This window comes from Vogesella sp. AC12 (assembly GCF_024437575.1).
Lineage (GTDB): Bacteria > Pseudomonadota > Gammaproteobacteria > Burkholderiales > Chromobacteriaceae > Vogesella > Vogesella indigofera.
Genome location: NZ_JANFNU010000003.1, coordinates 152,833 through 266,311 on the forward strand (window position 1 = coordinate 152,833; position 113,479 = coordinate 266,311).

100 protein-coding genes are annotated in these 113,479 nt (G+C 66.6%); 56 read left to right on the plus strand and 44 right to left on the minus strand.

The annotated features are described in order from the left end of the window. Nucleotides 1-151 precede the first annotated feature (151 nt). Complete coding sequence (locus tag NOM55_RS07080) at nt 152-1,762, plus strand: methyl-accepting chemotaxis protein (RefSeq protein WP_255908024.1); 1,611 nt, start codon at nt 152-154, stop codon at nt 1,760-1,762. A gap of 63 nt (nt 1,763-1,825) precedes the next feature. On the opposite strand, the gene NOM55_RS07085 is transcribed toward NOM55_RS07080, so the two are convergent. After that, nucleotides 1,826-2,986 carry a glycerophosphodiester phosphodiesterase gene (locus NOM55_RS07085; protein WP_255908025.1) on the minus strand — a complete coding sequence of 387 codons (1,161 nt, stop codon included), beginning with the start codon at nt 2,984-2,986 and terminating at the stop codon, nt 1,826-1,828. Nucleotides 2,987-3,127: 141 nt separating this feature from the next. Between NOM55_RS07085 and NOM55_RS07090 the strand changes: the two genes are divergently transcribed. From NOM55_RS07090 to dinB, 3 genes are all read left to right on the plus strand, one after another. After that, the gene (locus tag NOM55_RS07090; protein ID WP_255908026.1) at nt 3,128-5,863 is read left to right on the plus strand and encodes an EAL domain-containing protein; all 2,736 of its coding nucleotides are present in this window, start codon (nt 3,128-3,130) and stop codon (nt 5,861-5,863) included. A gap of 325 nt (nt 5,864-6,188) precedes the next feature. Beyond that, nucleotides 6,189-6,488, plus strand: coding sequence for a SelT/SelW/SelH family protein (locus tag NOM55_RS07095; protein ID WP_255908028.1), 300 nt, complete (start codon nt 6,189-6,191; stop codon nt 6,486-6,488). A gap of 18 nt (nt 6,489-6,506) precedes the next feature. Next, on the plus strand, nt 6,507-7,577 hold the full coding sequence (dinB, locus tag NOM55_RS07100; protein ID WP_255908029.1) for a DNA polymerase IV: 1,071 nt from the start codon (nt 6,507-6,509) through the stop codon (nt 7,575-7,577). A gap of 58 nt (nt 7,578-7,635) precedes the next feature. Here dinB and NOM55_RS07105 read toward each other — a convergent pair whose 3' ends face one another. The 7 genes from NOM55_RS07105 to bioB all read right to left on the minus strand — a co-directional run bounded on the left by NOM55_RS07105 (nt 7,636) and on the right by bioB (nt 16,151). Next, on the minus strand, nt 7,636-8,283 hold the full coding sequence (locus NOM55_RS07105; protein ID WP_255908030.1) for a glutathione S-transferase family protein: 648 nt from the start codon (nt 8,281-8,283) through the stop codon (nt 7,636-7,638). A 39-nt stretch (nt 8,284-8,322) separates the two neighbouring features. After that, a complete protein-coding gene (locus NOM55_RS07110; protein ID WP_120810252.1) occupies nt 8,323-9,216 on the minus strand; it encodes a patatin-like phospholipase family protein in 894 nt (297 codons plus the stop codon). Nucleotides 9,217-9,227: 11 nt separating this feature from the next. Then, the gene (bioC, locus tag NOM55_RS07115; RefSeq protein WP_047965900.1) at nt 9,228-10,133 is read right to left on the minus strand and encodes a malonyl-ACP O-methyltransferase BioC; all 906 of its coding nucleotides are present in this window, start codon (nt 10,131-10,133) and stop codon (nt 9,228-9,230) included. Then, nucleotides 10,130-10,894, minus strand: coding sequence for a pimeloyl-ACP methyl ester esterase BioH (bioH, locus tag NOM55_RS07120; RefSeq protein ID WP_047965899.1), 765 nt, complete (start codon nt 10,892-10,894; stop codon nt 10,130-10,132). Before bioH ends, bioC begins: the two co-directional genes overlap by 4 nt. 67 nt (nt 10,895-10,961) lie before the next feature. Continuing rightward, nucleotides 10,962-13,838 (minus strand): EAL domain-containing protein, encoded by a 2,877-nt coding sequence (locus tag NOM55_RS07125; protein WP_255908031.1) that lies wholly within the window; start codon nt 13,836-13,838, stop codon nt 10,962-10,964. A 93-nt stretch (nt 13,839-13,931) separates the two neighbouring features. After that, entirely contained in the window at nt 13,932-15,083 is a 1,152-nt protein-coding gene (bioF, locus tag NOM55_RS07130; protein ID WP_120810254.1) for an 8-amino-7-oxononanoate synthase, read from the minus strand. An 84-nt stretch (nt 15,084-15,167) separates the two neighbouring features. Then, entirely contained in the window at nt 15,168-16,151 is a 984-nt protein-coding gene (bioB, locus tag NOM55_RS07135) for a biotin synthase BioB (RefSeq protein ID WP_120810255.1), read from the minus strand. On the opposite strand from bioB, the gene NOM55_RS07140 reads away from it, so the two are divergent. From NOM55_RS07140 to NOM55_RS07150, 3 genes are all read left to right on the plus strand, one after another. Continuing rightward, entirely contained in the window at nt 16,107-16,931 is an 825-nt protein-coding gene (locus tag NOM55_RS07140) for a ComF family protein (protein ID WP_255908032.1), read from the plus strand. The genes bioB and NOM55_RS07140 overlap by 45 nt on opposite strands. A gap of 38 nt (nt 16,932-16,969) precedes the next feature. After that, the gene (trmL, locus tag NOM55_RS07145) at nt 16,970-17,434 is read left to right on the plus strand and encodes a tRNA (uridine(34)/cytosine(34)/5-carboxymethylaminomethyluridine(34)-2'-O)-methyltransferase TrmL (protein WP_047965962.1); all 465 of its coding nucleotides are present in this window, start codon (nt 16,970-16,972) and stop codon (nt 17,432-17,434) included. 295 nt (nt 17,435-17,729) lie between these two features. Continuing rightward, the gene (locus NOM55_RS07150; protein ID WP_255908033.1) at nt 17,730-18,326 is read left to right on the plus strand and encodes a septal ring lytic transglycosylase RlpA family protein; all 597 of its coding nucleotides are present in this window, start codon (nt 17,730-17,732) and stop codon (nt 18,324-18,326) included. A gap of 57 nt (nt 18,327-18,383) precedes the next feature. Here NOM55_RS07150 and NOM55_RS07155 read toward each other — a convergent pair whose 3' ends face one another. After that, nucleotides 18,384-19,910, minus strand: a complete 1,527-nt coding sequence (locus tag NOM55_RS07155) for a PLP-dependent aminotransferase family protein (RefSeq protein WP_255908034.1) — start codon at nt 19,908-19,910, stop codon at nt 18,384-18,386. Nucleotides 19,911-20,107: 197 nt separating this feature from the next. Between NOM55_RS07155 and gabP the strand changes: the two genes are divergently transcribed. After that, complete coding sequence (gabP, locus tag NOM55_RS07160) at nt 20,108-21,511, plus strand: GABA permease (protein ID WP_255908035.1); 1,404 nt, start codon at nt 20,108-20,110, stop codon at nt 21,509-21,511. A gap of 182 nt (nt 21,512-21,693) precedes the next feature. Here the strand turns inward: gabP and yihA are convergent, their stop codons facing one another. Then, nucleotides 21,694-22,341 (minus strand): ribosome biogenesis GTP-binding protein YihA/YsxC, encoded by a 648-nt coding sequence (yihA, locus tag NOM55_RS07165; RefSeq protein ID WP_255908036.1) that lies wholly within the window; start codon nt 22,339-22,341, stop codon nt 21,694-21,696. Between the two features lie 91 nt (nt 22,342-22,432). Between yihA and NOM55_RS07170 the strand changes: the two genes are divergently transcribed. From NOM55_RS07170 to ccsB, 3 genes are all read left to right on the plus strand, one after another. Next, entirely contained in the window at nt 22,433-23,050 is a 618-nt protein-coding gene (locus NOM55_RS07170) for a cytochrome c (RefSeq protein WP_047965890.1), read from the plus strand. Nucleotides 23,051-23,122: 72 nt separating this feature from the next. Next, nucleotides 23,123-25,144 carry a cytochrome c biogenesis protein ResB gene (locus NOM55_RS07175; RefSeq protein ID WP_255908037.1) on the plus strand — a complete coding sequence of 674 codons (2,022 nt, stop codon included), beginning with the start codon at nt 23,123-23,125 and terminating at the stop codon, nt 25,142-25,144. Beyond that, complete coding sequence (gene ccsB / locus NOM55_RS07180; protein ID WP_255908179.1) at nt 25,144-26,277, plus strand: c-type cytochrome biogenesis protein CcsB; 1,134 nt, start codon at nt 25,144-25,146, stop codon at nt 26,275-26,277. The genes NOM55_RS07175 and ccsB overlap by 1 nt, the downstream gene beginning before the upstream one ends. A gap of 76 nt (nt 26,278-26,353) precedes the next feature. On the opposite strand, the gene NOM55_RS07185 is transcribed toward ccsB, so the two are convergent. Next, complete coding sequence (locus NOM55_RS07185; RefSeq protein ID WP_255908038.1) at nt 26,354-26,734, minus strand: VOC family protein; 381 nt, start codon at nt 26,732-26,734, stop codon at nt 26,354-26,356. A gap of 157 nt (nt 26,735-26,891) precedes the next feature. On the opposite strand from NOM55_RS07185, the gene NOM55_RS07190 reads away from it, so the two are divergent. The 3 genes from NOM55_RS07190 to NOM55_RS07200 all read left to right on the plus strand — a co-directional run bounded on the left by NOM55_RS07190 (nt 26,892) and on the right by NOM55_RS07200 (nt 29,692). Continuing rightward, a complete protein-coding gene (locus NOM55_RS07190) occupies nt 26,892-28,073 on the plus strand; it encodes an aminotransferase class I/II-fold pyridoxal phosphate-dependent enzyme (protein WP_255908039.1) in 1,182 nt (393 codons plus the stop codon). A 52-nt stretch (nt 28,074-28,125) separates the two neighbouring features. After that, nucleotides 28,126-28,401: a GIY-YIG nuclease family protein gene (locus tag NOM55_RS07195; RefSeq protein WP_255908040.1), complete on the plus strand. Its 276-nt coding sequence runs from the start codon at nt 28,126-28,128 to the stop codon at nt 28,399-28,401. 64 nt (nt 28,402-28,465) lie between these two features. Then, on the plus strand, nt 28,466-29,692 hold the full coding sequence (locus NOM55_RS07200) for a D-serine ammonia-lyase (protein ID WP_255908042.1): 1,227 nt from the start codon (nt 28,466-28,468) through the stop codon (nt 29,690-29,692). 709 nt (nt 29,693-30,401) lie between these two features. Here the strand turns inward: NOM55_RS07200 and NOM55_RS07205 are convergent. From NOM55_RS07205 to NOM55_RS07240, 8 genes are all read right to left on the minus strand, one after another. Further along, nucleotides 30,402-30,908, minus strand: a complete 507-nt coding sequence (locus NOM55_RS07205; protein WP_255908043.1) for a hypothetical protein — start codon at nt 30,906-30,908, stop codon at nt 30,402-30,404. A 251-nt stretch (nt 30,909-31,159) separates the two neighbouring features. After that, entirely contained in the window at nt 31,160-32,044 is an 885-nt protein-coding gene (locus tag NOM55_RS07210) for a LysR family transcriptional regulator (protein WP_255908044.1), read from the minus strand. A gap of 21 nt (nt 32,045-32,065) precedes the next feature. After that, on the minus strand, nt 32,066-32,887 hold the full coding sequence (locus NOM55_RS07215) for an SAM-dependent methyltransferase (RefSeq protein ID WP_255908045.1): 822 nt from the start codon (nt 32,885-32,887) through the stop codon (nt 32,066-32,068). A 95-nt stretch (nt 32,888-32,982) separates the two neighbouring features. Beyond that, entirely contained in the window at nt 32,983-33,609 is a 627-nt protein-coding gene (locus NOM55_RS07220; RefSeq protein ID WP_255908046.1) for a lytic transglycosylase domain-containing protein, read from the minus strand. A gap of 8 nt (nt 33,610-33,617) precedes the next feature. Continuing rightward, nucleotides 33,618-35,324, minus strand: coding sequence for a proline--tRNA ligase (locus tag NOM55_RS07225; protein WP_255908047.1), 1,707 nt, complete (start codon nt 35,322-35,324; stop codon nt 33,618-33,620). Between the two features lie 87 nt (nt 35,325-35,411). After that, nucleotides 35,412-36,689: a P-loop NTPase fold protein gene (locus NOM55_RS07230; RefSeq protein ID WP_255908048.1), complete on the minus strand. Its 1,278-nt coding sequence runs from the start codon at nt 36,687-36,689 to the stop codon at nt 35,412-35,414. Between the two features lie 60 nt (nt 36,690-36,749). Then, entirely contained in the window at nt 36,750-37,274 is a 525-nt protein-coding gene (locus NOM55_RS07235) for a chromate transporter (RefSeq protein WP_047965877.1), read from the minus strand. Continuing rightward, complete coding sequence (locus tag NOM55_RS07240; protein WP_255908049.1) at nt 37,271-37,822, minus strand: chromate transporter; 552 nt, start codon at nt 37,820-37,822, stop codon at nt 37,271-37,273. The genes NOM55_RS07235 and NOM55_RS07240 overlap by 4 nt, the downstream gene beginning before the upstream one ends. A 78-nt stretch (nt 37,823-37,900) precedes the next feature. Between NOM55_RS07240 and gcvA the strand changes: the two genes are divergently transcribed. From gcvA to NOM55_RS07255, 3 genes are all read left to right on the plus strand, one after another. Continuing rightward, nucleotides 37,901-38,782: a transcriptional regulator GcvA gene (gene gcvA / locus NOM55_RS07245; RefSeq protein WP_120810271.1), complete on the plus strand. Its 882-nt coding sequence runs from the start codon at nt 37,901-37,903 to the stop codon at nt 38,780-38,782. Between the two features lie 177 nt (nt 38,783-38,959). After that, nucleotides 38,960-40,825 carry a low affinity potassium transporter Kup gene (gene kup, locus NOM55_RS07250; RefSeq protein ID WP_255908050.1) on the plus strand — a complete coding sequence of 622 codons (1,866 nt, stop codon included), beginning with the start codon at nt 38,960-38,962 and terminating at the stop codon, nt 40,823-40,825. 198 nt (nt 40,826-41,023) lie between these two features. Next, nucleotides 41,024-42,232, plus strand: coding sequence for a hypothetical protein (locus NOM55_RS07255; protein ID WP_255908051.1), 1,209 nt, complete (start codon nt 41,024-41,026; stop codon nt 42,230-42,232). A gap of 25 nt (nt 42,233-42,257) precedes the next feature. Here NOM55_RS07255 and ampD read toward each other — a convergent pair whose 3' ends face one another. After that, the gene (ampD, locus tag NOM55_RS07260) at nt 42,258-42,809 is read right to left on the minus strand and encodes a 1,6-anhydro-N-acetylmuramyl-L-alanine amidase AmpD (protein ID WP_255908180.1); all 552 of its coding nucleotides are present in this window, start codon (nt 42,807-42,809) and stop codon (nt 42,258-42,260) included. Between the two features lie 611 nt (nt 42,810-43,420). On the opposite strand from ampD, the gene NOM55_RS07265 reads away from it, so the two are divergent. The 3 genes from NOM55_RS07265 to NOM55_RS07275 all read left to right on the plus strand — a co-directional run bounded on the left by NOM55_RS07265 (nt 43,421) and on the right by NOM55_RS07275 (nt 46,759). Beyond that, on the plus strand, nt 43,421-43,954 hold the full coding sequence (locus tag NOM55_RS07265) for a hemerythrin domain-containing protein (protein ID WP_255908052.1): 534 nt from the start codon (nt 43,421-43,423) through the stop codon (nt 43,952-43,954). Nucleotides 43,955-44,219: 265 nt separating this feature from the next. Beyond that, a complete protein-coding gene (gene argH, locus NOM55_RS07270) occupies nt 44,220-45,602 on the plus strand; it encodes an argininosuccinate lyase (protein WP_255908053.1) in 1,383 nt (460 codons plus the stop codon). A 326-nt stretch (nt 45,603-45,928) separates the two neighbouring features. After that, a complete protein-coding gene (locus tag NOM55_RS07275; RefSeq protein WP_255908054.1) occupies nt 45,929-46,759 on the plus strand; it encodes an AraC family transcriptional regulator in 831 nt (276 codons plus the stop codon). Here NOM55_RS07275 and NOM55_RS07280 read toward each other — a convergent pair whose 3' ends face one another. Next, nucleotides 46,760-47,338 carry a LysE family translocator gene (locus NOM55_RS07280; RefSeq protein WP_255908055.1) on the minus strand — a complete coding sequence of 193 codons (579 nt, stop codon included), beginning with the start codon at nt 47,336-47,338 and terminating at the stop codon, nt 46,760-46,762. Nucleotides 47,339-47,621: 283 nt separating this feature from the next. Further along, nucleotides 47,622-48,410 carry an ABC transporter substrate-binding protein gene (locus NOM55_RS07285; RefSeq protein ID WP_255908056.1) on the minus strand — a complete coding sequence of 263 codons (789 nt, stop codon included), beginning with the start codon at nt 48,408-48,410 and terminating at the stop codon, nt 47,622-47,624. Between the two features lie 192 nt (nt 48,411-48,602). Here NOM55_RS07285 and NOM55_RS07290 point away from each other — a divergent pair, with 192 nt between their 5' ends. Continuing rightward, nucleotides 48,603-48,860 carry a hypothetical protein gene (locus NOM55_RS07290; protein WP_255908057.1) on the plus strand — a complete coding sequence of 86 codons (258 nt, stop codon included), beginning with the start codon at nt 48,603-48,605 and terminating at the stop codon, nt 48,858-48,860. Between the two features lie 43 nt (nt 48,861-48,903). On the opposite strand, the gene NOM55_RS07295 is transcribed toward NOM55_RS07290, so the two are convergent. The 6 genes from NOM55_RS07295 to zwf form a co-directional block, all read right to left on the minus strand. Then, entirely contained in the window at nt 48,904-50,514 is a 1,611-nt protein-coding gene (locus tag NOM55_RS07295; RefSeq protein WP_255908058.1) for a methyl-accepting chemotaxis protein, read from the minus strand. Nucleotides 50,515-50,888: 374 nt separating this feature from the next. Then, nucleotides 50,889-52,535 carry a glucose-6-phosphate isomerase gene (gene pgi, locus NOM55_RS07300; protein ID WP_047965865.1) on the minus strand — a complete coding sequence of 549 codons (1,647 nt, stop codon included), beginning with the start codon at nt 52,533-52,535 and terminating at the stop codon, nt 50,889-50,891. A gap of 46 nt (nt 52,536-52,581) precedes the next feature. Then, a complete protein-coding gene (hexR, locus tag NOM55_RS07305; protein ID WP_047965864.1) occupies nt 52,582-53,433 on the minus strand; it encodes a transcriptional regulator HexR in 852 nt (283 codons plus the stop codon). Beyond that, the gene (locus NOM55_RS07310; protein ID WP_255908059.1) at nt 53,426-54,412 is read right to left on the minus strand and encodes a glucokinase; all 987 of its coding nucleotides are present in this window, start codon (nt 54,410-54,412) and stop codon (nt 53,426-53,428) included. Before NOM55_RS07310 ends, hexR begins: the two co-directional genes overlap by 8 nt. Next, nucleotides 54,393-55,070 carry a 6-phosphogluconolactonase gene (gene pgl / locus NOM55_RS07315; RefSeq protein ID WP_255908060.1) on the minus strand — a complete coding sequence of 226 codons (678 nt, stop codon included), beginning with the start codon at nt 55,068-55,070 and terminating at the stop codon, nt 54,393-54,395. The genes NOM55_RS07310 and pgl overlap by 20 nt, the downstream gene beginning before the upstream one ends. Nucleotides 55,071-55,238: 168 nt before the next feature. Continuing rightward, on the minus strand, nt 55,239-56,711 hold the full coding sequence (gene zwf, locus NOM55_RS07320) for a glucose-6-phosphate dehydrogenase (protein WP_255908061.1): 1,473 nt from the start codon (nt 56,709-56,711) through the stop codon (nt 55,239-55,241). A gap of 253 nt (nt 56,712-56,964) precedes the next feature. On the opposite strand from zwf, the gene edd reads away from it, so the two are divergent. The 9 genes from edd (at nt 56,965) to NOM55_RS07365 (ending at nt 67,678) form a co-directional block, all read left to right on the plus strand. Further along, a complete protein-coding gene (gene edd, locus NOM55_RS07325; RefSeq protein WP_255908062.1) occupies nt 56,965-58,803 on the plus strand; it encodes a phosphogluconate dehydratase in 1,839 nt (612 codons plus the stop codon). A gap of 131 nt (nt 58,804-58,934) precedes the next feature. Next, nucleotides 58,935-59,561 carry a bifunctional 4-hydroxy-2-oxoglutarate aldolase/2-dehydro-3-deoxy-phosphogluconate aldolase gene (locus NOM55_RS07330; protein WP_047965859.1) on the plus strand — a complete coding sequence of 209 codons (627 nt, stop codon included), beginning with the start codon at nt 58,935-58,937 and terminating at the stop codon, nt 59,559-59,561. Nucleotides 59,562-59,991: 430 nt separating this feature from the next. After that, nucleotides 59,992-60,675 (plus strand): response regulator transcription factor, encoded by a 684-nt coding sequence (locus NOM55_RS07335; protein WP_255908064.1) that lies wholly within the window; start codon nt 59,992-59,994, stop codon nt 60,673-60,675. Nucleotides 60,676-60,686: 11 nt separating this feature from the next. Next, nucleotides 60,687-62,105 carry a sensor histidine kinase gene (locus NOM55_RS07340; protein WP_255908065.1) on the plus strand — a complete coding sequence of 473 codons (1,419 nt, stop codon included), beginning with the start codon at nt 60,687-60,689 and terminating at the stop codon, nt 62,103-62,105. A gap of 302 nt (nt 62,106-62,407) precedes the next feature. Then, nucleotides 62,408-63,652: an ABC transporter substrate-binding protein gene (locus NOM55_RS07345; RefSeq protein WP_255908066.1), complete on the plus strand. Its 1,245-nt coding sequence runs from the start codon at nt 62,408-62,410 to the stop codon at nt 63,650-63,652. A 264-nt stretch (nt 63,653-63,916) separates the two neighbouring features. Then, nucleotides 63,917-64,819, plus strand: a complete 903-nt coding sequence (locus tag NOM55_RS07350; protein WP_255908067.1) for a carbohydrate ABC transporter permease — start codon at nt 63,917-63,919, stop codon at nt 64,817-64,819. A 46-nt stretch (nt 64,820-64,865) separates the two neighbouring features. Then, complete coding sequence (locus tag NOM55_RS07355; protein ID WP_305118876.1) at nt 64,866-65,669, plus strand: carbohydrate ABC transporter permease; 804 nt, start codon at nt 64,866-64,868, stop codon at nt 65,667-65,669. Nucleotides 65,670-65,672: 3 nt separating this feature from the next. Continuing rightward, a complete protein-coding gene (locus NOM55_RS07360) occupies nt 65,673-66,782 on the plus strand; it encodes an ABC transporter ATP-binding protein (protein WP_255908069.1) in 1,110 nt (369 codons plus the stop codon). Further along, nucleotides 66,782-67,678: an aldo/keto reductase family oxidoreductase gene (locus NOM55_RS07365; protein WP_255908070.1), complete on the plus strand. Its 897-nt coding sequence runs from the start codon at nt 66,782-66,784 to the stop codon at nt 67,676-67,678. The genes NOM55_RS07360 and NOM55_RS07365 overlap by 1 nt, the downstream gene beginning before the upstream one ends. A 309-nt stretch (nt 67,679-67,987) precedes the next feature. Here the strand turns inward: NOM55_RS07365 and NOM55_RS07370 are convergent, their stop codons facing one another. After that, the gene (locus tag NOM55_RS07370; protein ID WP_255908071.1) at nt 67,988-68,470 is read right to left on the minus strand and encodes a hypothetical protein; all 483 of its coding nucleotides are present in this window, start codon (nt 68,468-68,470) and stop codon (nt 67,988-67,990) included. A 222-nt stretch (nt 68,471-68,692) separates the two neighbouring features. After that, nucleotides 68,693-69,115, minus strand: a complete 423-nt coding sequence (locus NOM55_RS07375) for an Lrp/AsnC family transcriptional regulator (protein WP_255908072.1) — start codon at nt 69,113-69,115, stop codon at nt 68,693-68,695. A gap of 130 nt (nt 69,116-69,245) precedes the next feature. On the opposite strand from NOM55_RS07375, the gene ctlX reads away from it, so the two are divergent. Both ctlX and alaC read left to right on the plus strand, forming a co-directional pair. Next, nucleotides 69,246-70,166: a citrulline utilization hydrolase CtlX gene (gene ctlX / locus NOM55_RS07380; RefSeq protein WP_255908073.1), complete on the plus strand. Its 921-nt coding sequence runs from the start codon at nt 69,246-69,248 to the stop codon at nt 70,164-70,166. 160 nt (nt 70,167-70,326) lie between these two features. Next, entirely contained in the window at nt 70,327-71,535 is a 1,209-nt protein-coding gene (gene alaC / locus NOM55_RS07385; protein ID WP_255908074.1) for an alanine transaminase, read from the plus strand. 150 nt (nt 71,536-71,685) lie between these two features. On the opposite strand, the gene NOM55_RS07390 is transcribed toward alaC, so the two are convergent. The 3 genes from NOM55_RS07390 to NOM55_RS07400 form a co-directional block, all read right to left on the minus strand. After that, nucleotides 71,686-72,237 carry a methylated-DNA--[protein]-cysteine S-methyltransferase gene (locus NOM55_RS07390; protein ID WP_255908075.1) on the minus strand — a complete coding sequence of 184 codons (552 nt, stop codon included), beginning with the start codon at nt 72,235-72,237 and terminating at the stop codon, nt 71,686-71,688. Nucleotides 72,238-72,457: 220 nt separating this feature from the next. After that, nucleotides 72,458-74,347, minus strand: coding sequence for a ribonuclease catalytic domain-containing protein (locus tag NOM55_RS07395; RefSeq protein ID WP_255908076.1), 1,890 nt, complete (start codon nt 74,345-74,347; stop codon nt 72,458-72,460). Nucleotides 74,348-74,452: 105 nt separating this feature from the next. Continuing rightward, nucleotides 74,453-74,944, minus strand: a complete 492-nt coding sequence (locus tag NOM55_RS07400) for an Lrp/AsnC family transcriptional regulator (RefSeq protein WP_255908077.1) — start codon at nt 74,942-74,944, stop codon at nt 74,453-74,455. 159 nt (nt 74,945-75,103) lie between these two features. On the opposite strand from NOM55_RS07400, the gene kynU reads away from it, so the two are divergent. Further along, nucleotides 75,104-76,354 (plus strand): kynureninase, encoded by a 1,251-nt coding sequence (kynU, locus tag NOM55_RS07405; protein WP_255908079.1) that lies wholly within the window; start codon nt 75,104-75,106, stop codon nt 76,352-76,354. A gap of 69 nt (nt 76,355-76,423) precedes the next feature. Here kynU and NOM55_RS07410 read toward each other — a convergent pair whose 3' ends face one another. From NOM55_RS07410 to NOM55_RS07420, 3 genes are all read right to left on the minus strand, one after another. Continuing rightward, nucleotides 76,424-77,194, minus strand: a complete 771-nt coding sequence (locus NOM55_RS07410; protein WP_047965841.1) for a DeoR/GlpR family DNA-binding transcription regulator — start codon at nt 77,192-77,194, stop codon at nt 76,424-76,426. Nucleotides 77,195-77,365: 171 nt separating this feature from the next. Beyond that, the gene (locus NOM55_RS07415) at nt 77,366-77,689 is read right to left on the minus strand and encodes an MGMT family protein (protein ID WP_255908080.1); all 324 of its coding nucleotides are present in this window, start codon (nt 77,687-77,689) and stop codon (nt 77,366-77,368) included. Further along, on the minus strand, nt 77,689-78,339 hold the full coding sequence (locus NOM55_RS07420; protein WP_255908081.1) for an MBL fold metallo-hydrolase: 651 nt from the start codon (nt 78,337-78,339) through the stop codon (nt 77,689-77,691). The genes NOM55_RS07415 and NOM55_RS07420 overlap by 1 nt, the downstream gene beginning before the upstream one ends. A gap of 277 nt (nt 78,340-78,616) precedes the next feature. Here NOM55_RS07420 and gap point away from each other — a divergent pair, with 277 nt between their 5' ends. The 4 genes from gap (at nt 78,617) to NOM55_RS07440 (ending at nt 80,863) form a co-directional block, all read left to right on the plus strand. Continuing rightward, entirely contained in the window at nt 78,617-79,627 is a 1,011-nt protein-coding gene (gene gap, locus NOM55_RS07425; RefSeq protein ID WP_255908082.1) for a type I glyceraldehyde-3-phosphate dehydrogenase, read from the plus strand. Between the two features lie 287 nt (nt 79,628-79,914). Beyond that, complete coding sequence (locus NOM55_RS07430) at nt 79,915-80,229, plus strand: YqjD family protein (RefSeq protein WP_047965837.1); 315 nt, start codon at nt 79,915-79,917, stop codon at nt 80,227-80,229. Continuing rightward, complete coding sequence (locus NOM55_RS07435; RefSeq protein WP_047965836.1) at nt 80,229-80,609, plus strand: phage holin family protein; 381 nt, start codon at nt 80,229-80,231, stop codon at nt 80,607-80,609. The genes NOM55_RS07430 and NOM55_RS07435 overlap by 1 nt, the downstream gene beginning before the upstream one ends. Further along, a complete protein-coding gene (locus tag NOM55_RS07440; protein WP_255908083.1) occupies nt 80,606-80,863 on the plus strand; it encodes a hypothetical protein in 258 nt (85 codons plus the stop codon). The genes NOM55_RS07435 and NOM55_RS07440 overlap by 4 nt, the downstream gene beginning before the upstream one ends. A gap of 64 nt (nt 80,864-80,927) precedes the next feature. Here NOM55_RS07440 and NOM55_RS07445 read toward each other — a convergent pair whose 3' ends face one another. Together NOM55_RS07445 and NOM55_RS07450 are read right to left on the minus strand one after the other, a co-directional pair. After that, a complete protein-coding gene (locus NOM55_RS07445; RefSeq protein WP_255908084.1) occupies nt 80,928-81,371 on the minus strand; it encodes an Lrp/AsnC family transcriptional regulator in 444 nt (147 codons plus the stop codon). A gap of 450 nt (nt 81,372-81,821) precedes the next feature. Next, nucleotides 81,822-81,992 carry a hypothetical protein gene (locus NOM55_RS07450; RefSeq protein WP_255908085.1) on the minus strand — a complete coding sequence of 57 codons (171 nt, stop codon included), beginning with the start codon at nt 81,990-81,992 and terminating at the stop codon, nt 81,822-81,824. 60 nt (nt 81,993-82,052) lie between these two features. Here NOM55_RS07450 and NOM55_RS07455 point away from each other — a divergent pair, with 60 nt between their 5' ends. The 4 genes from NOM55_RS07455 (at nt 82,053) to NOM55_RS07470 (ending at nt 85,381) form a co-directional block, all read left to right on the plus strand. Beyond that, nucleotides 82,053-82,598 (plus strand): iron transporter, encoded by a 546-nt coding sequence (locus tag NOM55_RS07455; protein WP_238377240.1) that lies wholly within the window; start codon nt 82,053-82,055, stop codon nt 82,596-82,598. A 210-nt stretch (nt 82,599-82,808) separates the two neighbouring features. Then, entirely contained in the window at nt 82,809-83,138 is a 330-nt protein-coding gene (locus NOM55_RS07460; RefSeq protein ID WP_047965833.1) for a cupredoxin domain-containing protein, read from the plus strand. Nucleotides 83,139-83,150: 12 nt separating this feature from the next. Continuing rightward, nucleotides 83,151-83,978, plus strand: coding sequence for an FTR1 family protein (locus tag NOM55_RS07465; RefSeq protein ID WP_255908087.1), 828 nt, complete (start codon nt 83,151-83,153; stop codon nt 83,976-83,978). Beyond that, nucleotides 83,975-85,381 carry a 4Fe-4S binding protein gene (locus NOM55_RS07470; RefSeq protein WP_255908089.1) on the plus strand — a complete coding sequence of 469 codons (1,407 nt, stop codon included), beginning with the start codon at nt 83,975-83,977 and terminating at the stop codon, nt 85,379-85,381. The genes NOM55_RS07465 and NOM55_RS07470 overlap by 4 nt, the downstream gene beginning before the upstream one ends. Nucleotides 85,382-85,458: 77 nt before the next feature. On the opposite strand, the gene NOM55_RS07475 is transcribed toward NOM55_RS07470, so the two are convergent. Next, a complete protein-coding gene (locus NOM55_RS07475) occupies nt 85,459-87,471 on the minus strand; it encodes a BCCT family transporter (protein WP_255908091.1) in 2,013 nt (670 codons plus the stop codon). A gap of 366 nt (nt 87,472-87,837) precedes the next feature. Here NOM55_RS07475 and phoB point away from each other — a divergent pair, with 366 nt between their 5' ends. From phoB to NOM55_RS17345, 7 genes are all read left to right on the plus strand, one after another. After that, nucleotides 87,838-88,527: a phosphate regulon transcriptional regulator PhoB gene (gene phoB / locus NOM55_RS07480; protein WP_047965829.1), complete on the plus strand. Its 690-nt coding sequence runs from the start codon at nt 87,838-87,840 to the stop codon at nt 88,525-88,527. A 4-nt stretch (nt 88,528-88,531) separates the two neighbouring features. Next, entirely contained in the window at nt 88,532-89,836 is a 1,305-nt protein-coding gene (gene phoR / locus NOM55_RS07485) for a phosphate regulon sensor histidine kinase PhoR (RefSeq protein ID WP_120810305.1), read from the plus strand. 158 nt (nt 89,837-89,994) lie between these two features. Then, nucleotides 89,995-91,056 carry a transaldolase gene (tal, locus tag NOM55_RS07490; RefSeq protein WP_255908092.1) on the plus strand — a complete coding sequence of 354 codons (1,062 nt, stop codon included), beginning with the start codon at nt 89,995-89,997 and terminating at the stop codon, nt 91,054-91,056. 214 nt (nt 91,057-91,270) lie between these two features. After that, nucleotides 91,271-92,695, plus strand: coding sequence for a diguanylate cyclase (locus tag NOM55_RS07495; RefSeq protein ID WP_255908093.1), 1,425 nt, complete (start codon nt 91,271-91,273; stop codon nt 92,693-92,695). A 121-nt stretch (nt 92,696-92,816) separates the two neighbouring features. Beyond that, nucleotides 92,817-93,758, plus strand: a complete 942-nt coding sequence (locus NOM55_RS07500) for a rhodanese-related sulfurtransferase (protein ID WP_255908094.1) — start codon at nt 92,817-92,819, stop codon at nt 93,756-93,758. A 170-nt stretch (nt 93,759-93,928) separates the two neighbouring features. Next, nucleotides 93,929-95,137: a winged helix-turn-helix domain-containing protein gene (locus NOM55_RS07505; protein WP_255908095.1), complete on the plus strand. Its 1,209-nt coding sequence runs from the start codon at nt 93,929-93,931 to the stop codon at nt 95,135-95,137. A 79-nt stretch (nt 95,138-95,216) separates the two neighbouring features. Beyond that, nucleotides 95,217-96,320, plus strand: coding sequence for a methyl-accepting chemotaxis protein (locus NOM55_RS17345; protein ID WP_305118868.1), 1,104 nt, complete (start codon nt 95,217-95,219; stop codon nt 96,318-96,320). Nucleotides 96,321-96,418: 98 nt separating this feature from the next. Here the strand turns inward: NOM55_RS17345 and NOM55_RS07520 are convergent, their stop codons facing one another. The 3 genes from NOM55_RS07520 to NOM55_RS07530 form a co-directional block, all read right to left on the minus strand. Then, nucleotides 96,419-99,811 (minus strand): DNA translocase FtsK, encoded by a 3,393-nt coding sequence (locus tag NOM55_RS07520; RefSeq protein ID WP_255908096.1) that lies wholly within the window; start codon nt 99,809-99,811, stop codon nt 96,419-96,421. Nucleotides 99,812-100,058: 247 nt separating this feature from the next. Then, entirely contained in the window at nt 100,059-100,973 is a 915-nt protein-coding gene (gene rarD, locus NOM55_RS07525) for an EamA family transporter RarD (protein WP_255908097.1), read from the minus strand. 155 nt (nt 100,974-101,128) lie between these two features. Beyond that, nucleotides 101,129-102,037: a LysR family transcriptional regulator gene (locus tag NOM55_RS07530; protein WP_255908098.1), complete on the minus strand. Its 909-nt coding sequence runs from the start codon at nt 102,035-102,037 to the stop codon at nt 101,129-101,131. Between the two features lie 103 nt (nt 102,038-102,140). On the opposite strand from NOM55_RS07530, the gene NOM55_RS07535 reads away from it, so the two are divergent. Beyond that, complete coding sequence (locus NOM55_RS07535) at nt 102,141-102,281, plus strand: hypothetical protein (protein ID WP_156168057.1); 141 nt, start codon at nt 102,141-102,143, stop codon at nt 102,279-102,281. 70 nt (nt 102,282-102,351) lie between these two features. Here the strand turns inward: NOM55_RS07535 and ppc are convergent, their stop codons facing one another. Next, nucleotides 102,352-105,060, minus strand: a complete 2,709-nt coding sequence (gene ppc, locus NOM55_RS07540; RefSeq protein WP_255908099.1) for a phosphoenolpyruvate carboxylase — start codon at nt 105,058-105,060, stop codon at nt 102,352-102,354. A 52-nt stretch (nt 105,061-105,112) separates the two neighbouring features. Between ppc and NOM55_RS07545 the strand changes: the two genes are divergently transcribed. The 6 genes from NOM55_RS07545 (at nt 105,113) to NOM55_RS07570 (ending at nt 110,607) form a co-directional block, all read left to right on the plus strand. Beyond that, on the plus strand, nt 105,113-106,006 hold the full coding sequence (locus NOM55_RS07545; protein ID WP_255908100.1) for an AEC family transporter: 894 nt from the start codon (nt 105,113-105,115) through the stop codon (nt 106,004-106,006). A gap of 146 nt (nt 106,007-106,152) precedes the next feature. Further along, a complete protein-coding gene (gene hemC, locus NOM55_RS07550) occupies nt 106,153-107,088 on the plus strand; it encodes a hydroxymethylbilane synthase (protein ID WP_255908101.1) in 936 nt (311 codons plus the stop codon). Between the two features lies 1 nt (nt 107,089). Then, the gene (locus tag NOM55_RS07555) at nt 107,090-107,842 is read left to right on the plus strand and encodes a uroporphyrinogen-III synthase (RefSeq protein ID WP_255908102.1); all 753 of its coding nucleotides are present in this window, start codon (nt 107,090-107,092) and stop codon (nt 107,840-107,842) included. A 192-nt stretch (nt 107,843-108,034) separates the two neighbouring features. Continuing rightward, complete coding sequence (locus NOM55_RS07560) at nt 108,035-109,063, plus strand: uroporphyrinogen-III C-methyltransferase (protein ID WP_047968124.1); 1,029 nt, start codon at nt 108,035-108,037, stop codon at nt 109,061-109,063. A gap of 3 nt (nt 109,064-109,066) precedes the next feature. Next, nucleotides 109,067-110,275 (plus strand): heme biosynthesis HemY N-terminal domain-containing protein, encoded by a 1,209-nt coding sequence (locus tag NOM55_RS07565; protein ID WP_120810316.1) that lies wholly within the window; start codon nt 109,067-109,069, stop codon nt 110,273-110,275. Then, nucleotides 110,275-110,607, plus strand: coding sequence for a rhodanese-like domain-containing protein (locus NOM55_RS07570; protein WP_255908103.1), 333 nt, complete (start codon nt 110,275-110,277; stop codon nt 110,605-110,607). Before NOM55_RS07565 ends, NOM55_RS07570 begins: the two co-directional genes overlap by 1 nt. Nucleotides 110,608-110,732: 125 nt before the next feature. On the opposite strand, the gene NOM55_RS07575 is transcribed toward NOM55_RS07570, so the two are convergent. Next, nucleotides 110,733-111,449, minus strand: coding sequence for a pseudouridine synthase (locus tag NOM55_RS07575; RefSeq protein ID WP_255908104.1), 717 nt, complete (start codon nt 111,447-111,449; stop codon nt 110,733-110,735). Nucleotides 111,450-111,655: 206 nt separating this feature from the next. On the opposite strand from NOM55_RS07575, the gene NOM55_RS07580 reads away from it, so the two are divergent. Continuing rightward, on the plus strand, nt 111,656-112,825 hold the full coding sequence (locus tag NOM55_RS07580; RefSeq protein WP_255908105.1) for a diguanylate cyclase: 1,170 nt from the start codon (nt 111,656-111,658) through the stop codon (nt 112,823-112,825). Nucleotides 112,826-113,479: the final 654 nt, after the last annotated feature.

Sequence of the window (113,479 nt, forward strand, 5' to 3'; positions counted from 1 at the left end):
GGTGGGGGGGGGGGGGGGGGCCGGCGGGGCCCCCAAAACCCCGCCCCGCCCGCAACTATTCACCAATCGCCGCTTCGCCAACAACATAATCGTTTTTCATATTATTTCTCCGCTACACTCGAGCAACGACTCTAGCCTGCGGAACAACACCATGAAAATATCGCAACGATTGGGCCTGTTGATTGCACTGGCCATCAGCGGCCTGCTGATCCTCGCCGTCACCAGCTTCCTGCAGCTCAACCGCGTCTACAACGAGCTGGAACACATCAGCGACAACGTGATGCCGAGCATGCAGACCCTGGCCGCCTTCGACAGCGCGATGCTGGAGCAGCGCAACTCGCTGCTGGCGCACATTCTCAGCAGCGACGACAGCAAGATGGGCGAGATCGCGCAGTCCTTCGCCGAGCACAGCCAGCATGCGGCCGCCGCGCTGGACCAGTACGCACCGATGATCGTCAACGAGCAGGACCGCGACTACCACAGCAAGCTGAAAGAAGGCCTGGCCGAGCTGAACCGCGTCTACGCGCCGATCCTGGACGCCTCGCGCAGCAACCGCAAGGAAGAGGCACAGGTAATGGCCAACAGTGCGCGGGTGATCTTCCAGCGCATCAACGGCATCTCCAAGCAGCACACCCAGTTCAACCAGCAGCTGGCCGACAGCGCCAAGCAGCACGCCATCGACGTCAACCTGCAGGCGAAACTGATTGCCGCCACGGTGGCCGCGGTCGCCATCCTGCTGCTCTGTTTCAGCGGCTGGCGCACCTACCGCCAGGTGGTGGGCAGCGTCAGCCGTGCGCAGCAGAGCATCCGCCAGCTGGCCGAGACGCTGGATTTCACCACCCGCTGCGAGGTGCAGGGCAAGGATGAGATCGCCCTGATGCTGGGTGCCTTCAACCAGCTGATCGCCAAGATGCAGGACAGCCTGCGCACCATGATCACCGCCGCGCGCGACGTGTCGCAGTCGGCTACCGAGCTGGCCGGCTCCGCCAGGCAGGTCGCCGCCGGCTCCTCCGCGCAGAGCGAATCCGCCGCCACCATGGCGGCGGCGCTGGAACAGATCACCGTCAGCATCAACCATGTCGCCGACCGCGCCCTCGAGGCCAACCACCTGGCGCAGGACACCGGCGCGCGCGCGCAGCAGGGCGAGCAGGTGATCGGCGACACCACGCAGTCGATCGAAAGCATCGCCGGCGCCGTCGGCAGTGCCTCCAGCGAGATGGCACAGCTGGTGGACCGCACCCGCGACATCGCCACCGTGGTCAGCGTGATCAAGGATGTCGCCGAGCAGACCAACCTGCTGGCGCTGAACGCGGCGATCGAGGCCGCCCGTGCCGGTGAGACCGGGCGCGGCTTTGCCGTGGTCGCCGACGAGGTACGCAAGCTGGCCGAGCGCACCGCGCTGTCGACACAGGAGATCGCGCAGATCATCAACGCGATCCAGAGCGTGTCCGGCTCCGCCGCCGAACGGATGCAGGGCGCGGTCCACAACGTGGAAAACGGCGTTGGCGAGGCGGCCAAGGCGCGCAGCACCATGCAGTCGATTTCCGATGTCGCCGGCCAGAGCCGGCATCTGGTCGGCGAGATCAGCAGCGCCATCCGCGAGCAGGGCAGCGCCGCCAACAGCATCGCGCAGCAGGTGGAAACCGTGGCGCAGATGGCGGAGGAGAATTCCGCCGCCGCCGGCCACGTCACCGAGCTGGCCAACCGCCTGCAGGGCCTGTCGCAGGGCATGGAACAGGAAGTGTCGGTATACCGCGTCTGAGGCGGTCGCACCCACGCAAAAGGGCCGCCCGGTGGGCGGCCCTTGTCATTGCCGGCAGCGGGCTTACTGGCCTTGCTGCATCAGGCGGCGGGTGGCCAGCGCGGTGTCGGTGTAGTCGGTGAACACACCGTCGACACCGGCGGCAAAGAACAGGCGGTACTCTTCCGCTGGCCGCTCCATGAAGTTGGCCGCCAGGTGTTTGGCCTCGTTGCGGAAGGTGTAGGGGTGCACCACCAGCCCCAGCTTGTGCGCGTCGCGGATCACGCTGTTCGGCTCCAGCAGCGTCATGTCGCGCTGGTCGACCACCTTGTCGCCGTTGACGTCCATCGCCTTGCCGGCCTTGTCGGTCATCGCCTGCCAGCTGATCAGGTACGGTTTCCACGGGCCGATGCCGTCGGCGAAGCGGCGGATCTCCTTCAGCCCGGCCGGGGTCAGCATGTCGGCGTAGGTGCGCGCGTCGCCGGCCACCACGTGGTCATAAGGGCGCAGGGTATCGATGCTACCATCGGGGCGCACGTCGTTGGCGTCGAGCAGGTACACCAGCTTGTTCGGGGTCAGCTTGCGCAGCGTCTTGAGGTTGGCCGCCTCGAACGACTGGATGAACACCGGCGCCGCCTTGCGGTTCAGCCGGTACTTGGTAAGCGCCGCCACCAGCGGTTGCTCCAGCGCCAGGCCCTGCTGCTGGTGCCAGGTCGGGTGCTTGGTTTCCGGATAGATGCCGATGTCGCGGCCCAGCGCCTGCGATTGCTGCGCGCGCAGCGCCAGCACCTCGTCGAAGGTCGGGATCAGGAACTGGCCGTCGTAGGCCTTGCTGCGGTCGCCGCGCGGCTGCACCGCGCGCAGGGTCTTGATCTCGGCGAGGGTGAAGTCGCTGGCAAACCAGCCCTCTTCATCGACGCCGTCCACCTTCAGCGTGCGCTTGCGGGCGGCGAATTCCGGGTGCCGGGCGACGTCGGTGGTGTCCTTCAGGTTCGGCTCGTGGCGCGCGATCAGCACGCCATCCTTGGTGCTGACCAGATCCGGCTCGATATAATCCGCGCCCAGCTCGATCGCCTTCGCGTATCCTTCCAGGGTATGGTCCGGCAGGTAGCCGGACGCGCCGCGGTGCGCCACCACCAGCGGCGGCTTGCCGTCCAGCGTCGGAAACGGGGATGGGCCGGCGGCCAGCACTGGCCCCGACAGCAGGATGGCCAGCAACGGCAGGCGCAAAGGCATGGTTTTCATTGGGTACACTCCCTGAACAGCGTCAATGTGAAATCGCTGCCGCAGCGTGACAGAACAACATGACATTTTATTGACCGCAACATGTAACGGCGATGACAGCGCCCCGCCCTGTCCGCGCCGCACCCCGAATACTGCCGAGACATGCGTCCATTTTCGATGACATTCCGCCTGCGCCCGGGCCTGCTGCTGGCGGTGATCCTGCTGGTCGGCCTGGCCGGGCTGTGGCAGCTGGCCAACAACGCCGCCGACAAGGTCGACGAGGAAGTTGCCGCCCTCACCCGCAAGACCCTGCAACAGGAGCTGCTGCGCCAGCGCAAGACGCTGGGCCAGTCGCTCAACGACTACGCGGTGTGGGACGAGATGTACCGCCAGAGCCAGTCGCCGCAGATGGACCGCGCCTGGCTTGCGGCCAACCTGACCGGCTCGGTGTACCAGAATCTGGATGTCGACATCGCACTGCTGCTCGATCCCGCCGCCGGCGTGCTGTACGCACTGGACCGCGGCGTGGTCAGCCCGCAGCCGCAACGGCTGCTGCAGCTGGAGCCGCGGCAGTGGCAGAACCTGCTGCGCCAGGCCGACCGCTACGACCCGCAGCAGGCCAGTACCGGCCCCAGCCTGCTGCTGCGCCAGCAGCACGGCAACAGCCTGACCGGCCAGCCGCAGACCGCCATCTATCTGGTGGCGATCCAGCGCATCGCGCTGGAATCCGGCGCCTCGCCCGATGGCCGCGCGCGCTACCTGCTGTTCGCGCGCGCGCTGGACCAGCGCCTGCTGCAGGAGATGGCGGCCAGCAACTCGCTGCGCCGGCTGTCGCTGAACTTCTCCGCCACGCCGCAACACAGTGCGGCGCTGGCGCTGGAAAACAGCCAGGGCCAGATCCTGGGGCTGCTGGAATGGGACAACGAGCGCCCCGGCGACGCGGTACTGCAGCGGCTGCTGCCGCAGAGCCTGCTGCTGCTGGCCTTCATGCTGCTGCTGTCCGGGCTGATCGTACGCGCCGGCTACCTGCAGCAGCAGGCCAACGTGCGCCGTTCGCAGCGGCTGGAACAGCAGGGCCGCGCGCTGCAGCAGCTGGTGGCGGCGCGCCATAGCGAAACCCAGGTGCTGCAGGAGTACATCGACGAGATCCTGCCGCTGCTGGCGCAGACCCTCGGCGTCAGCCGCGTCAGCGTGTGGCAGTTCAGCGCCGACCAGCAGAGCCTGCACTGTCTCGCCGGCGTCGATACCGGCGACAGCCTGCGCTTCAGCGGCGACGTGCTGCTGCTGGAGCAGCACCCCGACTACTTCGACGCGCTGCGCGAACAGCGCTACCTCAGCAGCGTGCAGCCGCTGCAGGACGAACGGCTGCTGTCGCTGCGCGCCCATCTGGCGGAGCGCGACATCAAGGCGATGCTCGACGCCAGCATCATGGTCGGCGGCCTGCAGCACGGCATCATCTGCGCCGAAAGCCGCACCCTGCGCCGCGCCTGGCGCCAGGAAGACGTCAACTTCATCTGCTCCGCCGCCGACATCATCGCGCTGGTGATGGAGTCCTCCGCCCGGCTGCAGGCCGAGGGCGAGCTGTACCGCCAGTTCTACTACGACCGCTTCACCGGCCTGCCCAACCGCTCGCGGCTGCAGATGCAGCTGGGCGAACTGATCCAGCAGCGCGAAAACAGCCAGGCGCGCGACAAGCGCCCGATCGGCTGCATGATGCTGTCGCTGGAAGGCCTCGCCAACATCAACGAGCTGTACGGCCGCGACAGCGGCGACCAGCTGATACGCCTGCTCGGCGAACGGCTGGAAAAGCTGGCGCGCAACGGCGAGATGGTGGCGCGCCACGCCGACAACCGCTTTGCCATGCTGCTGCTGGACGAGGACGAGCTGAGCATCAGCCAGCGTACCGACGCCCTGTGCGACCAGCTGCGGCAACCGCTGTTCCTGCAGGAGCAGCAGCTGTTTCTGCGCCTGAGCACCGGCCTCAGCATCTACCCGCACGACACCATCCACGCCGACGGCCTGCTGGAACACGCCGAGCTGGCGCTGCAGATCTCTCGTAACGACCCGGCCGGCAACTGGGTGCGCTTCCGCCCGGAGATGAACGACAACTGGCGCCGCCGCCACCACATCCAGAACGACCTGCGCCAGGCGGTGGCACGCGGCGAGCTGAGCCTGCACTACCAGCCCTACGTGTCGCTGAAGAACGGCCGTGTCGCCGGCGCCGAGGCGCTGGTGCGCTGGGAACACCCCAACCTTGGCCGCATCCCGCCGACCGATTTCATCCCGCTGGCGGAGGAAACCGGGCTGATCAAGGACATCGGCGAGTGGGTGCTGGGCGAGGCCATCCGCCAGGCGGTGCAGTGGCGCGCGCGCTATCTCAGCCAGTTCGTGATTTCGGTCAACGTGTCGCTGGTGCAGCTGGAGGACGCGCGCTTTGCCGAGGTGGTCGCCAGCCAGCTGGCCACCCACCACCTGCCCGGCGACGCGCTGGAGCTGGAGGTGACCGAGGGGCTGGCGCTGCGCAACACGCCGACCATCGACAGCAACCTGCACAAGCTGCGCGCGCAGGGCATCGGCATCGCCATCGACGACTTCGGCACCGGCTACGCCTCGTTCAGCTACCTGCGCCGCTTCCCCACCGAGAAGCTGAAAATCGACAAGCAGTTCCTCGACCAGGTGCCGGACAGCGTTGGCGGCAGCAACCTGGTGCGCATGATCGTGGCGATGGGGCACACCCTCGGTGCCTCGGTCACCGGCGAGGGCATCGAGAATATCCGCCAGGCGCGCTTTCTGGCCGAGCATGGCGGCGATTACGCGCAGGGCTACCTGATCAGCCGGCCGCTGCCAGCCGGCGACATGGAGCGCTTCCTGATCGACAATCCGACGCTGGCACTGTAGCCGCAGGCGGCACTATCGATAAATGTAAGCAAACGTTGCAAAGATGTAACATGGTGCAAAGCAACATTGTCGGACAATCGCGCCGCGTGCTTCCCCAATGCACCGGCTTGATGCACACTGGCCCTGCGTTTGCACCGCTGCCTCCACGCACAGCGCCAGGTTTACACAGATAGCCGGGTGATGGAGGAGAAAATACAGCTCTTCAAAGAGCCACGACACAACAACACAGAGATATTGCGAAGCAAGGTAGCGGTGCAGCGTCCCTTCGGGTTTCCCCCTCTCGTATTCGGCATTACCATGGCCTTTTTGCTTGCGGCCAACCTTCATGAGCCCTGACACTTCCCCGCTGTTGCCCGTTGTCGCCATCCGCTATTGCACCGGCTGTCGCTGGCTGTTGCGTGCCGCCTGGATGGCGCAGGAACTGCTGACCACCTTTGAAAAGGAACTCGGCGAAGTCGCGCTGCAACCCGGCAGCGGCGGCGTGTTCCAGGTGCGCGTCGACGGCGAGCTGCTGTGGGACCGCGCGCGCGACGGCGGCTTTCCCGACATCAAGCAGCTGAAACAGCTGCTGCGCGACCGCATCGCACCGGACAAGGGTCTCGGCCACAGCGAGCGCGGCGGCTGACGCAAGGTTGGCCGCAAGGTGAGCATCCAGCGCAAGATCATCCACATCGATTGCGACTGCTTTTTCGCCGCGGTGGAGATGCGCGACAACCCGGCGTGGCGCGACATCCCGCTCGCCGTCGGCGGCCAGCCGGGGCAGCGCGGCGTGATCGCCACCTGCAACTACGAGGCGCGCCGCTACGGCGTGCACTCGGCGATGCCGTCATCGCTGGCGCTGCGCCGCTGCCCGGCTCTCTTGATCGTGCCGCCGGACTTTGCCCGCTACAAGCAGGCCAGCCTCGCGGTGCAGGCGATCTACCACCGCTACAGCGAGCTGATCGAGCCGCTGTCGCTGGACGAAGCCTACCTCGATGTCAGCGGCCAGCCGCACTGCCACGGCAGCGCCAGCCTGATGGCGGCAGAGATCCGCGCCGCCATCCGCGACGAGGTCGGCATCACCGCCTCGGCCGGCATCGCCCCCAACAAGTTTCTCGCCAAGATCGCCAGCGACTGGAACAAGCCGGACGGGCAATGGCTGGTGCGGCCGCAGGACGTCGCCACCTTTGTCGAGACCCTGCCGGTGGAAAAGATCTGGGGCGTCGGCGCCGTCACCGCCGCCAGGCTGAAGGCTCAGGGGCTGCACAGCTGCGGCGACCTGCAGCGGCTGCCGCTGCTGGAAATGCTGCAGCGCTTCGGCAAGTTCGGCAAAACCCTGTATGACCTGTCGCGCGGCATCGACCACCGCGCGGTGGAGCCGGCGCGCGAGCGCAAATCGGTGAGCGTGGAGGAAACCTACAGTCGCGACCTGCCCGATCTCGCCAGCTGCGAGGCCGAGCTGGCGCCGCTGCTGACGCGGCTTGCACAGCGGCTGCAGCGCATCGGCACGCCGGCGTTTCGCGGCCTCAGCGTCAAGATCAAGTTTGCCGACTTCAGCCAGACCACGGTCGAGCTGGCCGGGCAAACGTTGGCCGCAGACGTATTCCAGCAGCTGCTGCACACCGGCTTCGCCCGCGGCAACAAGCCGGTGCGCCTGCTCGGCGTCGGCGTGCGCCTGCGCGAGGACAGCCCGGCGGCGCAGCAGCTGCCGCTGTTCGAGGAAGGACTGCCGTAGACGGCAAAACAGCCATCCGCCGCGAGGCTGGATGGCTGTCGGGGGACACCGCGGTCGCTCAGTGCGGCAGGAACTTGCGCAGCGCCTGCTCGCGGTCGTGCCACATGCGTGCCACGCTGGCGCGTTGCGCCAGCCGCTCGTGGTACTGCGGTGGCAACGGCAGGCTGGCCAGCGGGTCGTGACCCAGCAGCGTGCTGCCGAGATAGCCCAGATGCGGCAGCGCCACCGCCAGCGCGATGTCGGCGACGGTGAAATCGTCACCGCACAACCAGTTGCCCTCCGGCACCATGCGCCGCGCCAGCGCGGCGGCACCTCGTTCGAGGTTGGCCGCCACCTCGGCCTTGCCCTGCTCCGACAGCGGCGCGCCGAACAGCGCGTGGCGCACCAGCGGCGCGCTGGCGGCGATCAGGTAGTGCTCGATCAGCAGCGCCAGTTCACGGGCGCGGGCTCGGCCGTTGGTCGACGGCGGCAGCAGCGACAGCGTCGGGTAGGCATCCTCCAGCCACTCCACGATGGCGCCGGATTCGGCCAGCTTGAAGCCGTTGATGTCGACGTAGGGAATCTTGCCCATCGGGCTGGCCGCCAGCACCGCCTCGTCCTGCGACGGGCGCTGCAGCCGCTCCTCGAAGTTGACGCCCTTTTCGAGCAGGGCCACCTTGGCCTTGTTGTACCAGGGCGACAGCGCGGAACCGTACAGGATGATCATGCGGAAACTCCAATAATTGCTGGTGGGGGCATTATGGCATCACTTGGCCGCGCTGCGCGCCGTCGCCCAGCGCTCAATGGCCTGGCGGATCACCGGCAGCCCTTCGCGCGCCACCTTCTCGCCTTCCAGCATCGCCGCGCCGCGCTCGTCAAAATCGGCGGAGCCGATGTGCAATACCCGCGGCCGCAGCGTGACGTTGGCCTGTTTCAGCTCCTGCGTCAGCGCTGCCTGGCTCATGATGTTGAGGCTCTGGTCGAGCAGGCTGAGGAAGCCGAGCGCGCTCTTGCCGGTGGGCTTGGCCGAGATGTCGACCGCGATCACGATGTCGGCACCCATCTCGCGGGCGGCGATCACCGGCACCGGGCTGGTCAGCCCGCCGTCGACGTAGCGGCGGCCGTTGATGGTCACCGGCTGGAACACGTTGGGAATCGCCGCCGAGGCGCGCACCGCGGTGCCGGTGTCGCCGCTCTTCAGCACCACCCGCGCACCGCTGTCCAGATCGGTGACCACCGCGCCGAAGCGGCGCGTCAGCTGCTCAATCTTCTTGCCGTCCACCTGCTGGTTGACCATCGCCGCCAGCTTCTCGCCCTTCAGGAAGCCGGAGGTGGAGAAGGTGAAGTCGCGCAGGTCGCTCTCGTTGATGCGCAGCGCGCGGTAGCGCAACGCCTCGCCGTCGACGCCGGAAGCATAGATGGCGCCGACGATGCTGCCGGCACTGGTGCCGGTGATGATGTCGGGCACGATGCCGTTCTGCTCCAGCACGCGGATCACGCCGACATGGGCGAAGCCCTTGGCCGCGCCGCCGCCCAGCGCCAGTGCGACTTTCGGTTTCAGTACCGGTTTCGGGACCACTACCACCGGTGGGGTCGGCGTGGTGCACGCCGCCAATAAAAAAATTGCAGCACTGGCTGCAATTCTGGACACAGACCACATGGGCAAGGCTCTCACTGCTTGGGTGGGGAACGACTGAATTCGATCACCTGGCTACCGTCAGCCAGGATGGTCGGCTTTTTCTTCGGCTGCGCCTTCCAGGCGTGGCCGTACAGCACTTCGTAGGTTGCCGGCAACTGGCCGTCGCGGCGCCGCGTTTCGTAGGCGTCGCAGATCCGCTGCCAGGTGTGCTTGCCCATCAGACCACGATTCCGGCCGGCAGTTGCATTGTGGGCGCCGATCGCCTTCAGGTCGTGCATCACCTCGCGCACGCTGTCGTAAGTCATCACGATCTTTTCCATGTCCATCACCGGCTCGGAGAAGCCGCAGTGCATCAGCGCATCGCCCAGATCGTGCATGTCGATGAACTGGTTGACGTGGGTGGCGCCGTCCACCGCGCCGAAGGCGGCGCGCAGCTCGGTCAGCGTATCCGGCCCCAGCGTCGAGAACATCACCATGCCCTCCGGTTTCAGCACGCGCTGGAATTCGGCAAACACGCTGTCCGGCACGTTGACCCACTGGATCGCCAGATTGGACCAGATCATGTCGACGCTGTTGTCGGCCAGCGGCAGGCGCTCGACATCGGCGCACAGTTGCCACGGCGCCGGGCGGCGGAACAGGCGGCCGAGCATGCCCTGGCTGTCACGCTGCTTCTCGCGCGACGCGCACAGCATGCCGTGCGCCAGGTCCAGCTCCAGCACCCGCGCCTGCGGGTAGCGCTGGCGCAGCATCGCCGCGCCGTAGCCGGTGCCGCTGCCGGCGTCGAGGATCACCGCCGGTTGCAGCTTGATGTAGTCGAGACGCTCGGCCATGCGGTCGGACACCTCGCGCTGCAGTACCGCGGCGGAGTCGTAACTGGTGGCCGCCCGCTCGAACGAGGCGCGAACGCGGTCTTTGTCGGTGTAAAACGCTTCGCTCATGCGTGCTGTTCCAGATGTAGTCGCAGGGCTTCGACAAAGTCCGTTTCATGCGACAGAAACGGTGCGTGCGAAGCCTGGGGAAAGTCGTAAAAAGTGGCGTCGGCCAGCTGCTGGGCCAGCCAGCGCCCGGCCCCGATCGGGGTGATCGCGTCGCGCGCGCCGTAGAACAGGCCGACCGGACAGGCGATGGCCGGTGCCAGCGCGCGCGCGTCGGCGTGCAGCAGGCAGTGCAGCGCCGGCAGCAGGCCCTGCGGCCGGCCATGGGCAAACAGCTGCGCCTTCAGCGCCTTCAGCGTGTCGCGTGCCGCCGGCGCGCCCATCATCTGCAGCGCGAGAAAGCGCTCCAGCGTCAGCTCGAAAGCGGTGTCGAGATTGGCACCGACGCCCTCGATCGCTTCGCGCGCCTGCGCATGCGGCCAGGCTTCGTCGCGCACGAAGCGCGGGCTGGTGGCGACCAGCGCCAGGCTGCGCACCTGCTGCGGATGCTGCGCCGCCCAGTGCTGCGCGATCAGGCCGCCGAGCGACCAGCCGAGCAGATGCACCGGCAGCGGGAAGTGGCCGGCGAGCGCGTCGGCAATCGCCGCTGCGTCAAAGTGCGCGGCCGCGGCGCTGGCGCCGTGGCCGGGCAGATCCACCAGGTGCAGACAGAAATCGGCTTCAAGGTTGGCCGCAACGCGCTCGAACACGCCGCCGTGCAGCCCCCAGCCGTGCAGCAGCACCAGATCCGGGCCACGGCCGCGGGATTCTATAAACAGGGTCATCGACTAGTGCAAATGGGGCAAAACCCGATTTTCGCAATAGCGCGCCGAGAAAGAAAGCCCGTTGCACTCATGCCAGCGACGGCAGCAAACCGTCGCCGGCGTGAGCCAGCTCCTGCTGCATGCCGGCCAGCCGCGACCAGTCCAGCTCCGCCGCCGGTGCCGGCCGGGCAAAGTAGTAGCCCTGCAGCCGCGGGCAGCCGAGCTGGCGCAAGGTCTGCACCTGCAGCATGGTTTCCACCCCTTCCGCCACCACGTCCAGCCCCAGCGCCGCCGCCAGCGCCAGGATGGCGCGCACGATGGCGGAGGATTCCTCGTGGCAGTGGATGTCGCGCACGAAGGCCTGGTCGATCTTGAGCACGTCGAAGTGGTAGCGGTGCAGGTAGGACAGCGCCGAGTAGCCGGTGCCGAAGTCGTCCAGCGCGAGGCAGATGCCGCGCTCCTTCAGCTGCCGCATCACCTCGATCGCAACGTCCGGCACGTCGATCAGCGCGCTTTCGGTGATTTCCAGGTGCAGCGTGCCCACCGGCAGCGCGTGCCGCTGCATCAGCTCCTGCAGCCAGCCGACCAGCCCCGGATCGTGGAAGTGCGCCGAGGACAGGTTGATGTGCAGGCACACCGCGTGGTCGATGCGGCCGCTGCCGTACCACTGCGCCAGCTGCGCGCAGGCGTGCTCGATCATGTAGCGGTCCAGCTTCAGGATCAGGCCGCTCTCCTCCGCCATCGGCAGGAACACACCCGGCGCGATCAGGCCGCGCTGCGGGTGGTGCCAGCGCACCAGCGTCTCGAAGCCGGCCAGTTTGCCGCTGTGGCTGTCCACGATCGCCTGGTAGTAGGGCACCAGTTCGTGGCGGTTTTCCAGCGCGTGGCGCAGCTCGGCCTCCAGCGCCAACTGGTCGGCCTGGTTGCGGCGCAGCTCGTGATTGAACAGGGTGTAGCCGTGGCGGCCGCGCTGCTTGGTGCGGTACATCGCGTGGTCGGCGTCGCGCAGCAGGTCTTCCGCACGCGAGTAGTGTTCCTTGTCGGCCAGCACCAGGCCGACGCTGACGGTGGTGAACAGCTCGCGCCCGGACAGCATGATCGGGCGTTCGAACTCGCCGACCAGGCTCTGCGCCAGCCGCTCGCACTCTTCCAGCGAGTCGACGCCGGACAGCAGCACCGCGAACTCGTCGCCGCCGAGGCGGGCCAGGAAATCGGCATAGCCGAGGCAACTGCGGATGCGTTGCCCGGCCTCGGTGAGCAGGTGGTCGCCGGCGAGATGGCCGAGGGTGTCGTTGACCAGCTTGAAGCGGTCGAGGTCGATGAACACCACCGCGAAGCGCTGCGTCGGATCGAGCTGGAACTGGTCCCAGTTGCGCTTCAGTACGCGCGAGAAATAGCTGCGGTTGGGCAGCTTGGTCAGCGGATCGTGCAGGCTGTCGTGCTGCAGCTGGGCGTTGACGGCGTCCAGCTCGTTGGTACGCTCCAGCACGCGCTGTTCCAGGTCGGCATAGGCGCGCTGCAGGTCGTCCAGCGCCTGCACCCGCGCCAGCGCGCTGCCGATGTGGTTGGCGACGAACTCCAGCAGCTCCTGGTCGCGGTAGGAGTAGCGCACGCTCGGCTCGTAGCTCTGCACCGCCAGCACGCCGCGCAGTTCGTTGCCGCTGTACAGCGGCACCCCCAGCCAGCTGACCGGCACCGCGATGTCGTGATCGTCGCTGGCCAGCAGCACATGGCCGCTGGCTTCGGCCAGCAGCAGCGGCCGGCCGCTGTGCAGCACCTGTTCCAGCAGGCCGCGCCCGGGGCGCTGCGGCAGCGGATCGGTCAGGTACAGGTCGGAACAATAGGGAAAGCTCAGCTCGTTGCGCTCGCTGTCGTGCAGGCACACCATGCAGTTGCTGGCGTCGATGAACTCGGACAGCAGCCGATGCAGGCCGACGAAGAAGGCCTCCATCGACAGGCTGGTATTGGAGATGTCGCCGATGCGGAACAGCACGCTCTGCAGCTGCTCGGTGCGCTTGCGCTCGGCCACCTCGGCGTGCAGGCGGATATTGATGCCTTCCAGCTCGGCGGTGCGCAGCCATACCTTGCGCTCCAGCTCGGCGCGGTGCGCCAGCCGGTCCAGCGCGCTGGCGATATGGTGGGCGATGAACAGGAAGGCGCTCTGCGCCGCGTCATCGAAGCGCTGGTGCACGTCGTAGCTCTGCACCACCACCGCGCCGACCACCTTGCTGGCGGCATCAAGCAGCGGCACCCCCATCCACCACGACGGCATCAGCCCGGACATCACCACGCCTTGCTGCCGGCACAGCCTGTCGATCTCGGCGCCCGACAACAGCATGAAGGAGTGCTGGCGGCATAGCCAGGCGGTCAGCGACGGCGTCTGTCCGCCGCAGGGAAACACCTCGTCCGGCCGCGGCGGCCGCGGCTCCATCACGTCGGAGAAATAGGGAAAGCGCAACGCGCTGCCACCCTCGTCCAGCAACGCGATATAGAAGTTGTCGGCCGGCATCAGCCGGCTCACCGCGCGGTGCAGACGGCGCAGGAAGTGCTCGACATTCTGCGACTCGTTGGCGAGGCGGTTGATGTCGAGCAGGGTATGGTGGGTGACGCGTGCCGCGCTCAGGTCATTGCTGAGGCTGGCACTGGTCAGGTGTCCGGTCAGCAGCAGCGCCAGCTGCGCGGTGCGCTCGCTGGCGGCGCAGCCATGCCAGAACAGGAAGCCGAGCGGCTGCGCGTGGCTGCCCAGTACCTGGCAGCAGACGGCAGCATCCAGCGGCGGGAGCGGGACACCTGCCTGCGGCGTCGGCAGGGCGGACACATCCCCCCGCTGCGCCAGGCAGCGCCACCCCTCCCCCAGCTTTCCCCAAACGCTCGCCCCGAGCGGCAGCTGCCAGCAGAACAGGAAATCCAGGGCAGCTTCGGCGGCTTCTTCGGGCGAAAACAGAATATCAGCCGTGCTATTCATACGATTTTGGTTGAGCCCACTACGCGGCCACGCATCGCAACCGCGATTTTATTGTTATAGGGCACACCGGACAGGGCAACGGCAGTGGCCGGGTCAGCGCAACAGCCTGACCAGCGCCTGTGCCAGTTGTGAAACGTCCTGCCCGGAATGCGCCGCCGACAGTGACACGCGCAAGCGCGCGGTTCCTGCCGGCACCGTGGGAGGCCTGATGGCGGGAACCCAGATCCCCGAATCCTGTAAATCCCCTGCCATCTGCACGGCAGCCTCGTTGCCGCCAATAATAATCGCTTGAATTGGCATACGGGAAGAGCATAACCGGAAAGAAGTTTCCATCAGCGCAGCACGCAATGCCGAAATATGCTCTTGTAATAGCAGGCGACGCCACGACTCCTGCTCGATCAGCTGCAAACTGGCCAGCACCGCCGCCGCCTGCGCCGGCGGATGCGCGGTGGTGAAGATATAGGTGCGCGCACGGTTGACCAGCCAGTCGATCAGCTGGCGGCTGCCGGCGACAAAGGCGCCGGCCACCCCGGCAGCCTTGCCCAGCGTGGCCATGTACACCACGCGCGGGTGCTGCAACGCGTGCTCGACCAGCGCGCCGCGACCGTTGCCGAGGATGCCGAAGCCGTGCGCGTCGTCGAGATACAACCATGCGTCATAGCGTTCCGCCAGCTGCAGCAGCTCTGCCAGCGGCGCTTCGTCGCCTTCCATGCTGTACACCGCATCCACCACGATCAGCCGCGACGCCGCTGGCGTGTTTTGCAACAACTGCGCCAGATGCGCCAGATCGTTGTGGCGAAAGCGCTTGAATTCGGCCCGCGACAGCTGGCAGGCGTCGTTGAGCGAGGCGTGGTTGAGCTTGTCGGCGAAAATGGCATCGCCGCGGCCGACCAGGCTGCTGACCACGCCAAGGTTGGCCGCATAGCCGGAGCCGAACAGCAGCGCCGCCTCGCAGCCGACGAATTCGGCCAGTGCCTCCTCCGCCTGCTGCTGGATGGCGAAGTGCCCCGCCACCAGCGCCGAGGCGCCGCTGCCGACGCCCCACGCCTCGATCGCCTCGCGCATCGCCGCCTTCAGCGCCGGATGATTGGCGAGGCCCAGATAGTCGTTGCTGGCGAAGGCCAGATAGTCGCGGCCGCCGATGCTGACGCGCGGCCCCTGCGGGCTGTCCAGTACCGCGCGCTGGCGCAGGCGATGTTCGGCCTGCAGTTGCGACAGCGCGCCGGCGAGTTGATCGGGACGCATGCGGCCAACCTTTCCTTGTTCGATTGATGAAAAAAAAGCACCCGCCGGCGGCAAGGTGCTTTTCGATGATGCCATGACGGCAGTTTACAGCGGCTGCAGGCCCAGCTTGTCCATCAGCGCGCGGTCGGCGTCGACGTCCGGATTGCCGGTGGTCAGCAGCTTGTCGCCGTAGAAGATGGAGTTGGCGCCGGCGAGGAAGCACAGCGCCTGCATCGCTTCCGGCATCTCGCGGCGGCCGGCCGACAGGCGGATATAGCTCTTCGGCAGCGTCAGGCGCGCCACGGCGATGGTACGCACGAACTCGGTCCAGTCCAGCGACTCGGCGCCATCCAGCGGTGTGCCGGTCACCTGCACCAGGTTGTTGACCGGCACCGACTCCGGCTGCGGGTCGAGGTTGGCCAGCTGCAGGATCAGTCCGGCGCGCTGCTCGCGGGTCTCGTTGAGGCCGACGATGCCGCCACAGCATACCGACAGTCCGGCACCGCGCACCTTGCCCAGCGTGGCGAGGCGGTCTTCATAGTCGCGGGTCTGGATGATGTCGGCGTACTTGTCCGGGGCGGTGTCCAGATTGTGGTTGTAGTAGTCGAGGCCGGCATCCTTCAGCTTCTCGGCCTGGCCGTCCTTCAGCAGGCCGAAGGTGGCACAGGTCTGCAAGCCCAGCGCCTTCACCCGCTGCACCATGTCCAGCGTCTTTTCCAGGTCGGCATCCTTCGGGCCGCGCCAGGCGGCGCCCATGCAGAAGCGGCCGGCACCGTTGGCTTTGGCGTGGCGCGCGGCGTCCACCACCTCGTCCACCGTCATCATCGGCTGGTTTTCCACCGCCGTTTCATGGTGTACCGACTGCGGGCAGTAGCCGCAGTCCTCCGGACAGCCACCGGTCTTGATCGACACCAGCGTCGACAGCTGCACGCGGCTGGGGTCGAAGTGCTGGCGATGGACTTCCGCGGCACGGAACACCAGCTCCATGAACGGCAGGTCGTACAGCGCCTCGATTTCCTGCTGGCTCCACAGCGCGGATTCGGGGTGCAGGGTGGCGGGACGCTGGAATTGGATGGTGGCCTGGGTCATGGTGGGCTATCGTCACTGTCTGAGAGTCAAAACTGGGCGAATCTTGCGCGAGGGCCGACCATGCTGTCAAACGCGATTGCGGCATTGCTTAACAACTGCCTTGTTTTTGAGCAACACTGCCAGCTGTGCGGCCAACGTCCGTGTGCCAGCGGCGTCTGCGCTGCCTGTGTCGCGACGCTGGCACCACCCGCCGCGACGCGCTGCCCGGTATGCGCCGCGGCGGCGGCCAGTAGCCTGGTGCCCTGCGGCCATTGCCTGCGCGCCGCACCGGCGTTTGCGCGCCTGCACGCCGCCTACGGCTACGACTACCCGCTGGACGGCCTGATCGGCGCCTGTAAATACGGCCGCCAGCCGGCGTTGCAAGGCGCGCTCGCCAGCCTGTTGCGACAGCAGTTGCAAAGCACGCCGCAGCGGCCGGAAATCGACCTGGTGGTCGCGGTGCCGCTGGCGCCGGCACGGTTGGCGGAACGCGGTTTTAACCTGCCGGATGCCCTGGCGCAGGCAGTCGCTGCTACAATCGGCGGCCGCATCGTCCACGACTTGTGTGTGCGCAAACGCAACACTGCGCCGCAGGCCGCGCTCGACCGCCGCCAGCGGCTGCGCAATGTGCGCGATGCTTTTTGCGTAAAGCGCCGCTGTGACGGGCTTTCCATCGCCATCGTCGACGACGTCGCCACCACCGGCGCCACCCTCGATGCGCTGGCCAAAGCGCTGCAAAAAGCGGGCGCAAAACGGGTCGAAGCCTGGGTGCTTGCCAGGGCCTCCGACCACAAAATTTGACCAACCTGTTGATTTACCGGATTATTCACCCCGCAACGATGTTTACTGTTGTTCTCTACCAGCCGGAAATACCGCCCAATACGGGCAATATTATTCGACTCTGTGCCAACACCGGCTGTGAACTGCACTTGGTCAAACCGCTGGGTTTTCCGCTCGAAGACGCCAAACTGAAACGCGCCGGACTCGACTATCACGAGTACGCCCGCATGGTGGTTCACGAGAACTGGGAAGCCTGTCTGGCCCACCTTGGCCCGCGCCGCATCTTCGCGGCCACCACCAAGGGCGCCACGCGGCACGACCGCATCGCCTTCCAACCCGGCGATGTTTTGCTGTTCGGACCTGAATCACGCGGCTTGCCCCAGGAAGTACTGGACAGTCTCCCGACTGACCAGCGGGTGCGGTTGCCGATGCGGGCCGAATCACGCAGTCTCAATCTCTCTAATGCTGTCGCTGTCCTCGTCTTCGAGGCCTGGCGTCAACACGGTTTTGCCGGAGGGATCTGAGCCAGTTCACTGAGTTGGCGCAACAGCATAGGAGAGGTTCATGCGACCTTTTTACCGATGGCTGTGGCTTGCGTTCATCAGTGCTGTACTGGTGGCCTGTACCACCGTCAGACCGGCAACTGCCACCCAGACAGCCAAGGTCACGACCAAAAAATCGCCTGCCAACACAGGCGCCTACTTTCAGAATGACGGCCCGGGCAGCAACATCCCGGTTAACCTGGACCTGGTTCCGGACGCCGTTCCCCAGGCAGAACCGCTGATCGCTGCGGCCAACCTGCCCTACACTGCCCTGGGCATGAGCTTCCGCCCGGACAAGAGCGCCAAGCCTTACCGCAAGACCGGCCGCGCCTCCTGGTACGGCAAACAGTTCCACGGTCGCAAGACCAGCTCCGGCGAACGCTACGACATGTTCGCGATGACCGCGGCGCATCCGACGCTGCCAATCCCGAGCTATGCCCGCGTCACCAATGTCAGCAATGGCGAATCGGTGATCGTGCGCATCAATGACCGCGGCCCGTTCCACAAGAGCCGGCTGATGGACCTCAGCTACGCCGCCGCCCATCGCCTGGGCTACGTCAACCGCGGCTCGGCCGAGGTGCTGATCGAGCGCGTGTTCCCGGTCAAGGGCAGCGAGCGCATCGCCACCAAGCCGCCTGCGATGCAGGCTGCCGCCAGCGATCCGCTGTACCTGCAGCTGGGCAACTTCTCGCGGCTGGCCCGTGCCGAGGCCGAGCTGAAAAAGCTGCTGGCCGACGACAGCCTGCACGACGACAAGCTGGCCATCGTCAATCACGAGGGCATCTACAGCATCCGCATGGGCCCGTTCCAGGGCGACCACGAAGCGTTGGCCGTCGCCAATGCACTCAGCGTGGCGCCGGTGATCACCCGCTAAGCCCGCTGTACCTGCCCCAGCACCGCCTGCCTACCTCCGCGTAGCCAGGCGGTTTTTTCATGGTGCCGGCGCCAGGCCGATGCCGGCCGCCTTGATCACCGCGGCCAGGGTGGCGAAGTGGCCGGCGATATCCTGCTCGTGCACATGGGCATAGCCCAGCAGCAGGCCCTGCTGCGCCGGCGCCACGCCGCGGTAATAGGCACTCAGCGGCCGGGTGAGGATGCCCTGCTGCAACGCGGCCTCGGCAATGGCGTGATCGTCGCAGCCATCGGGCAGGCCCAGCACCAGATGCAGGCCGGCGGCGCCGTCATGGATCGGCAGCCGCGCGCCAAAATGCGCGGCGATCGCCGCCAGCAGCGTCTCGCGCCGTAGTGCATAGAGATGGCGCATGCGGCGGATGTGCGACACGAAGTGACCCTCGGCGATGAAATCCGCCAGCACCGCCTGCGTCAGGTACTGCCCGCCGCGGAACATCTCCGACAGCCCGGTCTGGAAGCTGGCCACCAGCGCCTCCGGCACCACCATATAGGCCAGCCGCAGCCCCGGATAGATCACCTTGGAAAAGGTGGCCAGATAGATGACGCGGCCGTGGCGGTCCAGGCCCTGCAGCGACGGCAGCGGCGAACGGCCGTAGCGGAATTCGCTGTCGTAGTCGTCCTCCACGATCCAGCAGTGATTGCGCCGCGCATAGGCCAGCAGGCGCCGCCGCCGCGCCAGGCTCATCACCGCGCCCAGCGGATACTGGTGTGACGGCGACACGTAGATCAGCTTCGGCGCCCCCAGCCGCGCGCCCTCCTCCACCTGCAGGCCGTCACCGTCCACCGCCACCGGCTGCGTGTCGAGCCCGCTGCTGCGCCACACGCTGTGCACGCCCCAGTAACCCGGATTCTCCACCCACGCGCTGTCGCCGACATCGCCCAGCAACAGCGCGATCAGCTGCAGCGCCGCGTGCGAGCCGTTGGTGACGATGATCTGTTCCGGGGTGCAGATCACGCCGCGCGAGCTGCGCAGGTAGTCGGCCAGCGCGCTGCGCAGCGCCGGCAGGCCGGGGCCGACGGAGTAGGTCAGCAGGTCCGGCTGCGGCTTGCGCCACTGGCGGTTGTGCAGCCGCATCCAGGTGCGCGACGGAAAGGTACGCACCTCCGGCACCCCCGGCATGAAGGCGCCCCACTGCTTCTCGCCGGCGCCGGCCTGCGCCACCAGCTGCGTGCCGCGCCGCGAAATCTCGGCCAGGCTGTCGGCGCCGCCCCTGGCTACCGCCGGCTCGCGCCCCGGCAGGCGCTCCGGCCCGGTGTCGAGCACGAAGGTGCCGCGGCCAACCCCGGCCGCCAGATAGCCCTCCACCACCAGCCGTTCGTAGACGTGGATCACGGTATTGCGCGCGATGCCCAGTTCCTGTGCCAGCTGTCGCGACGACGGCAGCCGCAGCCCCGGCGGCAGCACCTCTTGCAGGATGCCGTCGCGCAGCAGGCGGTACAGCTGCAGGGTGTTGGATTCGGCGCTGTCGCGGCGGAAGTGCTGCAGCAGCAGGTCGGCCAGCATTTGCTGCAGCGCGATCTGGGAGGGGGAGGACGGGGACGCCATGGCAGGAAACCGCGCAGATTGGTTCTATTAAAAAAACAGGATTGGGTCTAATTTTATCACCAATCAGCGCTTACACTGCCGCCGGCTTTTGCTTGCAACAACAATCGCGGCTGCCCTGCACTCCCCAGCAACCCAATAACGGTACCGGCGCGTCCGCGCACGGTCACCAGGCAGCCGCCAACGGAGAATCTGATCCAATGAGTGCTTCATCCCCAGGACTGAGCCACGGGCTCAAGGAACGTCACGTCACCATGTTGTCCATCGCCGGCGTGATCGGCGCCGGCCTGTTTGTCGGCTCCGGCCACGCCATTGCCGAAGCCGGCCCGGCGGTGCTGATCGCCTACGCCATCGCCGGCCTGCTGGTGATCCTGGTCATGCGCATGCTCGGTGAAATGGCGGTCGCCTCGCCGGACACCGGCTCGTTTTCCACCTACGCCGACCGCGCCATCGGCCACTGGGCCGGTTACCTGATCGGCTGGCTGTACTGGTGGTTCTGGGTGCTGGTGATCCCGCTGGAGGCCACCGCTGCCGCCACCATCCTGCACACCTGGTTTGCCGGCGTGCCGCTGTGGGCGTTTGCGCTGGGCATCACCGTGCTGCTGACCATCACCAACCTGTTCAGCGTCAAGAACTATGGCGAATTCGAATTCTGGTTCGCGCTGGTCAAGGTGGTCGCCATCATCGCCTTCCTGGCCATTGCCGCCGCCGCCATCATGGGCCTGATTCCGGGCAGCCAGACCAGTGGCATGTCCAACCTGTTCGCCCACGGCGGCTTTATGCCCAACGGCTTCGGCGCGGTGCTGGGTGCGATGCTGACCACCATGTTCACCTTCCTCGGCACCGAGATCGTCACCATCGCCGCCGCCGAATCCGACAACCCGCAGCAGCAGATCACCAAGGCCACCAACTCGGTGGTATGGCGTATCAGCCTGTTCTACCTCGGTTCGATCTTCGTGGTGACCTCGCTGGTAGCGTGGAACGACCCGCAGTTGGCCGCACTGGGCTCCTACCAGCGCACGCTGGAGCTGATCGGCATTCCCAACGCCAAGGCCATCGTTGACGTGGTGGTGCTGATCTCGGTGGCCAGCTGCCTGAACTCGGCGCTGTATACCGCCTCGCGCATGCTGTACTCGCTGTCCACCCGTCGCGACGCGATGCAGGTGTTCAATAAGACCGCCAGCAACGGCACGCCGCAAAACGCGGTGCTGGGTTCGATGGTGGTGGGCTTCATGATGGTGATCGCCAACTATCTGGTACCGGAAGCGGTGTTCAACGTGCTGCTGGCCACCTCCGGCGCCATCGCCCTGCTGGTTTACATGGCGATCGCCATCTCCCAGCTGCGCATGCGTCAGCGCATGATTGCCCGCGGCGAAACCCCGGCCTTCAAGATGTGGCTGTTCCCGTGGCTGACCTGGGCGGTGATCCTGTTCATCGCCGCGGTACTGGTGCTCATGGCCTTCCGCCACGATCACCAGATCGAAGTGCTGAGCACCGCCGTACTGACCGTGCTGCTGCTGCTCGTCGGCTGGGTCCGCTCGCGCCTGCTGGGTACCGACTGGCGCCACAGCAGCACCGCGCTGGCTGCGGCCAACGCTGGCTGAGCCCGCATCACACCCGAATACCCTGGCTGTCTGCTTGCCCGCCTCTGGCGGGCTTTTTTCATGCCGCCACGCCGTCTTGCGGGCAAGAAAAAACCCCGGCACGGGCCGGGGTCAATACCTTTGCAGGCTCCTGCTCAGGGAGGTGAAGCAGGAAGGTGTGAACACCTGCTTACTTTGACGGCTTACTCGGGCAAAGTTCCGGCGGCACCGTGATTTTCTTCGCCACCGAAGTCGTCCTCCGCCACCGCGGCGAACCAGTCCTGCACCTGCTGCTCGACTTCGGCGGTACCGGTCTTCTTCGAGCTGGAGAACAGCTGGATGCTGATTTGCGGATAGTCATGCAGTTCTTTTTTGACCGAGGCCAAGACTTTCTGCTGCTCCTGACGCGATAATTTGTCGGCTTTGGACAACAGGATGTGCACCGGACGGTTGGTCTCGCTGAAAAACTCGATCATCTTCCAGTCCAGATCGCGCAGCGGCCGGCGCGAATCCATGATCAGCAACAGGCCGATCAGGCTGGTACGCGACTGCAGGTACTGCCCCAGCAGTTCCACCCAGTGGGCGCGCACCGCCTCCGGCACTTCGGCGTAGCCGTAGCCGGGCAGGTCGACCAGGTAGCGCTCCTGGCCCAGGTCGAAGAAATTGATATGCTGCGTCCGCCCCGGCGTCTTGGACACGAAGGCCAGGCGGGTGCGGTTGCACAGGGTATTGATGGCGCTGGACTTGCCGGCATTGGAGCGCCCGACAAAGGCGATCTCGGCACGGGTCGGCGGCAAATCCTTAAGATGATTTACGGTGGTAAAGAAGCGGGCGTTCTGAAAGATCGTCATAGTAGTAAGTGTAAAGTCAGTTGGTATAGAATAGCAGGTTTGAAATTGCCACCTTTACAGATATTTACGCAATCTCTCTCGAGGAGTGACCATGAAACGTAAGATGCTGTTGGCGATCGCTGCCGCTACCCTCGCCGGTAGCGCACTGGCCGCCACCCCAGCTGTGACCCGTGGCGATGTCGCCAAAGGCAAAGTGATTGCCGAGCAAGTGTGTGCCGCCTGTCACGGTGCGGACGGCAACAGCGTGGCCTCCGCCAACCCGTCGCTGGCTGGCCAGCACGCCAAATACCTGGAAAGCCAGCTCAAGGCCTTCAAGAGTGGCGAACGCAAGAACCCGATCATGCTGGGCATGGCTTCCAGCCTGTCCGACGCCGACATGAAGAACGTGGCCGAGTACTTCAGCGAACAGAAGCTGAAAGCACGCCAGGCCAACGACAAGGCACTGCTGCCAGCCGGCCAGAAGCTGTACAAGGCCGGTAACCCGGTGACCCGCGTTCCGGCCTGTATGGCCTGCCACGGTGCCGCCGGCAAGGGCTTCCCGGCGCAGTACCCGGCACTGGGTAGCCAGCACGCCGCCTACATCGTCAAACAGCTGAATGATTTCAAGGCTGGCACGGATCGCAAGAACTCGATCATGGCCGATGTGGCCATGCGCATGTCTGATGCCGACATGAAAGCGGTAGCAGAATACATTTCCGGCCTGCGTTAAGCGCAACTTTTTGCTGCTGTCACGTTCCAAAGGGGGGCCTTCACGCCCCCCTTTGTCGTGCTTTGAAAACACATGAAACCCAATAAGCCTTCAGCATCGAATCTTCACCACGCGTACGAGCTGTTCAGTTCGATGCGCTTCGCCATCGGCTTGCTGACCATTCTGGCCATCGCCTCGATCATCGGCACCGTGCTCAAGCAGAACGAGCCCTATCCCAACTACGCCTTCGAGTTCGGCCAGTTCTGGTTTGTCGCCTTCGAGAAGCTGGGCCTGTACGACGTGTACCACTCGTCGTGGTTCCTGCTGATCCTCGCCTTCCTGGTGCTGTCCACCACGCTGTGCATCATCCGCAACGGGCCGACCTTCCTGCGCGAGATGAAGAGCTTCCGCGAGCGCGCCACCGACAACTCGCTGCGGGCGATGCGCCACAGCCAGCAGCTGGACCTGACGCTGGACGAGGCACGGGCGATGCGCCTGCTGCAGGGCCACGGCCTGCGCGTGAAGCGCGTGCCGCGCGACGACGGTAGCGTGCTGCTGGCGGCGAAGAAGGGCAGTGCCAACAAGCTGGGCTACTTCTTCGCCCACATCGCGATGGTGGTGATCTGCATCGGCGGCCTGATGGACGGCAACCTGCCGCTCAAGCTCGGCGAGCTGACCGGCAGCATCAAGCCGGAAACGCGCGAACTGCCGCAGGCACAGATTCCGGAACAGAGCCGTCTTGGCGCCGGCAACCTGTCGTTCCGCGGCAGCGTGACGGTGCCGGAGGGCAAGAGCGCCGACGTGATCTTCATGAACAGCGGCAACGGCTACCTGGTGCAGGAGCTGCCGTTCATAGTCACGCTGAAGAAATTCCACGTCGACTACTACAGCAACGGCATGCCCAAGCTGTTCGCCAGCGACCTGATCATCACCGACAAGGACAGCGGCAAGACTTCTGAACACACCATCAAGGTCAACCACCCGCTGGTGGTCGACGGCGTGGCCATCTACCAGGCCAGCTTCGGCGACGGCGGCTCGCCGCTGCAGCTGAAGGCGTGGAACCTGCAGACCCCGCAGGCGGCGCCGACCGACATCAAGGGCAACTCGCTGGGCGCACAACCGCTGAAGGTCAACGGCCGCGACTACAAGCTGGAATTCGGCGAGCTGCGCGTGTTCAACGTGGAAAACACCGGCGCGCCGGGCAGCGACGACAAGTCTCTTGAACAACGCCTCAACGACGCGCGCTCGGTACGGCAGGACACCAAGGCGCTGAAGAACATCGGCCCGTCGATCAGCTTCAAGCTGCGCGACCAGCACGGCCAGGCGCGTGAATACCAGCACTACATGGCGCCGATGCAGCAGGACGGCGAGTGGTACCAGGTGGCCGGGGTGCGCAGCGACGTGGCACAGCCGTTCCAGTACCTGCGCATTCCGCTCGACAAGGACATGAGCATCGCCAGCTTCATGCGCCTGTACGCGGCACTGAAGAACCCGGCGCTGTACGACGAGATCCGTGAACGCACCACCGCCAAGGCGATGCAGGGTCAGGCGATCAGCCCGGCGATGCAGCAGCAGTTCTCCGACAGCGTGCGCTGGGTACTGTCGCGCTTTGCCCAGGGCGGCTTCGGCGCGCTGGAACAGTTCCTCGACGACAAGGTACCGGCCGACAAGCGCCAGGCGATTGCGCAGACCTATATCAAGATCCTGCAGGGTGCGGTGGTCGACGTGATGGACGTGGCGCAGGCCAAGGCCGGTCAGGCGCCATGGCCGCAGGACGCCAAGCACTACCGCTTCCTGCTCGACAGCCTGGTCAGCGTCAGCGCGCTGCAGGACTACGCGGCGCCGGTATACCTGGAAATGAGCGGCTTTGAGCAGGTGCAGTCCTCCGGCCTGCAAATGACGCGCTCGCCGGGCAAGAACGTGGTGTATCTTGGCTCGCTGCTGCTGGTGATCGGCATCATCCTGATGTTCTACGTGCGCGAAGTGCGCGTCTGGCTGCTGCTGCAGCGCGACGGCACCCGACTGGCGATGACCTCCAACCGCCACAACCGCGATCTGGACCAGGACTTCGAGCGCATGGTCGACTATCTGAACAAACAGGCTGGAGAAGCATGATGGAGATGGTGTTGCAACAACCGCTGTACAAGCGTCTGGCCGCCGGTGACTGGCTGTACGCGCTGCTGATCGTCGTCGCCGCCGGCTACAGCTTCAGCCTGTACGGCAGCGCGCTGGACTACTACGAACAGCTGATCCTGGCCGGCAGCAGTATCGCGCTGGTGGCGCTGGGCTGGTTCTGGCCGAGCTGGCGCTGGTTCTTCCCGCTGGCCGGGGCGGTGTCGCTGCTGGCGATCCAGCTGTACGACCACAACCTGGCGCGCGCGGTGGAAAGCTTCGGCCTGAAGTACCTGCTGTCCAGCCAGTCGTCGTTCATGTGGATGTGCACGCTGTTCTTCCTTGCCACCGTGCTGTACTGGGCCGGCACCCTCTCCCGCGCCGACCTGCTGATGCGCATGGGCAGCGGCCTGACCTGGGCGGCGGCGGTGTTCGCGCTGGCCGGCCTGTTCACCCGCTGGTACGAAAGCTATCTGATCGCGCCGGACGTTGGCCGCATCCCGGTCTCCAACCTGTACGAAGTGTTCATCCTGTTCTGCCTGATCACCGCGCTGATGTATTTGTACTACGAGGCCAAGTTCGCGGTGCGCCAGGTCGGCGCCTTCGTGCTGCTGGTGATCAGCGCCGCGGTCGGCTTCATCCTGTGGTACACCTTCGACCGCCAGGCGCACGAGATCCAGCCGCTGATCCCGGCGCTGCAATCGTGGTGGATGAAGATCCACGTGCCGGCCAACTTCGTCGGCTACGGCGCGTTCGCGATGTCGGCGATGATCGGCGTGGCGCAGCTGCTGATCCGCCGCGGCATCCTCGCCAGCCGCCTGCCCTCGGCCGAGGTGCTGGACGAGGTGATGTACAAGGCGATCGCCGTCGGCTTCCTGTTCTTCACCATCGCCACCATCCTCGGTGCGATGTGGGCGGCGGATGCCTGGGGCGGCTACTGGAGCTGGGACCCGAAAGAAACCTGGGCACTGATCGTGTGGCTGAACTACGCCGCCTGGCTGCACATGCGCCTGGTCAAGGGCTGGCGCGGCGAGCCGCTGGCGTGGTGGGCGGTGGTCGGCCTGCTTGTGACCTCGTTCGCCTTCATCGGCGTCAACATGTTCCTGTCCGGCCTGCACTCCTACGGCGCGCTGTAACACTCAAGGTTGGCCGCATGCGGCCAACCCTGTCACCTCACGACCCGGCCCTGTGCCGGGTCGTGGCGTTTTCCGCTCAGGTGTACACCGACAGCTCCAGCAGATTGCCGTCCGGATCGCGCAAATACAGGGAGCGAATCGACCCCAGCGCACCGGTGCGCGCCACCGGACCCAGCTCGACGGCCACGCCCTTGGCGGCCAGCTCCGCCGCCACCTCATCCAACTCGCCACTCACGATCAGGCAGAGATCGGCACTGCCCGCCTGCGGCACCCGCGCGTGCGGCAGCAAGGGCGCCGCCGCCGGATGCAGGTTGATCTTGTGCCGGCCGAATTCCAGCGCCACCCTGCCCTCGCCGAAAGTCACCGGCACCATGCCCAGCACATCACGATAAAACGCCACCGTGCGCGGAATATCCGCCACCGTCAGCACCAGATGATCCAGCCGTTCGATTTGCATCCTGACTCCTTGCCAGGCACACCCTGCCGCACCATGCCGCAGTAGCCCCATCGTCATACTTTACCGCGCCCGGCGATCGCGGCACACTGCCGCCATTGCCGCGCCCCTGCCGGCGCGGGGCAGCCCGTACGCTGCCAGACCACTAGCCGGAGCCGTCATGAGCACACTTCCCCTGCACCCCGCCACCCTCGCCGTTCGCGCTGGCGAAGACGACTACCGCCCGCACGCCGCGCTGGCGGTGCCCATCGAGTTCGGCATCGCCCACGGCTACCCGGATGTGGACAGCTGGGAACAGGTGGCGCGCGGCGAGGTCGCCGGCCCGCTGTACGCGCGCAACAGCGCCCACCCCACCAGCCTGGCGCTGGAAGCCAAGCTGGCGGCGCTGGAAGGCGCGGCGGCGGCGGTGAGCTTCGGCAGCGGCATGGCGGCGATCAGCAGCACGCTGCTGGCGCTGCTCAAGCCCGGCGCGCGCGTGGTGGCCGGCAAGGACACCTACGGCGGCAGCCACTACCTGTTGCAGCACACCCTGCCGCAGTGGGGGGTGCAGGTGACGCTGTGCGACACCACCGATGCCGCCGCCTTCGACGCCGCGCTGGCCGGCGGCTGCGAGCTGCTGTACCTGGAATCGCCGACCAACCCGCTGCTGAAGGTGCAGGACATCCGCCGTCTGGCCGCCGCTGGGCATGCCGCCGGCGCGGTGGTGGTGATCGACAACACCTTTGCCACCCCGGTGAACCAGAACCCGCTGGCGCTGGGCGCCGACCTGGTGCTGCACAGCGCCACCAAGTTCCTGGGCGGCCACGCCGACGCCATGGGCGGCATCGTCTGCGGCAGCCAGGCGCTGACCGACCGCATCCGCCACTACCGCGAGATCCACGGCGCCTGCCTCGACCCGATGAGCGCCTTCCTGATCCTGCGCGGCATCAAGACGCTGGCGTTGCGCATGCGCCAGCACAACGACAATGCGCTGGCGCTGGCGCAATGGCTGCAGCAGCAGCCGGCGGTGGCGCAGGTGAACTACCCCGGCCTGCCGGATCATCCGCAACACGCCATCGCCCGCGAGCAGATGCACGGCTTTGGCGGCGTGCTCAGCTTCGAGCTGGCCGGCGGTTTTGCCGCCGTGCGCCGGCTGCTGCCGCGCTGCCAGCTGTTGATCCGCGCCGCCACGCTGGGCACGGTGGACACCCTGCTGGGCGTGCCCAGCACCACCAGCCACGTGGAATGCACCGAACAGGAACGCATCGCGCTGGGCATTCCCGGTGGGCTGGTGCGTTGCTCGGTGGGCATCGAGGACATCCGCGACATCATCGCCGACCTGCAGCAGGCACTGGCCGAGTGAGTCTCGCAGCACAAAACGTTGGCCGCAGGCCTTGCGGCCAACCTTACGCCTCATGAGCTGGTACCTGTACCTGCTGGAATGCCGCGGCGGCAGCCTGTACACCGGCATCAGCAACAATGTCGAGAAACGCTACGCCGCCCATGTCGCCGGCAAGGGCGCGCGCTACACCCGCAGCTTTCCGCCCGAGCGCATCGCGCTGGTGCTGGAATTTGCCGACAAGGGCGAAGCGCTGCGCGCCGAGCTGGCGGTAAAGGCGATGAGCGCGGCGCAGAAGCGGACGTGGCTGGCGGCGCAAGCCATTAGCCCGGCTAATCAGACCGCGCAGTAATGCTGGCTTGTCGCCGCCAGCGGCCACGCGCACACTGCCAGCCATGCTCTGACAGGAAAACGCCATGTTCCCTCTCGATACCCTCCCCGCCGCCCTGCGCCACGGCCAGCCCTTGCTGTGGCACAACCCCGGCCTGCGTCCCGCCGCCGCCGCACTGACCGCCAGCGGCCACGGCCGCGCCGAGATCGAAGCCGCCATCGCCCGCTGGCAGCGCTTCGCGCCGCTGCTGGCGCGGCTGTTTCCGGACAGCGTCGCCGCCGACGGCCGCATCGACTCGCCACTGCTGAGCCAGAGCGACGAGCACGGCCGGCCGCTGTGGGTGAAAGCCGACCACGCACTGCCGATCACCGCCTGCATCAAGGCGCGCGGCGGCGTGTACGAGGTGCTGTGCCACGCCGAAGAGCTGGCACTGGCCGCCGGCCTGCTGCAAGCCGGCGACAACTACGCGCTGCTGGCCGACGCGCCGGCGCACGCGCTGTTCGCACAGCACCGCATCCTGGTCGGCAGCACCGGCAACCTCGGCTACAGCGTCGGCGTGATGGCACGCGCGCTGGGGCTGGGAGTGGAAGTGCACATGTCGCACGACGCCAAGGAGTGGAAAAAGCAGCGCCTGCGCGCGCTGGGTGCCACGGTGGTGGAGCATGCCGGCGACTACGCGCTGGCGGTGGCCGCCGCGCGCAACAACGCGGCCGCCGATGCGCGTGCCTATTTCATCGACGACGAAAGCTCGCTGCTGCTGTTCTTCGGCTACGCCGCCGCGGCCTGGGATCTGGCGCCGCAACTGGCCGCCGCCGGCCTGCGGCCAACCCCTGAGCAGCCGCTGCGGGTCTACCTGCCGTGCGGCGTCGGCGGCGCGCCCGGCGGCGTCGCCTTCGGCCTGAAATGCCTGTTCGGCGACGCGGTGCAGTGCGTGCTGGTGGAGCCGGTAGCCTCGCCCTGCTTCCTGCTGCGCCTCGCCACTGGCGACGACGCGCTGTCGGTGTACGACATCGGCCTCGACAACCGCACCGTGGCCGACGGCCTGGCGGTGCCGCGCGCCTCCGCCACCGTGGCCGGCATCGTGCAGCAGCTGATCGACGCGGTGATCACCGTCAGCGACGCCAGCCTGCTGGCGGCCGTGCGCCAGCAGTGGCAGCAACACGGCCTGCGGCTGGAGCCGTCCGCCGCCGCCGGCTTCGTCGCCCATCAGCTGGCCAGCGAACAGTGGCCGGGGAATGTGATCCCGGTGGTGTGGACCACCGGCGGCAACGGACTGCCGGACGAGGTGTTTTTGCCGCTGCTGACGGAGTGATTTCACAACCGCTCCATAGCAAAAAGGTTGGCCGCAAACCGGTAACGGCTTGCGGCCAACCTTTTGTATTTCATCCCGGTATATACGGGCTTCAGCACGTAGGTCGGGTTAGCGCAGCGTAACCCGACACGGCTTGCAGCCTACGTTGTGACGGTAATCGGTCTTGATTTTTTGCCACGGAAGCACACGGAAAACGAAGTTTCTGCGAAGCAAAAGCACGGACAAAATCGCCTTGGCCAAAAAGCCCGCGAACGAACACGAAAACTAGAGCGGAAATAGAACAAGCCTAGCCGAAAAGCTTGTCGGGTTACGCTGCGCTAACCCGACCTACGAGCGACCCGAACACTACGCCTCACAACAGCCAAAACCGAACCGGCGCGCCCCGTCCCGTAGGCGCAAGCCGAGCCAACTGCTGCCAGCCCGGAAACAAGCCGCCCTCTTTTGAGCGCAGCGTATGGGCGGCGCCGGGCTGGCGGCAGTTGGTGCGGGAATTCTTGCGCCTTCGGGAGAGCAGGGATTGGAAAGGGGGATGCGGTATCCCCCTTCCCCGCCGCCGCGCGGAAAGCGGCAGCTAAAAAACATCCGCGCAGCGGATACCCCAGAAAAACAAGGTTGGCCGCAAACCGGCGACAGCTTGCGGCCAACCTTGGTCATTCCATCGCGGTGAACGCCGGGCTTCGCAAGCTCGGCACCAGCCTACAAGCCCGACTTACTTCTGAGCCAATGCCCTGACCAAACCATCGATATTGTCGCGATTCTTGCTCCAATCCATCAGCGTAAGCCGGCACAGTGGCTGACTGCCTAGATGCACCAGCGTTGCCTCCCCGCCCGCCTCGGCCAGTTCGACACTGAGACGCTCACCCCAGCTTTTCACGGACCAGGCGGTACATACCTCGAAATGGCACTCGTCCTGCACCCGTGCCCGGCGACCATAACGCGCTTGCAGCTCCTGCCACACCCGCTCACGCACCAAGGGCAATGCCATAGGCAGTGTCAGGGTTTGCTGCTCCCGCACCACTGTGTGGCGATTAAGGACACCGGCAAAAAAACTTTGCATGACAAAGGCGTAAATCAGACTGAATAGCAACATGTCCATGAGCACAGGCCAGCTGAAAACCGTCCACAACCATGTGGACTGCTGGAACAGCAGTGAGCAAAGCAACTGCAGGACAAAGAAGCCGCGCTTGCGGCGACTATCGAACAAGGAGCGGATCATGAGCAGCCTCCAGAAAGAGGCTACCATGCTATCAAAATGACAAATAAATTTACAGCCAAGCACGACTGCTGGTACAGATAAGCGACGCTTCATGTCCCGCTCACGGTAATGCCGTCAAACCTGTCACACGCTACAGCCCAGACCCGAATAACAACAGGGCGAGCCACCAGACTTGCCCTTTCTCGCGATGCGCGGCCAACCTTGACCGCACTCGCTCACACCTCATTACACAACGACTCGGCGCGCCAGCTTCACTGCCGCTGCATCTCCCCGCACAGCCAGTCCGCCAGCGTCTGCGCCGCCTCGCTACCGCTTACCGGATACAGCGCGTAGTAGCCCAAGAGCAGCGGAGGCTGTTCGTCCAGCCGGCATAGGCTGCCATCCTGCAGATAGCGCGCCACCAGCAGCTGCCGCCCCAACGCCACGCCGTCGCCGGCCTGTGCGCTGCGGTAGGCCAGTTGCGCCTGATTGAAGTGGCGTTCGCCGGCATCGCAGCCGGGCGGGCGGCCGTGGGCGGCCAGCCACAGCGCCCACTCGCTGCCGGCCGGCGCTGGCGTGCTCCACGGCGCGTCGTCGTGCAGCAGGCGGCCGCTGTGGCCGGCGGTATCGAAAGCGGGGGCGGCGACCGGAAAGCCGTACTCCGGCAACACGAAGGCGGCATCCTGCGGCGCCTGCGGCAGGTAGCGCAGCGCCAGGTCGATGCCGGCCTGACGCAGGGCCGCCGGGCTGTAAGGCTGGTTGTCGGCCAGCAGATCGACGCTGATTTCCGGCTGCAGGCGGGCGAAGCGCCCCAGTCGCGGCAGCAGCCATTCCAGCGCCAGCGACGGCGGCGCCGACAGCCGCACGCTGGCCGGCGCGGCCTCGCGCTGCAAGGCAGCCAAGGTGGTGGCCACGGTATCGAAGCCACTGTCACAAGCGGCAAACAGCTGCTGCCCGGCGGGGGTGAGTTGCAGGTTGCGGCCGCCGCGTTGCAGCAGGCTCAGTTGCAGCCGCGCTTCCAGCCGCTGCACGCGCTGGCTGACCGCGCCCTGGGTCACCGCCAGCTGTTCGGCGGCGCGGCGAAAGCCGCCGCAGGCCGCCACCGCGTGGAAGAACCACAGGTCGGCCAGCAGGGTGGCGTCGAGGCGGCGGGTCATGGGCGGGTCATCGGGTGGAGCTTAGTAGGCGAAGCGCTGGCGCAGCTCTTCCAGGTTCAGCTCGCGCAGGATGCTTTCCTGGCGTTCGCGGGCGCTCTTTTTCGCGCCGCCGACCTTCTTGGCGATGATCAGCTCGTTCTTCATCGAGTGCTCCCAGCCCACCAGCTCGGTGACGGTGACCTGGTAGCCGCGCGCCTCCAGCTGCAGGCAACGCAGCACGTTGGTCAGCTGGCTGCCGAATTCGCGGGTGTGGATCGGGTGGCGCCACAGCTCGGACAGCGCGGTCTTGCCGAAGGTCTCGTTCTTCTTCTGCCGCAGCACGGCGGCCACCTCGGCCTGGCAGCACGGCACCAGCACGATGTACTTGGCGTCCTTGGCCAGCGCGAAGCGGATGGCGTCGTCGGTGGCGGTGTTGCAGGCGTGCAGCGCGGTGATGATGTCCACCTGCGCCGGCAGCGCGTCGGAAGTGATCGACTGCTCCACCGTCAGGTTGAGGAAGCTCATGCCGGCAAAGCCCAGCCGCTCGGCGAGATCCACCGACTTGTCCACCAGCTCCTGCCGCGTTTCCACACCGTAGACGTGCGCCGCCGCCTTGTCCTTCAGGAACAGGTCATACAGGATGAAGCCGAGGTAGGACTTGCCGGCGCCGTGGTCGGCCAGCGTCAGGCTGCCCTTTTCCGCCAGCACGTCGGCCATCAGCGGCTCGATGAACTGGTACAGGTGATAGACCTGCTTCAGCTTGCGGCGGGTGTCCTGGTTGATCTTGCCGTCGCGGGTCAGGATGTGCAGTTCTTTCAGCAGTTCGATCGACTGCTGCGGTTTGATTTCGGGGATCAGGCTCATCGCGGTGTCCGTATAAAAAAGGTTGGCCGCAAGCACGGGCTTGCGGCCGGAAGCATGGCGCTGCTGTGGCGCCGGGCACGACAAGCGCGGCCGGCTCAGTGGCCGGCGGTTTGCTGCAGGCTGGCCGGCGGTGTCCACTGCCAGTGGCTGCGCCAGGCGCCGACCACCAGATTGGGGTATTCGGCACGGCCGAGGCTGCCGTTGTAGCGCCCCAGCGCGCGGAACAGGTTGCCGCGCTCTATGTCCAGATAATGGCGCAGGATGGTGCAGCCGTAGCGCAGGTTCAGCGTCAGCTCGAACAGGTTGTGCTCGCTGGCGCCGATGCTGCGCACCCAGAATGGCATCACCTGCATCAGGCCGCGCGCGCCGACCGGCGAGATCGCGTACTTGTTGAAGCCGCTCTCCACCTGGATCAGCCCCAGCACCAGCTGCGGGTCCAGCCCAGCGCGGGTGGCCTCGTACTGCACCGCGGTCAGCAGCCGCTCGCGCAGCCACTGGTCCGGGAGGCGGCGGCTGAGGCGGCGCGACATCTCCGCCAGCCACGCCGCACCCTCGTGCGGGTTGTCGAACACCAGCCGTGGCGCGTTGATGTCGGCAATGCTGCGCGACATCGCCGACGCCACGTTGGCCGCCAGCGCCTCTTCGCGCTGCGCCCCCGCCCACGCCGGCGCAGCCACCAGGGCAGCCACCAGCAGCAGGCCGGCAAGGCGCGGCGCGCTCATGGCCATAATCAGGCCAGCTTACCCAGCACGAAGTCCAGCACCGCGTCCGGTGCCACCGCGGTGGATTCGGCATCACGACGGTGCTGGTACTCGACCTTGCCTTCCTTCAGGCCGCGGTCGCCGATGGTGACGCGGTGCGGCGCGCCGATCAGCTCCCAGTCGGCGAACATCGCGCCCGGGCGCTCGCCGCGGTCGTCGATGATCACGTCCACGCCCTTGTCTTGCAAATCAGCGTACAGCTGGTCGGCGGCGGCTTTCACGCCTTCGGAGCGGTCGTAGCCGACCGGGCAGATCACCACGCTGAACGGCGCGATCGCGTCCGGCCAGATCATGCCCTTGTCGTCGTAGTTCTGCTCGATGGCGGCGCCGAGGATACGGCTCACGCCGATACCGTAGCAGCCCATCTCGAAGTGCTTCGGCTTGCCGTCTTCGTCGAGGAAGGTGGCGTTCATCGCCTTGGAATACTTGGTGCCGAGGTAGAACACGTGGCCAACCTCGATACCGCGCTGGATGTCGAGCACGCCGTTGCCGCACGGCGACACATCGCCGACCACCACGTTGCGCAGGTCGGCCACTTCCGGCTCGGCGCAGTCACGGCCGAAGTTGGCGCCGGTGTAGTGCTGATCGTCCTCGTTGGCACCGATCACGAAATCGGCCATCTTGGCCACGGTACGGTCGGCGATCACGCGGCCGTTAAAGCCGACCGGACCCAGCGAGCCGGGATTGGCGCCGAAGGCGTCCTTGATCGCGGCCGGCGCGGCGAAGGTCAGCGGCTTCTTGATGCCGGCGATCTTCTCCGCCTTCACTTCGTTCAGCTCGTGGTCGCCGCGCAGCAGCATCAGCACCGCCTCGCCCTTTTCGCCTTCCACCACGATCGCCTTCACGGTCGCGGTGATGTCGACCTTCAGGAAATCCACCAGCTCGGCGATGGTCTTCACCTTCGGGGTATGCACCTTAACAAGGTTGGCCGCAGCAGCCGGGCGCTCGCCGGCCGGGGCTACCGCTTCCGCCAGCTCGATGTTGGCCGCGTAGTCGGAGGTCGGGCAGTAGACGATGGCGTCTTCGCCGGTTTCGGCGATCACCTGGAATTCGTGCGAGCGGTCGCCGCCGATGGCGCCGGTATCGGCCGCCACCGCGCGGTAGGTCAGGCCCAGGCGGTCGAAGATGCGGCAGTAGGCGGCAAACATGTTGTCGTAGCTCTTGCCGGCGTCTTCGGCGCTGCGGTCGAAGGAGTACGCGTCCTTCATGGTGAACTCGCGGCCACGCATCACGCCGAAGCGCGGACGGCGCTCGTCGCGGAATTTGGTCTGGATCTGGTAGAAGTTCTTCGGCAGCGCGCGGTAGCTGCGCAGCTCGGCGCGGGCGATGTCGGTGACCACTTCTTCCGAGGTCGGCTGGATCACGAAATCACGGTCGTGGCGATCCTTGAAGCGCAGCAGCTCGGCACCCATGCTGTCGAAGCGGTCGGTTTCCTGCCACAGGCCGGCCGGCTGCACCACCGGCATCACCATCTCGATGGCGCCGGCACGGTTCATTTCCTCGCGCACGATGTTCTCGACCTTCTTCAGCGAACGCAGGCCCATCGGCATCCACGAGTAGACACCGGCGGCGACCTTGCGGATGAAGCCGGCACGCAGCATCAGCTTCTGGCTCACGATATCCGCGTCGGCGGGGGCTTCTTTCTGGGTGGAGATGAAAAACTGCGAGGCGCGCATGGTGTTGGTTATCCTTGAGATTTCTGCGAAATAGCGCTGATTGTAACGTTTTGCGCGCACGGGCGGGAGGTTCGCCACATCAGCCGTCTATTCCTGGTCGGCGAAGGCGGCCAACTGCTGTTGATAGGAAACATACCATTGGCGACTACGCGCCGTTGCTTCCGGTATACGCCCTGCAGACGCGAGATTGGCCAAGCAGTTTTTATCGGCAGGCATGGTATGTTCGCGATGTGGCCAAGAATCTGGATGACAAAAGAACCTGATTGCCTGCTCCACAAGTTCTTTTTGATTAAATGACTCAAACTTCATTTGCCTACTCAAGAAATCGCCATCAATGAGAAAGGACTGATCAAGCCTCCGCTGCCATTCCGCTAAAAACGCGCTCCATATTTTTCTGTACTTGATCCGCATTGCCTCCAGAAAGATAAAGTCCAGGCTGCTCATGCCGATCTCCGCAGGCAGATGCTGGGTGCCCAACAAAGCCACATATAAACGCTTTACATCCCGAGGCGTAGGCAGAAAGGCAGCAATGATGAAATCCAGCGCCGTCTCTTTATCCTCCCCGGCACAATCCCGTACCAGTGGCAATTCATTGAGCACCTTGTGATAGTAGGCACGCCTGTGCGCACCGGTAGGTTTGGGCAGCCTATAGGGTAGCTGGATGATTTTTTCCAGATAGGCTTCGCCCTTGTCTTTGTGAAAGCTATCCAACGCCGAGGCGACGATGGCGCGGTCGTAGGCCACGACATAGACAATATTGGGGAGGTCCGCCACCGCCTTGATCACGCGGAACAACTCATTCACTTCGTTCGGTGGCAGACGATCCAGATCATCGATAAAAACCACGGTCTTGAATTGCAATGCCCCCAATGTGCTCTTGGCCGACTGCCGCAAATCCGCGATGGATTCGGTCTGCTTTTGGGGTTCCACTACCTCAGCCAACTTCTCCAACAGGTCTTTGGAAATGCCAACCGGCACATATTCAATAATCTTGCTGGCTTTCTTAAGGCCGTAGGCCAGCTTAGCTAATGCCTCTTTTGCCTTGGAACCAGCTTCTTTGCTCCAATCGATCTGGGCAAACAGCTCATCAAAAAAATGCCGCATCAGTTGATCTGATCCTTCAAACCACCACGGGTTGAATTCGACCAAGGTTGGCCGCAGCAGATCAGTCTCGTCCCGAAACGCCTGATTCAGCAGTTTGATGAAGCTGGACTTGCCCTCACCCCACTCGCCTTCGATACCGATGACAAAGCTGTGGTCTTTGGGTAAGCCCAAGATGGTTTTTGCCAGCCTTTGCGCGTGGGGTGTGAAACCGAGCAGGTCTTCAGTGGCATGGGTATCAGCGGCGAGGGCAGAAACGGTCATGGTGCGTACCGGCGGCAAGGGAATGCCGCCGATTATGCCATGCGCGATCCGCGCCGACGGCTACACCCAGCCCAGCAGCCCGGTCACGGCGCCGGCGCCCAGCAACCACAGCGGGTGCAGGCTGGTGCGCCAGGCGATCAGCGCGCTGACGGCGCACAGCAGCCACGCGCTCCAGCCGGTGTTGGCGATGCCGGCCAGCAGCCAGGCGCCGCCCAGCACCAGCCCGATCGACAGCGGTGCGAAGCCGCGCTGGATGGCGTGGCACAGCCGGTAATCGCGGAAGCGCTGCCACAGTTTGGCGACGTAGAAGCTGAGGATCGAGGACGGGCCGCAGATGCCGATCAGGCTGATGGCGGCGCCGGGCAGGCTGGCCATCTGCCAGCCGACCAGGCTGGCGATCAGTACGTTCGGCCCCGGTGCCGACTGCGCGATGGCGAACAGCGCGGTGAATTCCGCCGCCGTCATCCAGCCGTGCTCGTTGACCACCATGCGCAGCATTTCCGGCACCACCGCGTTGGCGCCGCCGACCGCCATCAGCGACAGCTGGCCGAACACCAGGAACAGGGCAAGCAGCATCGCGCTCATGTCGGCTCCTTCTGCCGGTGCCAGGCCAGCGTCACCGCCAGTGGCACCATCACCAGCAAGAGCGGCAGCAGCGGCCAGTGCAGCAGGCCGATGGCGACAAAGGTGGCCACCGCCAGCGCGATGCACCAGCTGCTGCGCTCCAGTCTGGCGGCCAGCCGCAAGCCCATGCCGAAGATCAGGCCGGTGGCCGCCGGCGCCAGCCCGGCCAGCACCTGCTGCAACGCCGGCAGGCCGCGGTATTGCTGGTACAGCGACACCAGCAGCATGGCGATGCAGAACGGCGCCAGCAGCAGGCCGCTGAACGCCAGCAGCGCGCCGCTGGCACCGTGGAAGCGGCCGCCGACGGCGACGCTGAGGTTGACCACGTTGGGGCCGGGCAGGATCTGGCCGAGGCCGAGCAGCTCGGTGAATTCGGCGTCGGTCAGCCAGCCTTTGCGCAGCACCAGCATGTGGTGCACCAGCGGCAGCACACCGCCGAAGCCGATGATGCCGATGCCGAAAAAGCCGGTGAACAGCTCGCGGCGGGTGGGGATGTTGTGTGTTTCCATGACCGGTAGCGTAGTGCGGAAGCGGAGGCGGCGACAAACGAGTTTTTCCGACTTCGCTTGTGCGCTATGCTCACAAGCATGAACCGGCGACTCCCCCCTCTCAATGCCCTGCGCGCCTTTGAAGCCGCGGCACGCTGCGGCAGTTTCAGTGCCGCGGCGGAGCAGCTGCATGTGACCCACGGCGCCATCAGCCGCCAGATCAAGCAGCTGGAAGAATGGCTGGGACTGGCACTGTTCGACCGCGTCGGCAAGCGCGTGCTGCTCACCGACAACGGTCGCCAGTACCTGCCGGTGCTGCAGACCGCATTCGACAGCATCGCCACTGCCACCGAGCGGCTGACCCAGGGCCGCACGCGGCAGCTGCGCATCAACGCCACGCCGACGCTGGCGATGCACTGGCTGCTGCCGCGGCTGACGCGCTTCCAGCTGCGCCATCCCGGCGTCGAGCTGCGGCTGGCGACCTCGGACACCATCATCCACGACCAGCATGCCGATTTCGACATCGCCCTGCGCCGCGGCCATGACCACTGGCACGGTTTCGTGTCGCACCTGTTCCTGACCGAACACGAACAGCCGTTGCTCAGCCCGGCGCTGCTGGCGAGCAAGCCGCTGGCGACGGTGGCCGACCTGGCGCAGCACACGCTGCTGCACTCGGAAACGCGGCCGGTGTCGTGGGAGCGCTGGCTGGCGGCGGCCGGCAGCCCGGCGCTGCAGGCGGCGGCGCACCAGCACTTCGACCACTACTATCTGGCGCTGCAGGCGGCGGTCGACGGCCTGGGGGTGGCGCTCAGCGCGCAGCCGGTGACCGACGCGCTGATCGCCAGCGGCAAGCTGGTGGCGCCGCTGGACGGGCCGCGGGTGAAGGCGCGCGGTTATTCCTGGGTGCTGCCGCTGACGCTGGCGGAAGACCCGCTGTGCGCCGATTTCTGCGCCTGGCTGGAGGAAGAAGGCGGCAATTAGCCGCGCCGCCGTGCCACCTGTCGCATCGGCTCTACACTGCGGCCACAATTGCGCTACAAAAGCGGGCGCCGCATGGCACATTGTGGGGCACAAGAGTAAGCTTCGCGCTCACCCGAGATTCGCAATACTGCGCTGCAACATCCGTGGCGGCGCCACCCACCAAAAAATACATAAATCATGCAGGCTCAAAACAAACAGGCGCTCGCCGGTATCACGCTGGCAGCGCTGGGGGTCGTGTACGGGGACATCGGCACCAGCCCCCTCTACACCCTGAAAGAATGCTTCAGCCCCCACCTCGGCCTGGCGGTGACGCCGGCCAACGTGCTGGGCATCCTGTCGCTGATCGTCTGGGGCCTGATCCTGGTCGTGTCGCTGAAGTACCTCAGCTTCGTGCTACGCGCCGACAACCGCGGCGAGGGCGGCATCCTGACGCTGATGGCGCTGGCGCGGCGTTGCGTCGGCCCGCGCGGCTGGATGCTGGCCGCCATCGGCCTGATGGGCGGCGGTTTCTTCTACGGCGAGGTGGTGATCACCCCGGCGATCTCGGTGCTGTCGGCGGTGGAAGGGCTGGAGGTGATCACCCCCGCGTTCAAGCCCTACGTGCTGCCGCTGGCGCTGGTGGTGCTGACCGGCCTGTTCCTGATCCAGAAGCACGGCACCGCCAGTGTCGGCAAGCTGTTCGGCCCGGTGATGATGCTGTGGTTCGCGGCGCTGGCCGCGCTCGGCGTACACGGCATTGCCGGCAACCCGGCGGTGCTGGCGGCGCTGAATCCGCTGTGGGGCATCGAATTCCTGTTCAGCCACGGCGCCATCGGCTTCCTGGCGCTCGGTTCGGTGGTGCTGGCGCTGACCGGCGCCGAGGCGCTGTACGCCGACATGGGCCACTTCGGCGCCAGGCCGATCCGCCTCGCGTGGTTCTTCTACGTGCTGCCGGCGCTGCTGCTGAACTACTTCGGCCAGGGCGCCGAGATCCTTGCCAGCCCGGAGGCGCGCGCCAACCCGTTCTTCCACCTGGCACCGCAGTGGGCACTGCTGCCGCTGGTGATCCTGTCCACCTGCGCCACGGTGATCGCGTCGCAGGCGGTGATCTCCGGCGTGTTCTCGCTGACGCGCCAGGCGGTGCAGCTGGGCTACCTGCCGCGCATGGAAATCACCCACACCTCCGACAACGAGATCGGCCAGATCTACATCCCGCTGATCAACTGGGGCCTGCTGGCGGCGGTGATCATGGTGGTGATCATGTTCCAGAATTCCAGCGCGCTGGCCGGCGCCTACGGCATCGCCGTCACCGGCACCATGGTGATCACCTCCATCCTGGTGTGCACCGTCGCCTGGCGCGGCTGGCACTGGCCGCTGGCCGTGGTGGCGCCGCTGCTGGTCGCGCTGCTGGTGATCGACCTGCCGCTGTTCCTCGCCAACGTGGTGAAGATCTTCGCCGGCGGCTGGCTGCCGCTGCTGATCGGCATCGGCGCCTTCATCCTGATGACCACCTGGAAACAGGGCCGCCACCTGCTGATGCAGCGTCTGAACGAAATGGCGATCCCGCTGGACGGCTTTGTCGAGAACATGGAAGCCTACCCGCCGGAGCGGGTACAGGGCACCGCGGTGTTCCTCACCAACTCCACCCACGGCGTGCCGCACGCACTGCTGCACAACCTGAAGCACAACAAGGTACTGCACGAACGGGTGGTACTGATGACCATCCGCGCCGAGGAGGTGCCGTATATCGAGGAAGACGAGCGGGTGGAAGTCCTGCAGCTGTCCGACAGTTTCTGGCGGGTGATGGCCTACTACGGCTTCAAGGAGACCCCGGACGTGCAGCAAATCCTCGACCTGTGCGCGGCACAGGGCATGACTTTCGAGCTGATGGACACCTCGTTCTTCCTGTCGCGCGAGACGCTGATCCAGACCGAACGCGAGGGCATGTCGCCGTGGCGCGAGACGCTGTTCGTGTGGATGAGCCGCAACGCGCTGCGCGCCACCGACTTCTTCCAGATCCCGACCAACCGCGTGGTGGAGATGGGCGCGCAAGTCGAGCTGTAAACCGCGCAGCGGCCAAGGTTGGCCGCAAGCGTCACGACAAGGGCAAGCCGGACGGCTTGCCCTTTTGTATTGGTAATATTGCCACTTTATTGTCATTTATATACGATGGCTGGCTATGCCGTTTGCACGACCGCTGTCCGCAAACACCCGCCATCCTGACGCGCCGCCTGCCGCAGCGCCCCTCCCGCCGTCGCCATCATGCCCAGCCGCACCTGCCCCGCCCGCACCACTTGCCCGCCAGCCAGCCGCCTGCCCCGGCAACAGGGCGTGGTGACGCTGGCGATGACCTTGCTGGTGCTGTTCCTCAGCAGCCTGATGGTGTTCCAGAGCAGTGCCGGCCTGCTGTTCGAGATCCGCACCGGCAACAACCTGGTCAGCCAGTCCAAGGCGATGGAGGCCGCCCGCGGCGGGGTCGAACACGCGCTGGCCTGGCTCGCCTCCGGCGCGGTCAGCAGCACGGCACTGGCCAGCGCCGGCAACTGGAGCAACGACGGCAGCGGCCCCAGCGGCAACAACCAGCAGGCCAGCAGCAGCCTGTTCGGCAGCGCCGTCAGCGCACAGAGCATCGGCAGCTACAGCGTGACGGTATCGCTGTGGCGCAACGCCGCCGCCCCCAACACCCTGGAAATCCGCGCCACCGCCAGCGGCGACGCCAGTGCCAGCATCCGCCAGAAGGTCCAGCTCGGCACCCTCACCACCACGACCACCACCCCGGTGACGCTGAACCTGGCCAGCTTCGCGCCGATCGTGGTCGAAGGCAGCCTCGGCGACTGCGGCAAGAAAAAAAGCTGCATCACCGGCAATCCGTCGGTGACTGCCGGCGACAGCGGCGTGGCGATCATGACCTCGGCCTCCGCCGCGTCCAACCAGCCTGGCCACCTGTCGGTCACCGGTCAGATTCAGGGCAATGCCTTCAGCGGCAGCGCGTGGGATTTCGTGTTTCCGGACACCAGCAAGGAGCAGATGCGGCTGGAATCGGAGGCGCAGGCCGCGGCGGAACTGGCGGCACAGCAAGCCGGCACCAGCTATCAGCGCACCGTCTACTACTTTGACGCCAGCAATATCGGGAGCATCGGCAGCCAGAACTGGCACCAGAACATCGGTAGCCCGAGCCAGCCGGCGATCCTGGTGTTCGACAGCGGCGCTGGCTGCCCGAAGATGAATGGCGGCGTGGTGATCTACGGTCTCGTCTACTACGCCGACAGCTGCGGCAAGAACGGCTGGGGCGGCGCCACCCTCACCGGCACGCTGGTGACCGAGGACAACCTGTCCGATCTCACCGCCAATACCCAATTCCGGGGCTGGTCCGCCAGCACCGGCTCCGGCAGCATCAGCCTGCCGCCCGCCATCAGCACCGGCACCAGCAGCAGCCTCAGCCGCAAGACCGCCTCCTGGCGCGACTTCTGACCCCACCACCCCTCACGCCAAAGACTCAGTTCTCCGGCAGCGCTCGTCCCACCGCTGCGGCCAACCTTGGCCAGTCGAAGTACGGCCCCGGATCGGTCTTGCGCCCCGGCGCGATGTGCTGATGGCCGGTGATGGCCTTGATGCCGCACTCGCGCTGCAGCAGCCGCGCCAGCGCCGCCAGCGTGCGGTACTGCGCGTGGCAAAACGGCTCGAAATCGCAGCCTTCCAGCTCGATGCCGAGCGCGAAGTCGTTGCAGCGCTCGCGGCCGCGCCACTGCGACACCCCGGCGTGCCACGCGCGCTGGCGGGTGGACACGAACTGCAGCAGGCTGCCGTCGCGGCGGATGAAGAAGTGCGCCGACACCCGCAGGTGGGCGATGGTGGCGTAGTAGGGATCGGCCACCGGATCGAGGCGATTGCCGAACAACTGCGCCACGCCGTCGCCGCCGTAGCGGTACGGCGGCAGGCTGATATTGTGGATAACCAGCAGCGGCACCGCCGGCTGTGGATAACTGTCGCAGTTGGGCGACGGCAGCTGTTGCGCCTCCTTGACCCAGCCGTCGGCGTCCAGCGTCAGCCGCAGCTCACTGTCGTCGCGCTGCCAGCGCAGCGTGGTCAGCGCCAGCCCGTCCGCGGCGGTGAAGTCGCGCACGCGCACGAAACCGGCCTTGTGATAGCAGCGCAGCGCCGCGCGGTTGGCCTGCGCGCTGCTGACCGTGGCCGCCGTTTCGCCGGCCAGTGCGGCGGTGAGCAGGCGCCCGGCCCAGCCCTCGCCCAGTCGCGTCGGCGCTACCAGTGTACGCACGATGTCGAGGCTGCCGTCGTCGCCACGGCCGCAGGCCAGCAGCGCGCACAGCTGCATCGCCTCGTCGTAGCCGGCCAGGATGTACAGCGGGCTGGCGGCGATGTCGGCGGCGCTTTGCCACAGCCGTGGCAGCGGGTAGCCATCCAGCCACGCCACTTCCAGCGCATGGGCGGCGTCGTGCAGCGCCAGCGCCGCGGCCAGGTTGGCCGCATCGTCGCGGCACAGTTCACGGATCAGGAACGGGACAGTCATCACTCGCCTGCAACAAAAAATATCAGCCGAGACTGTAATGCAAATCCCCGCCCGCCGCTTGAGACGGATCATGGGCAGCGGCGCCGCCATGCACCATACTGAAACCATCCCACCGTTTTCCGGAGTACACCATGCTGAGCCTGGACGCCCTCACCCGCGCGATCCCCGCGCCTTCCTTCGACGAACCGCTGGACATGCTGTATGCCTGTCACGACAAGGTGCGCCATTTTTGCGAGCAGCTGGACGCGCTGCCCGGCTACATCGCCAGCCACGGCCACAGCCACGCCGTGCTGAACACCATCGCCGGCATCGTGCGCTATTTCGAACTCGCCGGCCCGGCGCACCATCAGGACGAGGAGCAGGAGCTGTTCCCGCTGATCGTGGCACGGCAGCCGGACGCTGCCGCCAAGATCAAGCAGCTGCTGGCCGAGCACGGCTACCTGCACGCGCGCTGGTGCGCCATCCACGACCAGCTGCAGGCCTTCGGCCGCGGCGAGCTGGCGGAACTGGACGCCGCCGCCATCGCCGAGTTCACCCGCCTGTACCGCGAACACGCGCAGCGCGAGGAAGACTGGCTATTCCCGGTCGCCGGCCAGCTGATCAGCGAGGACGAGCTGCGCGACGCCGGCAAACGCATGGCGGCACGGCGCACCACACCACGCTAAGAACCGGTACACGATCTGCTGCGACTGATCTCTAAATGGGGCGATACCGCGTTGAAAACGGCTTCGGCATGCTGGTTTATCTCCAGCTCAACGCCGCTTCCTCAGCCGTTTTCACCTTGTCTCGCGTGAGCGCGCGAGATCGTGAACACGCTCCAGGCGCGCAATCGAACGCTTGAAACCAGCCCGCCCTCGCCCTGATGGCGGGCTTTCCTTATAATCGTTGGCCAGACACGCCCTCCACGTACAAACCCGGGACATCATCACCATGCAAGACACGCACGCCTGGTCTGGCCGCTTCTCCGAGCCGGTCTCCGAGCTGGTCAAGAAATACACCGCTTCGGTCACCTTTGATAACCGTCTGGCCGAATTCGACATCGAAGGCTCGCTGGCCCACGCCGCGATGCTCAACAAGTGCGGTGTGCTGTCCGACGCCGACCTCGCCGCGATCCGCGACGGCATGGCCGCCATCATCGCCGACATCCGCGCCGGCAACTTCGAGTGGAGCGTGGACCTGGAAGACGTGCACATGAACGTCGAGCGCCGCCTCACCGACAAGATCGGCGATGCCGGCAAGCGCCTGCACACCGGCCGCTCGCGCAACGACCAGGTGGCCACCGACATCCGCCTGTGGCTGCGCGCGCAGATCGACACCATCGTCGGTTTCATCGCCGAGCTGCAGACCAGCCTGCTGGATCTGGCCGAGGCCAACGCCGACACCGTGATGCCGGGCTTCACCCATTTGCAAGTAGCGCAGCCGGTAACCTTTGGCCACCACATGCTGGCCTACGTCGAGATGCTGGGCCGCGACGCCGAGCGCATGACCGACTGCCGCAAGCGCGTGAACCGCCTGCCGCTGGGCGCCGCCGCGCTGGCCGGCACCACCTTCCCCATCGACCGCCACTACACCGCGCAGCTGCTGGGCTTTGACGACGTGTGCCACAACTCGCTGGACGCCGTGTCCGACCGTGACTTCGCCATCGAATTCACCGCCGCCGCCAGTCTGGTGATGGTGCACCTCTCCCGCCTGTCGGAAGAGCTGATCCTGTGGATGAGCCCGCGCGTCGGCTTCATCGACATCGCCGACCGCTTCTGCACCGGCAGCTCCATCATGCCGCAGAAGAAAAACCCGGACGTGCCGGAGCTGGTGCGCGGCAAATCCGGCCGCGTGGTCGGTCACCTGATCGCGCTGATCACCCTGATGAAGGCGCAACCGCTGGCCTACAACAAGGACAACCAGGAAGACAAGGAACCGCTGTTCGACACCGCCGACACGCTGATCGATACCCTGCGCATCTACGCCGACATGATGCGCGGCATCACGGTGAAGAAAGAGGCGATGCGCGCCGCGGTGCTGCAGGGCTTCGCCACCGCCACCGACCTGGCCGACTATCTGGTGAAGAAGGGCATGCCGTTCCGCGACAGCCACGAAGTGGTGGCACTGACCGTGCGCCACGCCGAGCTGCAGGGCGTGGACATTGCCGACCTGAGCCTCGACAAGCTGCGCGAGTTCAGCACGCTGATCGAGCAGGACGTGTTCACCGTGCTGACGCCGGAAGGCTCGCTGGCACAGCGCGACCACGTGGGCGGCACCGCGCCGAACCAGGTGCGCGCGCAGATCGCCCGCCACCGCGCGCGTCTGGCCGGCTAAGCGGCTTGCGGCCAACCTTGCGCCGCCCGCATGAACAACAAGGCCGGGATCATCCCGGCCTTGTTGTTTTCCAGCGCCAGCGCCAACCTCGCTTGCGAAGCCAAGACCGCCGGGAAGAAACCGGCCGCCGCGACCAGCAACCGCCTTGTTGGCCAATGCGCAGGGATGCCAGCGCGGGCTGAGCCAGCACCACCTCACGGGGCCGACGAAAGACCGGCGCCGCAAAACACGACAACAGATGCGGCCACCCTGTGACGGTTCTGTTGCTTCTGTACCGGGGCGAGCTATGCTGTTCGTGTTCAATGTCGGCTAGAAGTGACGCAACGATGGCGCAAGCACACACAGACCCACAGCAAGCATCCCGCTTCTGGCGTGATGACACCCTGCCCTTCATCGAATCCCGCGCCGTCGCGGACGGCCGCCAGGTCTGCTATGAAAAACACTCGCACGAGACATTCTCGCTGGGCGTGATTGATGGCGGCCACAGCCACTATCTGAACGGCAACAAGCGGCACGAGATCGCCGCCGGCAGCGTACTGATGATGAACCCGGGCGAGGTGCACGCCTGCGCGCCCGTTCGTGGTGCCGGCTGGGCGTATCGCATGCTGTATGTGGACCAGGACTGGCTGGGGGCACGGCAGGCCGAGCTGGGGCTGTCGCCGCATGGCGACTTCCAGCCGCTGGCTTGCCAGCTCAGTACCGACCCTCGCCTGTATGCCGCGTTTACCCGTTTTCACGCCGTGCTGACCGCCGCCGATAGCGAACAGCTACTGAAGGAAAGCGTCGCCGTACAGTTCTTCAGCGAGGCCTTGGCCGCCTTGGCCCATGGCAAGCCGCCAAGGCCTGGCGCACCGGACAAACTGGCGCGGGCCGCCGACTTCATCCACAGCCACGCGACCGAGTCCTTGACGCTGCAGCAGATCTGCGCGGCAGCCTCGCTGTCACCGTCCTACCTGATCCGTGCCTTCAGCCAGCACTATCACATGACACCGCATGCCTATCTGCTCAACTGCCGTATCCAGCATGCAAGACGTCTGCTGCGTGGCCGGCAGCCGCTGGCGGAAATCGCACACGCCAGCGGCTTTGCCGACCAGGCGCATTTCCAGCGCGTGTTCAAACGCCTCACCGCCGTCACGCCAGGCCATTACCGGCGCTGATCAGAACAGCAAGACCGTGCTCAGCAACAACAAGACCGCCAGCAAACGGTTCAGCAGCCGGATACGGGCGGCAGAGTGCAGGTATTGCCCCAGCGCGGCGCCGGCATAGGCCCAGCAGGCCAGCGAGAGGTAGCAGATCGCCCAGTACAGCGCGCTGAATTGCCAGACCAGCAGACTGTCACCACCGGCAAAGGCCCCCATGCCGGCCACCGCGGCCAGCCAGGCCTTCGGGTTCAGCCATTGCATCAAGGCTCCCTGCCAGTACGACGGCGCCTGCCCGGCACGCTGGTCTCCCAGTGCGCCATCCGCGCGGAACAACTTCCAGGCCATATACAGCAGAAAGGCGGCACCGGCCCACTTGATGACGGTGGTCACCAACGGCCAACGGGTCAGCAGCTCGTGCAGCCCGAGACCGATCAACAGCAGTAACAGGGTAAATCCCATGGTGGCGCCGGTGACATGCCGCAGGCTGGCACGAAAACCGTACTGCACACCGTGGGCCAGGCCCAGCAGATTCACCGGCCCCGGAGAAATGGAGGCCGCCAGCGCAAACAAGGACATCGACAGATACAGGCTCATGGGTTGCTCCCCGCGGATGAAAGAGCCTGCAGCGTAAGAAATCCGGTTTGACCGGTATTGAACAAAATGACCCTGTTGACCGCCATGCTTCGCCAACAGCCCTGCTGGCGATCGCGGCAAAGGCGTGCAGCGTGCCAGCAGCCCCCTGCGCAGGAAGCTCGGGGCAGGCGAACGGCACGGCCGGCCACCCGCCACCGCGCGCGTCTGGCAGGCTAAATCCGGCCGGCACGACAAAAAACCGACGCCCGCGCGTCGGCTTTTTTTGCGGCCAACCCTGGCTGCGTCAGTGATTGAGGTAGATCGCCATGCGCCGCTGCAGCAGCGCATCGCGCTGGCGCGCCACCTGCTGCCACATGCACTGCACCAGCTGTGGCTGGCGCGCGGCAAACTGGCGGCTGAACGGCATGAAGTAGTCCTTGCTCACCAGCGGCTGCGGCAGCGCGCGCACCGCGAGCTTCGGATGCGTCGCCAGATAGCCGGCGGCCAGCAGGTCCTGGATCGCGTAGGCGTCGATACGCCCGGCCTGCAGCTTGTTGAAGTTGCTGCCGACATTGAGCGCGGTTTCCACCTTGATCTGCAGGCGCTCCAGATCCTTGATCACCGACCAGCCGATATTGCTGCCCACCACCGCCTGCGACGGGGTCAGCCGCTCGCCGTCCCACGCAAGCGTGCTGTCATTGCGCACGAACAGCACGTAGCGCAGCGTGCTCATGCGCTGGCGGCCGTCGGGCTGGCCGTCACGCAGCGGGTAGACCGCGAACTGCGCGCGTTCCTCGTTGTAGGACAGCAGCAGCGCCGCGTCGGCGCTGCCGTTTTTCAGGCTCTGCAGCATGCGCAGCCCCGGCTGGCGCAGCAATTGCAGCTCGATACCGCAGGTTTTCGCCGCCCGCTGCGCCAGCTCGACGGCAAGGCCGGGCTGCGGCGCGAAACTGTCGCCCTCGCCGATGACGTAGGGCGGCGACGCCTGGTCCATGGCGACGATGGTCAGCGGCGGGCGCGTGCCGGCCGCCACCGCCGCCAGCGGCAGGCCGCACAGCAGCGCCAGCCAGCCGCCCAGCCATCTCCAGTTCATTCCGTGTCGCATCCCGTGTCGCATCCCGTGTCCGTCCTCGCCGTGGCCGCTCATGATGACATCGCCGGGTGACAATGCCATGACCAGCATAGCGCAACTACCGGTATTTCATTTTTGACCGTCAACAACCATAGTGAAGCCAGCTGCCGCGACGGCGCCCTGCCCCGACCTTCCCCCCCGAAAGGACACACCATGCGCCATCTTCTGCTGCTGCTCACCCTCGCCCTGTTCTCCGGCCCGCTGCTGGCCGCCAATCCGGCCTGCGAAAAAATGGCCGGCGACAAGAAGCTCGCCGGCGCCGCCAAAAACAGTTTCATGAAGAAGTGCGAACGCGAACAGCCGGGCAACGCGCAAGCGCTGTGCGACGGCAAGGCTGCCGAGAAGAAGCTGGCCGGTGCCGCCAAGAACAGCTTCGTGAAGAAGTGCCTGCGCGATAGCAGCGCCTCCTGAGTAGTGCGGCCGGTGACCGCTAACGGTCACCGGCCGGCCATGCCTACACGCGGAAGCGCGACACCGCCTGCTGCAGGTCTGCGGCCAACGTTTGCAGCCGCGCCGAGGCGCTGGTGGTGAAGCGTACCGAGGACTGCGTTTCCTCCACCACGTGCACCACCTGCTCCACGCTGCCGGCGATGCTGACTCCGGCTTGGCTCTGCTCGCTCATCGCCAGCGCCACGTTGCGGAAGCGCTCCAGCGTGTCGCCGACCTTGTCGTCGATCTGGCCCAGCGCACCGGCCAGCTGCGTCACCTGCTGCACGCCGTCCTCCACCAGCGGCGCGATCTGTTCCATCGCGCCGGACACTCCGGCGGTTTCCTGCACCACGCTGTGAATGATGCTGGAAATCTCGCTGGTGGCCTGCGCGGTGCGCTCCGCCAGCTTGCGCACCTCGTCGGCCACCACCGCGAAGCCGCGTCCCAGTTCGCCGGCCCGTGCCGCCTCGATCGCCGCGTTCAGTGCCAGCAGGTTGGTCTGGTCGGCGATGTCGCGGATGGTGTCGGCGATGCCGCTGATGCTGCGCGTGCGCTCGCTCAGCGACAGCACGCGGCCGGAGGCGTCGCTGACCTCGCCGGCAATGCCGCGGATGCTGGACACCACGCCTTGCGCCACGCCCAGCCCCTGCTGCGCCAGTTGTGCCACACCGCGCGAATCGACCTCGGTCTGCCGCGCACTGTCGGACACGTGGTCGATGCTCACCGACAGCTGCTCGATCGCCGCCGCCGCCGCAGTGGTGGAATCATTGGCGGTGCTGGACACCGTGTCCAGCCGCTGCATCTGCTCGCCCAGCGCGGCGGCGGTATCACCCAGCTGCGCGGCGGAGTCGCTGATCTGCGCGATCATCTCGCGCAGCTTCTGCTGCATCGCCGCCATCACGAACAGCAGGCTGTGCGGCTTGCCGTTGTGGCGGATGTCCTGGTTGAGGTCGCCGGCGGCGATCGCCTCCACCACCGCCACCGCGTAGGCCGGCTCGCCGCCGAGCGAACCGATGATGCGGCGCGACATGGTCAGCGCCAGCGCCGCCAGCACCACCAGTACCACGGCCGCCAGCGCCAGCAGCAGCGAGGCATTGCGCCAGAAGGTGGCCGCGATGTCGTCGACGAAGATGCCGGTGCCCACCATCCAGCCCCACGGCTCGAAGCGCACCACGCCGTTAAGCTTGGGCACCTGCTGGTCCGAGCCCTTGCGCGTGGTGTAGATCTCGGTGATGCCGTACTTGGCCGTGCGCAGTGCCTCGTTGTAGGCATCGACCGTGGTACGCCCGTCCGGCAGCTTGGAGCCGAGGTCGACCTTGCCGATGCGGTCGGCCTTCACGTGCACCTGCATCACGTTGTCCTTGTCGCGGGCGAAGTAGTACACGTCGTCCACCGTCAGCATCGCCAGCGCCTGGCGCGCCTGCTGCTGCGCCTCGGCCTGGCTCAGCCGCCCCTGCTGCGCCGCGGCGGCGTAGCGGCCGAGCACCCCTTCCGCCATGCGCAGCTGGTTGACGATGAAGGCCTGTTTTTCCTCGTACAGCGACTGGCGGATGCTGTGCAGCGACAGCCCGGCCAGCAGCAGCAATCCGATAAAGCTGGCCAGGATGATGACGGCCAGCCGGGTAGAAACGCGCATGATGATTTCCTTGCAAACAAAGACGGGGGAGGCAGGCCGGCAGGCGGCCCGCGCAGACAACTCGCGGTCCAGACTAGCAGCGCCGCCTTACAAAGCGCTGACAACGGCTTGGTAATATTGCGGCTTGCCAGCCACCGCGCGTCGCCCTTTGCGGCCAACGTCATAACCTTGGCTTAGCATAGCCGGCCGTTGTCATGAAGCAAGGCTGGCATGGCGGCCACGACGGCAAGAGCATGCTAGTGCCGCCCTTGGCCGCCCCACCATTGGGGAGTTCCGCATTGCGGCTTTCCCTCGTCCACGCCCGCGACGGCCATGAAAAAACCGGAGCGCGAGGCTCCGGTTGGTGTGGCTGCGCCCGACTGACGGCGGGCGCTTTACTGCGCGTTGGCGCGGCGGTAGCGCTCGATCAGCGCCTTGGTCGAGCTGTCGTGCGGCGCCGATTTCAGCTTGCCTGCCAGCTCGGCGTGGATGGTCTTCGCCAGCTGCTTGCCCAGCTCCACCCCCCACTGGTCGAAGCTGTTGATGTGCCAGATCACGCCCTGCACGAAGATCTTGTGCTCGTAGGCGGCGATCAGCGAGCCGAGGTTGCGCGGATCGAGACGGTCCATCAGCAGGGTGTTGGTCGGACGGTTGCCGGCGAACACCTTGTGCGGCACCAGCGCCTCCAGCGCCGCGCCCTTCAGCCCCTGCGCCTCCAGCTCGGCGCGCGCCTCGTCCGCGGTCTTGCCGCGCATGAAGGCCTCCGCCTGCGCGAACACGTTGGCGAGCAGGATCTCGTGGTGGCCGGGCAGGCTGGAACTGTTCTGCAGCGAACAGATCAGGTCGATCGGCGAAATGTGGGTGCCCTGGTGCAGCAGCTGGAAGAACGCGTGCTGGCCGTTGATGCCGGTCTCGCCCCAGATGATCGGCGCGGTCTCGAAGTCCACCGGATTGCCGTCGAGCATGGTCTGCTTGCCGTTGGACTCCATGTCCAGCTGCTGGATGAAGGCCGGCAAGCGGTGCAGGTATTGATCATACGGCGCGATCACATGGCTGCCGCCGCCGTAGTAGTTGATGTACCAGATGCCGATCATCGCCAAGAGCACCGGCATGTTCTGCTCGAACGGCGCGTTGGCGAAGTGCTGGTCCATGATGTGGGCGCCGTTGAGCAGCTCGGTGAAATTCTCCTCGCCCAGGTACAGCATGATCGGCAGCCCGATCGCCGACCACAGGCTGTAGCGGCCGCCGACCCAGTCCCAGAACTCGAACATATTGGCCGGGTCGATGCCGAAATCGGCCACCGCTTTCTTGTTGGTGGACACCGCCACGAAGTGCTTGGCCACCGCCTTTTCGTCGCGCGCACGCGCCACGAACCAGTCGCGCGCGGTCAGCGCGTTGGTCAGCGTTTCCTGGGTGGTGAAGGTCTTGGATTCCACCACGAACAGCGTGGTCTCCGGGTGCACCTTTTTCAGCGTTTCCTTCAGCTGCGCGCCGTCGACGTTGGAGACGAAGTGCATGTTCATGCGCGGGTGGCCGAACGGCTTCAGCGCGCTACAGACCATCAGCGAGCCGAGGTCCGAGCCGCCAATGCCGATGTTGACGATGTCGGTGATCGGCTGGTGGGTGTAGCCCAGCCACTCGCCGGAACGCACCGCGTGCGCGAACTTGCCCATCCGCGCCAGCACCGAGTTCACCTTCGGCATCACGTCCTCACCGTCGACCAGGATCGGCGAGTTGGTGCGGTTGCGCAGCGCTACGTGCAGCGCGGCGCGGTTCTCGGTGCGGTTGATCTTCTCGCCCTTGAACATCGCCTTGATGCGCGCCGGCAGCCCGGCCTCGCGCGCCAGCGCCATCAGCCCCTGCAGCGAGGTGTCGGTGATGCGGTTTTTGGAGTAGTCCAGGAACAGGCCGCCCACTTCCAGTGAGTAGCGTTCGGCACGCTGCGGATCGCTGTCGAACAGCTCGCGCATGTGCAGGTTTTTGGCGTCGTTGAAGTGGTCCCACAGGGCGTGCCAGGCGGGAAGCTGGGTCAGGGTGCTCATGTTGTCTCCGGGTGTGTCAGTGCTTGCGGCCAACCTTGGGGGAGGCTCATTCGTCGTCGTGTTCACTGCGCAGCCGTTTTTGCCGCAGGCTGCGTTTGGCTTTTTCCAGCTGCGTCACCAGGCCGGGGCCGCGCTTGAGCGCGACGCCGACCGTCAGAATGTCAATGATCACCAGGTGCAGGATGCGCGACAGCATCGGGCTGTAGGTTTCGCTGTCTTCCGGCGCATCCACCGCCAGTGTGACGGTGGCGCGTTCGGCCAGCGGCGTGTCCGGCACGGTGATGGCGATCACCTTGGCGCCACCCTCCAGCGCCACGTCCACCGCGTCCATCAGCTCGCGCGAGCGGCCGGAGCTGGAGATGGTGACCAGCACGTCGTCCGGGGTCAGCACCGAGGCGGCCATGATCTGGATGTGGCTGTCGGCGTAGGCGACGGTGGGAATGCCGAAGCGGAAGAACTTGTGCTGCGCGTCGGCGGCGATGATGCCGGAGTTGCCCAGGCCATAGAACTCGATGCGGCGGGCGTGGGCCAGCAGCTCCACCGCCTCGTCCACCGCCTGCGGGTTGACCTCGTTGCGGCACTTCAGCAGCGCGGTGACGGTGTTGTCGAACACCTTGGCGGTGATCTCCGACACCGGGTCTTCCGGGCGCACGCTGGAGTGCACGTAGGGCACGCCGCCGACCAGGGTGCCGGCCAGCTTGAGCTTGAAGTCGGACAGGCCGGAGAAGCCCATGCTGCGGCAGAAGCGGATCACCGTCGGCTGGCTGACGCCGGCGCTGGCGGCGATGTCCGACACCGCCGACTGCATCACGGTATACGGCTGCGCCAGCACCTGTTCGGCGACGCGACGTTCGGCGCCGGACAGGGTATCCAGCTCGGCACGGATTTTCTCAAGCATCACGTTCTCCCAGATGTTCGCGCAGCGCGGCCTGCACCCCGGTCAGCGCCGGGTAGGCGCTGTGGATCACGTACACCGGCAGCGCGCGGGTGTAGTCGCGGAAGCGGCCCTTGGCCTCGAAGCGGGCGCGGAACGGCGAGTGCGCGAACAGCTCGCCAAAGCGCGGCACGATGCCGCCGCCGATGTAGACGCCGCCGACCGCGCCCAGCGTCACCGCCAGGTTGGCCGCGGCGTTGCCCAGCATGCCGCAGAACAGCGCCAGCGTCTGCGCGCAGCGCGGGCAGCTGCCGGACAGGCCGCGCTCGCTGATCGCCGCCGCCGGCAGCTGGCCGGCGGCTTCGCCAGCGGCCTCCGCCAGCGCGTCGTAGATCAGCTCCAGGCCGGGGCCGGACAGGAAACGCTCGGCGGACACGTGCTCGCCGAAACGGCGCTGCGCGTAGCGCCACAGCGCCACTTCTTCCTCGTTGCCGGGGGCGAAGGCGACGTGGCCGCCCTCACCGGCGATCGCCACCCAGCCGCCGCCGTGCGGCAGCAGGCCGGAGACGCCGAGACCGGTGCCGGCGCCGATCAGCGCCTTGGCGCCGTGGCGCGGCTCGCCGCCGCCAACCTGCACCAGCTCGTCGGCGGGCAGGAAGGGCAGCGACATCGCCAGCGCGGTGAAATCATTGAGCAGCAGCAGCGTGGCAAAGCCCAGCTCGCGGCGGGTGGCCTCGATCGAGAACGCCCAGTGGTGGTTGGTCATCTGCACGTAGTCGCCGGTGACCGGATTGGCGATGCCGATAGCAGCGTGGTGCACGGCGCGGGTGGCGGCGCGTTCCAGATAGCTGCGGATGGCGTCGACCAGCGTCGGGTAGTCCTTGCACGGCAACACGTCGATGTCTTCCAGCACCCCGGGTGCGGTTTCCAGCGCGAAGCGGGCATTGGTGCCGCCGATGTCGGCCAAGAGACGCGGGAAAGGATTAGGCTGCCCAGTAGACATGAAGCGGGTTCTCCGTTTGTTGCAGTAGATGGCTGACCGGCTGCGCCGCGCTCAGCGTGCGGCTGGCGTGCTCCAGCACCCGCCGCTTGTTGTCGCCGGCAATCGCCAGATACAGCTTGCCGCTGCGCAGGATCTCGGCCAGCGTCATGCTGATGCGGGTGTGCGGCGCCTCGGGCGGCACCACCGCCAGCAGCGCGGCCGGGTTGGCCGGATCCAGGCCCTCGGCGAGGTTGGCGGCGTCGGGGAACAGCGACGCGGTATGGCCGTCGTCGCCCATGCCCAGCACCACCACGTCCGGGGTCTGCCACTGTGCCGCGGCCTGCGCCAGCTCGGCGTCAACGTTGGCCGCAGTGCTCACCAGCGGCAGGAACGTCGCGTCGGCGGCGCCGCCCTGCAGCAGGTGATCGCGCACCAGACCGGCGTTGCTGTCGGCGTGACCGGGCGCGACCACGCGCTCGTCGACCAGGGTGACGCAGACGCGCGACCAGTCCAGTACCTCGGCGGACAGCGCCTGCAGGAACGGCACCGGCGAGCGGCCGCCGGACACCGCCAGCACGGCGTGACCGCGGCGGCCAATGACGGCGGCGAGGTCGGCGGCGACGCGGCGGGCGAGCACCTCGGCCGCTGCCGCTTGCGATTCGAAAGCGTGGAACATCATCTCTGTGTCTCCGTTGCCTGCGCGCGGCTGTGTTGCCGCGCGTCTTGTTATGTATGAAAGCGGATACCGGCACGGCTGACGCGTCAGCCGCGCTGGCCCGGCCGCAGCCGGAAACCCTGCCGCGACCGGTGCTGGCGGCCAAGCTTGCGGCCGGCCGCTAGCCTGGGTTCAACACTCTTCGTGCCAGCTGATGCCGTCGCGGCTCAGCAGCGCGCTGGAGGCGGCCGGACCCCAGCTGCCGGCGGTGTACTGCTTCGGCGGCGTGGTGCTGCGCGCCCAGTTGTCCATGATCGGTTCCACCCAGCGCCACGCTTCCACCAGCTCGTCGCGGCGCATGAACAGCGCCAGCTTGCCGCGGATCACGTCCAGCAGCAGGCGCTCGTAGGCGTCGGCGCGGCGCACCTTGAACGACTCGTGGAAATCGAGGTTCAGGTGCACCGGCTGCAGGCGCTGGGTGTCGCCCGGCTCCTTGGCCAGGAAATACAGGCGGATGCTTTCTTCCGGCTGCAGGCGGATCACCAGCCTGTTGGCGGTGTTCAGCCCCAGCGGGCTGGGGAACAGCTGGTGCGGCACGTCGCGGAAATTGATCACGATCTCGGCCACCCGTTCCTGCATGCGCTTGCCGGTACGCAGGAAGAAGGGCACGCCGGCCCAGCGCCAGTTGTCGATCTCGGCCTTGATGGCGACGAAGGTCTCGGTGTGGCTGGCGGCGGGAATGCCCTGCTCCTGCAGGTAGCCGACCACCGGCTGGCCGCCGACGGCGCCGGCCTTGTACTGCGCGCGCACCGTCTTGTTGGCGACATCCTGTTCGCCGAACGGACGCAGCGCCTTCAGCACCTTCAGCTTCTCGTCGCGCACCGCGTCGGCGCCGAGGTTGGCCGGCGGCTCCATCGCCACGATGCACAACAGCTGCAGCAGGTGGTTTTGCACCATGTCGCGCAGCGCGCCGGTGCTGTCGTAGAAGTCGCCGCGGGTGCCGACGCCGAGGTCTTCGGCGATGGTGATCTGCACGTCGTGGATCCACTCGCGGCGCCACAGCGGCTCGAACAGCGCGTTGGCGAAGCGGATCGACAGCAGGTTCTGTACCGATTCCTTGCCCAGGTAGTGGTCGATACGGTACAGCTGCTCTTCCCTGAAGTGGCGCGCCACCGCTTCGTTGATCTCGTGCGACGACTCCAGGTCGTGGCCGAGCGGCTTCTCCAGTACCACGCGCACGCGCTCGTGGTTGAGGCCGACGGTGGCGAGGTTGTCGCAGATGCCCTCGAACAGGTCCGGCGCGGTGGCAAGGTAGCACACCGTCACCCGCTCGCCGCCCTGCTGCAGCGCCGCGGCCAGGCGCGGATAGTGCTCCGGCGTGGCGGCGTCGACCGTCAGGTAGTCCACCCGTGCGAGAAAGCCGCGCCAGGCGGCATCGGAGAAGCCCTCCTTGATGTGGACGCGCGCGCTCTTTTCCACCATCGCCAGATAGTCGTCGCGGCTCATGTCGCGGCGGCCCAGCGCCAGCAGGCGGCCCTCATCGTGCAGCAGGCCGGCGGCGTGCGCCTGGTACAGCGACGGCAGCAGTTTGCGCATCACCAGATCGCCGGTACCCCCGAACAGCACCATGTCGAATGCCGGGGTGTGCAGGTTTGTGTTCTCCATCCTGATTGTTCTCTCGCACAGTGGGTTGTGATGTAGTTATATTACCAAACGAAAACAACTTGTCTACGTGAAAACGCAGCCAGCCAGATTGACACACCCCACTGTTGCCGATCACCAACAACCGTTCAAAGAGCTGATTTATATGGATTTAAAGGCATCAAAGTCGCCGGAATCCGCTTTTTTATCACGTAATACCTTGCCAACACACTGTAGTAAAACTACCATTCGTACACACCAATCAGGGCCTACACCAATGAGTCTGCATCCCGTTCTTGCTGCCGTTACCCAGCGCATCATCGAGCGTAGCCGCGCCACCCGCGCCACTTATCTGGCCCAGGCCCACGCCGCCGTGCGCCAGGGCAAGGTCGAGCGCGCCCACCTGTCCTGTACCAACCAGGCGCACGCCTTTGCCGCGATGCCGGACGGGATCAAGATTCACCTGAAAGAGTCGGTGCGCCCCAACCTGGCCATCGTTACCTCCTATAACGACATGCTGTCGGCACACCAGCCGCTGGAAACCTTCCCGGCGCTGCTGAAGGACGAGGCACTGAAGGCCGGTGCCACCGCGCAGGTGGCCGGCGGCGTGCCGGCGATGTGCGACGGCGTGACGCAGGGCTTCGAGGGCATGGAGCTGTCGCTGTTCTCGCGCGACGTGATCGCGATGAGCACCGCCATCGCGCTGTCGCACCAGATGTTCGACGCCGCGCTGTACCTCGGCGTCTGCGACAAGATCGTGCCCGGCCTGTTGATCGGCGCGCTGTCCTTCGGCCACCTGCCGGCGCTGTTCGTGCCGGCAGGGCCGATGACCACCGGCATCTCCAACGACGACAAGGCCAAGGTGCGCCAGCTGTTTGCCGAGGGCAAGGTTGGCCGCGACGCGCTGCTGGAGTCGGAGTCGGCGTCCTATCACGGTCCCGGCACCTGCACCTTCTACGGCACCGCCAACTCCAACCAGATGCTGATGGAGGTGATGGGCCTGCACCTGCCGGGCGCCGCCTTCGTCAACCCGAACACCCCGCTGCGCGAGGCGCTGACCCGCCACGCGGCGCGCGTCGCCACCGAGATCTCGGCGCAGGGCTCGCGCTTCACCCCGATCTGCGACGTCATCGACGAGAAAGCCATCGTCAACGGCATCGTCGGCCTGCTCGCCACCGGCGGCTCCACCAACCACACCCTGCACATCAATGCCATCGCCCGTGCCGCCGGCATCGATATCAACTGGGACGATTTCGACGAGCTGTCCGCGGTGGTGCCGCTGATCGTGCGCGCCTACCCCAACGGCAAGGCCGACGTGAACCACTTCCACGCCGCCGGCGGCATGGGCTTCGTCATCCGCGAGCTGCTGGATGCCGGCCTGCTGCACGACGACGTGACCACCGTGATGGGCAAGGGGCTGCGCGCGCACACCAGCGAAGCGTGGCTTAACGACGGCAAGCTGGCCTGGCGCGCGGCGCCGGCGACCAGCGGCGACGACGGCGTGCTGCGCACCGCGGCCAAGCCGTTCTCGCACGACGGCGGGCTGAAGGTGCTGACCGGCAACATCGGCCGCGCGGTGATCAAGGTGTCCGCGGTGAAAGCGGAACACCGCGTGGTGGAAGCGCCGGCGGTGGTGTTCCACGACCAGAACGAACTCTTGGCCGCCTTCAAGCGCGGCGAGCTGGAAAAGGACTTTGTCGCGGTGATCCGCTTCCAGGGCCCGCGCGCCAACGGCATGCCGGAGCTGCACAAGCTGACGCCGCCGCTGGGGGTGCTGCAGGAACGCGGCTTCAAGGTGGCGCTGGTCACCGACGGCCGCATGTCCGGCGCCTCCGGCAAGGTACCGGCCGCCATCCACGTGTCGCCGGAAGCGCTGCTCGGCGGCGACATCGGCAAGGTGCAGAACGGCGACCTGGTGCGGCTGGATGCCAACAGCGGCGAGCTGAGCATCCTGGTGGATGCCGCTGAGTGGGCGACACGCGAACGCGCTGCGGCCAACCTTGAACAACACCAGCACGGCGTCGGCCGCGACCTGTTCGCCGGCATGCGCCAACAGGCCACCACCGCCGAGGAAGGCGCGATGACCTTCGCCCATCCGCTGTGGAGCAAGCCGTAAACGTATTTTTCGCCACGGAAAACACGGAAGCCGCGCCCGGACAACACCGGCAGCAGCGGGCAACGCGCCAGCGGCGCCGATACTTTCCGTGTGCTTCTGTGGTTTCTGTGGCAATCGAAAAGGATAGATAGATGGACGCACTGACTCTGCTACGCCAAGGCCCGGTTATGCCGGTGATCGTGGTCAACGACGCCGCGGTCGCGGTCGATCTCGCCCGCGCACTGGTCGCCGGCGGCATCCGCACCCTGGAAATCACGCTGCGCACCAAGGCGGCACTGGCGGCGATGCGCCGCATCCGCGACGAAGTACCGGACGCCATCGTCGGCGCCGGCACCGTGCGCACCCGCGCCCATCTGGAGGCCGCGCTCGACGCCGGCGCCCAGTTCGGCATCAGCCCCGGCCTGACGCCGGAGCTGGCCGCCGCCGCGCGCGCCGCCAACGTGCCGTTCATCCCCGGCGTGGCCACCCCGTCCGAGGCGATGCACGCGCAGGACGAAGGTTTCAACATCCTCAAGCTGTTCCCGGCCGAGGCGGTCGGCGGCATCAAGCTGCTGAAGGCGCTGGCCGGCCCGCTGCCGGAACTGCGCTTCTGCCCCACCGGCGGCATCGACATCAACAGCGCGCCGAACTACCTGGCGCTGCCCAACGTGCTGTGCGTCGGCGGCAGCTGGCTGACCCCGGACGACGCCATCGCCGCCCAGGACTGGGCGCGCATCACCGCGCTGGCGCAACAGGCCAGCGCGCTGGCGGTGCGTTAAGAGCCTGTTCAATGCCTGCTGCGCGTAGTGGAACGTTACACGGTGAGTACGCCTTCGGAATGCTCATTGACCCCATGTCAATTCCGCTTCCTCAGTCGTTTTCGCCTTGTCTCGCTCTAGCTCGCGAGACCTTGAACAGGTTCTAAGCCGCAGACTTTACTCTCCCGTTTTTCACAAGGGCTTGCCGACTCTCCCCGGCAAGCCCTTTTTTTATGCAGCCGGCCGCTGCCGCAGCCCGGACACACCACCAGCGCATCCGGGATCAACCAGAGCGGCTGATCCGGAGAATGGGGGTCCCCCGCATGTGCTGCGCTTCTCCGGGTGATTAATGACCACACCACTCAAACCTTGCGGCCAACCTTTCCCCTCGCCAAAGCCGGCGCGAGCTTCTAACATCATGGCTTGTCTCAGCCCGCAGCCGGACCCCGCCATGAAACTGTTTCTAGCCGAAGACGACGCCGTCCTCGCCGATGCCCTGCTCACCCGCCTGGGCCAGCTCGGCTTCAGCGTCAGCCACGCCGCCGACGGCCTCGCCGCGCAGCAGCAATTGCTGGCCGAGCCGTTCGACGCGGTGATCCTCGATATCGGCCTGCCCGGCCAGAGCGGCCTGCAGGTGCTGCGCAACGTGCGCGTGCACAAGCCGGCGCTGCCCATCCTGCTGCTGACCGCGCTGGACAGCATGGAAGACCGCGTCGCCGGGCTGGACGCCGGCGCCGACGACTACCTGGTCAAGCCCTTCGAATTCCCGGAGCTGGAGGCGCGCATCCGTGCGCTGCTGCGCCGCCACCGCGTCGCCGACAACGTGCGCGACGAGCTGCACTTCGGCCGCCTGCGGCTGGACCGCGGCGGGCAGCGCGCGTGGGCCGACCAGCAGGCGCTGGAATTGTCGGCGCGCGAGCTGCAGCTGCTCGACATCCTGATGGCCCACGCCGACCGCGTGGTGACCAAGGAGCAGATCGCCGGCGAGCTGTCCGGCGACGGCGAGGAAGTCGGCGCCAACGCGGTGGAGGTGTACGTGCACCGCCTGCGCAAGAAGCTGGACGGCAGCGGCGTCGGCATCCGCGCGGTGCGCGGGCTGGGCTACCTGCTGGCCCGGCTCGACGCCGGCGCCTGAAGGTTGGCCGCATGAAGCCGTCGCCCGCCCCCCGCCAGCTGTCGCTGCGCCGCCAGCTGCTGCTGTGGCTGCTGCTGCCGCAGCTGGTGCTGTGGCTGGGCGCCGCCTTCCTCGCGCACAGCATGGCGATGAGCTACGCTGGCGAGGTGATCGACCGCTCGCTGGCCAAATCCTCGCGCGCGCTGGCGCGGCAGGTGAAACCGTTCGGCAACGGCTTCTACATCGACTTCCCGCAGGCGGCGCGCGAGATCCTGGAGCAGGACCCGGACGACCGCATCTACTACATGGTCAGCTCGCCGCCGGAGGCCTTCCTGCTCGGCGAGCCGGCGATGCCGCGGCCGCCGGCCGGCCTGCAGCGCAAGGCGGGGGAAACCTTCTTCTACGATGGCCGCATCAAGCGGCTGGCGGTGCGCGTCGCCGCGCTGTACCTGCCGGCCGGCACCCCGGAGCGGCCGGAGCTGATGCTGGTGCAGGTGGCGAAGAGCCGGGCGCTGAACGCCGAGCTGGCGCGCAAGATCCTGCGCGACATGGGCCTGCCGCTGCTGGCGGTAATGCTGCTGACCAGCGTGCTGGTGTGGGCCGGTATCAGCCGCGGCCTGTCGCCGCTGCGCCACCTGCGCCGCAGCGTGGAAAACCGCTCGCCGCGAGACCTGGCACCAATCGAGATCGACAACGCGCCGTCCGAGGTGCGCGCACTGGCGCGCGCCATCAACGAGCTGCTGCACGAGGTCGACGGCCAGGTGGCGCAGCAGCGCCGCTTCATCGCCGACGCCGCCCACCAGCTGCGCACGCCGCTGGCCGGGCTGAAATCGCAGAGCGAGCTGGTGCGCGGCGAGCTGGCAGCCACGCCACCGGACGTCGCCAGCGCCAGCCGCCAGCTGCAGCAGGTGGAAACCAGCGTCGCGCGCTCCATCCGCCTGATCAACCAGCTGTTGGCGCTGGCGCGCGCCGAGCCGGAGGCCGGGCTGCAGCTGGCGGCGCTGGACCTGCGCCAGCTCGCGCGCGAGGTCACCAGCGAGGCGGTGCCGCAGGCGCTGGCGCGCGACATCGACCTCGGGCTGGAGGCGGAAGACGAGGCGTTGCCGGTCGCCGGCCACGGCGGCCTGCTGCGCGAGCTGCTGGCCAACCTGATCGACAACGCCATCCAGTACACGCCGCCCGGCGGCGAGGTCACCGTCAGGCTGCGGCGCGCTGGCGGCACGGTGACGCTGCAGGTGTGCGACAACGGCCCCGGCATTCCCGAGAGCGAGCGCGAGCAGGTGTTCGCCCGCTTCTACCGCGGCCGTGCCGAAGGCCAGGGCAAGGGCTGCGGCCTTGGCCTCGCCATCGTGCAGGAGATCGCGCGCCGCCATCACACCCGCATCGTGCTGTCCGACAACCCGCCGCACGGCCTGGTCGCCAGCGTCGATTTCACGTTGTTGCCGCACTAAAACGGCGCCGCCAATTGGCCGCGTGTGTAGTTGACACACTACAGCGCCGTTTTTTGGTGCATCGCAGCAAACTCTCCTGCCAGCAAACACAAGCCTTTCGCCGATGTCATGACGCGGTGCACGATCCGCGTTCGCTTCCTTACGCCATTCCCTTCAAATCCTTACACAAAACTTACTAAGTCCCCGCTATAGTGCAGGCTATCCCGTGCGCCGCCCCGTCTTGGGCGCGCTGCCGCCGGGACACGATCATCCGCATCACAAAAAAATCCCTGCGGACATCACAACTACAGAAGGAGAGAGTTATGAAACTGAAACGTCTGAGCGCGGCCGTGCTGGCAGCCAGTCTGTTCCCTGTTGCCGCCCAGGCCGCCGACGTGGAAGTCCTGCACTGGTGGACCTCCGGTGGCGAAGCCAAATCCGTCGCCGAACTGAAAAAGATGATGAGCGCCCAGGGCGTGACCTGGAAGGATTTTGCCGTTGCCGGTGGCGGCGGTGACAACGCGATGACCGCGCTGAAGACACGCGTGGTATCCGGCAACCCGCCGACCGCCGCCCAGATCAAGGGCCCGGCGATCCAGGAATGGGGCGCCGAAGGCGTGCTGGCGGACATCGACGCCGTAGCCAAGGCAGGCAACTGGGACAAGCAGCTGCCGCCGGTGGTCAGCCGCGTGATGAAGTACAAGGGCAAGTACGTGGCCGCACCGGTCAACGTGCACCGCGTGAACTGGCTGTGGGCCAACCCGGAAGCGTTCAAGAAGGCCGGCGCCACGGTGCCGAAGACCTGGCCGGAGTTCTTTGCCGCCGCCGACAAGCTGAAAAAGGCCGGCATCCAGCCTATCGCCCACGGCGGCCAGCCGTGGCAGGACGCCACCCTGTTTGAATCGGTGGCGCTGGGCGTCGGTGGTGCCGACTACTACCAGAAGGCGTTCGTGAAGCTGGACAAGGCCACCCTCGCCAGCCCGACCACCGTCAAGGTGTTCGAAACGCTGGGCAAGGTGAAAACCTACATCGACAAGGGCGCCGCCGGCCGCGACTGGAACCTGGCCACCGCCATGGTGATCAACGGCAAGGCCGGCATGCAGTTCATGGGCGACTGGGCGAAGGGTGAATTCACCGCCGCCGGCAAGGTACCGGGCAAGGACTTCATCTGCACCGATGCACCGGGCACCCAGAACGCGTTCACCTTCAACATCGACAGCCTGGCGATGTTCCAGCAGAAAAACCCGGCCGCGGTACAGGCCCAGGCCAAGCTGGCCGCCACCGTGATGAGCCCGGCGTTCCAGGAAGTGTTCAACCTCAACAAGGGCTCGATCCCGGCCCGTCTCGACACGCCGATGGCCAAGTTTGACGACTGCGCCAAGAAGTCCAGCTTCGACATGAGCGCCGCCTCCAAGGGCAACAAGCTGGTGCCGAGCTTCGCCCACAAGATGGCGATGCCGTCCGCCACCGAAGGCGCGATGGTGGACGTGATCTCGCAGTTCATGAACTCGAGCATGACCGCGCAGCAGGCCACCGAACGTCTGGCCCGTGCCGGCGCCGTGCGCTAAGAGCGTATTCACGATCTAGCGAGCTCGCGCGAGACAAGGCGAAAACGGTTGGGGAAGCGGAGTTTACAAGCAGTAAATGCGCAGACCTGAATCGTACTTAACGCCGTATCGCCCCAGTTGAAATCAAATCGCAGCAGATCGTGAACAGGCTCTAAGCAGCGTGTAATCCGCGGCACCGGTGGCCCCCGCCACCGGTCTGACCGGTCCGCCCCAGGCGGGCGGACCGGCTGCCGTGTTTTTGTACCGAGACAGCAAGGAATCATCATGTCCGGATCTTCATCCCAAGGCAGCCTGCACGCGCTGGCCGACCGCTGGCTGCCCAAGCTGGTGCTGTCGCCGACGCTGGCTGCCAGCCTGATCTTCGTCTACGGCTTCATCGCCTGGACCGGCTGGCTCTCGTTTACCGAGTCCCGCCTGATGCCGCGCTACGAGTGGGCCGGTGTCGTGCAATACCAGGCGCTATTCGAAAACGAGCGCTGGTGGACCGCTGCGGCCAACCTTGGCATCTTCGGCGGCCTGTTCATCCTGTTCTGCCTGCTGGTCGGCCTGCTGATGGCCGTGCTGCTGGACCAGAAAATCCGCGCCGAAGGGATGCTCCGCACCATCTACCTGTACCCGATGGCCCTGTCCTTCGTGGTCACCGGCACCGCGTGGAAGTGGATGCTCAACCCCGACATGGGGCTGCAGAAGGTGGTGGTCGACCTCGGCTTCACCGACTTCACCTTCGACTGGCTGGTCAACCCGGACATGGCGATCTACACCGTGGTCATCGCCGGGGTGTGGCAGAGCTCCGGCTTCGTGATGGCGCTGTTCCTCGCCGGCCTGCGCGGCATCGACGACTCCATCATCAAGGCGGCGCAGGTCGACGGCGCCTCGCTGCCCACCATCTACCGCCGCATCCTGATCCCCAGCCTGCGTCCGGTGTTCTTCAGCGTGCTGCTGATCCTGTCGCACATCGCCATCAAGAGCTTCGACCTGGTGATGGCGCTGACCGGCGGCGGCCCCGGCAATTCCTCCGACGTGCCGGCGATCTTCATGTACCAGTTCGCCTTTACCCGTGGCCAGCTGGGGGTGGGTGCCGCCTCCGCGATGATGATGCTGTTCACCATCGTCGCCGTGCTGGTGCCGCTGATGTATATGGAAACAAGGAGTGCCAAACGTGTTTAAGAACCTGACACCTGGCCGCGCGCTGGTCTACGCCGCGCTGCTCCTGATGGCCATCTACTACCTGCTGCCGCTGTACGTGATGCTGACCACCTCGTTCAAGTCGCTGGACGACATCCGCGAGGGCAATATGCTGGCGCTGCCGCAGCTGTGGCAGGGCGGTGCCTGGAGCAAGGCGTGGGCCGAAGCCTGCACCGGCGTCGAATGCAACGGCATGCAGGGCTTCTTCTGGAACTCGATCAAGATGACGCTGCCGGCGGTGGCGATCTCCACCCTGCTCGGCGCCATCAACGGCTACGTGGTGTCGATGTGGCGCTTCCGCGGCTCCGACGCGCTGTTCACCATGCTGCTGGTCGGTTGCTTCATTCCGTTCCAGGTGGTGCTGCTGCCGATGGCACAGCTCTTGGGCCTGCTCGGCCTGGCCAATACCACCGCCGGGCTGGTGCTGGTGCACGTGGTGTACGGCACCGCGTTCACCACCCTGTTCTTCCGCAACTTCTACATCACGGTGCCGGACGAGCTGGTGAAGGCGGCGCGCATCGACGGCGCCGGCTTCTGGACCATCTTCTTCCGCATCCTGCTGCCGATCTCCGGCCCGATCTTCGTGGTCTGCATCATCTGGCAGTTCACCCAGATCTGGAACGACTTCCTGTTCGGCGTGGTGTTCGCCTCCGGCGAATCGCAGCCGATCACGGTGGCGCTGAACAATCTGGTCAACACCTCCACCGGGGTGAAGGAATACAACGTGGACATGGCCGCGGCGATCATCGCCGCGCTGCCTACCCTGTTCGTTTACATGGTTGCCGGCCGCTACTTCGTGCGTGGCCTGACAGCCGGTGCCGTGAAAGGTTAAGAAATGGCAGCGCTTTCCATCAATAACGTGTGCAAGACCTACGCCAACGGCACCGACGTGCTCAAGGGCATCAACATCGCCATCGACGACGGCGAGTTCCTGATCCTGGTCGGCCCCTCCGGCTGCGGCAAATCGACGCTCTTGAACATGATCGCCGGGCTGGACGACATCTCCAGCGGCGACATCGCCATCGGCAACAAGCGCGTCAACGAGCTGTCGCCCAAGGACCGCGACATCGCGATGGTGTTCCAGAGCTACGCGCTGTACCCGTCGATGACGGTGCGCGAGAACATCAGCTTCGGCCTGGAAATCCGCAAGACGCCCAAGGCCGAGATCGACGCCACCGTCAAGCGCGTGGCCGAGATGCTGCAGATCACCCACCTGTTGGAGCGCAAGCCTGGGCAGATGTCCGGCGGCCAGCGCCAGCGGGTGGCGATGGGGCGCGCACTGGCGCGCAACCCGGCGATCTTCCTGTTCGACGAGCCGCTGTCCAACCTCGACGCCAAGCTGCGCGTCGAGATGCGCACCGAGATCAAGCTGATGCACCAGCGCCTGAAATCGACCATCGTCTACGTGACGCATGACCAGATCGAGGCGATGACGCTGGGCGACAAGATCGCGGTGATGAAGGACGGCATCGTGCAGCAGTTCGGCAGCCCGCAGGACATCTACGACAACCCGGCCAACCTGTTCGTCGCCGGCTTCATCGGTTCGCCGTCTATGAACTTCATCCCGGCCACCGTGGTGCAGTCCGGCAGCGACATCGGCGTCAAGATCTGCGACGACAACGGCTGCGTGGTGCTGCCGCTGCCGCACGACAAGGTGAAACTGGCCGCGTTTGTGGGCAAGGAAGTGATCTTCGGCATACGCCCGGAACAGATCACCGACGCGCGCACCGCCTACCGCGAGGGGCTGCCGGTGATGGCCTGCCACATCGACGTGATCGAGCCGACCGGCCCGGACACGCTGGTGTTCGTGTCGCTGAACAACACCAAGGTGTGCTGCCGCACCCACCCGACCGAGGCCAAGTACCCGGGCGAGAGCATGGACCTGGTATTCGACGTGTCCAAGGCGGTGCTGTTCGACCCGCAAACCGAGGCGAGGATCGTGTAATGAGCCGGCTGACCTTGCAAGGGTTGGCCGCCGACGGGCCGCTGCTGTCACCGGTGGCGGCCGGCGTCTGGCGCCTCGACGAATGGGGCTTCGACGACAGCAGCCTGGCCGCGTGGGTGGAACACGCCATCGCGCTGGGCATCACCACCTTCGACCACGCCGACCTGTACGGCGGCTTCCGCTGCGAGGCACTGTTCGGGCGCTGGCTGAAGGCCAACCCGTCGCGGCGCGACGCCATCCAGCTGGTCAGCAAGTGCGGCATCAAGCCGCCGGATGCGGCGCGCGGCTGGCGGGTGAAGCATTACGACACCAGCGCCGCGCACATCACCGCCAGCGTGCACGCCTCGCTGCAGAATCTTGGCAGCGACCACCTGGACCTGTTGCTGATCCACCGCCCGGACCCGCTGCTGGACGCCGACGAGGTGGCGGAAACCTTCGCGCGGCTGCGGGAGGCGGGCAAGGTATTGCACTTCGGCGTCTCCAACTTCAGCCCGGCACAGTACGCGCTGCTGGCGTCACGCACGCCACTGGTCACCAACCAGATCGAGGCCTCGCTGCTGCACCTGGATCCGCTCATCGACGGCACGTTCGACCAGTGCCAGCAGCTGCGCATCCGCCCGATGCTGTGGTCGCCGCTGGCCGGCGGTCGCCTGTTCGATGCCGGCACCAATCCGGCGCTGGCGGCCGAGCTGCAACGGCTGGCCGGGGTGTACGCGGTCAGCGCCGCCACCATCGCGCTGGCGTGGCTGCTGCGCCACCCGTGCCGGCCGCTGCCCATCATCGGCTCGCGCAAGCTGTCCGCGCTCGACGACGCGGCGGCCGCCTGCCGGCTGACGCTGGCACGCGAGGACTGGTTCGCGCTGCTGCAGGCGGCGCGCGGCACGGAAGTGGCCTGAGCCGGCGGCAGTTGCAACGGCCACCGTGCCCGACCATTCCCTTTGCCTCACTACGGCGGCCTGCGGGCCGCTGTTTTCATGCGGCCAACCCTGGCCGCAAGTCCCCCGCCAGCGGCCAAGCGGTGGCCGATGTCATCACGGCAGCGGCCGCCATCCTGCATACAACGTTGGCCGCAAACCGTGCGGCCGGTCAGCGGCGCACCTCTTCCGTTACCCGCCAACCTGCCCCCCCAAAAAAAACAAGCTTGGCCGCCAGCGATCGCCGGCGGCCAAGCTTGTCTCCCCGCGTGGCGGAGGGCGCCCGTGCGCCTAGTCGCGGCTGGCCTGCCCCGCCAGCAACACCTTCCTGGCAACGGCGTAGCAGTCGTCCACGTGTGCGTTGCCGACCAGCTTCATCGCGCCAAAGCTGAGCGACGCCGCCAGCGCCTGCCCCAGCAGCGGCACGAAGCGGGCCGCCGACTTGGTCGCCAGCCGCAACCCGATGCGCTGCAGCACCTTCAGCAACAGCGGCCGCGTCACCAGCTTGCCGATCAGCTCGCTGCCGATGCTGGTGATGGCCACCAGCATGATTTTCTTCAGCTGCGGATCCAGCGCCTCGATCTGCTCCGGGCTGAGGCCGAACTTGCGGTTGATGGCCGGGATCATTTCCAGCAGCAGGCTGACATCGGCGCCGATGTCCAGCCCCGGGATCGACAGCACCGCGGCACCGGCGGAGAGGCCGGCGCGTTTGGTCACCATCGCCTTGCATTCGTCGCGCAGGGCATCCAGTTCGGCCAGCGTGCGTGGCGGCATGATTGTTCCTTTCTGTTTCTTCTGTTCTGGTCTGGCGACGCTGCGGCCAACCTTGGCCGCAGGCCGCGTTAGAACCTGCTCAAGGTCTCGCGCGCTCACGCGAGACAAGGCAAAAACGACTGAGGAAGCGGCGTTTATCCAAATATAAACAAGCATTCCGAAGGCGTTTTTAACGCCGTATCGCCCCATTGATATCCGTTGCAGCAGACATTGAACAGGTTCTTACACCTTGTGCGTCGACAGCAGCAAACTGGTCTCGGTGGCGGCGATGCCGGGGATCAGCCGGATGCGGCCCAGCACGCGGTCGAACTGTTCCAGCGAGTCGGCGCGCAGCTCGGTGACGATGTCCCAGCGGCCGTTGGTGGAGTGCAACGCGTACACGTGCGGCTCGCCGCGCAGCGCCTGCAATACCGCCTGCGCCTTGTTGCCCTCCACCGCGATGCCCATCCACGCGCGGATGCGGTGCCCCTCCGCCTCCGGCTTCAGCCGCACGGTGTAGCCGATGATCACCCCGCTCTGCTCCAGCTTGTCGATTCGGTTCTGCACCGTGGCGCGCGATACCCGCAGCCGCTGCGCCAGCTCGGTCACCGACATGCGCGCATTGTCGCGCAGCAGCGCGATCAGCTGGCGATCTGTATCACTCATTGACATAACGCTACCAAAAAAGATCAATCTGCCAGTTTTTCGCTGAAAAAGTGACAGATTGTCAACTTCAGTATGGCAGCAAGCGACCGGAAAATAAGCACCATCCAAACCAGACCGCTTCCCCGCCGCCATGACCCAGACCACCCGCAACATCGTGATGATCCGCCCCGCCCATTTCTTTTCCAATCCGGAAACCCGCACCTCCAACCGCTTCCAGAAGCCGGGCCAGGACGACGCGGCGGCGCAGCACAGCGCGCGGGCGGAGTTTGACGGCTATGTGGCGGCCTTGCGCGCCGCCGGCGTCAACGTGCTGGTGATCGACGACGAGCCGCAGGGCAACACCCCGGATTCGATCTTCCCCAACAACTGGATCAGCATGCACCCGGACGGCCGCGTGTTCCTGTATCCGATGGAGGCGCCCAACCGCCGCCGCGAACGCCGCGACAGCGTGATCGCGCGCATCCGCGCAGAGTTTGCCATCGGCGAGCTGGCCGACCTCAGCGCCTTTGAGGACGAGGGCAAATTCCTGGAGGGCACCGGGTCGATGGTGTTCGATCACACCCATCGCCTCGCCTATGTCTGCCTGTCCTCGCGCAGCCACCCCGAGGTGCTGACTGCGCTGCTGATGCAGCTGGACTACCAGGCGCTGGTGTTCGACGCCGTCGACCGCGGCGGCGCCGCCATCTACCACACCAACGTGATGATGGCGGTCGGCAGCAAGCTGGCGGTGGTCTGTCTGGAGGCCATCCAGCCGGCCAGCGCCCGTCAGCGGGTGCGCGAGCAGCTGCAGCGCCACGGCAAGCAGATCATCGACATCGACTACACGCAGATGGAGAACTTCTGCGGCAACGTGATCGAGCTGGCCGACACCGCCGGCAACGCGGTGTTCGCGATGTCGTCGCGCGCCTGGCAGGCATTCACCCCGCAGCAACAGGCCACGTTGGCCGCAAACGGCACGGTGGCGCATGCGCCGCTGGACACCATCGAGCACCTCGGCGGCGGCGGCGCGCGCTGCATGGTGGCCGAGAACTTCCTGCCCCGGCACCGTTGAGCCGCCGCTGAGCCGTCGTGCCCGCCCTGCGGCCAACCTTGGCCGCAACGCACGGCGCGACACTGGACAAGCGCCATGCCGGCCGCTTACGATGGCCCTTCCCCTGTGTCGGGGGAGCGTCGCTCGGACGGATCCGGGCGCTTACGTTGAAGGACTTCCCATGTCAGCTACTGGCAAGCGCCGCTTTGCGCGCATCGATCGTCTCCCGCCCTACGTTTTCAACATCACCGCCGAACGCAAAATGGCCGCCCGCCGCCGTGGCGACGACATCGTCGACATGAGCATGGGCAACCCCGACGGCGCCACGCCGCCGCACATCGTCGCCAAACTGACCGAGGCCGCCCAGCGCCCGGATACCCACGGCTACTCGGCGTCCAAGGGCATCCCGCGCCTGCGCCGCGCCATCAGCCGCTGGTATCAGGAGCGCTATCAGGTCGACATCGACCCGGACAGCGAGGCCATCGTCACCATCGGCTCCAAGGAAGGGCTGGCGCACCTGATGCTGGCGACGCTGGACCGCGGCGACACCGTGCTGGTGCCGGACCCGAGCTACCCGATCCACATCTACGGCGCGGTGATCGCCGGCGCACAGATCCGCAGCGTGCCACTGGCGCCGGGCATCGACTTCTTTGCCGAGCTGGAAAACGCCATCCGCGGCAGCTACCCGAAGCCGAAGATGATCGTGATCGGCTTCCCGTCCAACCCCACCGCGCAGTGCGTGGAGCTGGATTTCTTCGAGCGCGTGATCGCGCTGGCGAAGAAACACGACATCTTCGTGGTGCACGATCTGGCCTACGCCGACATCGTGTTCGACGGCTGGAAGGCGCCGTCCATCATGCAGGTGCCGGGTGCCAAGGACATCGCGGTGGAGTTCTTCACGCTGTCCAAGAGCTACAACATGGCCGGCTGGCGCATCGGCTTCATGGTCGGCAATCCGGACCTGGTCGCCGCGCTGGCGCGCATCAAGAGCTACCACGACTACGGCACCTTCACCCCGCTGCAGATCGCGGCCATCGCCGCGCTGGAGGGCGACCAGCAGTGCGTGAAGGACATCGCCGCCACCTACCAGAAGCGCCGCGACGTGCTCTACAAGGGGCTGATGGAGGCCGGCTGGCAGGTGGAGCTGCCGAAGGCGTCGATGTACATCTGGGCGCGCATTCCCGAGCACTACCGCAGCCTGGGCTCGCTGGCGTTTGCCAACCTGCTCTTGGACCAGGCCCGCGTGTCGGTGTCGCCCGGCGTCGGCTTTGGCGACTACGGCGACGAGTACGTGCGCTTCGCGCTGATCGAGAACGAGAGCCGCATCCGCCAGGCGATCCGCGGCATCAAGACCATGTTCCGCGCCGACGGCATCCTGCCGCCGGGCTGAGCCTGATTTTCCCGGATGCGTCGGTGATGTCCCGGACGACCCGACTTGTCCGGGCGACCAAACCGAGCCAACCATGCAAAACGCCGCCCATACCGGGCGGCGTTTTCTTTTGCGGCCAACGTTGGCCGCAAGGCACTGGTGGGTCGGGCGTCAGAACAGCTGCGGCTGGGTGTCGCCGAAACGGCTGCGCTGCTCGTGCTGCAGCAGCCAGGCCTTGCGCTGCAGGCCGCCGCCGTAACCGGTGAGGCTGCCGTCCTTACCGATCACGCGGTGGCAGGGCACGATGATGGATACGCGGTTGGCACCGTTGGCGCCGGCCACCGCACGGATGGCGGCGGGGTTGCCCAGCCGCTCGGCCTGCTGCTGGTAGCTGGCGGTGTCGCCATAGGGAATCTGCTGCAGCGCATCCCACACCTGCTGCTGGAAGGCGGTGCCGGGCAGGTGCAGCGCCACGCCGAACTGCTGGCGCGTGCCGGCAAAGTACTCGCCGATCTCGGCCTCGGCCTGGCGGGTATGGGCGTTTTCGCCGGCGATGATGCGCGTTTGCAGCAGGCGCTGCAGGTCTTCGAATTCGCGCTCGTTGCGGCGGCTGACGGCAAACTCCAGCAGGCACACACCCTGTTCGCTGGCGCACACGAACATCGGCCCCAGCGGGCTGTGAAAACGGTGAAGCAGGATGGGGGCGGGTTGTGTGCTGTGCATGGTGTTGCTGCCGGTGGGTTGCGTGAAATGGTGGCCCGGGCGCCGCCAACAGAATATCGCGACCGACGCAGGCCGTCCTAATGGTACGGCAAGGCGCGCAACGCAGGGACAGGTTTTGTTAGTGGCGCCGGGCCGCGCTGCCGGTCATGAGCGGACAAAAAAAGGCCCCGCCGTGGCGGGGCCTGGTCTTGCCGCTTGCGGCCAACCCTGGCCGCAACGCTCAGGCCGGTTGCTCGCTAGCCGCCGCGGCCGGCTGCTGCTTGCGCTCGATGACCTCGATGAAGCGGAACTCGATCTCCTGCATCAGCTCGTCGATGCGGATGATCTGCAGCTTGATGCGGTCGCCGGCGGCCAGCTCCGGCAGGCCGGGGATGCGCTGGCGCATCGGCACGCCGTCGATGCGCACCAGGTCTTCCTTGATGTAGCTGGCGGTCGGCTCGCTGATGCCTTGCTGGCTGAACCAGCGCAGGCACCAGAAGTGCTCCATCTTGTCCTGGAAGCCGAGGTAGGCGCTGTAGGCGGCGTCGAAATCGCGCAGCAGCGCGAACAGCATCGCATCGCCCTGCGGGTATTGCGGCGTCTCGCCGCGGATCATCGCCACCAGCTGGCGCTGGTTGACGAAGTCCGACGCGCGGCGCAGTGGCGAGGTGCTCCACGCGTACTGCGCGACGCCCAGGCCGATGTGCGGCTCGGGACGGGTGGTCATGCGCACCTTGCCCATGCTCTGCGCACGGTACATCGCCGGGATGTCGGCCTCGGCCAGCATGCGGCCCCACTCGCTGTTGGCCAGGATCATCAGCTCCGACACCAGCTTGTCCATCGGCGAGCCGCGCTTGCGCACGCTGATGATGACCTTGCCGTCGACCACGTTGAAGTTGTAGTCCACCTGCGGCGGGCGGTTCGGGTCCGGCGTCTTGCCGCGGAACGCTTCGCGGGCGTTGGCAAACTGCCACAGCCACACCAACTCCTTCTTGAACGCGTAGTCCGGGCCGAAGCCGTCTGCGGCCAACGTTTCCTCGTTGAACACCTGTTCCAGCTGGTCGTGACGCAGGTTGGCCGCGATGTTGACGCGCTCGATGCGGTTGTCGAAGCCGACCAGCGAGAAGTCCGGCGCCACCTCAACGTACAGGCTCAGCGCCGGGCAGGCCTGGCCTTCCTGCAGCGTGAACTGCTGCACCACGTCGTCCGGCAGCATGGTGATCTTGTCGCCGGGGAAGTAGACGGTGGACAGCCGATTGTGCACCAGCTTCTCGATGTCGGAGCCGACCGCCACGCCCAGCGTCGGCGCCGCGATGTGGATGCCGACACGGATGTTGCCGTTATCCAGCCACTGTACCGACAGCGCGTCGTCGATCTCGGTGGTGGCGGCGTCGTCGATGGAGAAGGCCTGCACCTCGGACAGCGGCAGGTCGGCCGGCACGGTGGCCGGCGCGTAGCTGCCAAAGCCCAGCCCTTTCGGGAAGTGCTCCAGCTGGAAACCGGCCATCAGGTATTCCGGCACCGACGGGATGCCGCCGACGTGGTGCGCCAGGCGCAGCGGCGGCAGGCCGCTGGCACGGCTGGCCTGGTCGAAGGCCTTGAATTCGAGGGTGTTCTTGTCCGGGCGGTACAGCAGCGGCATCAGGTGGCTGCGGATCGCGTCCGGCAGCGTGCCGGCGGCCAGCTCGGCGGCCCAGGCGTCGACCTGTTCCTGCTCGCGCTTCTTGCGCTCGATACCGGCCAGCGCCGCCTTCAGCGTCTCTTCCGGTGCCGACTTGAAGCGGCCCTTGGCCTTCTTGTAGAAGTACATCGGCGCCGCGTACAGCTTGATCAGGATGGCGGCCGATTCGAACGCGTTCGGCGCGTGGCCGAAGTAGTCGGCGGCCAGGGTGTCGAAGCCGAATTCGTCGTCGCCGCAGCATTCCCACAGAAAGTCGACGTCGATGTCGGCCGCAATCGCCTCGGCCGCGGGCAGGAAGTCCTGCAGCGCGCTGGAAAACTCCAGGAACACGTTGGCGGCCTTGAGTTTGGCGCGCTTGCCGTGCTGGGTGTCGACTTGCAGGCTGGCATCATTGCGGGAGACGATGCTGCCCACCTTGAAGCTGCCGCTTTCTTCGTAAAAGACGTTCATGCTGGCTCTGCGGGACAGGCTCGCCCCGGATCGTAGGTGAAACCGGAAAGTATACCAGCAGCGCCCGTGATCCCGCCGTGCCATCGCACCGCGGTGTGGGTTTTGTCACGACACGCCGCCGCGCGTCGTCTTGTCCGCCAGCGGCAGCACGCCGAGCTGGTTCTTGATGGTCTGCATCACGATGTAGGAACAGATGTCGCGCATCCCCGGCAGCTTGTTCAGCTTGTCGACGACAAAGGCGGAAAACGCCGCCAGATTGGCGCAGCGCACGTGCAGCATGTAGTTGCATGGTCCGGCGACGATGTAGGCGGCGGCGACCTCGTCGAAGGCCTGCACCTGCTGCAGGAAGCTGTCGTGCCAGTCGTCGCGGCTGCGGTCGAGGCTGACCTGCACCATCGCCTCCAGCTCGAAGCCCAGCCGCGCCGCGTCCAGCTCGGCACGGTAGCCGCGGATCAGGCCCTGTTCTTCCAGCATGCGCACCCGGCGCAGGCAGGCCGACGGCGACAGCGCCACCCGGTCGGCGAGGTCCTGGTTGCTGAGCCGGCCGTTGTGCTGCAGCGCCGCCAGAATGCGCCAGTCGATTGCGTCCAGTTGCATTTGCAAGACTCCACGAAATAAGCACTATAAAAGTGAATATTCTGCGAAATCAGGTACTTTCACAATCCGAACTTGCAATTTTTCCGGCGCGCGACGCTGCTAAGCTATGTTCATGGCCGCCACCGTTGCGGCCAACCTTAGCCCACAAGGAGCCCTACCATGCTTAGCCGTCTCGACTGCCTGCAGGCCGACCAGCAGGACCCGCTTGCCCGCTTCCGCCAGCAGTTCGCGCTGCCCGCCGACACCATCTACCTCGACGGCAATTCGCTGGGCGTGCTGCCGCACAGCGCGCTGGCGCGCAGCCAGCAGGTAATCAGCGAGCAGTGGGGGCAGGGCCTGATCCGCAGCTGGAACGACGCCGGCTGGTTCGAGCTGCCCGGCCGCCTCGGCAACAAGCTGGCGGCGCTGCTGGGCGCCGGTGCCGACGAGGTGGTGGTCACCGACACCACCTCGCTCAACCTGTTCAAGGCGCTGGCCGCCGCGCTGCGCATCCAGCAGCAGGCGCATCCGGCGCGGCGGGTGATCGTGTCCGAGCGCGACAACTTCCCCACCGACCTGTACATGATCCAGGGCCTGATCGACCTGCTGCAGCAGGGCTATGAACTGCGCCTGATCGACGAGGCGCTGCCGCTGGAAGCGGCGCTGGACGACGAGGTGGCGGTGCTGCTGCTGTCGCACGTCAACTACCGCACCGGCTACCAGTACGACATGGCGGCGACCAACGAACTCGCCCACCGCCACGGCGCGCTGACGATCTGGGATCTGGCGCACGCCGCCGGCGCGGTGCCGCTGGCGCTGAATGCCGCCGACGCCGACTTTGCCGTCGGCTGCACCTACAAGTACCTGAACGGCGGCCCCGGCGCGCCGGCCTTCATCTGGGTGGCGCCGCGGCACCAGGACCGCTTCTGGCAGCCGCTGTCCGGCTGGTGGGGTCACGCGCAGCCATTCGAGATGCGCAGCGACTACCAGCCGGCCGGCGGCATCCGCCGCTTCCTGTGCGGCACGCAGCCGGTCGTGTCGCTGGCGCTGCTGGAGTGCGGGCTGGACGTCGCGCTGCAGGCGGACATGGACGCGGTACGACGCAAGTCACTGGCGCTGACCGACCTGTTCATTGAACTGGTGGAGCAGCGCTGCGGCGAGCATCCGCTGACGCTGATCACCCCGCGCGATCATGCGCAGCGCGGCAGCCACGTCAGCTACCGCCACCCGCACGGCTTTGCCGTGATGCAGGCGCTGATTGCCGCCGGCGTGATCGGCGACTACCGCGAACCGGAAGTGCTGCGCTTCGGCATCACCCCGCTCTATCTGGGCTACACCGACATCTGGGACGCGGTCGACACCCTGAAACGGATCCTCGACAGCGGCAGCTGGGATGCACCGCAATTCCACCGCCGCGGCGCGGTGACCTGAGCCTTGCGGTCAACCTTGCACAAACAAACAGGGCACCCGCGGGTGCCCTGTTTTGTGCTGCGTGACCTGTCAGACCGGATCGGCCAGATACATCCTCACGCTGTGTTCCTCCAGCAGCTTTTTCAGGCTCTCCGGCGGCATCGCGTCGGTGTAGATGGCGTTGAATTCGCTGATGTGGCCCATGCGCACCAGCGCATTGCGGCCGAACTTGCTGTGGTCGGCGGCGAGGAAGCGGTGACGGGCATTGGCCATCATCGCCTGCGCCACGCGCACTTCGCGGTAGTCGAAATCGAGCAGCGAGCCGTCGGCCTCTATTCCCGACACCCCGATCACCGCGTAGTCGACCTTGAACTGGTTGATGAAGTCCAGCGTCGCCACCCCGGTGATGCCGCCGTCGGAGGCCCGCACCACGCCGGAGGTGATCATCACCGTGAAATCGGGGTTGGTGGACATGATCGAGGCGACGTGGATGTTGTTGGTGATCACGCGCAGCCCCTTGTGGGTGCTGGTCAGCGCCTGCGCCACCGCCTCGATGGTGGTGCCGATGCTCATGAACAGCGAGGCATGGTCGGGGATGTTTTCCGCGATCATGTCGGCGATGTGCGCCTTTTCGCTCTGCAGCTTGCCCTTGCGCGCGAAGTAATCCTCGTTCTCCACGCTGCTGCCGAGGGCGGCGCCACCGTGATAGCGGCGCAGCAGGTTGGCCTCGCACAGCTGGTTGATGTCGCGGCGGATGGTCTGCGGGGTAACGTCCAGCAAGCGGGCGAGCTCTTCAATCGGCATAAAGCCGTTTTCGCGCACCAGCTGCAAAATCTTGTCGTGTCTGGGTGATCGGCTCATGGCAGCAAGTTCGTAAACGAAAATTACAGCTTAGTCTTTAACATAGTTGCTACATAAACCGCAACTTTTCGGCGCCACAAACGAACCATTCGCCATAAAAAACGCCAGCACGGTCAGCGCTGGCGGGGCGGGGTACTGGCCGCGCGCCACCGTACCATCTGCCGCGCGCGCTCAGCGCAGGAAATACGCCGGCGGCCAGCCATAACGGAACAGGTCGACGCGGCCCTTGCTGTCCAGCTCAATGCCGTCCTGCTGCAGCAGCAGGCGCTGGTAGTCGGCGCCCTCGCTGCCCGGCCGCGCGATGCGGCCGCCGCTGCCGACCACGCGGAACCACGGCAGCGCCAGCTCCGCCGGCAGCCGTCCCAGCAGCGCGCCGACATGGCGCGCGTGACGCGGGTAGCCGGCCAGCGCCGCCAGCGTGCCGTAGGTGCTGACCCTCCCCGGCGGGATGTCGCGCAGCGCGCGCAGCACCGCGTGCTCGAACTCCGGCGCCATCAGCCGTAGCGGCGGTCGGCAACGAAGGGGTTGCTGCGCCGCTCCTCTCCTATAGTGGTAAAGGGGCCATGCCCCGGCACCACCACCATGTCGTCCGGCAGCGCGAACAGCTTGCCGCGGATGGCGTCGATCAGCTGCTGGTGGTTGCCCATCGGGAAGTCGGTGCGCCCGATGCTGCCCTGGAACAACACGTCGCCGACGATGCAAAGGTTGGCCGCATGACTGACAAACACCACATGACCCGGGGTGTGGCCGGGACAGTGCAGCACATCCAGCACTTCCTCGCCCACCGTCACCGTGTCGCCCTCTTCCAGCCAGCGTTCCGGCGTCAGCGGTTCGCTGCGCGGGAAGCCGAACATGGTGCCTTGGCTGGGCAGCTGGTCGAGCCAGAAGCTTTCGGCCCGCTGCGGGCCTTCGATCGCCACGCCCAGCGCATCGGCCAGCGCGCGCGCGCCGCCGGCATGGTCGATGTGGCCATGGGTGAGCAGCAGTTTTTCCACCGTCAGGTCGTGCTCGCGCACGAAGGCAAGAATGCGGTCGATGTCGCCGCCGGCGTCGACCACGGCGGCACGGCGGGTGACATCGCACCAGATCACGGAACAGTTTTGCTGGAATGGCGTCACCGGGACGACTTGCAGTTGCAGGGACATGGCAGGCATCACTTGAAGGGAGTCAGTCTTGGGATTGTGGCACGGGCGGGCGGTGCGGCCAACCTTGCCGCCGCCGGCAAGCCGCAGAGACCGGCGCCGGTCACAATCAGGCCCTGACGCGGCGAAATTGAGTAAAGAAGTGTTAACAGGCTCCGTTGTTGGTAATCCACCCCTTACAGTGGTGTAGTCGGTTGAGTACATCGGCCATTGCGGCAACGATGTCATGCATCGGGACGCGACCGTGCGTCCGGCCAAACACAAGTAAAGAGGAGTCATCATGGCACTGAAACTGGCAATTAACGGCTATGGCCGTATCGGTCGCATGGTACTGCGTGCCTGGCAGGAACGCTTCGCCGACAAGGATATTGAAATCGTTGCCATCAACGATCTGGGCAATCCGGAACTGCACGCCCACCTGACCAAGTACGATTCCATCCACGGCCCGTTCCCCGGCACCGTAGCACTGGACGGCGACAAGCTGGTGGTCAACGGTAAGCCGATCCAGCTGCTGTCGGTACGCAACCCGGCCGAACTGCCGTGGGGCGAGATGGGCATCGACATCGTGCTGGAATGCACCGGCATCTTCACCAAGCGCGACAAGGCCGGCCTGCACCTGCAAGCCGGTGCCAAGAAGGTGCTGATCTCCGCGCCGGCCGACGACGCCGACGCCACCATCGTGTTCGGCGTCAACGACAACACCCTGCGCAGCGAGATGAGCATCGTGTCCAACGCCAGCTGCACCACCAACTGCCTGGCACCGCTGGTCAAGCCGCTGAACGATACCATCGGCGTCGCCCACGGCCTGATGACCACCGTGCACTCCTATACCAACGACCAGGTACTGCTGGATACCGAACACAGCGACCTGCGCCGCGCCCGTTCCGCCGCGCTGTCGATGATCCCGACCAAGACCGGTGCCGCCGCCGCCGTCGGCCTGGTGCTGCCGGAGCTGAAAGGCAAGCTGGACGGCTTCGCCGTGCGCGTGCCGACCGCCAACGTGTCGCTGGTGGACCTGACCTTCACCGCCCGCCGCGATACCACCGTCGCCGAGGTGAACGAGATCGTCACCGCCGCCGCGGGTGGCGCGCTGAAGGGCGTGCTGGCGGTGAACACCCTGCCACTGGTGTCCATCGACTTCATGCACAACCCGGCGTCCAGCGTGTTCGACGCCTCGCTGACCCGCGTCATCGAAGGCCGCCAGGTGAAGGTGCTGTCGTGGTACGACAACGAGTGGGGCTTCTCCAACCGCATGCTGGACACCGCACGCGCCTGGGCGGCCGCCAAGTAATTCCCTGGCGTCCGTGTGGAGACGGACGCCTTGCTCTTTGGTTCTGTTGCTTCTTCGTGCATAAACCGTTTGCCTGCCCGCCACCGGGCAGGCTTTTTTACGTCTATGCTCAAGCATGCCGTTGCGGAACCTTTTGCCGTCGGCACAGCCCATCCAGCACCGGCCATGACAATGCACTGAACTGCCCGCCTGCGTGCGCACCCCGACGCGGGTGGCCGCGACAGGGCCAGGGCCGGTACCCGGGTTTACGTTTTTCCACATCGTGATGTTCGTCCAAGGAGGTAGTCATGCCAGATCAATTCCTTAACGCCGAGAAAGAAAAACTGCTGGCCGATGTGCGCAGCGTGCTCAACCACACCGAGGAGCTGCTGGCCAGTGCCGGCGAGGAAGGCGGCGCCAAGGCGCTGGAACTGCGCAACAAGCTCAGCGCCAACCTGAAGCTGGCCAAGGAGAGGCTGCTGGACGCCGAAAAGGCGACGGTGGCGAAAGCCCGGGCCGCGGCCAAGGTCACCGACAACTACGTGCATGAACACCCGTGGAAAGCGATCGGCATCGCCGCCGCCATCGCCTTCCTGCTCGGGCTGCTGGTGTCGCGCCGCTGATGGCTGATACCCCGCGCCTGGGCAGCCTCGCCTCGCTGCTGCACGGGCTGGGCGCGCTGCTGTTCAACCGTGCCGAGCTGGCGCGGCTGGAGTGGCAGGAGCAACAGGAACGCCTGCTGCTGCAGACCATGCTGGCGGGGCTGGCGGTATTGCTGCTGCTGGCGGCGCTGATCGCGCTGCTGCTGTTCGTGGCGCTGGTGACGCCGGCGGCGTGGCGCGCCACGGTGATGGGCGCGCTGGCGCTGCTGCTGGCCGGCAGCGGCATCGGCCTGCTGCTGGCGCTGCGGCGCCGCGCGGAACGCGCCCCGGCGGCATTCGCCAGCACACTGCAGGAGCTGCGCAAGGACTGGCAGGCCCTGTCCGGCAAGGAGCTGCCATGACGCGAGCGCAACGCGAAGAGCGCAAGCAGTTGCTGCTGCTGAAGGGTGAATTGCTGCGCATGCAGCTGACGCTGGAAGCCGAGCGCTGGCGCCAGCCGGCGCACCTGCTGCGCCAGGGCGTCAGCCTGTTCGGCACCTCCGCCGGCAGCGGCCTGCTCGGCAGCGCGCTGCTGCTGCTGCGCCAGGGCCGGCTGCGGCGCTGGCTGCGGTGGCTGCTGGCCATCCTCGGCCTGTGGCGGATGCTGCGGCGCTGACGGCAACGCCAACCGGCGGCCAGTGGCCGCCGGCTTCCCGACTCAGCCGCCGTGGCGCTGGCGCTTACTCGTCGTCGCGCCAGCCCGGCATCCGCGCACCGACCGGCACGTCGATCACGATCGAGGTCTTGGTGTCGCCGTACTGCATCAGCCGCGCGATCACCTGCTGCAGGGTGGCCATATTGTCGACCGCCACCTTGATCATCAGCCCGCTGCTGCCGGTGATCGAGTAGCACTCGGTGATCTCCGGCATCGTCTTCAGCGTCTCCAGCACGCCGTAGTATTCCAGGTTTTTCACCGTCAGCTCGATCAGGCACTGGATCGGGTAACCCAGCTTTTCCGGGTTGATTATTGCCCGATATCCGGCAATGACACCGGAACGCTCCAGTTTTTCCACTCTTTCGGCAACAGCCGGTGCCGACAGGCTGACGCGGCGCGCCAGCTCGGCGTAGCTGAGACGGGCGTTTTCATGCAGTGCAGCAATGATTTTGCGATCAAACTTGTCCATGCTTTGGATTCGAAAGTAAATTTGCTAAAAATAAATTGTATACAAAGAACATCGACAATAAAACCTTTGATTGCCTGTTATCGGGGGGCAACAAGCCACGTACAATTCGCCCCGTGTTGGCAGTAGCGGGTCCGCGCCCGAGGCTGTCGACTTCTGGATACGTATGAGGGTGTCGGTGTCCCTGGCATCTTTGAACTGTTCTGGTGATCTCTTTGTCCCTGGTCTTTGTGTTTGTGGCCCAACTGGCCGCAAACCGACCCTTAGTCGCCTGTCCCTCACCGGACAGGCGTTTTTTTGCGCCGCGCGCACGTCCCCGCGTCACCCTGCCCCGCACCCGCGTGCGATCGCCGTCCTTCCCCTCACCGCACCACCTTATCTCGCCAGCCCTTAATCCAGATCAATCCGCTGCCGCTGCCTGCTGACGACAATACGAAGCATTCTTCTTTGTAGTCATGCCGCCGCAGCCTGCCCCTCACGCGCACGCCACCACGGCGGCTGCTGTTGCTGCTGTTGCTGCTGTTGCTGCTGACGTTGCGGCTTGCGGCTTGCGGCTTGCGGCTTGCGGCTTGCGGCCAACCTTGCCTGCCGCTGTGGCTTGCCGGAAACAGTAAAAGTTCGCATTTAAGTTTTTATTAAGATTCGCGCTGCTCTAATGGCGCCCCCTCCGCAAAGGAACCCGTGATGAAAAAAAGCATGATCCCGGCGCTGGCCCTGCCCGTGCTGCTTGGCCTCAGCCTGTCGGCCCAGGCGCTGGAATACCCGATCGGCAAGCCGCAGCTGAAAGGCGGCATGGAGATCGCCGCCGTCTACCTGCAGCCGGTGAAAATGGAACCGGACGGCATGATGCGCAAGGCGGAACAGTCCGACATCCACCTCGAGGCCGACATCCACGCTACCGCCAGCAACAAGAACGGCCTGGCCGAGGGCGACTGGGTGCCGTACCTGCTGATCAAGTACGAGATCAGCAAGGTCGGCGGCAAGGACAGCATCAGCGGCGACTTCATGCCGATGGTAGCCTCCGACGGCCCGCACTACGGCGACAACATCAAGCTGCAAGGCCCGGGCAAGTACAAGCTGAAGTACACCATCCTGCCGCCGAGCATGAACCCGCACGCCCACTTCGGCCGTCATGTCGACAAGGAAACCGGCGTCGCGCCGTGGTTCCAGCCGATCGAGCTGAACTACGAATTCACCTACGCCGGCATCGGCAAGAAGGGCGGTTACTAAGAGTGTGTTCACGATCTTGCGCGCTCACGCGAGACAAGGCGAAAACGGCTGAGGACGCGGCGTTTATCCAGAGATAAACAAGCATCCCGAAGGCGTTTTTAACACGGTATCGCCCAAGTTGAGATCAAAGCACAGCAGATCGTGAACAGGCTCTAAGCCGCACCCGCTGCGGCCGACCCCGGCCGCAGCCCACCCCCACAGGAGTCCCCCATGCGTGCACGCCATATCCTGCCACTGCTGGCCCTGCTGCTGGCCGGCACCGCCCACGCCGAGGAATTGCCGGTGTTCCGGCTGGAACTGAACGACGGCCAGCTGAAACCGGCACGGCTGGTGGTGCCGGCCGGCAAGCGCTTCAAGATCGAGATCTTCAATCGCGGCAAGACGCCGGTGGAGTTCGAAAGCCTGCAGCTGCGCAAGGAAAAGGTACTGGCCCCCGGCGCGCAGAGTTTCGTGGTATTCAACCCACTCAGCGCCGGTGAGTACAAATTTTTCGACGAATTCCACATGGCGACGGCACAGGGCGTGCTGGTCGTGAAGTAAGGGGCAAGCGCGATGGAACAGGTGTTGTTTATCGTCTGGCGCGAGAGCGTGGAAGCGATGCTGGTGATCGGCATCCTGCACGCGTGGCTGTCGCAAAACCCGGCCGCCGGCGGCAAGCGCTGGCTGTGGGGCGGGGTGCTGGCCGGGCTGCTGCTGGCGGCGCTGCTGGCACTGGGCCTGTTTGCCGCCAGCGAAGTGTTCGGCAGCTACCAGGAGCTGTTCCAGGCGGCGATGGTGTTCAGCGCCGCGGCGCTGATCGTGCACATGGTGTTGTGGATGCGCGAGCACGGCCGCAGCCTGAAACGCGAGCTGGAGGCCGGCCTTGCCGCCAGCCGCGCGCGCAATAACGGCTGGGGCATCCTGCTGCTGGTGGCGCTGGCGGTCGGCCGCGAGGGCAGCGAAACCGTGGTCTTCCTCTACGGCACGCTGTCCGGCAGCGAGGGCGCCGCGCTGTGGCCGCTGCTGCTGGCCGGGGTCGCCGGCTTCCTGCTGGCGCTGCTGTCGTTCTGGCTGCTGCAGCTGGGCGGGCGCTACCTGTCGTGGCGACTGTTCTTTCGCGCCACCGAAATCATGCTGCTGTTGCTGGCGGCGGCACTGTTCACCAGCGGCATCGACAAGCTGATCTCGCTGGACATCCTGCCGGCACTGGTCGATCCGCTGTGGGACAGCTCGGCGCTGCTGGACGACATGAGCGCCAGCGGCGGCGTGGTGTCGGCGCTGACCGGCTACCGCGCGCACCCGGCGCTGATGACGCTGCTGGCCTACGCCGGCTACTGGCTGGCGGTGCTGGCGCTGATGCGCTGGCGCAGCCGCCGCGTGGCGACAAGGTTGGCCGCATGAAACCGCACGATTGCACCACGGCAGCCGCCACGCGACCGTGGCTGGCGCGGGTCGGCGATGGCCTGCAGCGGCACGCGCCACTGATCCGCCGCCTGCAGTGGCTGGTGGTGGCGGTGTACCTGCTGCTGATCGTGCTGCCGGTGCTGACGCCGCTGCCGGACGAAACCGCGCACCTGTGGGACCACGTCACCCTGATCGCGCAGTTTGCGTTCTGGGGCATCTGGTGGCCGTTCGTGCTGCTGTCGATGGTGCTGTTCGGCCGGCTGTGGTGCGGCGTGCTGTGCCCGGAGGGTGCGCTGTCGGAATGGGCGGCACGGCACGGCAAGGCACGGCCGATTCCGCGCTGGCTGCGCTGGCCGGGCTGGCCGTTCACCGCCTTCGTGCTGACCACGGTGTACGGGCAGATGGTCAGCGTCTACCAGTATCCGCAGGCGGTGCTGCTGGTGCTGGGCGGCTCCACCGTCGCCGCGGTGTGGGTCGGCTACTACTACACCCGCGGCAAGCGCGCCTGGTGCCGCTACCTGTGCCCGGTCAACGGCGTGTTCGCGCTGCTGGCCAAGCTGGCGCCGCTGCATTTCCGCGTCAGCGAAGCGGCGTGGCAGGCATCGCTGGCGCACAAGCGCGTGCTGCCGATCAAGGCGGTGGACTGCGCACCGCTGCTGCCGGTCCGGCAGATGGAAGGCGCCAGCGGCTGTCACATGTGCGGCCGCTGCAGCGGCCACCGCGACGCGGTGACGCTCAGCGCCCGTTCGCCGGCCGACGAGGTGGTGCGCCTCGGCGCGCGCGACGCCGACGGCTGGCAGAGCGCGCTGATCCTGTTCGGCCTGCTCGGCGTCGCCATCGGCGCCTTCCACTGGAGCGCCAGCCCGTGGTTCGTCACCCTGCGCACCGCGCTGGCGGAGTGGCTGATCGAGCGCGACCTGCTGTGGCCGCTGGACGCCGACGCGCCGTGGTGGCTGCTGACCAACTACCCGCTGCGCAACGACATGTTCAGCTGGCTGGATGGCGGCCTGCTGCTGGCCTACATCGCCGCCACCGCCATCGCGCTGGGCGGGCTGTGCAGCCTGCTGCTGGCGGCGGCGGTCGCCTGCCACGGCTGGCAGCGGCAGCGCTTTCACCACCTGGTGCAGGCGCTGATCCCGCTGGCCGGTTGCGGCGTGTTCCTCGGCCTCACCACCGTCACCCTCAGCCTGCTGCGCAGCGAGCACATCGTGTGGCCATGGGTCAACGACGCGCGGCTGCTGCTGTTGCTGGGCGCCAATGGCTGGTCGCTGTGGCTGGCGGCGCGCATCGGCGCCGGCTGGCATCGCAGCCGGCTGCGGCAGGCGCTGGCGCTGCTGCCGTTCTGCGCCGCGCTGCTGTGGATCGACAGTGCCTGGGGCTGGCTGTTCTGGTGGTGGTAAACCACTGAATCGCCGATCGATTGCCACCCGATAAAAGGTTGGCCGCAAGCATGCTTGCGGCCAACCTTTTTGCTGCCTCAGCCGTGCGCCGGTGCCGCACTGAGCAGACGCGCCTGCTCGTCATGCAGTAACACCAGATAACGCTGGTACTGCTTCAGCACGTCGGCAATCACCTCCTGCTGCTGCAGGTATTCGATGCTGTAACCCTCGCGACCATCCACAAAAAATGTCATCGGTTGATAGCTGTACAAACGCTGTCCGACTGGCAGCGCCACATCGCGCAGGACAAAGGCCGGTGTCGCCTGCTCCACACAGCGCACGCCGTAGACGAAGTCGCGGAGTGACGGCTGCGGGAGACTCAGCTGCACGGTCCCGCTGACGGCATCGCGCGTGACCTCTGCAGTCACGCCACGGGTGGCCATTTCTGCCGCCACCGCCTGCAGTGCCGGCTGCACCGTGTCATCGATAAACTGCTGCACCTCGGCCGCCTGCGGCTGGTTCAGCATCACCGCCAGACGCTGTCGCCAGTGGTGGCCACTCCAGAACGACGTTGCCGGTGCCAGTGCCTGTGTGGCGTGATGACGGTCGGCACGCAAACCGCGCAGCAGCCCGTAGCACAGCAACAGCATGATGGCGGCAAACGGCAGCGCACTGATCAGCGTCATCGCCTGCAAGGCCTTCAGCCCGCCAGCGGCAAGCAGTACCGCCGCCGTTAGCCCCAGCAGCGCCGCCCAGAAACAGCGCTGCCACAGCGGCGACTGCGCCGCACCTCGGCTGGCGATGGCATTGAGTACCAGCGCCCCGGAATCGGCTGAAGTCACAAAGAACACCGCCACCAGCAGCACCGCCACGCCGGACGTCAGCTGCGGGTACGGCAGGTAATCAAAGAAACGGAACAGTAATGCGTCGACATTGCCGGCGCTGGCGCCCAGCGCACCGGCAGCGACATGGCTGTCCAGCCAGATCGCGCTGTTGCCGAACACCGTCATCCACAACAGGTTGAACAGCGACGGCACCAGCAGCACGCCGATGATGAATTCGCGGATGGTGCGCCCGCGCGAGATACGCGCGATGAACATGCCGACAAACGGTGACCACGAAATCCACCATGCCCAGTACAGCAGCGTCCAGCCACCAAACCAGCCTTGCATGTCGCTGTCGCTGTAGCTGAAGGTGCGGAAGGTCAACGACACCACGCTGGACAGGTAGTGGCCGATGTTTTCGCTGAAGGCGTTAAGCAGGTACAGCGTCGGCCCGGTCACCAGCACGAACAGCAATAGCAGTCCGGCCAGCGTCAGGTTCAGTTCGCTCAGACGGCGCACCCCCTTGTCCAGCCCGGAAGCCACCGATAGCCCGGCCAACAGCATCACCACCGCGATCAGACCCAACTGGAATGTCAGCGCCGAGGTGTCCTGTCCGGTCAGCGTGGCAAGCCCGGCGCTGATCTGCAGCACACCGTAGCCCAGGGTGGTGGCGATACCGAAGACGGTACCCACCAGCGCAAACACGTCCACCGCATGGCCGAGCGGGCCGTTGATGCGCTCACCCAGCAGCGGATACAGGCCGGAACGCACTGTCAGAGGCAGTTGGTAACGGAAACCAAAATAGGCCAGCACCAGACCGACTACGCCGTAAATCGCCCACGCGTGCAACCCCCAGTGCTGGAAGGTGGTCAGCATCGCCACCTGCCCTGCCACCGCAGGCGTCGCCGCGGCGGTGGGCGGATTGAGGAAATGCAGCATCGGCTCGCCGACCCCAAAGTACATCAGGCCGATCCCCATGCCGGCCGCGAACAGCATCGCCAGCCACGAGGTAAACGAGAATTCCGGCCGCGATTCATCCGACCCCAGCCGGATATCGCCGTAGCGACTGACCGCAATGGCCAGCAACAGCAGCAGGAAGATCGCCACCGCCAGGATATAGAACCACCCGAAGTGACGGATCACCCACTGCTGCGCCAATAAAAAGGTGTGCTCGGCACTGCTCGGCAGCAGTACCGCCCAAGCCAGCAGACTACCGATCAGCAGCAGGCTGGGAATGAATACTGGCCAAGCCAGCGTGGTGGAACGGGAGGAGATAACGTTGTCCATGCTTTCCCTTCAAAAGTTGGGTGGCAGGATGTCGCGGGAGCGTCCAGATCGCTGGAGAAGACTGCAAAATAGCGGATAAAGCAAGAATATCTGTCGGTGACAGACAATTGGACTGGGCGCATCACGGCACGACGCGAGAGGCGGCATTCTACGTGACAATTAATTTTTGTACAAAACTTAATTACAAATAAATTAAAGCACTACCGGTGCCGCGGTCGATTCGTGACATAATCGCGCGGCTTCTCCGGCCAGCAGCGGCATATCCTGCCATTTCGTTGGCATGAAGCGGACGGAAGCATGAAGCGTCATATTTCTGTAACGCCCTGTTTCTATCCTTGCCATAATTTCCAATGGGAGGATGCCCACATGGCTGCCAATATCCTGCTTGTCGAAGACGAGCCCGCGATCCAGGAACTGATTGCCTTCAACCTGACCCAGGCCGGCCATCACGTGCTGCGCGCCAGTACCGCCGAAGCGGCGCTGATGCTGGTGAAGAACGCCCTACCCGACCTGATCCTGCTGGACTGGATGCTACCCGGTGCCTCCGGCGTCGAGATCGCGCGCAAGCTGCGCGGCGATGAGCGCACGCGCCAGATCCCAATCATCATGCTCACCGCCCGCTCCGAGGAGCAGGACAAGGTGCAGGGGCTGGAAGCCGGTGCCGACGACTACATCACCAAGCCGTTCTCGCCGCGCGAGATGCTGGCGCGTATCAAGGCGGTGCTGCGCCGCCGCGCGCCGCAGATGACCGATGACGCGGTCGAGGTGAAGGGCCTGCGCCTGGATCCGGCCACCCACCGCGTGCAGGGCAACGGCGACACCATCGACCTCGGCCCCACCGAATTCCGCCTGCTGCACTTCTTCATGACCCACGCCGAACGCGTGCACTCGCGCACCCAGCTCTTGGACCAGGTGTGGGGCGACCACATCTTCGTCGAGGAGCGCACCGTCGACGTGCACATCCGCCGCCTGCGCAGTGCGCTGGAGGCCACCGGCCATGACGCGCTGATCCAGACCGTGCGCGGCACCGGCTACCGTTTCTCGGCACAGGGGTAGACCATTGACTGACTTTGCGCGGCGTTCGCTGGGCTGGCTGTTCGCCATCAGCAGCATCGCTTTCGGCTTTTCGCTGATCTACGGCCCGGAGATCGGGCTGCTGGTACTGTGCGGCCAGCTGCTGCTGTGGCTGGGCTTCCACCTGCACCATATCGGCCTGCTGCTGCGCTGGCTGGAGCGGCCTGCCCCCGGCCGCATTCCGGAAGGCTACGGCATCTGGCACAACGCGTTCATGGCGCTGTACCGCCAGGCGCGCAAGCAGAAGCAGAGCAAGCGCAAGCTGGCCAGCATCCTCGACCGCTTCATCAACGCCGGCGAGGCGATGCCGGACGGCGTGGTGGTGCTCGACGAGTACGACCGCATCGAGTGGGTCAACCCGGTCGGCGTCGAACACTTCGGGCTGGACCCGAAGGCCGATGTCGGCAACCAGATCCTCAACCTGGTACGCCAGCCCTCGTTCCACACCTATATGGCGGCGCAGAGCTACAGCCAGCCGCTGATCCTGCACAGCCCGACCCCGGACGAGCGCGTGCTGTCCATCCAGCTGGTGCCGTTCGACATCACTCGCAAGCTGTTGCTGTCGCGCGACATCACCCAGCTGGAGCGGGTGCAGACCGTGCACCGCGACTTCGTCGCCAACGTGTCGCACGAGCTGCGCACGCCGCTGACCGTGGTCGGCGGCTTCCTGGAAACGCTGTCCGACATGCCGGAGGTCGACGACGCCACCCTGCGCCAGTTCCTGGCGCTGATGCTGGAACAGTCGCGGCGGATGCAGAGCCTGGTCGAGGACCTGCTGACGCTGTCGCGCATCGAGAACAGCCCGCGCAGCATGCAGCAGGAAACCGTGAACATGGACCAGCTGCTGGACACGCTGATGGTGGAAGCCGAAGGCCTGTCGCAGGGCCGCCACCAGATCACGCTGGACAACCGCTGCCGCCGCTGGCTGCGCGGCAACGTGCAGGAGCTGCACTCGGCGTTCGGCAACCTGGTGTCCAACGCGGTGCGCTACACCCCGGAAGGCGGCAGCATCACCCTCGCCTGGCAGGAACAGGACGAGGGCCGTGCCGTGTTCAGCGTCAGCGATACCGGCATCGGCATCCCGCGCGAACACCTGCCGCGACTGACCGAGCGCTTCTACCGCGTCGACCGCGGCCGCTCGCGCGGCAACGGCGGCACCGGCCTCGGCCTCGCCATCGTCAAGCACGTGCTGGCGCGCCACCAGGCGCGGCTGGAAGTGCACAGCGAGCCGGACAAGGGCAGCTGCTTCAGCGTGATCTTCAACGCCGAACAGCTGGCCGCCCGCGAATGAGCCACCGGCGGCGACCGTGCCGTCCGGTCGCCGCGCGGCACGTAGTCGCCGATGTACTGGCGGCGAGCTGAAGCCACCGCGCTGTAGTCTCTTTGCTTCAGCGCGGGCGCACGCTACGATGGGGTGCCAAAAATGAAACCAATACCGGGACCCGCACCATGAATCGTCTACAAGCCATCCGCCCCTTCGGCCAGCGTCTCTGGCTGGACAACCTGTCGCGCGAACTAATCGCCAGCGGCGAACTGGCCCGCTTGCTGGCCGACGACGGCATCGCCGGCGTCACCTCCAATCCGGCCATCTTCCACAAGGCGATCAGCACCGACCCGCGCTACCGCGACGAGCTGGCGCAGCTGAAAAGCGACGCCACGCTGAGCGCCGAACAGCGCTACGAAACGCTGGTCATCGCCGACATCCGGGCCGCCTGCGACCTCACCCTGCCGCAATACCAGACCACCGCCGGCGACGACGGCTACGTGTCGCTGGAAGTGTCGCCGGCGCTGGCGCACGACGAAGCCGGCACCCTCGCCGCCGCGCGCCGGCTGTGGGTCGCCATCGACCGCCCCAACGCGATGATCAAGATCCCGGCCACGCCGCCAGGCATCGCCGCCTTCCGCCAGCTGACCGCCGAGGGCATCAACGTCAACATCACGCTGCTGTTCTCGCTGAAGCAGGTCGAGGCGGTGTGGGACGCCTATATCGCCGGCCTCAGCGCCCGCCACGCGGCCGGCCAGCCGCTGCGCCACGTCAAGGCGGTGGCCAGCTTCTTCCTGTCGCGCGTCGACAGCCTGCTGGATGCGCAACTGCCGGCGCCGCTGCAGGGCAAGGCGGCGATCGCGCTGGCCAAGGCCGCCTACCGGCGCTACCTGCAGCGTTTCCACGGCGCCGAATTCGCCGCGCTGCACGCCGCCGGCGCACGGCCGCAGTTCCTGCTGTGGGCGTCCACCGGCACCAAGAACCAGGCCTACTCCGACGTGCTGTACGTGGAGAGCCTGATCGGCGCCGACACCGTCAACACCGTGCCGGACGCCACGCTGGCGCTGTTCCGCGACCACGGCCACGCCGCCGCCACGCTGGCCGCGGACGGCGACGCGGCACTGGCGGTACTGGCCGCGGCACAGGCGGCCGGCATCGACTTCGACGCCGTCGGCGAGCAGCTGCAGCGCGATGGCCTCGCGCTGTTCGAAAAGGCGTTTGCCGAGTTGCTGCAGCTCACCGCCTGAGTTCGTGGCCTAGCGCATGAAAAACGGCGACCGCACGGTCGCCGTTTTTTTTTGCGGCCAACCTTGGCCGCCGCCGCAACGCCAGTTGGCGTCCGGCTGATGCGGATCAAATTTAGCCCTTGGTTGGCACAGGATTATCGGCTGATAATTGTTGCAACAGCAGGCGGCAGCGACCGCCTGCCGCAACCAGCCGCCATCCCTGCCCGGGCCTGCCATGACCACCACTCCCCGCTATCACCACGCACTGTTGCTGGTCCTGCTCTACGTGAGCCTGGCCTGGCTGGGCATGTGGCTGGCGGCGAAACCGCCGTCCTCGCTCACCGTGGTGTGGCTGCCGTCCGGCATCGGCCTGATCATGCTGCTGCTGGCCGGCCGGCGCGGCCTGCCGCTGGTGCTGCTGTCCAGCGCCATCGCCAATGCCGGCGGCTGGCTGTACTTCGGTAGCAGCTGGGGCACCGCACTGCTGGCCGGGCTGCTGCTGGCGCCGTTCGACAGCCTGCAAAGCTGGCTGGCGTGGCGTGGCTGCGGCGCGCCGCGGCGCCTGCTGCACGATGTCGGCGGCCTGCAACGCTTCTTCTGGCGTGTGTGCGTACTGCCGCCGCTGCTGACCACCTGGGCGATGTACCTGATCAACCACGCGCTCGGCGCGCCGACCACGGCGCAGGGCCATCTGGCCGGGCTGGCGATGATGACCTCCGGCGACTGCCTCGGCCTGTTCGTGGTCACCCCGCTGTACCTGGTGCTGCGCGAGGTGCCGTGGCCACGGCTGACCGGCCTGACGCTGAAAATCGCGGCGCTGGTGGCGCTGCCGCTGCTGCTGGCGCAGGGCGTGCACCCGTGGCTGATCTGGCTGCTGGGGCTGACGCTGATCTATGTCGCCATCCGCTACCGCATCGTCGGCTCCAGCATCGCGGTGGCGCTGCTCACCCTCGCCAGCCTGTTGCTGTTGCTGAGCGAACTGGGGCCGCAGCTGGCCTACGAACACAGCCTGAGCTACGTCGCGCTGTCGCTGATGATCCTGTCGGTGGGGCTGGCGCCGCACTGCATCGGGCTGGTGATCCAGCAGCTGGACGACGTCAACCACACGCTGGAACAGCGCGTCGCCGAGCGCACCCGCGCGCTGCGCGAGGTGCAGAAGCAGCTGGAGACCATGGCCTACAGCGACAGCCTGACCGGCCTTGGCAACCGCCATGCCTTCTACATCCGGCTGCAGGAAGAACAGGAGCGCGCCACCCGCCGCGGCCGCCGCTTTGCACTGGCGCTGCTGGACATCGACCACTTCAAGCGCATCAACGACAGCTACGGCCACCAGACCGGCGACGAGGTGCTGCGCGCCGTCGCGGTGCTGATGCAGGACAGCGTGCGCGTCATCGACCGCGTCTACCGCTGGGGCGGCGAGGAATTCATGATCATCTTCCCGGACGCCGGCGCCGACGACGCGATGGTGCCGCTGCAGCGCATCTGCCAGCTGATCGGCATGCAGCCGGTGACCACCGCCAAGGGCGAGCTGTACACCTCGGTCAGCATCGGCGTCACCGAGTTCGCCGGGCGCCACGATGCCATCGACGCGCTGCTCGGCCGCGTCGACGCGCTGCTGTACCAGGCCAAGCGCGACGGCCGCAACCGCATCGCACGCTGACGCCACCCGCCGCCGCCGCCCGCGTTGGCCGCCGCGCCGGCCTCGGGTAAACTGCGCGGTTGCGCCAATTCCGGCGCGCCCCGGTCCGCCCTTTACGCGGGCGACCACCTGGAGACCACCGATGCACACCCACCACCCCATCGTCGTCGCCGCGCTGTACCAGTTTGTCACCCTGACCGACTACGTCGCGCTGCGCGAACCGCTACACCAGGCCATGCTGGCCAATGACGTCAAGGGCACGCTGCTGCTGGCCGAAGAAGGCATCAACGGCACCGTCGCCGGCAGCCGCGAAGGCATCGACGCGCTGCTGGCCTGGCTGAAAAGCGATGCGCGCATGGCGGCGCTGGAACACAAGGAATCGTACTGCGACGAGCAGCCGTTCTACCGCACCAAGGTCAAGCTGAAGAAGGAAATCGTCACCCTCGGCGTGCCCGGCGTCGACCCCAACAAGACAGTCGGCACCTATGTCCAGCCGCAGGACTGGAACGCCCTCATCAGCGATCCGGAAGTGCTGGTCATCGACACCCGCAACGACTACGAAGTGGCCATCGGCAGCTTCCAGCGCGCCATCGACCCGAAAACCGCCAGCTTCCGCGAATTCCCCGAGTACGTCAAACAGCACTTCGATCCGGCGGTGCACAAGAAAGTGGCGATGTTCTGCACCGGCGGCATCCGCTGCGAGAAGGCCTCCAGCTACATGCTGAACGAAGGTTTCGAAGAGGTGTACCACCTGCAGGGCGGCATCCTGAAATACCTGGAAGAAGTGCCAGCGGAACAGAGCCTGTGGCAGGGCGACTGCTTCGTTTTCGACAACCGCGTCACCGTGCGTCACGACCTGACCGAAGGCGAGTACGAGCTGTGCCACGCCTGCCGCCAGCCGGTATCGGCCGCCGAGCGCGCCTCCGAGCACTACAGCCCCGGCATCAGCTGCCCGCACTGCTGGGACAGCCTGAGCGAAAAAACCCGCGCCAAGGCGCGCGAGCGGCAGAAGCAGATCGAGCTGGCACGCCAGCGCAACCAGCCCAATCCGCTGGGCCGCAGCATGGTGCACGGTGAAGACTGAGCACCGGTTCACGCGCTGACCCAGCGCAGCGCCACACAAGGTTGGCCGCAGCACTGCGGCCAACCTTTTTTCATGCCGGCCACCGGCGTTGGCTGGACCACCGTGCCCCTTCCCCGCCCCGTGGCGGACGCGCTATGCTGGCGGCTTATCCTGACGCCACGGCCACCCGCATGAGCCACCTGCACCTGACCCCGGATCACGCCCGCGCGCTGCACCTGCACGCGCAGGGCCTGCTGACTCCGCCGCGCCGCAAGGCCAGCAAGGCCGACGTACTGGCCGCCATCCGCCGCATGGCGCTGCTGCAGATCGACACCATCAGCGTGGTGGCCCGCAGCCCCTACCTGGTGCTGTTCAGCCGCCTCGGCCACTACGACCCGGCGTGGCTGGACGTGCTGCTGGCCGAGGGCGCACTGTTCGAATACTGGGCGCACGAGGCCTGCTTCGTGCCCAGCGAGGACTACCGCCTGCTGCGCCACCGCATGCTGGATCCGGCGGCGATGGGCTGGAAATTCTCGGTGGAATGGATGAACAAGCACCACGCCGAGATCGACGCCTTGGTCGAACACATCCGCGGCCACGGCCCGGTGCGCTCGCGCGATTTCGAACGCCAGGGCGGCAAGGGCAACGGCTGGTGGGACTGGAAACCGGAAAAGCGCCATCTGGAAGTGCTGTTCTGCAGCGGCCGGCTGATGGTGCGCGAACGGCACAACTTCCAGCGCGTCTATGATCTGGCCGAGCGGGTGCTGCCCGGCTGGGACGACGCGCGTGACCTGCCGACGCCGGAGGCGGCGCAGCGCGACATGGTGCGCGCCAGCTGCCGCGCGCTGGGCATCGTCAAGAGCGGCTGGGTCGCCGACTACTACCGCCTCAGGCGCGGCAAGTACGATGCGCTGCTGCACCAGCTGGCCGACGAGGGCGAACTGTTGCCGGCGCGCATCGAAGGTTGGCCGCATCAGGTGTTCGTGCACCACAGCCTGCGCGAGGCGGCGCTGGACGACAGCCTGCGCGCCACCGCCACCACGCTGCTGTCGCCGTTCGACCCGGTGGTGTGGGACCGCAAGCGCGCCAGCGAACTGTTCGGCTTCGACTACCGCATCGAGTGCTACACCCCGGCCGCCAAGCGCCAGTTCGGCTACTTCGTCTTGCCCGTGCTCAGCCGCGGCCGGCTGGTCGGGAGGCTGGACGCCAAGGCGCACCGCGCGCAAGGGGTGTTCGAGGTCAAGGCGCTGTATCTGGAGGCCGGCGTACGCCAGACGCAGCGCCTGCGCGACGACCTGCTGCGCGCGCTGCAACGCGCCGCCGACTGGCACGGCACCCCGACGCTGGCCTTTGCCCGCCACAGCGAGCGCTGGCTGCAGCCGCCATCGCCGGAAACTTGATCTGCCCGTTTTGCCTGCCGTCCGCCGCCGCGTAAGATGCGGACTCCGCTACCCGAGCGCCACCCGAGGGGAAATCCGCATGTTCTTCCGCCACACCCGCGCTGCCCTGCAGCAAGCCCAAAGCGACAACTCCGCACTGCAACAGGAAAACCGGCAGCTGCAGGCCCGCCTCGCCGCACTGGAGGGCGAGCACGCCAGCCAGCGCACGCAGCTGGACACGCTGACGCGCGAACGCGCGATGCTGCAGGGGGTGTTCGCCAACATCGGCAGCTTCGGCAACTCGCTGGGCGGGGTGCAGCACTCGTTCCAGGGGCTGGCCGGCAGCCTCGGCCAGGAAAAGGACGCCGCCCACGCGATGGCGACGCAGGCCGACGGCAACCGCAACGATTTCCAGCTGATCGCCGGCAACCTGAAAACCATGTTCCAGCGCATCGAGCAGGCGTCCACCAACGTCGCCACCCTGCACCAGCAGGCGGAGCAGATCGGCGGCATCGTGCGCCTGATCAAGGACATCGCCGACCAGACCAACCTGCTGGCGCTGAACGCGGCGATCGAGGCCGCGCGTGCCGGCGAATCCGGGCGCGGCTTTGCCGTGGTCGCCGACGAGGTGCGCAAGCTGGCCGAGCGCACCGCCAAGGCCACCACCGAGATCGCCGGCCTGGTCGGCCAGATCCAGGCCGAGACCGAGAGCGCCAAGCACACCATGCAGCAGGGCGCCGACGACGCCAGCCGCTTCTCCGGCGACAGCGAACAGGCGATGCACAGCATGCAGCGGCTGTACGACCAGGCGCAGCACATGGAAGCCACCATCGCCGCCGCCGCGCAGCTGTCCGGCGTCGAGCTGGCCAACCTGGAAGAGCTGGCGATGAAGCTGGAGGTGTACAAGGTGTTCATGGGCATCTCGACGCTGCGCCCGGAACAGCTGCCGGACGAGACGCAATGCCGCCTCGGCCAGTGGTACTACGCCGGCGACGGCAAGGAACGCTTCTCGCGCCTGCCCGGCTACGGCGCGCTGGAAAGCCCGCACCGCGAGGTACACCAGCACGCACGCCGCGCGCTGGAGCTGTTCTACGCCGGCAACCCCGACGCCGCACTGCACGAGCTGGCGGCGATGGAACAGGCCAACGCCAGCGTGATGGGCGGGCTGGAACGCATGCTCAGCGAGCTGAAAACGGTGGCCTGAGCCGGCGGCACCAAGGTTGGCCGCAGAGAACGCGCGGCCGGTTCCCGCCATGAAAAACGGCAGCCCGCGGGCTGCCGTTGTGCTGTCGGAGACGCGACTCAGTAGTCGCCGCGCTGCGGCACCAGCACCGTGCGGTTGCCGTTGCTTTCCATCGCCGACACGATGCCGGCGGCTTCCATGTCCTCGATCAGCCTGGCCGCCCGGTTATAGCCGATGCGCAGCTGGCGCTGCACCGAGGAGATCGACGCCTTGCGCGTGCGCAGCACGATCTCCACCGCCTCGTCGTACAGCGGGTCGCTCTCGCTGGCGGCCGCGGCGCGGCCCTTGGCGTCGGCCTGTTCGTCGTCGGCCACCGATTCGCCGGTGAGCAGGCCTTCCACGTAGTCCGGCTCGCCCCACTGCTTCAGGTCTTCCACGATGGCGTGCACCTCCTCATCGGTGACGAAGGCGCCGTGCACGCGCTGCGGATAGCCGGTGCCCGGCGGCAGGTACAGCATGTCGCCCTGGCCCAGCAGGCTCTCGGCGCCCATTTGATCCAGAATCGTCCGGCTGTCGATCTTGCTGGACACCTGGAACGCGATGCGGGTCGGGATGTTGGCCTTGATCAGGCCGGTAATCACGTCCACCGACGGCCGCTGCGTGGCCAGAATCAAATGGATGCCGGCGGCACGCGCCTTTTGCGCCAGCCGCGCGATCAGCTCCTCGATCTTCTTGCCGGCCACCATCATCAGGTCGGCGAACTCGTCGACCACCACCACGATGAAGGGCAGCGTGGCCAGCGGCTCCGGCGTTTCCGGGGTCAGGCTGAACGGGTTGCTCAAACGTTGGCCGCGAGCCTCGGCGGCGCGCACCTTGTCGTTGTAGCCGGCCAGATTGCGCACGCCGAGGTGGCTCATCAGCCGGTAGCGTTTTTCCATCTCGCCGACACACCAGTTCAGCGCGTTGGCGGCCAGCTTCATGTCGGTGACCACCGGCGCCAACAGGTGCGGGATGTCGTTGTATACCGACAGCTCCAGCATCTTGGGGTCGATCATGATGAAGCGCACTTCGTCCGGCGTGGCCTTGTACAGCATCGACAGGATCATCGCGTTGACGCCCACCGACTTGCCGGAGCCGGTGGTGCCGGCCACCAGCAGGTGCGGCGCCTTGGCCAGATCCATCACCACCGGCGCGCCGCTGATGTCCTGCCCCAGCGCCAGCGTCAGCTTGGACGCGGAGTGCTGGAACACCTCGGCGCTGAAGATTTCCGACAGGCGGATCATCTGCCGTTTCGGATTCGGCAGCTCCAGCCCCATGCAGGTCTTGCCGGGAATGGTTTCCACCACGCGGATCGAGGCCACGCCCAGCGCGCGCGACAGGTCCTTGGCCAGGTTCACCACCTGGCTGCCGCGCACGCCGACCGCCGGTTCCACCTCGTAGCGGGTGATCACCGGGCCGGCGTAAGCGTCGACCACCGCCACCTTGACCTTGAACTCGGCGCACTTTTCCTCGATCAGGATGCCGCGCTCGATCAGGTAGTCCTCGCTCTGCACCGCCTTGTCGCTTTCCGGCGGCCGCAGCAGGTCCAGCGACGGCAGGCAGGCGTCGCCGTACACCACCGGCACGCTGTGCGGCTTGGGCGCTGAGGGAACGGTGGCGGGTGCTGCGGCCAACATTGTGGCGGTGTCGGGCAGCGGCGCGGCGGCAAGGTTGGCCGCAGGCGCCGGTTCATCGATCAGCTGCCACACCAGACCGGCGGGAGCGGCTTCCTCGGCGATCGCCTCGGTCGCCAGCTCGTCATCGGCCAGCAGATGCCAGACGATGTCGGCGCTGGCCGCGCTAGCCGCAGTCTCCGCATCTTCCACCTCTTGCGCATCCTCCGCGGCGGCGTGCACCGTGTCCGCGCAGGTGTACGGGCCGGCAACAACGGTCGCCATGTCCGTATCTGTATCCGTGTCAGCTTCCGCGTCCGTGTCTGCTGCCGGGCTGAGCACAGCGAAGGCCCGTTCGTCCATGCGCTCCGGCGCCGTGCTGGCGCCGGTCGGATTCGGCATCCACGCGGCCGTACGGCTGGCCGGCGCGGCGGTTTCTGCCGCCGCCGGCTCCTGCGGCGCACCGCCGGTATCGTGCGCGGCCGATGACAGCGCCGACTCGATGGCCGCAGCCGGCTGCGGCCAGTCCGAGTCGTGACGGTCAGCGACCGCCATGTCGCCGTGATCGGCGGAAAGCAAGGCGGTGGCCGCTGCGGGCCAGGCGGTGAGCGGCGGCAACGGCGCGCTGTCACTGTCGCTGTCGCCCGTCAGGGCGTCCTCAGCCGGCACAGCGGCAGACACTGTCGCGACGGCCGCAAGCGGCGTCGCGACCGGCCAGGCGGTGAGCGGCGACAAGAGCGCGTCGTCACTGTCGCTGTCGTCCGTCGGGGTGTCCTCAGCCGGCGCGGCGGCGAACGCTGTCGCGACGGCGGCAAGCGGCGCCGCCAGCGGTACAGCGACCGGCTCCGGCACCGCCGTGAGCGATGCCGGAACGGCGACCACATGGTCAGCGGCGGCTGGCGGCGCCACCTCCGCCAGCGCGCTGTGGTGCGCTGCGGCGTCGGTGATCGTGTCGTCGCTGGCTAGTGGCTCCGTGGTGGCGGCTAGCGCTGACGCGACGGCGGTAGGCATCACGGGATGGTTCAGCGTCGTGCTGGCGACCGGACTGGGCGCCGCGGCCGGCGGGCTGGCGACACGGCCAGCGGGCGTGATGCCTGCCGCGGGCGATGGCGTGGCCGGCGCGGTGCCGGTGCCGGCAAAGCGCGAGCCGGCGCCGAACAGTGCCTCGGCATTGCGCTGCCGCGTCTGTTCGTCCGGGCGGCTGGCCAGCGGGGGCTTGCGCATCACCGGGGTCGGCTGCAGCACCACCACCGGTTTCGGCGGCGGCGGGGCCGCGTCGCGCCTGCCGTGCAGCTGCTGCAGGCTGGCGCGCACCTCGTCGGGGTCGATCAGCGGCAGCGCGTTGTCCTCGTCCTGCTGCTGCAGGCGGCGCTGGCGGCGTTCGCTGGCGGCCAGCTTTTGCCGCCGCTGCACGTCGCTCTGCAGGTTGCGCTGCACTTCGGCCAGGCCGATCACCGGCAGCTTGTCGTGCTGTGCGGCAGTCGCTGGCGCCGGCTTGCGGATGTAGCGCGGCACCGCCAGCGGCAGCTCGACCAGTGGCGGCGCGGCCGGCGCGCTGGCCGGACTGTCGGCGACGGACTGACTGACGGCCGCCGGGCTGGCGTCGTCTTCCGTCTGCAACCCGCTGCGCCGTGGCGGGCGCGGGGTGGCACGCGGCGTCCACGGCAGCTCGTCCGGCGGCATGTCGGCGGCCGGCAGCTCGCCCGGCGGCGGCATCTGCACGGCGGCATCATCGTCCGCCGCGTCGGCGAACAGTTCATCCCAGCGCGCCTGCAACGGCGTGTTTTTCAGCTTGCCGCTGCCAAGCGCCCACAGCAGCAGCACCGCAAACAACAGGGGTAAGGTCAGCAACCACAACATGGAGAGATCCGCTTCTGTAACTGGTTTAGGCGCGCCGGCGGCGCGCAGGGGCAGAATTGTACACCTTGCGGCAGCGCTGCCGCGTCTGCCGGCTCAGCGCCTGTTCATGATTTGCCGCAGCAGATCGGAACGGCGCGAGACGGCGTTGCAAACGGCCTCGGCAGGCGGGTTGATCCCGGCGTAAACGCCGCTTGTTCAGCCGTTGTCGCCTGGTCTCGCGTGAGCGCGCGCGATCGTGAACACGCGCTCAGTGCGCCGGGCCGGGCGACTGCTTGCGCTGCTGGCGCAGGGTGTGCGCTCCGGTGAGCAACACCGCCAGCCAGATCGGGCCGTAGGTCAGCAGCCGGTCGGCGGACAGCGGCTCGCCAAGGAAGGTGATCGCCAGCAGGAACAACAGCGCCGGCTCGACATAGCCCAGCAGCCCCCACAGCCCCATCGGCAGCAGGTGGCTGGCGGTGATGTTGAGCAGCAGCGCCACCGAGCTGATCAGGCCGAGGCCGGCCAGCAGCGGCCAGAACAGCGGCTGCGCCAGCACGCCCCAGCCGGCCTCGCCCTGCAGGTAGAGCAGCACCAGCGCCACCGGGAAGATCAGCATCATCTCCAGCGCGAAGCCGGACACCGGCTCCATCTTGCTGATGCGGCGCAGCACGAAATACGGCGGGTAGCCGAGCACCACCAGCAGCGTCGGCCAGGCGATGGCGCGCGTCAGCCACAGCTCGTGCAGCACGCCCAGCAGCGCCAGCGCCACCGCGATGCACTGCAGCCGGTACATGCGCTCGCCGTACAGCACGCGGCCAACCAGCACCATCACCAGCGGCGTCAGGAAGTAACCCATCGATACCGCCACCGTCTGGCCGTTCAGCGGCGCCCACAGGAATACCCACAGCTGCACCGCGTTCAGTGCCGCCATCAGCGGCACCAGCGCCCACAGCGCCGGTTCGCGCACGAAGCGGCACAGCAGCGCGGCCAGCGCCTGGCGCTTGCGGGTCAGGTGCACGATCAGCAGCACGCCGGGCAGCGTCCAGATCATGCGCCAGGCGAAGATGGCCAGCCCGTCCAGCGGCCGCAGCAGGGTGGTATAGCCGGACAGCACCGCGAACAGCAGCGAGGCGGCGAGCGAGAACGCGATTCCGCGTCCGGACGGGGCAACAGGGTGCGACATGACAAAACCGTTCGATGGATGGGGGTAGCCCGCTATCCTGCCCGTGCCGCAGCGCAGCAGCAAGCGCCGGCTGCGCCCGGCACCGCCAGCGCGGCCTTCATGCGCTCAGAATACGGCTGGCCGTCGCCCTGCCCGCCGCGGTCGGCGCGACGGAATCAGCCGGCCGCCAGCGGTGCCGCCGGCTGCAGCAGCGCCCGCAAGCGCGGCAGCACGAAATCGAGGAATACCTGGTATTTGCGCGGCAGCGGCTGGCGGTAGGGAAAGATCAGGAACACCGGCCAGTGGTCGCAGTGCCACTGCGGCAGCACCCGCTGCAGGCGGCCGGCGGCGACGTCCTCGGCCACCAGGAAGTCCGGCAGCGCGGTGATGCCCAGCCCGGCGCAGGCCAGCTGGTGGTTGACGAGGTAGGTCTCGCTGTACAGCAGCGGCGGCGGCATCGCCACCGTCACCATCTCGCTGCCGCGGTACAGCCGCTGCTGTGCCTGCTGCTCGTCGCCCAGCAGGCGGTGGCCGGCCAGCTCGTCCGGGTGCTGCGGCCAACCTTGTGCCGCCAGATACGCCGGCGCCGCGTACAGCGCCTCCTCCACCCAGCCCACCGACCGCGCCACCAGCGACTCGTCGTACACCTTGCGCGAACGCAGGCAGAAGTCCAGCACGTCGGCGAGCGGGTCCTGCACCCGGTTGTTGACCTCCAGCCGCAGCTGCAGGCCGGGGTGCTGCTGCGCCAGCGCCACCAGCAGCGGCGCCAGCAAGGTCGACATCGACGAGGTGGTGCTGATGCTGATCGGCCCCTCCACCTCGCAGCTGGCCGTGTCCACCGCCGGCTGCATCTGCAGCAGGCTGTGGCGCAGCGCCTGCGCGTGCGGCAGCAACCGCTGGCCGGCCTCAGTCAGCGCCAGCCGCCGCGTGGTGCGCAACACCAGCACCGCGCCGAGCTGCCGCTCCAGCGCCTTCAGCCGCAGGCTGACCATGCTCTTGGTGCAGCCCAGCGCCGTCGCGGCGGTGGTCAGGCTGCCGCAACGGGCAACCGCTTCAAAGGCCAGCACATCGTCTGGCGGTGGCATTGTTTTCATTTTCTCGACAAACCATCAAGTAAAAGGCCATTTTTCTGTCGGCCGGTGTCTTCTATGCTGCAAAAACGATCAACCACTCAACAGTGAGGATGCCATGAACACGCTGCGTCGCCTACTTGCCTACTGGAGCAACTACTGGTCACTGATGCCGGAATGCAACCTGAATTGCCACCATACCCAGCTGGAAGACCTGCGTCACGAAGCAGAGCGCTATAGCCGTGGTCGCTGGTTGTAACAAGCGGCTGCGGCCGCCACGAAAAAAGCCTCCCTGACGGGAGGCTTTGTCCTTGTGGGTTGCGGCGTGCTCAGCCGCTGTTGCGCAGACCGGCGGAGATGCCGTTGATGGTGAGGTGGATCGCGTACAGCGCCTCGACATCGTCCGGTGCCTCGCGCAGGCGGCGCAGCAGCTCGACCTGCAGCAGGTTGAGTGCGTCGAGGTACGGCAGCCGCGTGGCCAGCGAGCGCGCCAGCGTCGGGTTGGTTTCCAGCAGTTTCTGCTGCCCGGTGATGGCGAAGAACGCCGCCAGCGTCTTGTCGTGTTCCGCCTGCAGGCGGCCGAACAGGCGGTCGGTCAGCGCGGCATCGCCGACCAGCGCCGCGTAACGGCGCGCGATCTCCAGGTCGGCCTTGGCCAGCACCTGCTCCATATTCGACAGCATCACCTGGAAGAACGGCGACGCCTGGTGCAGCGCGCGCAGCTGGGTGAGACCAGCGTCCTCGCCGTGGGCGTCGAGGAAGGCGTGCACCGCGGAGCCGAAGCCGTACCAGCCCGGCAGCATCACCCGCGACTGCGACCACGAGAACACCCACGGGATGGCGCGCAGGTCCTTGATGCTGGTGAGGCTCTTGCGCGACGCCGGGCGGCTGCCGATGTTGAGCTTGGCGATGGCGCCGATCGGCGTCGCCTCCATGAAGTACTGCATGAAGCCGTCGGACTCCACCAGCGCGCGGTAGGTCTTGAACGCGTGGCCGGACAGTTCCGCCAGCACGCTCTCGTCGGTGGCGCCGCTGTCGCTGTGCGCCAGTGTCGATTCCAGCGCCGCCGCCACCAGTGCCTCCAGGTTGCGGGTGGCGTTGTCGGGATCGGCGAACTTGGAGGTGATGATCTCGCCCTGCTCGGTGATGCGGATGCGGCCAACCACGGTGCCGGCCGGCTGCGCCATGATCGCCTCGTAGGACGGGCCGCCCCCGCGACCAACCGAGCCGCCGCGGCCGTGGAACAGGCGCATCTTGATGCCAGCGGCGTCGAACACGCGAACCAGGCGCTGCTCGGCCTGGTACAGCTCCCACTGGCTGGTGACGTAGCCGCCGTCCTTGTTGCTGTCGGAGTAGCCGAGCATCACTTCCTGCACCCCGCCGCGGCTCTTCAGCAGCTGCTGGTACCACGGCAGCGCGAACAGTTGCTGCATGATGCCGGCCGCGGCGTCCAGATCGGCGATGGTTTCGAACAGCGGCACCAGGTTGAGGCTGCTGCTCGGCGCGCCGCCGTGCAGGCGCAGCAGGCCGCTTTCCTTGCACAGCAGCGCCAGCGCCAGGATGTCGGACACCGTGGCGCAGTTGGAGATGATGCACTGGCTGATGGCATCGACGCCGAACTGCTGCTGGATCAGCGCCGCCTCGCGGAAGATGGCCAGCTCCTTCTCGCTGTCGGCGCTGTAGCTGAGGAAGGGCGAGTACAACAGCCGCGGCGTGGCCAGCTCGCGCAGCAGCACGCGCACGCGCGCCGCCTCGTCCAGCGCCTCGTAGTGTTCCAGGTTGGCGTGGGCGAACAGCTCGCTGACCACGGCGGCGTGCTTCTCGGCGTGCTGGCGCAGGTCCAGCGGCATCAGGAAGAAGCCGAACACGTCCACCGCGCGCTTCAGCTTGCCCAGCCGCCCGTCAAGCAGCAGCGCGCTGCCGTGGGCGACCAGTGAATCGCTGAGCGTCTGCAGGTCGGCCAGCAGCCCGGCGGTGTCGGCATACGGCTCGCCGGCGGTCCAGCGGCCGCGCAGCGGCAGGCCCAGCCTGGCCGCCAGTGCCGACAGCCGGCCCTCGATGGTGGCCAGCGCCAGCCGGTACGGTTCTTCGCGGCGGCTGATGGCGGTATCCGGCGACACCGCGGCCAAGGCGTGCACCGCGGCCGACACCTGCACGTGGCGCGACGACAGCGACAGCTCGCGATACAGCCCCGCCAGCTCGTAGAAGTAGTGCTTGAACGCCACCTCCGCCTGCCGCGTCACCGCGTGGCGCAGCACCGCGGCGTCGACGTTGGGGTTGCCGTCGCGATCGCCGCCGATCCAGCTGCCGACGCGCAGGAAGGACGGCACCTTGGCCTCCTCGCCCCACAGCTCGCGCACCTGCTTGCCCAGGCGCTCGTACAGCGCCGGAATGGCCTGGAAGAACGACAGCGGATGGTAGGCGACGCCGTTCTCGATCTCGTCGGCGACGGTCATCTTGAAGGAGCGGATCTCGGTGGTCTGCCACAGCGAGTGGATCACGCGCTGCAGCTTGGCTTCCAGCTCCTGCTCTTCTTCCGGGGTGATTTCCGGCGACGACAGCTGCGCCAGGAACTTGCGCACCGCGCGATGGCCGTCAAGCACGCTCTGGCGCTGGACCTCGGTCGGGTGCGCGGTCAGCACCGCGCTGACGCTGGCTTCCTGCAGCGCGCGGTTGAGCTTGCCGAAATCGACGCCGGCGTCATGGATGTGGCTCAGCGCCCGCGCCAGGCTGCCCTGCTGCGGCGCGCTGCCGGCACGCTGGTGCGCGCGGCGGCGGCGGGCGTGGTGCAGGTCTTCCGCGATGTTGAACAGCTGCGAATACAGGCCGCAGGCACGCACCAGCGCGGTGGTCGCCGCCGGGCTCAGGCGGCCGACCAGCGCGTCGGCGCTGCGGTCGTGCTGTTGCGCGCCGCTGGGGATGGCGCGGATTTCCGTCACCACCTCCTCGCCGGCCTGCTCGCGCAGCAGGTTTTCCAGCAAACGATCGAGCCGCGCGATGTCGGCGCGCAGCGGTAAGTCCTTGTCCAGTTCCGTCATACTCTGCTTTCCCTAATTGTTATGGTGATGCGAATGCTGCGAAGATAGCGCGATGAACCCGGCGCTGATCCTGTTACCCGATTTCCTGCTCATCCTGTCCGGCTTTGCCCTGCGCCGCAGCGGCATGCTGTCGCCGGCATTCTGGGCCGAGGCGGAAAAATTCGTCTACTTCATCCTGTTCCCGGCACTGCTGTTCCGCGCGCTGGCGCGGGCCGAGCTGGACTTTGCCGCCAGCCTGCCGATGCTGGCCAGCGGCCTGCTGTTCACCGGCGCCGGCTTCCTGCTCGGCAATGCCGCCAAGCCGCTGTTCCGCCTGCCGCAGGCCTCGTTCGCCGCCGGCAACCAGGGCGCCTACCGTTTCAACACCTACGTCGCCTTCGCGGTGATGGGCAGCCTCGCCGGCACCCCCGGCATCGCGGTGATCGCGCTGCTGTGCGGCGCGATGGTGCCGGTGGTCAACCTGATGGCGGTGTGGCAGCTGTCGCAGACCAGCCAGCAGGGCATGCTCTACGAGCTGGCGCGCAACCCGATCATCTGGGGCATCGGCAGTGGCCTTGCGGCCAACGTGTCCGGCCTGCCGGTGCCGCAGCCGCTGTTCGCCGCCATCGACCATCTCGCCGCCGCCGCGCTGCCGCTGGGGCTGATCACCGTCGGCGCCGGACTGCGCTTTACCGCGCTGGCCAGCCACTACGCGCCGCTGCTGTACTGGAACGGCATCAAGCTGTTGCTGCTGCCGCTGATCGCCGTCGCCACGGTGCAGCTGTTCGGGCTGACTGGCATCTACCGCCAGGCGACGCTGGTGATGAGCATGCTGCCGACCGCCACCTCCGCCTACATCCTCGCGGTGCGCATGAAGGGCGACGGCGAGCTGGCCGCCGCGGTGGTGACCACCTCGACGCTGGCGGCGATGCTGAGCCTGCCGCTGATGCTGAGCCTGCTGTACTAGTCAATCCTGCCGCAAAACGCCGCCGCCGTGTAGTTAAACTACAAGTACTGTTGCAGCTACACACACTGCCTTGCATCAAGGTTGGCCGCAACGCTCGTGCTAAAATGCGCGCCATCTTCCCATTTGCCCGTGCAGGATCGCCGTCCATGAACAAACTCGTCATCGCCAGCCGCGAAAGCAAACTTGCCATGTGGCAGGCCGAACACATCAAAGCCCGCCTCGAGGCGCTGTATCCGGCGCTGACGGTGGAGATCCTCGGCATGACCACCCAGGGCGACCAGATCCTGGACAAGACGCTGTCCAAGATCGGCGGCAAGGGCCTGTTCGTGAAGGAGCTGGAGCTGGCGCTGCAGGAAGGCCGCGCCGACATCGCCGTGCACTCCATCAAGGACGTGCCGATGAACCTGCCGGAAGGCTTCGCGCTGGCCGCGATCTGCGAGCGCGAAGACCCGCGCGACGCCTTCGTGTCCAACCGCTACAGCAGCCTGCACGAGCTGCCGGCCGGTGCCGTGGTCGGCACCTCCAGCCTGCGCCGCGAATCGCAGATCCGCGCCCGCTTCCCGCATCTGGTCATCAAGCCGCTGCGCGGCAACGTGCAGACCCGGCTGCGCAAGCTGGACGACGGCGAATTCGACGCCATCATCCTCGCCGCCGCCGGCCTCAAGCGCCTGGAGCTGGCCGAGCGCATCCGCTGCGAGCTGGCACCGTCGGAAAGCCTGCCGGCCGTCGGCCAGGGCGCGCTGGGCATCGAGGTCCGCGCCGACCGCGCCGATCTGATGACCCTGCTGGCACCGCTGAACCACGCCGACACCCACGCCTGCGTCACCGCCGAGCGTTCGCTGTCGCGCGTACTGGGCGGCAGCTGCCAGATTCCGATCGGCGGCTTCGCCACTATCACCGACGACGTGATCACCCTCGGCGGTTTTGTCGCCCATCCGGACGGCTCGGTGATGCTCACCGCCAGCGCCAGCGCGCCGCGCGACTACGCCGACGCGCTCGGCCGCGCGGTGGCCAAGAAGCTGCTGGAGCAGGACGCCGGCCCGCTGATCGCCGCCGTCATCGCCGAACAGGCCAACAAGTAAGATGCCGGCCACGCTGCGGCCAACCTTGCTGCCCACCCTGTTACTGGTTCGCCCGCAGGCACAGGCGGTACAGCAGGCGCAGCGGCTGGCGGCCGCCGGCATCGCGGCGCTGCCGTTCTGTGTCGAGGACACCGTCGCCGATGAGCGCGCGCTCTCGGTCCTGCCGCAGCAGGCCGCGGCCGCCGACTGGCTGGTCTTCGTCAGCCCGTCCTGCATCGAACTGGCGTGGCCGCACCTTGCCGGCCTGCCGCTTGCGGCCAACCTTGCCTGCGTCGGCCGCGCCAGTGCCGACAAGCTGGCCGCGCTCAGTGGCCGCGCGGTGCTGCATCCGCCGCACGGCAACGACAGCGACGCCCTGCTGGCGCTACCGCCGCTGCAACAGCTCTCCGGACAGACGGTACTGATTGTGCGCGGCGACGGCGGCCGGCCACAACTTGGGGAAACCCTCGCCCGCCGTGGCGCGCAGGTGCACTACGCAGAGGTGTATCGCCGCGTGCCGGTACAGGCCGACTGGGCGCTGTTCGACCGCCTCGTAACCGCCGGCCCGTCGCCGGCGCTGCTGATCACCTCCAGCCACAACGCAGAGCTGCTGTTCCTGCAAGCCGGTGCCACGCGCCAGCGCGCGCTGCTAGCCTGCCGTTTCATCGCGCTGCACCCTCGCATTGCCGCCACCCTGCAGCAGCTGGGTGTGACACAGCCGCTGCTGGCCGCCGACGAGCACGCGCTGTGCGCGCTGCTCTCCCCCCGCTACTAGCCGCCGGGCCGCGCCGCTGGCAGCACCGGGGCGGCGCGGTTACAATGCCACGGTTCTGTTAAGATTTGTTTCGCCGCCGCCGCGCCGCGAGACAGCACGGCAGGGCGCAATAATTCCGGCGCAGATGCCGCCATATTCGAGCAAACACGGCCACGCCTTTTGGCTGGGCCACACTCCGGTTCTCCGTCATCCATGAGCGAAGCCACTCCAGTTGAAAACGGCAGCAGCAAGCCGAACAAACCACCCGTCAACCTTGCGCTGATCGTTGCTGTCGTCGCGCTGGGCCTCACCGGCTGGCAGTATCTGGATACCCGCCAGCAATTGAACAAGGCGCAGCAGGCGCTGGCCGAACGGCTGGCCGACGCCGGAGGCAGCACCAAGGCGCTGCAGAACCAGGCCGAACTGACCCAGGCCAGCACCCGCGAGCTGCAGGCCAAGCTGGCGCTGGTCGAGGCCCGCGTCAATGAGTCCGCCGGACAGTACGCCACCCTCAGCGGCATGTACCAGGAGCTGACCAAGGACCGCAGCGACTGGCTGCTGTCCGAAGTGGAACACACCCTCGGCGTCGCCAGCCAGCAGCTGCAGCTGGCCGGCAATATCAGCGGCGCGGTGTCGGCACTGGAAGTGGTGCAGACCCGGCTGTCGCACTTCGACAATCCCGGCCTGATCGGCGTCAAGCGCGCGGTGGCCAAGGATCTGGAAACGCTGAAGGCGCTGCCCTACCTCGACACCGTCGGCCTGACCGTCAAGCTGGACACCCTGATGCTGGGCGCCGAGACGCTGCCGCTGGTGATCGACCATCACCGCCTCGGCGGCAAGCCGGTGGCGCAGCTCAACGTGGCCGCCGATGCGCCGTGGTGGTCGCGCCTGGCCGGCGAGCTGACGCAGAGCCTGGGCGACCTGGTGCGCATCCGCCGCATGGACAAGCCGGAGGCGCTGCTGCTGTCGCCGGAGCAGGCGTTCTTCCTGCGTGAAAACCTGAAAATGCGCCTGCTGGACGCGCGTCTGGCGCTGATCCAGCGCGACGGTGCCACCTATCAGGCCGATCTCGCCGCCGCCGGCCAGTACGCCGCGCGCTACTTCGACCGCGACGCGCCGACCACCCGCCAGTGGCAGGCGGTGCTGTCCGAGCTGGCCGCGGTACGCCTGAGCGTGACGCTGCCGGACCTGTCTGCCAGCCTGAAAGCCGTGCGCGAAGCGCAGGGCAACAAAGAGGAATAAAGCGTGAGATTCGTATTCTGGGTCGTCGGGCTGTTTGCCCTCGCGGTGCTGATTGGCCTTGCCTCCACCATCAACACCGGCTACGCCATCCTGTTCGTGCCGCCGTATCGCATGGAGGTGTCGTTCAACTTCCTGATCCTCGCCATCGTGCTGCTGATCCTGGTTGCCTACGGCGTGCTGCGCCTGCTCGGCATTGCGGCCAACCTGCCGCACGAGGTGCGCACCTACCAGCGCCAGCGCAAGCTGAAAGCGTCGCGCCACGCGCTGCGCGAGGCGGCGATCGCGATGTTCGAAGGCCGCTTCCAGCGCGCCGAACGCGAGGCGCTGAAGTCGATCGACGACGAGTATTCCGATGAAAACCGTGGCCTCGCGCTGATGATCGCCGCGCGCAGCGCCGCCAGCGTGCAGGATCTGGAGCGCCGCGACGGCTATCTGGCACGCCTGGAAGACATGCCGGAACGCATTCAGCTGGCGCGCCACATGCTCGAAGCGCAGATCCGCCTCGACGGCAAGCAGCCGCTGGAGGCGCTGGCCGCCGTCGAGCGCGCGCGCGCCATCTCCAGCAACCTGACCTCGGCGCTGCGGCTGGAGCTGAAGATCCGCCTGATGCTGAAGCAGCCGGAACACGTGCTGACGCTGACCGAGAAACTGCTGAAGGCCGACGCGCTGGAAGCGGAACAGGCGCGCCGCTACCGCCTGGCCGCCTACCGCCAGCAGCTGGCCAGCTTCAGCAGCGAGCGCGAGATCCGCGACTGGCTGAAACGCATTCCCGGGGTCGAGCGGCAGAACCCGGCGCTGGTCGCCGACATCGCCAACCAGCTGATCAAGCTCGACGCCTACGACATGGCGGCGGAGCTGATCGCCGGCGCGCTGTCCGACGACGAACAGGCGACGCCGGAGCTGGCGCGTGAGCTGGGCCTGCTGGCCGGCCACATCGACAGCCCGCGCCGGCTGACGCTGCTGCGCGATGCGGAAAACTGGCTGAAATCACGGCCGCGCGACCACCTGCTGCTGCTGTCGCTGGGTCGCCTGGCGCACGCCGAACAGCTGTGGGGCAAGGCACAGAACTATCTGGAAGCCAGCCTGTCTATTCAACCTACCCTGTGTGCGCACGCCGAACTGGCCAAGCTGCTGCTGGCGATCGACAAGCCGGAAAAGGCCGAACGCCACTATCAGGACGCACTGAAAATCGCGCTGGAGAACGGCTGCTGATGAAACCCCTGGTCCGTAGCGTGCTTGCCCTCGCCTGCAGTCTGTGGCTGGGCAGCGCGCTGGCTGACGCCCTGCTGATCGATGTGCGCAGCCCGGAAGAATACGCGCAGCGTCACCTGCCGGGTGCCACGCTGCTGCCGCTCGACCGCATCGGCAGCGAGATCCAGCAACTGGCGCCGGACAAGGACACCCCGATCCAGCTGTACTGCCGTACTGGCAATCGCTCCGCGATGGCGCTGCAGCAGCTGCAACAGCTCGGCTACCGCCAGGTGCGCAACCTGGGCGGCATTGACGCCGCTGCCGCCACCCTGCAGCTGACGCCACAACCCTGAAGCCCGGATCCCGAGTGATCGGTTCCGGACGGCAATCAGCACTGCGGCCAACCTTGCTCAAGGTTGGCCGCAGTGCTTTGTGGATAGCGGTTTTTGGCCACGGACCTGATCCGGGCCAGGCGGCGCTAAGCCGGTGCCGGATAGCCGAGCAGCGCCAGCTCCGCCGCATCCAGCAGCCGCCACTGCCCTTCCGCCAGCTCGCCGAGTGACAGCGCCCCCATCGCGATGCGGTGCAGCTGCTCGACACGGTTGCCGGCGGCGGCGACCATGCGCTTCACCTGATGGTACTTGCCCTGTGTGATGCTCATGTTGAAACGGTGCTCGTCCAGCTGCTCGACCAGCGTGGCGGCCAGCGGCGCGCTCTCGTCGTGCAGCAGCACGCCGTCGCGCAGCTGCTGCAACAGTTGCGGCGTGATGGCGTGACGGGTGGTGACCTGGTAGCACTTGGGGATAACTTTACGCGGCGAGCTCAGGCTGTGGACAAACTGGCCGTCGGTGGAAAACAGCAGCAGCCCGGTGGTGTCGACATCAAGCCGGCCGACGGCGGCGATGCCGAGATTGGCGAACTGCCACGGCAGCAGACGAAACACGCTGAGATGGTGCTGCGGCTGGTGCGAGGTCTCGTAGCCGGCCGGCTTGTGCAGCATCAGGTAGCACGGCAGCGCCAGTACCGGCCACGTTTCGCCATCGACACACAGCGTGCGGATCGCCGCCGGTTCCACCGCCATGCGCCAGTCGGACGCGACCACGCCGTCCAGCTCGACCAGACCGTAGTCCACCAGCTCGCGGCAGGCCTTGCGCCCGCCGAAGCCCTGTTGTTGCAAGAATCGATACAGTTCCATAGCGCGCATTCTAGCATGTCACCCCGTGCAGGCCTGCCAACCGCCCTCCCGGCGCGCCCGCCTGCGGCCCCGCCATGACGGATAAGTCCATCTTTCTGAACAGATAATTCTTTAAAATCAACGCGGCAGCTTACAGATACTGATTAAAACCGTGGTACAATTACCGATTGCTTTTTTAAAAAATAACCGATCAGGATATTGGCCGCATGGCACCGCTGGACACCCCGACCCTCCTCACCGCCATTGCCCTGGTCTACGGCATTGGCGGGGTGATGGTGTACGCGGGGCGTGACCGGCTCACCGGCCGCGGCATCGAGGCGTTCTGGCTCGGCGGCTCGCTGCTGATGGCGGCGCTGATGCTGTACTTCGCCTTTCCGCCCGCGCTGCTGCCGGCCGGCGGCATCAGCGCCTGGCTGCTGCCCAGCGCGCTGCTCACCGGTCTGAAGAACGAGCTGCTCGGCCAGGCGGTGGCGCGGCTGACCGAGAGCCGCCGCCCGTGGTGGCACGGCGCCGTGGCCTCGGCGGCACAGACCGGGCTGCTGCTCGGCGGCTTTTTCCTGCTGCCACAGGCCGCGCCGTGCCAGACACTGTTCCTGCTGGTCAGCAGCTGGTTCTTCGCCGGCATCGCCCACCAGCTGCTGCACAAGCGCCGCAAGCGCGGCCCGGCGGCGCTGGTACTGGGCAGCGCCAGCGCGCTGTTCTGCCTCTACCTGCTGGCCTATGCCGCCAGCGCCGGCCAGCCGGACGCACTGCCGCTGTTCAGCCGCCCCGCACTGCTGTTGCTGACCCTGCTCAGCGCGGTGATGCTGCAGCTCGGCTTCATCCAGGTGCAGCGCGAGCTGCAATACCGCCAGCTGAGCAAGCTGGCCGCGCTCGACCCGCTGACCGGCATCTTCAACCGCCGTACCTTCTTCGATCTGGCGCTGCGCCAGTATGCACTGCACGGCCGCCAGCAGCGCTCGCTGGCGCTGCTGATGATAGACCTCGACCACTTCAAGAACATCAACGACACCTACGGCCATCGCAAGGGCGACCAGGCGCTGCGCGCGGTGGCCGACCACATCGCCGACGAGGTGCGCCAGGGCGATATCTTCGCCCGCATCGGCGGCGAGGAATTCTGCCTGCTGTTGCCGGACACCGATGCCGCCGGTGCGCGCCAAGTTGCCGACAAGCTGTGCCGCGCGCTGAACGACATCCTGCTCAACCCCGCCGACCCGGCGACACAACTGACCGCCAGCATCGGTGTCGCCAGCTGCACGCCGCAGCCCGGCGCCAGCTGGAACCAGCTGTTCGACAGCGCCGACCGCCGCCTGTACCTGGCCAAATCCGGCGGCCGCAACCGCGTGGTCGACAGCGACAGCCCTATCCCTGGCTAAAGACTGGCAACACACCCCATTCGGCCTGCCCTGCCCCGGACGCCGCTGGTGCTGGCAATGACAGCAGGCTGTGTTCAGCACGGCCCGGCTGACGGCATCAGCACCCCGTGCATCACCCCACTATCAAAGAACAGCGACTGCCACCAGCGACGACGGAACCGGTAACAGCGCTCACCCTGCGCGGCAGCACCACCCGTTACCGCCGAGGCACCCAACTGCGCTCACGCCACACCGGCAGTTGCCTCCCCACCAACGCGATACACAAGATGTCGTAGCCCGCTGCGGCCAACCTTTGCCACGGCTTAGTCGTCAGCGTGCATTCGTGCAGCGCCAGCCAAGCACGCCGTGCGCCACCTGCTCCCGGTCGTTGGCGGCCGCATCACTGCGCCATCCGCCCAACATCCCGGCTACGAGCACAGCCTAGCGCTGTGACACAGCTCGCCACCTTGCCGCCTCGGCACCTCACTACCTTACCGTCCCCTGCCTCGCCACCGCACTGCGGTGACCCAACGCGACAGCAACCCGGCCTCACACCTCGACCAAGCCCATACGGCAACACCCCCGCCCATCACCGCGCAAATGCTTTTTGTAACGTATTTAAATCATGTATTTCATTACATATGTTACAAAATCGAGCACGCAGTGATTGCCGGC

Coding starts and splice junctions, on each gene's coding strand:
- NOM55_RS07455 (WP_238377240.1), top strand. CDS start 82,053: ATGAAAAAAAGCATGATCCCGGCGCTGGCCCTGCCCGTGCTGCTTGGC.
- NOM55_RS07475 (WP_255908091.1), bottom strand. CDS start 87,471: ATGGACAACGTTATCTCCTCCCGTTCCACCACGCTGGCTTGGCCAGTA.
- NOM55_RS07275 (WP_255908054.1), top strand. CDS start 45,929: ATGGCGCAAGCACACACAGACCCACAGCAAGCATCCCGCTTCTGGCGT.
- gcvA (WP_120810271.1), top strand. CDS start 37,901: ATGAACCGGCGACTCCCCCCTCTCAATGCCCTGCGCGCCTTTGAAGCC.
- NOM55_RS07255 (WP_255908051.1), top strand. CDS start 41,024: ATGCCCAGCCGCACCTGCCCCGCCCGCACCACTTGCCCGCCAGCCAGC.
- bioH (WP_047965899.1), bottom strand. CDS start 10,894: ATGACCCTGTTTATAGAATCCCGCGGCCGTGGCCCGGATCTGGTGCTG.
- NOM55_RS07505 (WP_255908095.1), top strand. CDS start 93,929: ATGAGCCACCTGCACCTGACCCCGGATCACGCCCGCGCGCTGCACCTG.
- NOM55_RS07335 (WP_255908064.1), top strand. CDS start 59,992: ATGAAACTGTTTCTAGCCGAAGACGACGCCGTCCTCGCCGATGCCCTG.
- NOM55_RS07435 (WP_047965836.1), top strand. CDS start 80,229: ATGGCTGATACCCCGCGCCTGGGCAGCCTCGCCTCGCTGCTGCACGGG.
- NOM55_RS17345 (WP_305118868.1), top strand. CDS start 95,217: ATGTTCTTCCGCCACACCCGCGCTGCCCTGCAGCAAGCCCAAAGCGAC.
- argH (WP_255908053.1), top strand. CDS start 44,220: ATGCAAGACACGCACGCCTGGTCTGGCCGCTTCTCCGAGCCGGTCTCC.
- NOM55_RS07155 (WP_255908034.1), bottom strand. CDS start 19,910: ATGGCGTCCCCGTCCTCCCCCTCCCAGATCGCGCTGCAGCAAATGCTG.
- NOM55_RS07520 (WP_255908096.1), bottom strand. CDS start 99,811: ATGTTGTGGTTGCTGACCTTACCCCTGTTGTTTGCGGTGCTGCTGCTG.
- NOM55_RS07295 (WP_255908058.1), bottom strand. CDS start 50,514: ATGCGCGTTTCTACCCGGCTGGCCGTCATCATCCTGGCCAGCTTTATC.
- NOM55_RS07555 (WP_255908102.1), top strand. CDS start 107,090: ATGCCGGCCACGCTGCGGCCAACCTTGCTGCCCACCCTGTTACTGGTT.
- ppc (WP_255908099.1), bottom strand. CDS start 105,060: ATGACGGAACTGGACAAGGACTTACCGCTGCGCGCCGACATCGCGCGG.
- NOM55_RS07545 (WP_255908100.1), top strand. CDS start 105,113: ATGAACCCGGCGCTGATCCTGTTACCCGATTTCCTGCTCATCCTGTCC.
- NOM55_RS07365 (WP_255908070.1), top strand. CDS start 66,782: ATGAGCCGGCTGACCTTGCAAGGGTTGGCCGCCGACGGGCCGCTGCTG.
- alaC (WP_255908074.1), top strand. CDS start 70,327: ATGTCAGCTACTGGCAAGCGCCGCTTTGCGCGCATCGATCGTCTCCCG.
- NOM55_RS07170 (WP_047965890.1), top strand. CDS start 22,433: ATGAAACGTAAGATGCTGTTGGCGATCGCTGCCGCTACCCTCGCCGGT.
- NOM55_RS07175 (WP_255908037.1), top strand. CDS start 23,123: ATGAAACCCAATAAGCCTTCAGCATCGAATCTTCACCACGCGTACGAG.
- NOM55_RS07530 (WP_255908098.1), bottom strand. CDS start 102,037: ATGCCACCGCCAGACGATGTGCTGGCCTTTGAAGCGGTTGCCCGTTGC.
- NOM55_RS07190 (WP_255908039.1), top strand. CDS start 26,892: ATGAGCACACTTCCCCTGCACCCCGCCACCCTCGCCGTTCGCGCTGGC.
- NOM55_RS07105 (WP_255908030.1), bottom strand. CDS start 8,283: ATGATCATCCTGTACGGTTCCGCGCTGTCGCCCTGGTACAACAAGGCC.
- NOM55_RS07185 (WP_255908038.1), bottom strand. CDS start 26,734: ATGCAAATCGAACGGCTGGATCATCTGGTGCTGACGGTGGCGGATATT.
- NOM55_RS07280 (WP_255908055.1), bottom strand. CDS start 47,338: ATGAGCCTGTATCTGTCGATGTCCTTGTTTGCGCTGGCGGCCTCCATT.
- NOM55_RS07440 (WP_255908083.1), top strand. CDS start 80,606: ATGACGCGAGCGCAACGCGAAGAGCGCAAGCAGTTGCTGCTGCTGAAG.
- phoB (WP_047965829.1), top strand. CDS start 87,838: ATGGCTGCCAATATCCTGCTTGTCGAAGACGAGCCCGCGATCCAGGAA.
- NOM55_RS07240 (WP_255908049.1), bottom strand. CDS start 37,822: ATGGAAACACACAACATCCCCACCCGCCGCGAGCTGTTCACCGGCTTT.
- NOM55_RS07360 (WP_255908069.1), top strand. CDS start 65,673: ATGGCAGCGCTTTCCATCAATAACGTGTGCAAGACCTACGCCAACGGC.
- NOM55_RS07090 (WP_255908026.1), top strand. CDS start 3,128: ATGCGTCCATTTTCGATGACATTCCGCCTGCGCCCGGGCCTGCTGCTG.
- NOM55_RS07580 (WP_255908105.1), top strand. CDS start 111,656: ATGGCACCGCTGGACACCCCGACCCTCCTCACCGCCATTGCCCTGGTC.
- NOM55_RS07390 (WP_255908075.1), bottom strand. CDS start 72,237: ATGCACAGCACACAACCCGCCCCCATCCTGCTTCACCGTTTTCACAGC.
- NOM55_RS07340 (WP_255908065.1), top strand. CDS start 60,687: ATGAAGCCGTCGCCCGCCCCCCGCCAGCTGTCGCTGCGCCGCCAGCTG.
- NOM55_RS07470 (WP_255908089.1), top strand. CDS start 83,975: ATGAAACCGCACGATTGCACCACGGCAGCCGCCACGCGACCGTGGCTG.
- rarD (WP_255908097.1), bottom strand. CDS start 100,973: ATGTCGCACCCTGTTGCCCCGTCCGGACGCGGAATCGCGTTCTCGCTC.
- NOM55_RS07350 (WP_255908067.1), top strand. CDS start 63,917: ATGTCCGGATCTTCATCCCAAGGCAGCCTGCACGCGCTGGCCGACCGC.
- NOM55_RS07445 (WP_255908084.1), bottom strand. CDS start 81,371: ATGGACAAGTTTGATCGCAAAATCATTGCTGCACTGCATGAAAACGCC.
- NOM55_RS07210 (WP_255908044.1), bottom strand. CDS start 32,044: ATGACCCGCCGCCTCGACGCCACCCTGCTGGCCGACCTGTGGTTCTTC.
- bioF (WP_120810254.1), bottom strand. CDS start 15,083: ATGCGTCCCGATCAACTCGCCGGCGCGCTGTCGCAACTGCAGGCCGAA.
- yihA (WP_255908036.1), bottom strand. CDS start 22,341: ATGACGATCTTTCAGAACGCCCGCTTCTTTACCACCGTAAATCATCTT.
- NOM55_RS07355 (WP_305118876.1), top strand. CDS start 64,866: ATGGCCATCTACTACCTGCTGCCGCTGTACGTGATGCTGACCACCTCG.
- NOM55_RS07465 (WP_255908087.1), top strand. CDS start 83,151: ATGGAACAGGTGTTGTTTATCGTCTGGCGCGAGAGCGTGGAAGCGATG.
- NOM55_RS07460 (WP_047965833.1), top strand. CDS start 82,809: ATGCGTGCACGCCATATCCTGCCACTGCTGGCCCTGCTGCTGGCCGGC.
- NOM55_RS07220 (WP_255908046.1), bottom strand. CDS start 33,609: ATGAGCGCGCCGCGCCTTGCCGGCCTGCTGCTGGTGGCTGCCCTGGTG.
- NOM55_RS07570 (WP_255908103.1), top strand. CDS start 110,275: ATGAAACCCCTGGTCCGTAGCGTGCTTGCCCTCGCCTGCAGTCTGTGG.
- kynU (WP_255908079.1), top strand. CDS start 75,104: ATGCTTAGCCGTCTCGACTGCCTGCAGGCCGACCAGCAGGACCCGCTT.
- bioB (WP_120810255.1), bottom strand. CDS start 16,151: ATGACCCAGGCCACCATCCAATTCCAGCGTCCCGCCACCCTGCACCCC.
- kup (WP_255908050.1), top strand. CDS start 38,960: ATGCAGGCTCAAAACAAACAGGCGCTCGCCGGTATCACGCTGGCAGCG.
- NOM55_RS07575 (WP_255908104.1), bottom strand. CDS start 111,449: ATGGAACTGTATCGATTCTTGCAACAACAGGGCTTCGGCGGGCGCAAG.
- NOM55_RS07395 (WP_255908076.1), bottom strand. CDS start 74,347: ATGAACGTCTTTTACGAAGAAAGCGGCAGCTTCAAGGTGGGCAGCATC.
- NOM55_RS07370 (WP_255908071.1), bottom strand. CDS start 68,470: ATGCCGCCACGCACGCTGGCCGAACTGGATGCCCTGCGCGACGAATGC.
- NOM55_RS07230 (WP_255908048.1), bottom strand. CDS start 36,689: ATGACCGTTTCTGCCCTCGCCGCTGATACCCATGCCACTGAAGACCTG.
- NOM55_RS07235 (WP_047965877.1), bottom strand. CDS start 37,274: ATGAGCGCGATGCTGCTTGCCCTGTTCCTGGTGTTCGGCCAGCTGTCG.
- NOM55_RS07085 (WP_255908025.1), bottom strand. CDS start 2,986: ATGAAAACCATGCCTTTGCGCCTGCCGTTGCTGGCCATCCTGCTGTCG.
- NOM55_RS07205 (WP_255908043.1), bottom strand. CDS start 30,908: ATGATCCGCTCCTTGTTCGATAGTCGCCGCAAGCGCGGCTTCTTTGTC.
- NOM55_RS07400 (WP_255908077.1), bottom strand. CDS start 74,944: ATGCAACTGGACGCAATCGACTGGCGCATTCTGGCGGCGCTGCAGCAC.
- NOM55_RS07535 (WP_156168057.1), top strand. CDS start 102,141: ATGAACACGCTGCGTCGCCTACTTGCCTACTGGAGCAACTACTGGTCA.
- NOM55_RS07195 (WP_255908040.1), top strand. CDS start 28,126: ATGAGCTGGTACCTGTACCTGCTGGAATGCCGCGGCGGCAGCCTGTAC.
- NOM55_RS07225 (WP_255908047.1), bottom strand. CDS start 35,324: ATGCGCGCCTCGCAGTTTTTCATCTCCACCCAGAAAGAAGCCCCCGCC.
- tal (WP_255908092.1), top strand. CDS start 89,995: ATGAATCGTCTACAAGCCATCCGCCCCTTCGGCCAGCGTCTCTGGCTG.
- NOM55_RS07560 (WP_047968124.1), top strand. CDS start 108,035: ATGAGCGAAGCCACTCCAGTTGAAAACGGCAGCAGCAAGCCGAACAAA.
- NOM55_RS07095 (WP_255908028.1), top strand. CDS start 6,189: ATGAGCCCTGACACTTCCCCGCTGTTGCCCGTTGTCGCCATCCGCTAT.
- pgi (WP_047965865.1), bottom strand. CDS start 52,535: ATGAGCACCCTGACCCAGCTTCCCGCCTGGCACGCCCTGTGGGACCAC.
- NOM55_RS07310 (WP_255908059.1), bottom strand. CDS start 54,412: ATGTCTACTGGGCAGCCTAATCCTTTCCCGCGTCTCTTGGCCGACATC.
- NOM55_RS07420 (WP_255908081.1), bottom strand. CDS start 78,339: ATGTCCCTGCAACTGCAAGTCGTCCCGGTGACGCCATTCCAGCAAAAC.
- NOM55_RS07330 (WP_047965859.1), top strand. CDS start 58,935: ATGGACGCACTGACTCTGCTACGCCAAGGCCCGGTTATGCCGGTGATC.
- hexR (WP_047965864.1), bottom strand. CDS start 53,433: ATGCTTGAGAAAATCCGTGCCGAGCTGGATACCCTGTCCGGCGCCGAA.
- pgl (WP_255908060.1), bottom strand. CDS start 55,070: ATGATGTTCCACGCTTTCGAATCGCAAGCGGCAGCGGCCGAGGTGCTC.
- edd (WP_255908062.1), top strand. CDS start 56,965: ATGAGTCTGCATCCCGTTCTTGCTGCCGTTACCCAGCGCATCATCGAG.
- NOM55_RS07290 (WP_255908057.1), top strand. CDS start 48,603: ATGCGCCATCTTCTGCTGCTGCTCACCCTCGCCCTGTTCTCCGGCCCG.
- trmL (WP_047965962.1), top strand. CDS start 16,970: ATGTTTACTGTTGTTCTCTACCAGCCGGAAATACCGCCCAATACGGGC.
- NOM55_RS07375 (WP_255908072.1), bottom strand. CDS start 69,115: ATGAGTGATACAGATCGCCAGCTGATCGCGCTGCTGCGCGACAATGCG.
- NOM55_RS07500 (WP_255908094.1), top strand. CDS start 92,817: ATGCACACCCACCACCCCATCGTCGTCGCCGCGCTGTACCAGTTTGTC.
- bioC (WP_047965900.1), bottom strand. CDS start 10,133: ATGAGCGAAGCGTTTTACACCGACAAAGACCGCGTTCGCGCCTCGTTC.
- NOM55_RS07415 (WP_255908080.1), bottom strand. CDS start 77,689: ATGGCGCCGGAGTTCGAGCACGCGGTGCTGCGCGCGCTGCGCGACATC.
- gabP (WP_255908035.1), top strand. CDS start 20,108: ATGAGTGCTTCATCCCCAGGACTGAGCCACGGGCTCAAGGAACGTCAC.
- NOM55_RS07215 (WP_255908045.1), bottom strand. CDS start 32,887: ATGAGCCTGATCCCCGAAATCAAACCGCAGCAGTCGATCGAACTGCTG.
- ccsB (WP_255908179.1), top strand. CDS start 25,144: ATGGAGATGGTGTTGCAACAACCGCTGTACAAGCGTCTGGCCGCCGGT.
- NOM55_RS07110 (WP_120810252.1), bottom strand. CDS start 9,216: ATGTGGTCTGTGTCCAGAATTGCAGCCAGTGCTGCAATTTTTTTATTG.
- NOM55_RS07345 (WP_255908066.1), top strand. CDS start 62,408: ATGAAACTGAAACGTCTGAGCGCGGCCGTGCTGGCAGCCAGTCTGTTC.
- NOM55_RS07125 (WP_255908031.1), bottom strand. CDS start 13,838: ATGAATAGCACGGCTGATATTCTGTTTTCGCCCGAAGAAGCCGCCGAA.
- NOM55_RS07200 (WP_255908042.1), top strand. CDS start 28,466: ATGTTCCCTCTCGATACCCTCCCCGCCGCCCTGCGCCACGGCCAGCCC.
- hemC (WP_255908101.1), top strand. CDS start 106,153: ATGAACAAACTCGTCATCGCCAGCCGCGAAAGCAAACTTGCCATGTGG.
- NOM55_RS07285 (WP_255908056.1), bottom strand. CDS start 48,410: ATGAACTGGAGATGGCTGGGCGGCTGGCTGGCGCTGCTGTGCGGCCTG.
- NOM55_RS07430 (WP_047965837.1), top strand. CDS start 79,915: ATGCCAGATCAATTCCTTAACGCCGAGAAAGAAAAACTGCTGGCCGAT.
- gap (WP_255908082.1), top strand. CDS start 78,617: ATGGCACTGAAACTGGCAATTAACGGCTATGGCCGTATCGGTCGCATG.
- ctlX (WP_255908073.1), top strand. CDS start 69,246: ATGACCCAGACCACCCGCAACATCGTGATGATCCGCCCCGCCCATTTC.
- NOM55_RS07450 (WP_255908085.1), bottom strand. CDS start 81,992: ATGCGAACTTTTACTGTTTCCGGCAAGCCACAGCGGCAGGCAAGGTTG.
- zwf (WP_255908061.1), bottom strand. CDS start 56,711: ATGGAGAACACAAACCTGCACACCCCGGCATTCGACATGGTGCTGTTC.
- NOM55_RS07495 (WP_255908093.1), top strand. CDS start 91,271: ATGACCACCACTCCCCGCTATCACCACGCACTGTTGCTGGTCCTGCTC.
- NOM55_RS07080 (WP_255908024.1), top strand. CDS start 152: ATGAAAATATCGCAACGATTGGGCCTGTTGATTGCACTGGCCATCAGC.
- NOM55_RS07150 (WP_255908033.1), top strand. CDS start 17,730: ATGAGCTTCCGCCCGGACAAGAGCGCCAAGCCTTACCGCAAGACCGGC.
- NOM55_RS07410 (WP_047965841.1), bottom strand. CDS start 77,194: ATGAGCCGATCACCCAGACACGACAAGATTTTGCAGCTGGTGCGCGAA.
- NOM55_RS07265 (WP_255908052.1), top strand. CDS start 43,421: ATGCTGAGCCTGGACGCCCTCACCCGCGCGATCCCCGCGCCTTCCTTC.